Below are 115,343 nucleotides of genomic sequence, written 5' to 3'. Positions count from 1 at the left end.
TCCATCTGCGCCTGCTGATTTTGCGATTTTGGCAACTTCGATGATGCCATGTCCATAAGCATTTGCTTTTACTACTGCCCAAACAGCGGTTTCTGCCGGCAGATGTGCCTTCTCATTTGTGATATTCGCGCGTATCGCGTCTCCGTTCACTTCGATCCATGTAGGACGATGCCATCCTGTAACCATATCAGTTGCCCTCTTTCCATTCGATAATGATTTGTGCCGCGGCCGACCTTCCTGTATGTGTGATACTAACGAAAACAGCCGTGTCCGTCTGCGTGGGTTTGACGACATGGGGCTTCCCATCCGCATCTTGGAGGATCTCGATATCAGTAAAATGGAGCCCTTTGCCAAACCCGGTACCAATTGCTTTCGCATAAGCTTCTTTGGCAGCAAATCGGCCTGCTAAATACTCGATTTGCCGTGCACCTTTGTATTTTTCATATTGCCTGATCTCAGTTGTTGTTAAGATCCGTTCCACAAAGCGGTTGTTTTTTTGGACCGCTGCTGCAACGCGGTCCAAATCGATCATATCGAGTCCAATTCCTTTTATCATAGTAATTCTCCTTGCAGATAACGAACGACTTCATGGCTCGCTGTTTGTGCATTGGCAATGCAATCGGGAATGCCCACTCCAGTCAAGCTCATCCCAGTATAATAAATGCCAGGATAATTTGCTGCTAAATTGGCTTCCAACTTAGCCAACTTTTCCAAATGCCCGATCGTATACTGCGGCATGGCGTGTTCCATGCGACTTACTTCAGCAAAAAGCGGCTGCGCAGTCAATCCCATCATTTCTTGGTAATCAGCCAGTACTTTTTGGATGATTTGTTCATCTGTAGCCGTCTCCAACCAAGTATCGCCTGATTTTCCTACAAACCCGCGAAGCAACATCTTTCCTTCCGGCACCATATGCGGCCATTTTTCTTGGACCCATGTGCAAGCCGTCGAAGCATAATTTGCTGTGCGTGCTACTAAATAGCCGGTTCCTTGAGGTAAAGCTGCCTTTTCGTCGTACGCGAAAGAGACAGTTGCCAGCGTAGTAAGTGGCTGGTCTTGAAAGGGAGCTGTGGTTTCCTCGTCTAAAATCGCTCGCAACACATCGTGTGTCGCTGCAATAATTACAGCATCTGCAGTTTCTACCGTGCCGTCCGCAAATAGCAGCTGATACGCTCCGGGCTTTTTAATAACCTGTATCACCCTTTTATCCGTGTGAAGCTGCTCAACTGGCAATTCGGCAACTAATGCTTCGATCAGTGTCTGTAAACCGCCTTTCAGTGTTCGGAAAGCCCCAACTGTATGCTTAGTTCCTGTTGTATTCAGCTTTACGTCACTTGGAGTCTTCAAGCCTTCCATCAAATTGCCAGCCTTGGATATCGCTGTTTCAAATTGCGGGAAAGTAGCGCGCAGACTCATTTTATAAATATCGCCAGCATAAATACCCGATAACAGCGGCTCGACGATTTTCTTTACCAATCCTTTGCCAAACCGTTTTTCAAAAAACTCACCCAACGATATATCCGCAGTTAACGGTTCAAATGGTCGTTTTTTTTCTTGCAAAGCCCGTTCTTTTTCTGCAGCAGTCAATAATTCGCTTTGCAGTAATGCAGCTTCATCAGTCGGAATCCCCATTACCGAGCCTTCAGGAATAGGATGCAACTGTTTGTCATGGAAAATAAAAGAACGGCCGGTAGCATTTGCGATCAGCTGATCCTCTAGGCCTAACTCTTTTATCAGACCGATCCCAGCTGGTTTTCTTGCTAAAAAGGAATCCGGCCCTTTCTCGATGGTAAAGCCTTCCCGGTGAACGGTATGAAATTTCCCACCTAAGCGTGAATCTGCTTCGTATAGGTCTACCCGGAGATCATTGGTTTTATTTAATTGATATGCAGCAGTCAGCCCCGATAATCCACCGCCGATAATTGCTACTCGTTTCATTCTGATACCTTCCTTCTGTTCTTATCCCTCTATTCTACCAAAAAAATAGCGTTTCTAAAACAGCTAGCAAAAAATCCGACCTCATAGAAGTCGGATTTATCTTTTATTTTTCCATTATCTTTTTGAAATTGACTTTCTTATCGATGAAATACATCACAGGGATCGTGACACCCATTACGATAAATTCACTGACTGCTGTTGTAAACCATGTTAATAGGAATGGCCAATGAAATGCAAGGTGAAGTTCCCATGCAATCAAGAACATCGTTACGGAAAAGATGATCGTCGTTACGATCATTCTTGCGATCGTTCCTTTTACAAAGCGTTTAGCCAAAATCGCAATTCCAAGCGCAAGTGCAGATTGGCCCACACCAAATACAAGATCATACGCACCCAGCGGGGAAAATAGATTTGTAACCGCTACTCCAATGATAATGCCCCAAAAATAGCGTTTATCAAATACGATCAGATGATTGAACATCTCGGATAAACGGAACTGAAGCTGCGAAAAAGCAAACGGTGCGACGAGCATACTTACTGCTACATATAACGCTGCCACAATCGCGTTTACTGCTAATGTTTTTACTTTCATTATTCATTTCTCCTTAGTTTTTTTGAGTGGGAGGTTCTCGAACCACTGTTATTTATATTAGCTTAAAATCGCAGGTTTAGCAATACGGAAAATAAGACGACATCTATTTAACCCCACTTACAATTGATCAAACAGCTGCGTCGTTTCCGTCAAGCTCTGTTTTGCCTTGTTTACCCAATTTCCTTTTGCTGTGGAAGAGAACTTTTTTGAAAAAGAAGTACTGTGTTTTTTCAACCCTGCCAATGTTTCCTTCTCGATATCCGCTATCATCAATCTTCTTGTTTCAGAAGTGGAGTAGCTTTGACTCGCTACATAGAAACGAATAACGGTTTTTTGCGTGTTTTTTTTGATTGTCGCAAGCTCCGCACTGATATTGTCTAGGATGTTATCCAGCATTTACTCGCCTCCATTTGCTTTGAAAAGCCGAAGCTCTTCTTCATAGTGGACGAACTGTTTTTGGTAGTCCCGTCTTTTTTCTTCTAATTTGTCTTCCAGTGAACGAATCGCCTTAGAAGCAAGTTGCTGCCCTTCATTCTGTGCTTGTTCCAGCATCTGATAAAGGGAGGTCGTGTTTACTTGATTGTCGCTGCCTCTTTTTCGATTCGTATAATGGATACGTTCTGCCATATCCTCCATTTGGTTAACAAACCGCCGTTTTTCCTCGTCGATGTATTCCATATCCCGCTCTAAGCGATTTCGATCTGCGATAAACGCTGCTTCTATCGCATGCCATTTTTGTTTCTGCTCTCCCATTTCAGAACCCCCTTAACTGATCAGCCAGTTCTTGATCTTTCGCCACGGTCTTCTGGATAGCGGTCGTAATAGAAGCAAGGAGGGTATCGTATTTCTTTTCTTGGGCGGTCAACTTAGCTAACTTATTCTCATGCTCTGCCACCGGTTTTCTTGTAATCGTCTGTTCCGTTGCTCGGCCACTCTCTAAAGCTGCCAATTGTTCGGAATGGGTAAGCGCATTTCCATGAAATGCCGCATCCGCTACAGTATCTTTCCATAACGTCTTGGCATTTTCTATTCCTTTTTGATAGGTCTTTTTTAAGGCAGCTAATTCGTCTTGGACTGTCTGCTGGATCCCTTGTGTCAATGCAAGTGCCTCGGAAGCATCCAAGAATTCTTCTTGCGCGGCAGATAAATGCCCCCCTCCATCCTTGAGGAAACTTTTTCGCAACTCATTTAGTCCCTTCAGATTCATTTCCATGATCTCTGTAGCCACTTCCAGACCGGAACGCACCTTTCCATTTTTATCCACCAATAGTAGTTTCCCACTAATAAAAGTTTGCGCTTCTTTATCCAAAAAGCCCGTGATCGCATGCCCCTTATCATTTTCTAGTAGAAATGTTTGGCCGGGATAAATACTCCCTGTTATCGTCGCACTTTTAGTTAATGGGTCTTTCTCGGATCGGAAATAGATCATCCGTCCTTTATAATTCTTCACGAGTAGAAACATCTCGCCATCGTTCCATAATCGTGAAAGCCCTCCAGTTGGATTTATAGCAGTTGAAATCCCTTGGCCTATAAGACTATTCAGCGGTGCGGCATTATAGAGAATGATATTGGGTACTTTATTTTGCATCCCAATGACAGCAGCATCCCTACCACCTTTAGAGTGCTCCGTGATAGTGCCCACCTCATAGTTTTTTTGTAGCTTTTGAACAAAGGCATTTCCGGAGCGAAAGTACACGTTGCCTCCGGATTCGCCATTAAAGGCGATCGAGCCATCTGCACCGATGTCCTTGACATTATCGATCATTCCGTTATCTAAATTAGTACCAGCAAAACCAACCGTCACTTTTCACGTTGTCGTATCTTTGAAGGCTACGCCGCTTAGACTGGTTTTTTTATCGTAGAAGGCATCGACTAGTTGCAGGTTTTTGGGGAATTTGCCTTTGTTTTGGAACACGCGTAATTGTCGAGCTATCTGCTCCTTGTTCAGCCCATTAAACAATCCATTCTCTACCTCATAAGAAATCGTAGAAATGGCACTCGTTGCTTCTGTATTAAAGCGAATTCCTTTATCCTTTATCTTATAATTACTCATTGATCATCCTCCCCATTAAAAGGTTGATAGTCAATAGAGTCGATCAAAAAGATAGCTGGATTTTTTGAAAATTGGAATGTCAATTCTTTTGAGCTGATAGAAGAACCATCTAATTCCCCTCGCCCATTTAACACTAATGTCGGCTCTTTATCAGTTGGGATTTCATATCGCTTTCTTAATTGTTTCACATTGGGATCATCATTCGTCAATTGATATTCAAGCTCATACATCGGTACTTCGGGATTATACATTTTATCAATATTTTTATATTGGTTCAGTTGTTTAAACTCTCCATACTGTACAAAAAATTGAAAGTTCTCTATTTTTTCTCTTAATTTAGGATCAGAAACTGCTTTTACTAAATGAAAACCCTTTTTATCGTACGTTACAGGGTATTTTTTCTCATTATTTTCATCTAATTTTTCTTCGTTCGTTGTATCTAGGTAATAATAACCTTTTGCAGTATGTGTATTTCTATTTATACGCAACAACATACCTTCTGTGTGGAGCGGATCCTTTTTTGAAGTACTGGTAGACATTTCGGAATTCAAAACCCAAACGCCCTTATCCCCTTTCTCAAACTCATCATCTCGATACCCTTCCATATCATAAAAAGCCTCTAAGTTCTTTGTCGGATACATTGCCAGCACTTTTTCAAAGCTTTGTTCCGTTTTTTCCGCTTTTTCATTTGTACTAGATTCTCCGCATCCACCTAATAAAGTCATTATCGTCATTCCTCCTATCAATATGGATATCACTATTTTTTTCTTCAAATCGATTTCCTCCCGCCTATCATTCCCGTATGCTCTTTTTTATGGAAAAAGCCATACACCTTCGTGCATGACTTTTCCAGTTTTGGAAACCTTAATTGAGACCAAAGTTCTGCGATGACTCGCGGTCATGGTTCTCCACAGAAGTCGCTGTTTTCTCTAATTGGCCTTGGATCTGGTCGAGTAGATCGGAGAATTGGACGACTTTTGGTTTTAGTTGGTTGAATTGCTCATCAAAACGTGCGAAGGCTTGCCCTTCCCATTCTCCTCGTAATTGTTCTTGTAGATTTTTCAAGTTATTCAAGATCTGATCGATTTCTCGTGCGCTCGTCCCGTATTTCTTGGCGCGATCCCGTAATTCTGCCGGGCTCATTCTGATTTGTCCTGCCATTTCATTCTCTCCTTTGATGTCTGTTTTTACTGTACTCTTGTATTTTAGCATATAACAAACCGAACAAAGTTCGAACACTTTTCGAACTTTTTGTGACGAAAGTTTGGATGTGCTTTTCTTGATAATCAAAATGAGCATTCTATAAAGCATGGATTTTAGCCCCCTACTTGTTTATAGACATAAAAAAAGCCAGCGAGAAGATTATTATCTCCTTGCTGGCTTTAGGTTATGAGGCTTATTTAAATTTCTTATTTCCACCTTTGTAACTGTTGCTGCCGCTATTGCTACGTTCGCCATTGCCACGACGGTCACGGTTGCCACCGCCTGAGCCGCTTCCACGACGACCTTTGCCGCTGTTGTTGCGATCGCGATAGCCGCCGCCTTTACCACGGGAGTTTCCGCCTTTGCCGCCGCCTTTGTTACCACCTTTGTAGCCGCCGCCACGACTTGGAAGCGGGCGTTCTTCGGTAATATGAACCGGTGTTTTGTCTGGTTCTTTAGCGATCATTTTAAGCATTGCTGCCGCGATATCTGTTGCATCATATTTTTCAAGTAGTTGACCTGCAAAAACTGCATAGTCAGCTAAGTTTTCTTGCGTGATTGCTTCTTCGATCTTTTCTTGTGCTACGCGCAATTGACCTGCAAATGCTTCGTCCCAAGTTGGTGGCTTAAGAGGTTCCATGCGTTTTTTCGTTGTTTCTTCCACGATGCGCAAGTAGCCCATTTCACGCGGTTGAACGAAAGTGATCGCCATTCCCTCTTTACCAGCACGGCCTGTACGACCGATACGGTGTACATAGCTTTCTGGATCTTGCGGGATGTCATAATTATATACATGGGTAACGCCGGAAATATCTAAGCCACGAGCAGCTACGTCTGTCGCTACTAATACATCGATTTTTCCTTCTTTGAATTTACGTAATACGCTCATTCGTTTTGCTTGCGTCAAATCGCCATGGATTCCTTCTGCAACATAACCACGCATATCTAAAGCGCGGGATAATTCGTCTACACGACGTTTTGTACGTCCAAAAATGATTGCTAGTTCTGGTGCTTGCACGTCTAATAGACGGGACAAGACATCAAATTTTTCTTTTTCATGCACTTTAACGAAGAATTGTTCAATTAGCAAAGCAGTCATTTCTTTTGCTTTGATACGTACTAATTCCGGGCTATGCATAAAGCGTTCCGCAATACGACGGATCGGATCCGGCATTGTTGCTGAAAATAGCAATGTTTGTCTTTCAGATGGTACAGATTTCAAAATAGCTTCGATGTCGTCGATGAATCCCATGTTAAGCATTTCATCTGCTTCATCCAATACTAATGTTTCTACGTTTTCGAGTTTTAAAACACGACGATTGATAAGGTCCAACATACGACCCGGTGTTCCCACGATGATTTGCGGATTCTTTTTAAGTGAACGAATTTGGCGTGAAATATCAGAACCACCATAAACGGCAAGTACGCGAGCGTGTTTGTCATAACTTAATTTGTACAATTCCTCAGATACTTGGATAGCAAGCTCACGTGTTGGTGCAATAATAAGTGCTTGAATGTTATTATTTTTTTGATCGATCTTGTTGATGATTGGTAATCCAAATGCTGCTGTTTTCCCTGTACCTGTTTGTGCTTGTCCAATTAAGTCTTTACCTGCAAGTCCTAGCGGGATCGTTTTTTCTTGAATGGGCGTTGCTTCTTCAAACCCCATTCTGTTTACTGATTTCACAACTTTTTCGTCTAAACCGAACTCCGAAAATTTTGTCAATGTCATTTCTCCTTTACCTATTTAAAGTTTGGTAAGAGAGCCTCTTTTATACTTCCATCACAATACTCGTATGACGATTACTGTCCGTTCACTTGCAGCTAGTTTGAAAATTTCATTGTTAACTTTCATTTTTCTGCAATAGAAAAGCCTGGCGCACCAAGCAAATGATTTATATGGTTGCCGCATGCCACTTAAAGGATGCTATTCTTTTTATAAAAAAGCCCTCAATTATCACTAGGCTTTCAAACCTAATAAAATTCCATCTATAATCATACCATTATTATATGGATTAATCAAACTGAAGAACTTAAGAAAAAATATTATAAAGAAGCATACTGCCTTATTACTCGCAATCCCGCTTCTTTGTTTTATTTATTTTTGGCGGGATCCTTTTCCAATTTCTTATATTGGAATAATCAAGAAGAACAACTAAAAATATTCTTGTGTAAGAAAAGATTGTATGAAAATGATTACAGTCACTAGTAAGAAAAATATATTTATGACGTTTGCTCCTTAGCTGTCACAACTTAATCCTAAAAAAGAATGGTTTTTCACCTATAAAAAAAGTTTGGGAGCCTATCTCCCAAACTCAGCATTATCTTTTTCTAAAAAAACTAAAACAGCGCGGAACAATGCTTCCGCTTGTTTGTCCAAACAAATCAGATGTTTCGAGCCTTCCAGAATAAATACTTCTTTTGGTCCCGGAATATGTTTCATTAAATAATCGACGCTTTCGGTAGGGGCAACAACGCTATCGTCGCTTCCTTGGGCAATGAATGTTGGGATGTCGATGTGTTCGAAAACAGGAAGTGCGAGATTTGCCATTTTACGAAATTGATCGGCGGCAGAAAGCGGGATATCATCGATTTCTTTGTAGCGTCCTGATAATAGACCGGCTTTCACTTTGTGCTTTTTGCAGGCAGCAGGTACTTCTTCTGAGTCGGCAACGATCTGTTCGAGTTCTGTTTGATTGACTGCTGTGCTGAGCAATACCAGTTTTTTCACTTGCGGGTAATGTCTGGCTAACCAGCCTGCAAGCAATCCACCCATGGAAAAGCCGATAATATAAACTTCTTCATCTTCTTTCAGCAGTTGCGTTAAAATACTTTCCAGAAAAATCAGCCAATCTTTATAGGTTACTCGTTTCAAATGACGCAAGTGATCATGACCCGGCAAGGTCGGTGTCAGCACATCCCAATCTGTATGTGCGCGTAAATAGTCCGCTAGCGGTTTTACTTCTTCTTTCGACCCTGTATAGCCATGAAGGCATAAACAAGCGACCATGATGCATTTCCTCCTGTCTTCTTATCTAATTCATATTACCCTATCATAAGTTTTTCTACAACATCTTTCAACCCCATTGAATAAGAACCTTTGACCAGTATCCATTCATTTCCTGTTAAAGCGTTAGAAACCGCATCAGTCAATGCTTCTTTGTCTGTAAAGTAGTGTACTTTTTCTTGACCAATGAGGGAAGCTGCTTCGTCAGCAAAATTTTTCATGGCAGTTCCATATAAAAAGACACCGGCAACTTCACCATTTTCAAGTGTACGGGCAGATTCTTGGTGCAGCTGCTCGGAAAAATCGCCAAGTTCCAACATATCGGCTAAAACAAGATATTTTTTTGCAGCTGTCGGCATATTTAAAAAGGTGTTCAAAACAGTTTTAAGGGCAGTAGGACTAGAATTATAAGCGTCATTCAAGATGCGGCTGCCTTTTGGAGTCGTCAGCCACTCTAAACGGCTTTTCGATCGGTCGATATGCCGTAATGCGGTTTGGATCGTTTCTGGCTCCACACCTAATTCAAATGCGGCCAGCATGGCTGCCATACTATTGAAGACATTGTGTTCGCCGATGATCGGTACATAAAATTCTCTATCAGCAGTTTGATTGGTCGTGAAAGTCGTTCCTTCTTCGCTAGTTTTAATGGTAGTAGCGAAAATCGTCGCCTGATCCGTACGACCAAATGTCACCGATCTTGCTGGCAAAGCGGTGTGCTCGGTAAGCAGTGGCTCATCACCTGGATAAATGAACAGTCCGTCTGCTTTCAGTCCAGTAACGATCTCAAATTTAGCATTGGCGATCTCCTCACGTGATCCCAAATATTCGATATGTGCTTCGCCGATATTTGTAATGATCGCGATATCTGGTTGGGCGATTTGAGAAAGTACTTCGATCTCATGACGATGGTTCATCCCCATCTCCAGTACCGCAACTTCTGTATCTTCCGGCATTGTCAAAATCGTATACGGCAGGCCGATATGGTTGTTAAAATTACCGCCAGTCCGGTGCACACGAAATGTTTCGCGTAGCATGCCGGATAAAATATCTTTGGTTGTCGTTTTCCCATTGCTACCAGTCACGGCGATGACTTTCGGATTTACTTCCTGCAGATATACCGCAGCTGTCTGCTGGAGGGCAAGAAGTGTATCGTCGACAAAAATAAGCGGAAAATCTGCTGGTGGGTTCGGAACGTCTTTCTGCCAAAAAGCTGCACTGGCCCCTGCTTTTCTGGCTTGATCGACGAATTCGTGACCATCACGTGCGGCTCCTACGAATGGGACAAACAGATCTCCTGCTTCGATCACACGTGTATCAAAGCAGATTCCAGTTACAAGTGTTTCATCAAATGGACTCCGCGTTTCGATTTGGAGCATTTCTTTTATTTGTTTCAGCGTTTTTTTCACAGGTTATCCCTCGCAGTTCTTAAAGTAATTCCATAAGCACAAAAACGAGCTTGAAAAACAGTTCCGTTTGTTGGAACTGCATTCAAGCTGTCGATATGCGTCATTTATTATTCCGCTAAAGTATGTTTTAATGTGCTTTTAGCAGCAAAGCGTTCTTTCGCAAGTTCTACCAAACGCTCGATCAATGCCGCATAGGGAATGCCGCTCTCATTCCAAAGCAATGGATACATGCTGTATGGGGTGAAGCCGGGCATTGTGTTGACTTCGTTCAATAAGATCTGATTGTCTTGCGTCAAGAAAAAGTCTGCACGTACAAGACCAGCTGCATCAAGACCCAGATAAGCTTGGATCGCATATTCTTTCATTTGCTCTAGCACAGCAGGATCGATTTTAGCAGGAATCGCAAGTTCCGTTTTATTGTCGGTATATTTCGTTTTGTAGTCATAGAAAGGTGCTAATCCGTCTTCTGGTAAAATTTCTCCTGGTACGGAACATACCGGTGTGTCATTACCTAGAACGGCGATCTCGATCTCGCGAGCTACCACACCTTGTTCGATCACAATGCGGCGGTCGAATTGGAATGCTTCGTTAATGGAAGCTGCTAATGCTTCTTTACTTGTTGCTTTTGTGATCCCTACACTGGAACCTAAGTTTGCTGGCTTGACAAACACTGGATACTGTAATACTTCTTCAATGTCAGAAAGCATTTCAGATTGATGTTTTTGCCAATCTACTAAGCGCAGTGAAACAGCGGGTACTTGCGGAATCGCTGCGTCTGCAAATACTTTTTTCATAATGATCTTGTCCATTGCAGCGGCTGATGATAATACGCCATTTCCAACATAAGGAAGCTGCAATACTTCAAGGAAGCCTTGAATCGTGCCGTCTTCTCCATTTGGTCCATGTAATAATGGGAACACAACGGTATCTTCCGTTTTATAACCTAAGATCTCGCCTGGATTGATCCATTCGCCATGGGAAGGTTCTCCTTCTGTTTGGCTTAAATGCGTCGTTTCTCCATCTAAGAAACGTAATTGTTCCGCAAATCGAATCGGTTCTGTCAGCGCAGGACCACTGATCCATTCGCCTTCGTTTGTAATATAGATCGGCTGAATTTCAAATTTATCTAATTGAACAGCACCGATAACCGAAAAAGCTGTTTGTAAAGAAACTTCATGTTCTGCGGATTTCCCGCCATATAATACTATTAATTTGGTTTTCATCTAACCCCTCCGCCACGTTTTACTCCAATCTATTTTACCATGTTTTCAGAGGATGAAAAGCATTATCTTTAGGAAATTATCATCTACTTCAAGCAGAAGTAAGTTTCAGCCCTACTGCACCGATCACGATAAAACTCAAGAAGAGGATTTTAAGAGCGCTTTTCGGTTCTTTAAAAGCAAGCATGCCAAGAATCACACTTCCCGCTGCTCCGATACCTGTCCAAATGGCGTAACCCGTTCCGATCGGTATCTCTTTGAGAGCAAGTGATAGCAAATAAAAATCCACCGCCATGGTGGCAAATGTCAACAAACTAAATTTCAAATTACGAAAACCATTCGATAGTTTCATAAACAGGACAAAAACCATCTCTAAAATACCTGCTGCCACTAAAATAAGCCACGCCATTAGGCTTCACCGTCCTTTTTTCCATCGATCAATTTCAAACCAAGGATTCCAACTAATAATAAAACAAGTGCTGCGATCTTAAAAAAGCTGACACTTTCATTTAAAAATAAGATTCCTACTATTGCGGAACCAGCTGATCCGATTCCTGTAAAGACTGCATATGCTGTGCCGATCGGTACCAGTCGTAATGCTTTCGCAAATAAATAAAAGCTGATTGTTAAAAAAAGCACGGTGATGGCACTCCAGCCCCACTCCGTGAACCCATGAGATTCTTTCAATCCTAGCGCCCAAATGATCTCAGCGATTCCACCGCCAATCAAATACATCCATTCCACGTTGCTATGCCTCCTTCTGTGTTAGTGCCTGCTTCAAGAAAAGCCAGGCAGATTCTCTTCGTTTTGTAATTTCTTCTGATTCATATAAATTACCTTCCATCAACAAGCCATCAAGCATCATATAAAAAACATGCATCCAGCGAAGCGTTTGTGCTTTGGTGAAATAAGCAGGTACTGCCTGCTCCATAATTTCGACTGTAAGATTCTCAAAGGTTTGTGTAATATTCTTTACGCTTTCCGAAATCGCTTCCGGCGGATAAAAAATGGCACGCTGAGAAAATTGCTTTCCTAATTTATCTGTATTTATATCGGTCAAATAATAAAACAAAGCTTCTAATAACGCTTCGCCCTTTTCCCCTTGCTTTTGCAATTGCTTGATTTTTTGCAGTTCCAGTTCCAGCACATCTTGATAAACTTCTAAAAACAACGCTTCTTTAGAAGAAAAATGCGCGTAGATCGATGGTTTTTTGATTCCGACTTCTGCAGCGATCTTTGCTAGTGAAGTCGCTTCATAGCCGATCTCAGCAAAAAAGTGCAGCGCAGTGGATTTGATCGTTTCTTTTGACATTTCATTCACCTACCTAACGTTAGTTAGCTAAATAATAACATAGAAAACCAAAAAAAATAAACCATTGAAGGTTTATTTTTTTACAATTTCCCATTCTGAACGTCGATTATCGTAAATAATACTAGCTACTTCTGATCCTTTATCGATAGCATCCGTATGTACGATCTCTTCCCCTACATTGGCGAAAAGTGGGATCTCGATTTGCGTACGTGATTTTTTGGCATTGGCAAAATCCAGATAAACGCCTTCTTTAAACAACGGAACTAATGTTTCGATCAGCGATTCTGAAATATTGGCAACATCTTTTTTCTTGCCGAACGAGAAGATGCTTTTTTCCGAAACTAAGTCAGCTGTCCGTTTTGTAATACAATAGCTGAGCAATGTATAAAAACGATTGATGTGACGGTAATAGGTCTTGTTGATATGTCCATCCGATGAACTCAAATAGACAAAGTTGTTTTGCAATTTATAGTAAAACGGCGAACGCAAATGTCTTCCTGTATGAGCCAAATACAGCAGCTCTGCGATTTCTTGAGCTGTCAGCTGATTAAGCAGGTCCACCTCTTCAAAATCGATCCAGCTGAATGCTTCCTGCTTCCGTTCTTCCTGTACTTGCAATTTATGAATATCGCCCGCTTCTAAATAATGAAAAAGTGTATGAGCATTAAAAGAAGTGTCATCTAAGTGGTGCTTGAGTAACAATAAATTTTCTGGGAGTAGTCCGATCCCATTTACAAAATCGCAGAAATCAATGCCGCGAGTGGCAACACTGTTAATGACATAATCAATATAAATATAAATGGACTGCTCCTTTTTCAACTCTTTTTTCATTGGTCTTCCTCTCTCTATTCTAAAATTCTTCTTACCCCTATCATAACGCAAAAAGCGCGCGAATAATATTGTTTAGCTCGCATTTCGACTAAATAATATAAAAAAACCCGCGTCTTAAAAAAAGACACAGGTTTTACATTCATTTCAGGCTATATCCCAATTTTCTAAATGAACTTTGAAGAGATTCCAGTACATCTTTTCGCGATTTAGTCTCTTCTACTTCAATGCCTTGTTTTTTTAACTGAAGGATTATTTTCTTTAAATCATCTTGGTTTTGCTCCATCCTGACCGCTCCAATCCTCTGGTTTTCATCCATCTTTCTCTATATTACCTACTTTATCATAAGTTAATCCATAAACCTAGATTTTTTTGAAATTTTTACATTTTTCATCATATTGTAATAGAAGGAGTTTTACGAAATAAATTCCGCCTGTCGAATAGCATAAAAGCTGCGGCTACCTGAATGATTCCAGCAGCCGCAGCTTGATTTATTATCGATAGGTTTAGTCGGTATTGTTTCCATCATGATGTTCTTTTAAGACCTCTTGTACCCATCTGGAACTATAGCCGAATTCGCGTGCTAAACTTTGCGGATTTTTGCCACGATAGGTTTTAACGATTTTTTTTCACTTTATCACTTGCATATAATCTTGTCGGAAAATTTAATTGCTGTCCCTTTAGTACATCATATAGCTTTAGCATCGTTTCCAGCCCCACTATTTCTGCTAATTCTTTATATACTTCCGCCAAGCAATCTTGATGTATTTTTTGACTGCCGATCACGTATAACTGTCACTCCCTCCCTTATTTCCCTTTCATAATAGCAAGTTTTAAATATTTCTTCTAAGTATCGATTCACGCACTTTGCCTGGATATTAGTCACCACCCTCTTGTGCGGCTAATTTCCAATCAAAAAAGAAACCAAACCGGAAACCGATTTGGTTGGATTTTAGAGATGGAACAGTTGCTGATAAAGCGTTTCGCGATAGTTCTTGTGGACAGGCTGATAGTAAAATGCATCATATAATTCCTCCAACTCAGGCTCAATACGAAAGTCCTCGGTGATATACCTGTTGATAGAAGCAATGATTTCTTCTGGACGTTCATACCGCTCTCCAAATTGATCGATATCGAAATCAAGACGATTATAAATGTGATTGCCTCCTAAAAATCGTTTGAGATCAGGAAAGAAAAAGGCGATTTTTGTCTTGGTCTTGATGAAATCGAACATAAAAGAGGAAAAATCAGTGATAAACAGTTTTTATTCCTCAACCGCTATTTTTTCACCGCTTTCGATAATATGAATATTGCTTTGCTCTGTGTTGAAAAGCGCACCTTCTTCCATAAAGATCGGGTGCAGTTTTACGTCCAACTGATAATTATTTGTTTTTAGGATATCATTCAATTCCGGTGAATTAATAAACGCATGGATCGCTTGAAAGAATTCTGATTGGTAAAAAGCGTCTTTTGCTATGGTGCGGTTTAGGTACTTATCTTCTTTCACCAGTGATTTTCTCCACGAAGGGGCAAACAACAGCTTGTTTTTTTTCGTCCCTGACGTGATCAGGTCTAGTCGCGGCATTCCAGCTTGGAGCAGATCCTTTTCTGCGTAGCCATAGTGTTTTTTGAGATTTTCCTTCTCAAAGTCGCTGGAAATCAAAAATTTGTCAAAGTTCGTTTTGTGTTTGCCATACAGCCATGGAGTGTGTGCATTTAAAACGCCGTGTTGCAAATAGACGACTTTATGTTTCATCTCCGAATAAAGCGCATTATAGGCTTGATTGGAAAGCGGCGAATATTCTAGTTTCTCTTTAAAAGAAGTTAAGATCAGTTCACTGTAATAAAAAAGAAGTTTATGTTTTAGCGATCCAAAAAGGACCACCTTTTGCTTAGGGATTTCTCCTGCTACCTCATTTAAATCCCGAACAACATAATATCTATTTACGCCGTCTTTTTTAGTCATATCGTGCTTGAATTGAATAAACGCGTTATCTCGGGTATTTATTCTGTCGTTATAAAGCCAAATTCGTTTTTGTTTCCATACGAGAGCGAGGAGCTTTTTATATTTTCTAAAGGTCAAAACGTTCCTCTGCCCTTTTTTCTCGTACAGCTTCGATTGGTGGGCAAGGACATTTTTCGCGAAATCCCGATTTTTGCTGCGCTCTCTGATAAGGATCGCAAACGGATTTTCTTTATAGGAAATAATGGTTTCTGGCAAAACGACATGTTTTGACTGGATATGTTTTTTGAAGATAATATCCTCTTCAAAATAAGGAACCGTTTTATAAAAAACACCATTGATCTTTACTTTCACTAAAAACTCTGCCTCTTGGCGAAGATCTAGTGTAAAGTCAAAACCCAAAAAGGAACTCACTTGGAGATGAGACTTATAGTAGCTGGCCGGGGTTTCTCGCAGCCATACTGTTTTTTTGTAATCCTGCTGTTCACTGGTCAGCTCCAGTGCGACATCATCCGCATTGTCCAGTAACGGCGCTTTGATATATCCGACGAATTGCAGTTCTTCTCCTATTTTCTTGATTTTATTAAACACGATCGTCACATGTTGAAGGGTGTGGATATGCTCGTCTTTACTGAAAAAGCGCAAGCCAAAAGAATCGTTTTTATGGATGATCTGTTGTTTGAAGGTTTGAATAAAATAGATTTTATGATAATAATCCATCAGTGGTTGTTCTAAAATCGTATGGACTTCGATATGGTCAAAAACCTGCACGATTCTATCCATCCATTCTGCATATCCCGGTTCTTTCAAATGAAAGGGAAATAAAACATTTTGAAGAAAACGCCAATTTATCTCGTATAAGATCATGCTTTGAACGTACGCTGGCACGCTGCCGTAATGTTTGAGCGCATTGTTGATGAGATTCTCAAAAAACTGTAGCAGCATATCGCCAATATCGACTGGGTTTTTAAATTTGTCGACAGTCGATTCATGACCGATATCATAGACATATCCGCCGTTATTTGAAAAGGCGATGTTCCCCATCGTAAGTACCATTTGTGTATTAAACAGCGCATCTTCGCATTGTTTGAGTGATGTATTGAAATAAATCTTATCTGCGTCATCCAGATTTTTTATAACTACATTCATCGTGCATTGATTCAAGAATGGAAACTCACCAATATTATAAAGGCCGCTTCTGTTCTTTTGCCGGAAGTTAGCATTACGGATATGTGGTTTGATGTCATTGCCTTCCTTGGTATACAGCGGATATGCTAGAATATTTGTTTCTTCTTTATATTTTTCAAATGTAGTGATTGCATGATATATCGTTTGTGGTAATAACAAATCATCGGCATCCAAAAACAAGATATATTCCCCCTGCGCGATTTCTAGCCCTTTATTTCTAGCATGGGAAACACCTTTATTACGTTGCTTGATGTAATAAAAATTGTCGTATTTCAAACTGTATTGAAGGCAGATCTCACCACTTGTGTCTGTTGAGCCGTCATTGATCAGCAATACTTCATACGTCAGTCCTCTGGTTTGCTGGGCGATGATCGATTCCAGTGTTCTTTCTAAAAAGGCATCGGCATTATAAACGGGGATGATAATACTCACATTATATTCGATATTTTTTTCCAAAACTTGACTGCTCCCTTTTGAATATATTCGTTCTAACCTTGCTGCTCAGAAAAACATAACCATACCTGCAAAATGCAATGATACGGTATTTAATTGCTGCAAGCAGATTAGAAGGTCTAGTGGTTATTTTTTTAGTTAATAGATATTTATAGAAGTAGTTTTTTTTGATCTCATTTTCAAAAAGAGACGGATTACTTTCGATAATAAGGCGTTGGAGAGTAACGTAATCACGATAGCTTTTATTCTGAAGGATAAAAAAAATATTATTTAATTCCACAATGAATTTATAAACAATGATCGACGAATCTTCTATCAATTCGTTATCGATACTTTCAAAGAAGTTGCTGATGTTTTCCAGTCCTCTTGATTGAAAGCGCCGGTTTTTGAAAACCAATTTAAAAATCGGAAAAATCTCAAATTCGATCAAGCGTTCAAAATAAGCATGCATGATCGCTTTCTTTTCTGCGGGCAAAAAGGTAGTATTCCTTTCAAACCCTTGTGATATCAGTTGAAAAAGATTAATCAGCGAATTCAAATACGCAAAGGGATATTCTTCTTTTTTTTGCGTCAAAGATCGTTCCCCTACTTCTCTGATTCGGTAAAAATAAATGTCTTCGTTCAAAAAAATGATTTTTTGGGCACTGACATAACTCATAAACGTGACATACTGGTCTTCGCCAAAGATGATATGTTCTGGAAATTTGATTTTTTCAAATAAATGTTTGGCAAAAAGTTTGGCACAAGGACCGATCGAATAAAATAATTCGCTGTTTGCTAAGATGTTTTTCTCTTTTTCTACATAGATTTTTCGACCTAGATGGCTTTCTAAGTACCACTCTTTTTCTGTAGTAAATCGTTTCATCTTTCCATAAACGATATCGGCGCCGCTTGTGATACCTTCCTGATATAAAAGCGTCGCTGCATCTTTTGCAAGTTTGTCATCCGCATCAATGAACATGATGTATTCTCCTGTCGCATGCTGGATCCCGATATTTCTTGCATGGGCCGCCCCTTTATTCGTCTGTTGGAGAATAACAAAACGAGTATCATTTCTTATTTCCGCTTGGATGATGTCCATACTGGCATCCGTCGAACCGTCATCGACAATTAGAAACTCGATTTGTTTCATTGTTTGTTGGATCAAACTACGTATCATTTCTTTTGCATATTTTTCAACATTATAGACGGGTACAACAACTGAAACATACAAAAAATCCTATCCCTCTTTCACTACTTCACTAACAACTAACGGAATTTATTTTAACTTATTTATTTTTTTATTTATTTGCATTTGAGCAATGTCTAATTGATGTCTTTTTGTGAATTAATTGACATGCCACTCTGATTGAATTGAAAAAAAACAATGGCGCAAATCGTGGTCGGCAAAGGCGTTGATTTCACATTGTTTTCTTCCCCACGGAGCATTTTTTTCAACGGCGTGTTAAATTAGAAAAGAACTTCTCCTGTTCTGCTATTTTTTTATAAAGTGCCTTTTGCCGGGATACATAAATATCTTGACGCTGATAGTTTGCCTTGGTGATAACGCTTATCCGTTCTTTTAACGCTTTTTCTTTGCAAGCTGTAATTGGTGCTATTTCCTCTCCATAATTTGATTGTCCGTATGTCCGATCATAGGGGGTATCCATATAATTCGTTTCGTTCTGATGCGTATAGGCTAGATTATTTTTTTCTAAAAAATGAATAAAGTTTTCATAATTACGTACTTGTGTTTTTTCTGCGGAGTGGATGTCGACTTTCTCCATGAGTCCAAATAGAAATTCCCCTTGATTTTCGATGATTTCCTGAGGTGTCATTCTTGTTAAGTTGTGATAATCAGCAAGCTCCTTCATCCGGGCGTCAATCGGAATCGTGATGCTGGGTGTTCCGGCGATCGTTGCGGTAATATTTCCGTGCAGTTTGGTTCCAAAACTAAAATCCATTCCCCGCATATGCGTGATCCATCGAACCGCACTTGTAAAAAACGTTGCATTTCCGCTTTCGTAGGCAATGTCTTTCATCGTGGATGGATAGCTGCCGATTTTAAAAGTCGGTACACCTGTGTACATCAGCTTGAATTCATCCCAGCCTTGCGGGACGAAGCTTGCTTTCTCAAAGGCTTCGTGAAGTCTGTGGATATACTTTAATACGGGGCTGGGAGCAGACTTCGACCGATTGGTAGATAATAGCAGTTCTGAGCCTTTGTCTTTGGCAATCTCACGGATCTTTAGGTTTTCGCCATAGGTGTACATGGATGGACAGCCAATCACCATATGATCCGTACCTTCTTTAAAACCGAGATTGGTTAAGTATCTTGCTGTCATCTCTCCTCTTATACCGACAATGCTAGATTTTTCCAGAATCGCTTTGATAAATTCTTTTACCGTATCATCATATGAAAAGTGCAGATCTTCACTTTTCGATTGAATAGGCGCTTTTATCCCAACTCCGATTAAATAGACAGGGATCGTTAACTTTTTCACTAGTAGTGTCAGCTGGCTCAAGTTGTTTTCAAAATCACCGCGAAAGGCATCAGCTAGCGGTATTACAAAACCTGCATATGTCTCATTGATTTGGTCTGCTTGACTAGCAGATGCGCGATAACCATCTGCTTCTAATACCGTGTCATCAGTAGTTAGGTTTCTGAACAGGCTGTGTGCAAATATCAGATTACCGACATTCCCACCGATGTAATCTGCTTTCATCAAGTCAAAAGCTGTTTTTTGTTCATAGGGATTCGCGCCCGCTCTAATTAATATTTTTTTCACATTCAATCTCCTTTTGAATAACATTCACCCCGGATTTTCGTTTCCATTTTTATAATAGCAACTTTCTAATACTGTTTCTAAGTGTGACTTCACGCAGTTTTCGTTTAAATAAGAAACAGCCACTACTTTCCATCTTTTAAAAAGAAGTGGCATTAAAAAAGCAGCCGCACAAATGCAGCTGCTTTTAAATAATATTCGGGAACAAAAAAAGAGCAGCGCTGGCTGCTCTTTTTCCTACAATACTTTTTCTAAAAAACTAATCGTCCGCTCGTGCTTCGGTGTGTCGAATACTTCTTGCGGGGTTCCTTCTTCTACGATGTAGCCACCATCCATGAAAATGACACGGTCGCCTACTTCGCGGGCAAATCCCATTTCGTGAGTAACGACCATCATCGTCATGCCGTCTTTTACGAGGGATTTCATAACATTCAATACTTCGCCGACCATTTCCGGATCTAGTGCAGAAGTCGGTTCATCGAACAACATGATATCGGGGTTCATAGCTAGTGCTCTCGCGATCGCTACCCGTTGTTTTTGACCGCCGGAAAGTTGTTTTGGATAACTATCTGCCTTATCTGCCAAGCCTACACGTTCCAATAATTGCAATCCGATTTTTTTAGCTTCTTGTTTGGATTGTTTTTTTAATTCGATTGGTGCTAATGTGATATTTTCTAAAACGGATAAATGCGGAAATAGATTAAAGTGCTGGAATACCATGCCGATATTTTCGCGTACTTTGTTGATATCCACTTTTTTATCGGTAATATTATAATCGTCCACAATGACGGTGCCGCCAGTGATCTCTTCTAAGTGGTTCATACAGCGCAAGAACGTGCTTTTACCCGAACCAGAAGGGCCAATGACGCAAACTACTTCGCCTTCTTGAACTTCTAGATTGATATCTTTCAGCACTTCATTTGCTCCGAAATTCTTTTTAAGGCCTGTTACTTTTAATTTAGTCATTTCGAAGTCTCCTTTCCACTCGATCTGATACTTTGGTCAAAATCGTGATAACGATCAGATACATGAGGGCAACGATCAGCCAGATGTCAAAGGATTGGAAGGTTCTCGCAATGATGATCTTCCCGGATTGAGTCAATTCTACCAGGCCGATGACCGACATGATCGAAGTATCTTTCAGTGTGATGACAAATTGGTTGATAAAAGATGGAATCATCGTACGGATCGCTTGCGGAAGCACGATTTTTATCATCGATTTACGATATGGAAGACCTAAACTTCGGGCTGCTTCCATTTGTCCGGAATCAACGGATTGGATACCGCCACGGACGATCTCAACCATATAGGCACCAGCATTTAAGCTAAGCGCAAGCAGTGCGGCCAAGAATGCCGGCATTCGGAAATCAAGAGCTTGCGGGATACCGAAGTAAATGAAGAACGCCTGTACTAGTAATGGTGTTCCCCGGAAAATATCTACATACACGGTCGCGATGCCACGAACGATCCTGTTTTGGCTTACTTTCATAAAGCCGAATACAACCCCGATAATAAGGGCGATCAGTAGCGAAAGCACAGTCAAGCGGATCGTGTACCATAATCCGGCTAGTAGTGCCGGCCAGCTTTCACCAAGTGAGGCAAAGAACCCGCTTTTTTGGCTCGCTTCACCGTTTTTACCTAAATATTTTTCCGTGATTTTCTTATATTCACCGTTTGCTTTCAAATTAGCTAAACCAGTGTTGAATTTATCAAGTAATTCTTTGTTTTTACCTTTATTTACGGCAAAACCGTATTCGCCGCCTTTTTCTTTATCTGTAACGATTTTAAGTCCATTTCCTTGCTGAACGCCGTAAGCAAGGACTGGAAAATCATCGAAAGCTGCTGCCGAGTTTCCGGTTTTAACGTCATCGTACATTGGTGAAGATTCATCGAAAGTGACGATTTTAAAACCGTACTTGTCTTTGATTTTGTCTGCAAATGCGTAGCCTTCTGTTCCTGTTTTAACAGCGACTTTTTTGCCTTTCAGATCTTTATAGCTTTTGACATTTTTTTCGTCTTTATCGACCGCCATTACCACGCCAGATTCAAAATACGGTTTCGAAAAATCGAATTTTTTCTCGCGATCGGGAGTGATGCTCATCCCGGCAATAACGGCATCTACTTGATTTGCCTCTAAGGCTTGAACAGCGGCGTTGAAGCCGAGTGGTTTAATTTTGTATTTGAAATTTTGGTCTTTGGCGATGGCTTTGAGCAAGTCCATGTCAATACCAATATATTCCCCTTTTTTAGATTCAAATTCAAATGGCGCGAATGTGGTGTCAGTCGCAATTTCATATGTATCTGTTTTAGCTGCATGGACAGGTTTTGAAACTCCAGAAATCATGAATATCAAAATCAATGCTGCGAAAACTGGAAACAATATGCGTAGACATTTTTTCATTTGCAATTCCCCCAGTCTTTTTATAATCACACTGTTAAATTCTACCATAAGGATTCTTTATTGAGAAGTTCTAAAGTTCATAATTTTTTCAAACAAAAATCATTTTTAGAAAAAGATAGGCTTTTTATCCGCTTTCATTATATAATAAAATAAAAAATACTATTGGAGGTTAGCTATGAAAAAGTGGGGTTGTCTTTTTATCGCTATCGCACTCAGCTTTTCTCTTTTCAGTCCTTACACTGCAATCGCGGCTACGACCGAGAAGAGCCAAGTGATAACGACCTATCAGACCAAAGACAAAAAGGTCTTGAAAGAAGTAACAACAGAGGGAGAACCAGGTGCAGATTATCAGACAGAAGCATTGGTATTTGAGGGATATAATCTAGTGTCCTCACCAGACCAGCCAGCTGGGAAATTTCCACAAGCCGGTGAAAAAACGTATCTGTATTATACCTATGAAGCCAAACAAACGGCTCCTGTCACGATTTCTTATTTGGATACACAAGGTAAAACGTTAGCTGCGAAACAAACCCTGACCGGAGAATGGGGCAAAACCTATCAAACAAAACCCAAAACGATCGCTAACTATACACTGAGCAAAGCAACTGGTGCTGTAAATGGGACTTTTTCCGATAAAAAAGCGGATATCGTCTATACGTATCAAGTAAATAAAGCTGCTCCGATCACAGTCCTATTTGTAGATACAGCCGGAAAAACGATCGCTACGAAACAAACGTTGCAAGGTGCGATCGGCAACAGTTATCAAACCAAGCCAAAAACAATCAAAAACTACACACTCGCGAAAACAGCCGGCAAGACAAAAGGAACATTTTCCAGCCAAGCAGAAACTGTGACCTATACTTATAAAAAAGTAGAACCTCCTAAAGCAGATCCGATCCTCTCACAAAGCAAAGTCAACTTTGACAAAAAAGTAAATTCCACTACCGAAAAAATCTATTCGAAACCTTATCAAGTCGCAGGTGTCAAACAAGTTGGCACCGCTAAGACTTATAACAAGAAAACCGTCCATATCCTTCAATCTGCCAAGACCAAGCATGGGACGTATTATCAATTTCGCTATAAAAACAAAACGATCGGTTGGATGAAAACGAGCGCATTTACTTCCCCTTATGATAAATTGAGCTACGATAAAAAGGTAAGTTTCGACAAACGTGTCGCAACGAAAAAAACGGCCATCTACAACAAGCCTTATAAAATCAAAAACGCCAAAAAAACTGGTGTTTCTAAAACTTACAATAACCTGATCGTTCAAGTCGTTCGGGAAGCAAAAACAGAACACGCCGTTTTTTATCAATTCAAAGTAAATGGTAAAGTCAAAGGTTGGATGAAAAAAAGTGCCTTTAAGAGTCCAAAACTGCTCCTTTCCGTACCGATCATCAAACAACGTCCTGAACTTCCAACAGGTTGCGAGATCACTTCCGTTACAATGATGCTACGGTATACCAAAGCGAAAAAAGTAACGAAAACAAAATTAGCTAATGAAATGCCACGTCATAGTAGTAATCCGAATAAGGGGTTCGTCGGAAATCCATACACGACGCATGGCTGGACGATCTATCCAAAAGCATTGAAAAAGCTGGTAAAAAAATATGCTGGTTCTTCCCGTGACCTCACCGGTTCTTCCACAAAGACATTAGAACGGTTTTTACGTTATAAAAAACCTGTTGTCGTCTGGGTGAAAATGCACGGCTTCAGCGTTCATGCCCTGACACTAACTGGCTATGATAAAAATAATTTCTATTACAATGATTGTTGGACAGGTCAAAAAAATGTCAAGATCAGCAAAAAAGCGCTGGATAATACGTGGAAAACGCAGAAACGGCGGGCAATCTCGTATTAATAAAAAAGCTGGTATCGATGATCGATACCAGCTTTTCCTATTTCACCGCTACAACCTCGATCTCCACTTCCGCATCAAGTGGCAATTTTGCCACTTGGAACGCGCTTCGAGCAGGATAAGCATTTTCAAAAAAGGAACCATAGATCTCATTTACGGCTTGAAAATTGGCCAGGTCTTTAAAAAAGATCGTGGTCTTGACGATGTTTTCCAAGCTGCTGCCTGCTTCCTCTAATACGGAAGCGACATTTGTCAAAGCTTGTTTGATCTGCGCTTCTGCGCCAACCTGCAAATCGCCAGTCGCTGGATCTATTCCCAACTGTCCAGAAGCGAAAATAAAACCGTTTGTTTCGATTGCCTGTGAATAAGGTCCTAATGCTTTTGGCGCCTTATCCGTATGAATAACTCGTTTGCTCATCTATATCCCACCCTTTCATGATTGTTTCTATTGTAGCTGAGATGTCATCTATTTTTCAACTATCTTTGCGGAACTGCGCATCATAAAGATTGCGGTAAGTCCCCGGAACAGCTAATAATTCTTCGTGCGTCCCCATTTGTTCGATGCCATTTTCGGTCACAACTAGAATGCGGTCAGCGTGTTTGATGGTCGCTAGGCGATGCGCGATGATCAGCGTGGTCCGTCCGACAGCTAATGTTTGTAAGGATGCTTGGATGACTTGTTCTGTTTCTGTATCGAGCGCAGAAGTCGCTTCATCGAGGATCAAGATCGGCGGGTTTTTCAAAAACATTCTCGCGATCGCCAAACGTTGGCGCTGTCCGCCTGAAAGTTTGACTCCTCGTTCTCCGATCACCGTATCCAGTCCATCCGGCATTTCTGCAATTACTTTTTCTAAATGCGCGAGCTTCACTACCTCATCGATCTCTGCATCACTCGCATCTAATTTCCCATAAGCGATATTTTCCCGGACGGTACCGGAAAACAAGAATACATCCTGCTGCACGACACCGATTTGCGAACGAAGTGAAGCGAGCGTCATTTGTTTGATCGGCCTATCATCAATACGGATTTCTCCATCTGTCACTTCATAAAAGCGTGGCAGCAGATTACAGATCGTCGTTTTTCCGGCACCGCTTGGACCGACAAAGGCAATGCTTTCGCCAGCCTGGATCGACAATTGGATATGATCCAGCACAGTCTTGCCATCTTGATAGCGGAATGAAACATCCCGGTATTCGATGTCGCCGCGGAATGGCTCGGCACTGACAGCATTCGGTGTATCCGTAATACTCGGTTTCGTGTCGATCACTTCCAAAAAGCGTTTGAAGCCGGCGATTCCCTTTGGATAACTTTCGATGATCGCGTTGATTTTTTCAATCGGACGAATAAAGACGTTTGTCAGTAAGATAAAGCCGACAAAATCACCGTATGTAATATCTCCCTGAATACTAAAATAAGCACCAAAAATAAGTGCAAACAGCGTGATCAGCCGAATCAGAAAATAGTTAAATGATGTGCTGACACCCATTACTTTATAAAAAGCCAATTTTGATTTGCGATATAACGCATTGATTCCTGCAAAACGCTTTTTCTCGTAATTTTCATTTGCAAATGCTTGGACGACACGAACCCCACTGATCGCATTTTCGATCCCGGCGTTGAAAGTCCCGAGATCTTTGAATATCTTGGTGTTGACCTTTGTCATCTGTTTGTTGAAAAAAACTAATAGAATCGTCAAGACCGGTACCAATATAAATGTCGCGATCGCTAGTTTCACATGGATCGTCAACATCAGCAGGAAAGCGCCGACAAGTGACATGATCGAGATGAAAATATCTTCCGGCCCGTGATGCGCGACTTCTCCGATCTCAAATAGATCCGTTGTCATCCGTGCCATTAGTTTCCCCGTTTTTTGATTATCATAAAACTCAAATGGCTGGCTTTGGATATGATGGAACAAATCGCGGCGCATATCCGTCTCGATATTCAAACCAAGCATATGTCCGTAATAAGTCACGATATATTGCATTCCTGTATTTATTAAGTAAAAGAAAAACAATGCCAGACAAGCGGTCACGATCAATCCCCAGTCTTTCCCCGGCAAAAGTTTATCGATCACGCGATTGACCGCAACTGGAAAAGCAAGTTCTAACAACGCCGCAACAATTGCACAGCAGAAATCCAGAAAAAACAACCGTCGATACGGTCGATAGTAATTAAAAAAACGTTTTATCAAGCCACTTCTCCCCCTTTTTCAGTCTAGTTATAACTATAAAGGAGTCATTTTAAAAGTGCAAATCAAAAAACAGCTGGCAAGTGGGAAATCCCCGCTGCCAGCTGTTTCCTTCTATCAGCTGAAAATCGCACTTATTTCAGCAACTTCTTCTGCTGAAAGATCTACTTGCAGCGTATTCAAATTATGTTTCACTTGCTCGGCGCGTTTGGCACCCGGAATGACTGCATCGATTCCCGGCCTAGCAAGCAGCCACGCAAGTGCGATATGTGCTACCTCTGCTTGTTTTCGCTCTGCGATGACACGAAGTTTTTCGATTTTCCGAATGTTGGCTCGATAAGTCTCCCCTTGGAAAAGCGGGTTTTTCTTTCTGCTTTCCGGGATTTCCGTATCTGCCCGGTATTTCCCAGTCAATAGACCGGAAGCAAGTGGGAAATAGGGAATCAAGCTTAGTCCATGCTCGACTACATACGGAAGTAATTCTTCTTCCGCTCCTCGTTTCAGCAGATTATATTCCGACTGGATCACATCGACATATCCATCTTGATTGGCTTCTTTTAATTGTTCCAGTGAGAAATTAGAAACACCGATCGCGTTTATCTTGCCGGCATCTTTCAATTCTTTCAACGCACTGACAGCTTCATTTTTCGATGTTTTTTCATCTGGGAAATGAATGTAGAAAACATCTAAGTAATCTGTTTGCAAACGTTTTAGACTCGCTTCTACGGTTTGTTTAAGGAATTCAGGAGAATTATCGATCTCTACTTTTCCATCCACTAATTTATGAGCCCCTTTAGTGGCCAAAATAATTTTGTCACGAGCCTTTTTTTCAGCAATGACTTGACCCACCAATTCTTCGGAGCGGCCTTGTCCATAGATATAAGCCGTATCAATGAAGTTGATACCACTGTCGATTGCTTCAGCAACTAAGCCCTTTCCCTCATCTTCATCTAAATTCGGGAACAGATTATGCCCACCGACTGCATTTGTCCCCAGTCCGACTGGGTTAATGCGCAATCCAGTTTTTCCTAATTCTACTTCTTTCCTCATTGTCATCACACTCCTACTTTCTTTAGTTCCCATCTTCTCAAAATAAAAACCTTTCTTCTGAAAACAGAATTATCAGATTCTATTGCTAACTATGATAGAATAAGGATATTACATATAAAGAGGTGTATCTATGCAATTTGTCCTTATCTTACTTCCTGTTTTCGGGATTTTTTTAATTGGCTTTATCGGCCAGAAAGCGTTGAAATTCGAGATTCCTAATCTTTCTAAATTGACGCTTTACCTAATGTCGCCTTTCTTAGCTTTTTCTGTTTTCTATAGTCATCCGGTTTCCCTCGATTATCTGTATTTGGCAGTTTATATTTTTGCACTCTGCTCGATCTTGATTTTCGTGGTCTATCTCGTTTCCAAATTTATGGGCTATTCGCTGGCAGATCGCTGTGCGCTTATTTTGTCTAGTGCCTTTATGAATAACGGCAACTACGGGACGCCAGTCATTTTGCTGGTCTTCGGCGAAAAAGGGCTCGCGATCGCGGTCATCTTGATGGTGCTGCAGCAACTGGCGATGAGTACGATCGGTGTTTATTATGCAGCGAAGGGAAGCGAGGACGGTGGCGGGATGAAACTCGTGTGGCGGCGTGTGATTCGGATGCCGATCGCATATGGCGCGTTGCTTGGGTTTCTTTTCCAGCTCTTGCACATCCCGCTGGCAGATCCAATCCTGACCTGTATCGATCTGGTTGGTAATGCTGCTATTCCAACGATCATGATCGTCCTCGGGATGCAATTGGCGGTCATCTCGTTTCGAGAGATCGAATTTCTTAAAGTTGGCTTTGGGCTACTGATTCGATTGTTGCTCTCGCCGGTGATCGCGTTTTTGTTGACGCTGCTCTTACCAGTCGATACGATGACCAAACAAATCATGGTGATTCTAGCTGTCATGCCAACCGCTGCAAATACAACGCTACTTGCGGTCCAGTTCCGCACAAAACCTGATCTAGTGTCGAGTACCACTTTTATCAGTACAGTACTGAGCATCGTCACATTACCGATCGCCTTGTGGGCTGCCCAGCTGTTCATCTGATTGAAAGACTTGATTTGGAGGTATAGAATAACTTTAATAAAGGAGAGTGCTAGGCTATGACCAAAACGGAGATCAAATATTTAAAATTGCTTTCGCGTTCCTATCCAACTGTAGCGAAAGCAGCGACAGAGATCATCAATTTAAAAGCGATCTTGAACCTACCTAAGGGAACAGAGCATTTTCTCAGCGATGTCCACGGGGAATATAGTGCTTTTGAACAAGTGATCCGCAATGGTTCCGGAGTTGTAAAACGAAAGATCCGTGATATTTTCGGTGATATTTTGACTGAAAAAGAAATCAATTCACTTAGCACGCTTGTCTACTATCCAGAACAAAAACTTGATGTCATCACGCAGGAAACCGATGATTTAGAGACGGTCTACCGAACAACGTTATATCGCCTGATCAAAATTTCGCAATATGTATCTTCCAAATATACACGTTCCAAAGTTAGAAAAGCGATTCCACAGGATTTTGCTTACATATTAGAAGAATTATTGAATGAAAACCAAAATCTGCCAGATAAAGATATGTATTACAAAGAAATCATCCAAAGCATCATTGATCTAAACCGAGCGGAAGAATTTATCAGCGTGCTTGCAAAATTGATCCAGCGGCTTGTCGTCGATCATCTGCATCTCGTTGGGGATGTTTACGACCGCGGTCCACACCCGGACAAAATCATTGATACGCTGATGGATTACCATTCACTCGACTTTCAATGGGGCAATCATGATATGATCTGGATGGGGGCGGCAAGTGGCTCCCGCGTCTGCATGGCGAATGTCATCCGTATTTCTGCCCGTTATTTGAATTTGGATATCATTGAAAATAGCTATGGCATTTCACTGCGTCCGCTTGCTCTCTTCGCAGATGAATTTTACCAAGATGATCCTTGCACTTACTTCCAGCCGAAAAATGAAGGCGGTGAATCGATCAGCGATGCCGAGCGCACACAGATCGCCCGCATGCATAAAGCGATCTCGATCATCCAATTTAAATTAGAGGGCGAGATCATCAGGCGGCATCCGGAATTCAAGATGGATCATCGCCTTGTTTTGGATTTTATTGATTATGAAAAAAAGGAAATCACTTTGGATGGCAAAGCGTATCCACTGTTGGATGAACATTTCCCAACGATCGATCCGGAAAACCCATATCGATTGACCCGTGAGGAACAGGAAGTCGTGCAGAAATTGATTGGTTCTTTCAAAAACTGCGAACGGCTGCAAAAGCATATTTCTTTCTTATATAGTAAAGGAAGTATGTATCTGACTTATAACGGCAACCTGCTTTATCATGGTTGTATCCCGCTCAATCAAGATGGCACCTTCATGCCTTTTGAGATCCGCGGCAAAGCATACCGTGGTAAAGCTTTGCTCGATAAATTTGAACAGCTTGCCCGCGAGGCATATTATCGGCCATCAGGAACTGCAGAAAAGCTTTACGCGTGCGATATCGTTTGGTATTTGTGGACAGGTGAAGTTTCCTCTTTATTCGGCAAACGAAAAATGACGACTTTTGAACGCTATTTTGTGGAAGCCAAGGAAACACATAAAGAGAAAAAAAACCCTTATTATCAACAGAGAAATGAGATCGCCACCTGCAAACAGATCTTGAAAGAATTTGGTTTAAAGGAAGACGAAGGACACATTATCAATGGTCATACCCCAGTGAAAGAAGGCGATGGCGAAAGCCCGATCAAAGCGGACGGCAAGATGCTAGTGATCGACGGCGGCTTTGCGAAAGCATACCATAAAACCACTGGCCTAGCTGGCTACACCCTACTATTCAACAGTTATGGTCTGCAGCTGGTGAGCCATCAGCCATTTACTTCTACAGAAGACGCGATCCAACGCGAAACTGATATCCTGTCCACTCGGCGTGTGATAGAAACAGAGACCGTACGAAAACGAGTGCGTGATACCGATATCGGCCAGCAATTGTCGAAGCAAGCTGCCGATTTGGAATTGCTGCTAAATGCATATCAAGAAGGAATTATCAGCGAAAAATGACTGATCGGAAAATGACACAAAATCGACAAATTTACGAAACCCTTTCTCCTGCAAACGATAACAAGATTCCAACTCATTTTGAGGCATTATTTTGTTAAATAAATGAATGACGCACAGGAAAAAAGCCGTTATAGTATACCTATAGTTATTTCTTTATTGCTCCCTCTTTAAAGAATAGCTATCTTATCCCTTCTAAATGTTATAATTCCCCACAATTTAGCATTTAGTACAATTATTCCGTCTGAGGCCTAGGCCTCAGAAAACAATTTACCTGCTTGGTTATCAAGCAGGTCTTTTTTTATGAAAAAAAGTTGTTCCATTCCTCGGAACAACTTTCGGTTTATGCTTTCTTTTTTATCACTTCAATCAAGACCATGTATAGCACCACTCCGATCGAAAAAACGATTGCAATACTTTTTAGCGAAATCTGCTGCACATCATATATGCTTAAAATTGCAAGCACGGGCGAGATCAACCATGCGATCGTAAAAAAGAAATAATGCGAAAAAAGATTTCTGATCATGATATAGCGTTCGTCCTTCTCTACTTTTTCTTCTTCATACTGCTTTCTAAGTTTCTCTTGTCCCCGAAAAAAAGAAGCTACTCCCCACAATAAGAAATACCACGATGTATGTTGCCGGGTTTAAATTATGAAATGGTTTCATCCCTTTCATAATGGCTAGCAAGATCCCTGTATAGATCATGCTAATACAGATAGTGATCAGACGGCTTATGCGGTATCTTTTCATATGTCATCCTTCAAGTGTTCTATTTTAATCGCTGGCCATTTTGATTGCCAGTCTTTCTTGTTGATTCTTGCAGCGAAAGTAGCCATTCTTTGTTTGTTTTCTAAAAAATGTGGGGTAGGAGATACGCGAAAAGCACACAACTCTTCCAACCCATATGGAGCATAAACTTCTATTTGTTTCTCTTGATTCAATCGCAGCGCTATTGCCGTACATTTTTCCGGAAATTTATTTATGGCATCCCGAGCACTTTTATAAGGCAGTGTGTCTGGATTATGAATATGCATATATACTTCATTCTTTAATTCCCATAAATAGTTTGGATATTCCTTTTTCAATTTTTTCTCAATGCGAATAGTTTCCTCATAGCTGATTCCAGAATCATAGAAGACCACATCTACATCACTAGTTTCATTTCTACCCAAAGACTGTGACAACGTATCCCATATATAATTCCGAATCGTGCCAGCACATAACCAAGCATCTTTCAAGCTTAGTTCATGAATAATCTCTAGTATTCCCATGATTTCTTCATTTTTTTGGATTAGCTCGATAAAATTTTTTTCTTTCAAAGTTTGATTCTCCTCTTCATCTCTACACTGTTTATTTTCTCATCTTTAACCCTAAATCAATTCTACCATTTTTCACAGCACTAGAAGAGAATTTTAAAACTATGCTGCAAAAAAATAGAAACCTTTATAAATAAAGGTTTCTATCTTCCATATATCCAAATAAAATCAGCTTCTAAGCCCTCTGCCTCTATCGATCAAGTACCAGCAAAGCGAATACAGTACAACAATGAAAAGGACTAGAATGATCATTGAGATCATGATCGGCACATCTTTTGTTCCAAGAAATCCATAACGAAATCCTGAGATCATATAAACAATCGGATTGATTTTTGACACAGCCTGCCAGAATGGTGGTAGCATGGAGATCGCATAAAATACACCACCAAGGTAAGTCAACGGCTGCAGCACGAAAGTCGGCACGATCGAGACGTCATCAAATGAGCGAGCGAAGATCCCGTTTAATAAACCTGCTAATGAAAATAAAATGGCGGTCATCAGAAGTGTGATAATAACAATGCCCCATGAAAAAACATGTAGCGGGACAAAAAAGAGTGAAATAATAGTTACAAGGATACCAACTAAAATACTTCTGCCTACCCCGCCGATGACGAATCCCCAAATGATGATATGGGTCGGCACTGGCGCAACCAGGATCTCTTCAATATTTTTTTGGAATTTCTGGGAAAAGAAAGAAGACGAAACATTGGCATAAGAACTTGTGATCGCGGACATCATAATCAATCCGGGGACGATGAATTCCATATAGGAGACACCGCCTGTTTCACCGATTCTGCTACCGATCATTTTCCCAAAAATAACGTAGTACAGCACGGTAGTGATCACTGGTGGTACTAACGTTTGGATCCAGATCCGCATATAGCGGTTAGTTTCTTTAAATGCTAAACTTTTTAAAGCTGTAAAATATAGACTAAACATGTTTTTCCTCCACGATATGTTCTTCTTCTGTGATTTTTAAGAATAATTCTTCTAAGCGGTTTGATTTATTACGCATCGAAAGTACTTTGATCCCCTGTGCGCTAAACTGTTCAAAAATAGCATTCACGCCCTGATCTCGTTCTACTTCTACAGCAATCGTCCACTCATCTTCAAAATAAGTCTTATATCCGCTGATTTCCGGTTTTTTCGTATACGGTGCTAGGTCAAAGATAAATGTTTCAAACTGTAATTTGGAAAGTAGTGTCCGCATGCTGGTATTCTCGATCAATTCGCCTGACTGAATGATCCCGATATGGCGACAAAGCATTTCTGCTTCTTCTAAGTAATGGGTCGTCAGAATAATGGTGGTCCCATTCAAATTCAATTCTCGCAGGAATGTCCACATTTCTCGTCTTAGTTCGATATCTACGCCAGCGGTCGGTTCATCTAGGATCAGCAACTGCGGTTCATGCATCAAGGCACGCGCGATCATTAAACGCCGCTTCATACCTCCTGAAAGCATGCGTGCTTTCACGTTGCGTTTTTCCCAGAGGTTCGATTGTTTTAGATATTTTTCACTGCGTTTCAATGCTTCTTTACGCGAAACGCCATAATACCCGGCTTGGTTCACGACGATCTGCTGAACCGTTTCAAAAGGATTGAAATTGAATTCCTGTGGTACAAGCCCGATCTGTTGTTTGGCGCGCACGAGATCGCTATCCAGATCATACCCAAAAATTTTCACTTCGCCCGCCGTTTTGTTGACAAGCGAAGTAATAATGCCGATCGTCGTTGATTTTCCGGCACCATTTGGACCTAGAAGGGCGTAAAAATCACCTTCTTCGACAACTAGATCAATTCCACGCAATGCCTCCACGCCAGTGGCATATACTTTTTTCAAGCCTTTGATTTCAAGTGCATAAGTCATTTGTTTGTTATCTCCTTACTGATAGTGTTCTTTATTTTAGCATGTATTTGCGGACATGAGAAATAATCGATTCGTCAATTTGCTTACTTATCGCAACAACAAGGAAGCAATTCTGATAACAGATTTGCTTCCTTGCTTAGTAAATTATTTTGGATTCGTTCCTCTATGGCTCTATTTCAAACCATGATTATCAGGATTTCGACCTGTTCGTTCATCCTTGTTTAGAGCACTGATCGCTTGCACGTCTTCCTCTGATAATTCAAAATCAAAGATATCTGCGTTTTCTTGGATACGTTCTTTATGCACAGATTTCGGAATCGTTACGATATCTTGTTGGTAGTCCCAACGTAAAATCACTTGAGCAACTGTTTTTCCGTATTTGTCTGCCAATTTTTTGATTTCTGGATTGTCGAGCATTTTTCCGCTTCCTAATGGAGACCAAGCTTCCACAACGATATCATTTTCTTTACAGAAGGCACGCAGCGGTTCTTGCGTCAAGTTAGGATGCAACTCTACTTGATTGACCATTGGTTTTACTTCTGCAATTTCAAAAATCTCTTTCAGATGGTGTTCATGGAAATTACAAACACCGATCGCACGTACTTTTTTATCTTTATATAATTTTTCAAATGCACGCCACGTATCTTGTGTTTTGCCTTCTACCGGCCAGTGGATCAAATATAGATCGACGTAGTCTAATCCTAGTTTTTCTAAACTTGCATCGAATGCTTTCAACGTTGATTCATAGCCTTGTTCGGAATTCCATAATTTGGTAGTGACAAACAAGTCTTCGCGGTTGATTCCTGATTCTTTGATTGCCTTCCCTACTCCAGCTTCGTTCTTATAAGCTGCCGCAGTATCGATACTGATATAGCCAGTTTCCAATGCCCATTTTACGGAATTCACTGCTTCTTCGCCATCTTTGACTTGCCAAACGCCAAAACCAACTCTTGGCATTTCTACACCATTTGCTAATGTGATTGTATCTTTTAAACTCATTATGTCAATTCCTCCTTTATATCAGATATGTATAGTATACACCTAATAAGGGAGCTTTAAACGCCATCTTGCTTGTTAGAGCTGTTTTTGCATATGGTCATATCGATGGCCTGCGATGACGATCTCACTGACCTTTTTAAAACCATTTCGTTCATAGAGCGCTTTTGCCCGTGGATTTTGCTTGTCGCAATTCAGACCGATCAAATTCTCACCTTCTGCTTGAGCGATCGCTGGCAACGCGGCTAATAATTTTGTACCGATGCCTTGTCCTTGAAATGCTTGGTTTGTCACGATCGAATCCAGATACCATTCACCAGGGAAGGTTTCCTTATCTTTGAAGATTGGTTCTATATAGCTTAAATGATGTTTAGCGGCTAGTTCAGGCCAATTCGCATCAATAGTTGGTTCGATTTCACCTTTATACCCTGCCAGAACGCCTGCGATCTGTCCGTCTTGTTCATAGACATGTAAGTGCTCATAGCTATATCGATAATTTTCAAGTCCGATCCCTTCGATCAGGGCTGCCAAGATCGCTGTCTCCTCATCTTGTTTAAAGATTTCTAATTCCATATCTTTCCAAATGACAAGCAAAAGTGGTGCGATTTGCGTGGCATCTGTTTGTTTAGCTGGTCTGATCATTTTTTTACCTTCCTTTTCAATAATTATGTAATGCGTCTTTCGATTTTACGTGTATGATGTAAGCCTGTTCGCCTGTTGCTTGGATCAATTTGATCATGTCTTCCCTTGGAACAGCAACACAGCCTGCAGTAGGACGCTGGTTCTCGACATGCAAGAAAAAGGCGGAGCCAGCGCCTTTGATGATTGGATCCGTATTGTAGTGGATCAAGCGGGCGAATTCATATTGATGCTCACTGTAAGCATAAAGCGACTCATCCATTTCAGATGTCTGAAATTGCTGCCACGTGTTGTAATAAGCACTCTCCGGATTGGAGATCCAATAGTCTGACGCAGTGATCGGCCGAAAAGCCGTTTTGCTGCCAGGGTCTTTTTTGCCAAAAGCCTGGCCGAGACGAAAAGCGCCTTCCGGAGTAACTTTGCTGCCTTCCCTTGCGTTACCGATCCCAGCTTCACCAACATACCCTTTCGTCTGTAGCTTCATTCGCCATTTGGCATCCTGCTTTTCCCAAAAACTAACTTCTGCTTCGACTGCTTCAGCAATAACGATTACAAGCTGATTGGTCCGCTGTGCCAGTTTCAGTTGCGCTATCTGTGCTTCCATGTTCCTCGCCTCCTTAATTAAAATCTGCATCTAAAATCGCAAAGGTATAATGATCCTGCCAAACTCCTTCGATTTTTACATTTTGGCGAGCTAATCCCTCTTTTTGAAACCCGCTGTTTTCCAGCACGCGCATCGAACGATGATTCGCCGGCATTACACCTGCTTCAATGCGGTGAAGTCTCAGTTTCTCGAAACAATAAGCCAGGACTTGCTTGACTGCTTCGCGCATATAGCCTCTACCATTTTGGGCTTCATCGAGAAAATAGCCCAGCCACGCGCTTTGCAGATTCCCGCGCAATACTTCCGTTATCATCAGCAACCCAATGATCTGCTTTGTTTCTGATTTTGTGACTACAAAAAAATAGCCTTCATCTTTTTTTGCTTGCTTGCAAAAAGCTTTCACTCTTTTTTTCTGCTGTTTCAATGTATAAAAAGTGGCTTGCCGTTCCGCTGCATAGCTGCTGAAGAAAGAGCGATTCCGCTTTTCAAGTTCCAGCAGTGCCGAGGCATCCTTTTTCTTTACTAAGCGGACGTGGATTTCCGTATTAAGATCAGGCATTGGTTCACTCCCCTTTTTCAAACACTTTCTTCTATATTAATACATTCGCTTAGCAAAGCGCAAAGAAATCGCCGTACAAAAAAACACATGGCTGAAAAAGCCATGTGCGCTTGTTATTAATTACTTATTTATTCACTGCTTGAGCGGCAGTGATCAGTGTTAAATGATATACATCTGCAGCATTACAACCGCGGGATAGATCATTTACTGGTGCATTCAATCCTTGTAAGATCGGACCCACTGCTTCAAAATCGCCTAAACGCTGTGCGATCTTGTAGCCGATGTTCCCTGCTTCCAAGCTTGGGAAGATGAAGACATTGGCATCACCTTTGATTTTAGATCCTGGTGCTTTCTTTTCAGCAACAGATGGGACGAAAGCTGCATCAAATTGGAATTCACCGTCTAATGCTAATTCTGGTGCTTTTTCTTGCGCGATCGCAGTTGCTGCTACTACTTTTTCCGTTTCATCAGATTTCGCAGAACCTTTTGTGGAAAAGCTTAGCATAGCTACGCGAGGATCAATTCCGAAAATCGAAGCTGTTTCTGCGCTGACAATAGCATTTTCAGCCAAATCTTCTGCAGATGGAGCAATGTTGATCGCAACGTCGCTGAATAGATAGCGTTGGTCCTCTTTGACCATGATCATTGCGCCAGCTACTTTAGAAATGCCTGGTTTTGTTTTGATGATTTGAAGTGCTGGACGGACAGTGTCGCCAGTAGAATGTGCTGCACCACTTACTAAACCGTCTGCTTTGCCAGTGAAGACAAGCATCGTTCCAAAATAGTTCGGATCTTTCAGCATGCGTTTAGCATCTTCTTCAGTTGCTTTTCCTTTGCGGCGTTCAACAAATGCAGCTACTAACTCGTTAAAGTCGGCATCGCTTTCCGGATCGCGGATCACTACGTTTTCCAGCGAGATGTTGAGTGCTGCTGCTTTTTCTGTGATGCTTGCTTTATTTCCCAGTAAGATCGGCACTACGATACCCTCTTCTTGCAGGCGGGCAGTTGCTTCGATGATACGTTCATCTTCCCCTTCTGGTAAGACGATACGTACGTTTTTACCAGTTACTTGTTGTTTGATCGTTCCAAATAAATCACTCATTTTTGATTTCCTCCATCATTTCAGTCTTATACAGACGTATTCGTCGCGCTTTCGTCTGCTTTCCACGGCACTTCTCATTTTACTATATTTTCCACTATAACAGTAGTATAAAATAGCTTAAATAAAGAATTTCTGTAATAAGACAGCTACTATTACCTGTACTACTGTTATTTTACTGCAATCCCTTTCACAAAATGCTTCTGTACTATTACATTGCCATATTTATCAAAAAATAAACGAGTTCCCCTATTTACAAGCTTGATTTTTGTGATAGAATGAACATAAATGATAATGATTATCATTATGAATGGAGTGATTGACGTGCACTTAGCTGAGATAATGATCGGGGAACGTGTAACTATTGAAAATATCCCTAATCACGACCCCTTATTGAAAAGACGGCTTATTGCGCTCGGCTGCTTTAAAGGCAGTGAAGTGTGTCTGAAGCAGAAATGTCTGTTTGGTGGACCGTGTTTATTAGAAACGCAAGGCCAGTCGATCAGTATTCGGCAGACTGATGCGGCCAAGATAAGGGTGATCGCCAATGACTGAACAGATCCATTGTTTGATCGGAAACCCGAATACCGGTAAAACATCGCTTTTTAACGAGTTGACTACTTCGTATGCCTACGTAGGAAACTGGAGCGGTGTAACGGTTGAAAAGAAACTAGGAAACTTAAAAACAAAACGCGGTACGCTGATTGATCTTCCCGGCATTTATGATCTTAGCCCGGTCTCCGAAGACGAGCGGATCGTGACGCACTTTTTATTAGAAGAAAAATTTGACGACATCGTTAATATCATTGACGCAGCGAACCTGGAGCGTAATCTACTACTCACGATCCAGTTATTAGAGCTTGGCGCGCCTCTATTGATTGGTCTCAACATGATCGATGTCGCGCTCGGACGTGGGGCAAAGATCGACATCCCTTTATTAACGCTAAAATTGAAAGCTCCCGTATTTCCAGTTATCGCTCGGAAAGGAAAAGGCGTCGATGAGATCTTAGTCGCGCTTGGAGAAGAGGCATTCCCCCGCCGTCCGCTCAAAATCGATTATGGAGAGCACATGGAACGGGCGATCCGCTCAGTGGAAACAATTGCAGCGGAAACGATCACGAAAAAGAAAGCGCGCTTCATCGCGATTCAGCTGCTTTTACATAATCATACTGCTGAATCTTTGATTTCTTCCTCTGCTTTAGAAAAAATCCGTGCAATTCGAACAGCACTGCAATCTGAATTAAAGCAACCCATCGAGGATCATGTCTACGAAGTCAGGCACCTTTATGTGAAAACCATTACAGAAGAAGTCTGGATGCCAGCGAACACAGCTTCCACGCCGCTTTCTGACAAATTGGATAGGATCTTTACTCATAAGATTTTTGGAATCCCGCTTTTTCTTGCGATCATGTGGCTGATTTTCCAAATCACCTTTACATGGGTCGGGTCGCCGCTGTCAGATCTGCTGGACGGCTTTATTAGCGGGCCGCTGACCGACTGGATCACACAGTTCTTGCATATGATCGGTGCTTCTGGTTTTTTAACAGATCTATTAGTGGAAGGCGTTGTTGCCGGAGTCGGCAGCGTACTTGTTTTTGTTCCGCAGATTTTAGTTATTTTTTTCTTTATTTCGCTACTGGAAGACTCCGGCTATATGGCCAGGATCGCTGTTGTAATGGATCGGCTGATGGAGATGTTTGGATTGAACGGGAAAGCCTTCATCCCGATGATCATTGGCTTTGGTTGTAATGTCCCTGGTATTATGGCAGCCCGGTCAATCGAGGAGAAAAAAGAACGGCTGCTTACGATCTTGGTTTCACCATTTATGTCGTGTTCCGCGCGTTTGCCGGTTTATGCTTTATTCGTCGGTGTCTTTTTCAAGCAATATCAGGCACTTGTAGTGCTTTCCCTATATGTGATCGGCATCGTGCTGGCGCTAGTGGTTACCAAGATTCTATCTAAAACGATCTTGAAAAACGATTCCTCGATTTTTGTCGTGGAACTACCGCCTTATCGCCTGCCATCTGCCAAAACGATTTGGCGCAGTACGGCAGAAAAGGGAAAAGGATTTATCAAGAAGGCAGGAACGTTTATCTTTGCCGGTTCCGTTGTCATCTGGCTGCTCAATTATTGCGGTCCAAATGGTGTAGATGTTCCGATGGGAGAAAGTTTCCTAGCCATGATCGGAAAAGCGATCGCTCCGCTACTAGCACCACTAGGATTTGGCTTCTGGCAAGCGGGGGCTACATTGATCCCCGGCTTTCTTGCAAAAGAAGTTATTATTTCTACCATGTCAATTATTTATGCAACAAATGATGCTTCGCTGGCAACGATCATCACCAGTCATTACACGTCGCTGTCTGCTTATTGTTTCATGTTGTTTATTTTACTTTATATTCCTTGCCTTGCAACAGTCGCCGCGATCCGGAAAGAAACGACTTCATGGAAATGGACCGTTTTCGCGACCGTCTATCCACTCATGACGGCTTACTTGATCGTATTGCTAGTTTATCAGATCGGACGTTTATTTTAAGGAGGAACCAAAATGATCACACTCTTTATCAATCTCATTTTAGGGTTATTGATTTTCGGTTACACGCTCTATATTTTTATCCGTTTTTTCAAAAAGGTAAAGAAAGGAAAATGCAGCAGCTGCGAGATCAATCAGCACTGCGCCTCCCCTTCCAAAGAAAAATAAGACAGCGAAGCCCTAGGTTTTCCTCTAGCAATTGGGTGATAACTGCTATATACTAAATGAGTAGATATTAGGATTAGGAGGATTATCAATGGCAGAAGCATTCTTTTTCAAACCCGTGTTCCAAGAACGTATTTGGGGAGGCTCGAAACTACATACTTATTTTGGTTACGACATCCCTTCTGATAAAACAGGCGAGGATTGGGCAATATCCGCTCATCCGAATGGTCCTTCTGTGATCAAAAACGGGGAATTTTCCGGCAAGACATTAGCAGAAGTCTGGCAATCGAATCCCGAATTATTCGGTAACCCGAAGGAAGAAGTTTTCCCACTTTTAACAAAGATCTTAGATGCCAATGACGATCTATCGGTGCAAGTCCATCCGAATGATGCTTATGCAAAAACGCATGAAAATGGGGAGTTAGGCAAAACCGAGTGCTGGTATGTGATCGACTGCGAACCAGGTGCGGAACTTGTTTATGGGCATCATGCTGCTTCTCAAGAAGAATTTGCTGACTGGGCAAAAAGTGGACAATGGGACAAATTACTGCGCAAAGTAGCGATCAAACCGGGCGATTTTTATTACGTGCCGAGCGGAACGATCCATGCCATCGGAACAGGCACTTTGATCTTAGAAACACAGCAAAGCTCTGATACCACATACCGTGTTTACGATTACGACCGTACAGACGACAATGGTAACAAACGCGAGTTGCATCTCGATAAAGCTATTGCGGTCACTACGGCGCCCCATCACGATGCAAAACTAGCGATCACAACTAGCGATCGTGACGGCGTAAGCGTCACGACATTTGTATCCAACTCGTTTTTCAGCGTGCATAAATGGGAAGTAAACGGAACAGCTTCTTTTGAAGCGGAAGCGCCTTACACCCTGGTGAGTATCATTGCCGGTAGCGGACGATTAGAAATTGGCGGTACAGAAACTGCCATCCAAAAAGGGGACCATTTCTTGATTCCTGCCCCTGTCAAAGATTGGAAGATCAGCGGTGAATTGACGGCGATCGTTTCTAATCCACCAACAAAATAAATGGATCTTCAGCACGTTTTTTCGCGTGCTTGCTCCAATAAGTGAATCATTAGACATATGAAGAGGTGAAAAAAATGAATGAAGCAGTAAAAACACTAGACGGTTGGTTTTGTTTACATGACTTCCGTTCGATCGATTGGTCCGCTTGGCGCGAACTTGAGAGTAGCAAACGCAAAGAATTACTTACCGAATTCAGCCATTTCCTTGCTGATATGGAACTTGTGAAAAATATTGGCGGCGGCGAACATACTTTATATAGTATCCTTGGTCAAAAAGCAGACTTCCTATTCTTCATCTTGCGAGAATCATTAGAAGAACTGAACGAAGCGGAAAATCGCTTTAATAAACTGCAGATCGCAGACTTTTTGATCCCGACATACAGCTATATTTCCGTGGTGGAATTAAGTAACTACCTTGCCAATCATATGGCTGGCGGTGAAGATCCTTACCAAAACAAACATGTCCGTGCTAGATTATATCCGAAACTCCCGGCTGCCAAGCATATTTGCTTCTATCCGATGACGAAAAAACGTGATGGCGCTGATAATTGGTATATGCTCCCAATGGAAGATAGACAAGCACTTATTCGTGATCACGGCAAGATCGGTCGTAGCTATGCTGGCAAATTGCAGCAGATCATCGGCGGATCGATCGGTCTGGATGATTTTGAATGGGGTGTTACGCTATTTGGAGATGACGCACTTGATTTCAAACGTATCGTTACAGAAATGCGTTTTGATGAATCCAGCGCTCGTTATGCGGAATTTGGTTCTTTCTTGGTCGGGAACCTACTGCCTGTGGAACAGTTAGAGACTTATTTTGAACTATAAAAAAAGCGTTACTGGTTTAAACCAGTAACGCTTTTTTCGTTATTTCCTTTTCGCGACTGCGCCCATAATAAGGGATACAATCAATACAAGGATGATCGCTCCGATTATAGATGGGAAGATCGCCATTCCAGCGACGCTCGGTCCCCAATGACCTAGTAAGCTTTCCCCAAGCCATGAACCGACTAAACCAGCAATGATATTGCCGATCCAACCGAATGGTAAACTACGGTTTGTAATCATCCCGGCTATAATACCAATAATTGCACCAATAATAAGAACCCATAAAACATGTAACATATTTATTTCCTCCTTCCAATCTCTCATTGTGCTCTTTCTATCAATACCCTGTTAATGGAAGGTAAAACATCGTACATTTAAAATTGCTTCTGCTATTCTCAGTTTCTCCGCAAGATGATTAGATTCTAGGCAAAGCCTGCGTACCGAAACGAAGCGTAATTGTGATGCGTGAATCGGAACGCAGAATTTAACGACGAAGATAAGCGTTTTTCAGACAGGACAAGCGAAAATATTTATTCCGCTTCTTTAAAGTAGGCTACTTGTTGTTTCAAGTCAGCAAAATAAAAAACATCTTCATGCTTTCCCGAGAGAAAGGCAAAACTTAATGTATCCTCTTTATGGAATACGCCCTTTCCCACTTGTGTCATTTGTAAAAATACATACGTTTCATCAGCAATAAGCGGATTCTCCTGATCGATATGGCTATTGCTTATTTCCGAATCTGTTAAAACACGTATTTTATTGCTACTTACTGGCTCGAAATCGAGCCCCTTTTCTTCTTTATAAGCGGAGAATGTGTAAAAATATGGTAAATCGATTTTCTTCATTTTTTGATAGATTGTTTTTTCTACTGCAAGTATTACGGTCACTTGCTGCTTATTTTTACATATTGGTTCTACTTTAAATACGACTGGCAGCATATGCTCTGCGTCTGCTTGTTTTTGTAAAGTATCGATTGTATATTTCTGGCTTTGTTTCTTTTCTTGATGTTTTGGCGTTGGTTTCGGTGATTTGTTTTTTTCTTGGCAGCCTGAGGCGATTAGAGCTAGCATTAGAAAAAAAACGATATGTATTATTTTTTTCATCGTCTTAAAACTCTTTTGATGAAGAGTAAGATCCATATGTCCATTTACCATCAATTGCTTTTTTACTTTGCACGTTTCCTCTTGAATACGTAACAATGTGTCCAGCTGTTAAGACTTTTTGAGATCCATACTCTAACTTAGCATTCTTTTTAGCAGGAATAATGAATTTCACTGTTGTAGAATCTGTTTTCTCTACACCCACTCCAACTTCTGCTGAAACACTAACGCCCGAACGCATTAACTTAAAATCTCCTGATGTTTTAACACTTCCTCGAACATATTTTTTTCGAGATACATTATAGGTCACTGATCTTTTAGTAGAGGACTTTTTGTTATAAGCAGTATGTTGCCATGTAGCTTCTTTTGCCTTTTTCTTTGTATAATATTCATATTGTTTCCCACTAAAATCTAAATATTTTGCTGAAAATTTTTCTTTCTGAACTTTATCTGCGCTAACAGAATTAGTTGGAATGCTAAAAAATTGTATTCCAGATAAAATTATCACGCCAACTTGAAAATGTTTTTTCTTCATGTCTTTTCTCCTTCGTTGTATGAGTAATAGGTACGTATATAAGCCTAACATAAGTTAAAAGAATTTTCAATTTTTTTAATATAGATAAAAAACCTGCTCACTCGAACAGGATTTTTATCTATTATTTCACAACACTTGCCCTTTATTATATGTTTTCTCTTTATTTACCCATTCCATCTACGTAGATAGCTTGCTTGCCCATTGCCTTATAACTACGAATGAACGCTTTTTTATCCACTTGACGGTTCTTGTGACCATAAGGATCATTCAAGTAGATATATCGCGCATCCACGCCTGTAATCACGACGCTGTGCATTGCGAATGTCACTTTCAGATCACCTTGTTTGGTATGAAATTTCTGCCATGTTTTCGGAGCTTCAAAGTTAGTCGTCGTGATGACCCAGACTGGCTTGCCTTGTTCGATCAGTCCGGCAACTTTCGAAAAGTCGCTGCCGCTGATATCATGCACATGCTTTTTCGGAAGATATTTAGTCGCTAGTTTGTAGATTGGGCCATGATAGACGCCTAAGCCAGGTTTTTTTCCGGTAATATCCCCGACGAAAGCCTGATTTGGATTGCCGTCCCATTTACCTTCATGCATCGGTGTATAGGCTAATTGTTTCGCCAGCTCGTTTTTAGTGACTTTCTTCCCTTGAAACTGAAGTAGCATAGAAAGAGCTGCTACTTCACAGCCGTTATATAGAGCTGGGGTCGTGAGCTGGTTGACCAGTGAAACGTCAATAACTTTATTCTGCGGGGAGCGAGTGATTTTTTCCGCTTTTCCTAAAGCCGTTCGCGATGCTTGGACATAGAAATGGTCTTCTTGAACAGAAACTGCCAGGTATGTCAGCAAGCAAATGGTCACTATTTTTAACAAACGCTGCATATTAGATATTCTCTGCCACTAATTGTTCTTCTGCAGCAGGATCAGCTAACTGCTGCTCTTCTGTTTCGATATCCTCGCTCAATTTATCTGTAACGAATCGATTCACATAGCCTTCCAACGAACTGGAAATATGTTGCATTTCTTCTGAAACGCCGACCAATTCATTGATTTTGAATGTATTGATCTCCGCAAATTCTAATGACGTCTTCGATTGTTCACCGATTTGTTTGGAAATCTCAGTCACGTCAGCGATCGATGTGTTGACCTCTTCGATACCAGCTGCCATTTCTTCTGTTTCTTGCGATACGCTCTGCATCTGCGTTGCGATATCATTGACACGGCTAAGTAAGTCTTTGAAAGTCACTTCTGTTTCGCCGATGATTTTTTGACCTGCTTCCGATTCGGATAGGCCTTCGTTCATTACCTCTACCGTCGTTTGCGATTCTGATTGGATCTTTTTCAAGACCGCATTGATATCAACAACGGCAAGGCGTGACTGCTCTGCTAATTTCCGAACTTCTTCCGCGACTACTGCAAATCCGCGGCCGTGTTCTCCAGCTCGCGCTGATTCGATCGCTGCATTTAAGGCAAGTAGGTTCGTTTGATCTGCAATATTGGTTACCGTATTCAACGCTACTTCTACTTCGCCGACCCGATTGACAAGTTTAGAAACGACCTCTGTACTAGAGCGCATCACCATGCTGATCCGATCCATTTGTGAAACAAGATTATTGATAACGGAGATTCCTTCGTTCGTCTTGATAACCGACTCTTTCGTCAGATCCGAGACTTTCAAGGAATATTCGGCAACGTTTTGAACGCCCCCGGTCATTTGATCCATTGCTTCCGTACTTTCTGTCATGCTGCCGATCTGCGTTTCGATTTTTTCACCCATCATCCGCATTTCCGTACCCATTTCGCCTGTCATTTGCGAAATGATCTCCGAGCTGATGATGACGTTATCGCTAGAATTTTTCACTTGCGCCGAAGTTTCCTTCATATCAATGATCATCAAGCGAAGATTTTCCGCCATCTCATTCAATTCATGACCAATTTCGCCGAGTTCATCTTTGACAAGATTCTCACTTTGATAAGAAAGATCTCCCGCTGCGATTTTTCGTACAGACTCACGCAGGTGACGGATCCCACTTAGTATCGTTTTATTCATATAAAGATTGAACAAAACAGCCACGATCACTATTAAGATGATCGCTCCAGCTAACGAAATACTTAGCATATTACCGAATGCTGAGATGGCATTTGTAGAATCATTTACTTGATTAAAATTCATGCTTTCCAACCCGTTGAGTGCACCAACTGCATCATCAAATTTTGTTTTGACATGCAAATAGTAATTATTTTGGGCATTCAATAATTCTGAATCTGTTTGCGCACTTGTCGTGTCGCGAATAACAGAAGATGCGGCATCTTTCATTTCAGCTAAATTATTTTTAAATAGTTGCAGTTGTTTCTTTTCATCAGCAACTAAACCGGCTTTTTGAATAACTACTAAGGCTTTGTCGTTCTCTGCGTAGCGGTCATCGATGTCTTTGACAAAATTAGGGATTTCATTTGTGGAGTCAAACATACTTAAAATATCAATATTAATTTGTGCCATATTTGCTTTGACAGTCGATATCTCACGCATTGGTTTTACGTTATCTTCGACAGTTTGTTTAGATAGCGAAGAAACATGGTTGAAACCAAAATAAACGGTTACGCCTAATGCAATTAAAATAATGGCATTTATCACAATATTCAAGCCTAGTTTTGTCTTTAATTTGCGATTTTTGATTATATTCATTGATTTGCACTCCCTTTCTGCTTTTCACCCCCTCATTATCTCATGTTTTTTAAAAAAATGCTATATTTTATATTAAAATTTACTTTTATTTAAAAAAACTTCAAATTTTATTATTTTTGAAGTTTTTTTGATCCTATTTATTTTTTATCGAATACTAACTTATTTTGCGGAATGATCGGGGCGGGATGTGTAGTGCTAGTACTTGATGTGATGGGAGTGATACCGATGTTAGTCATCCATAAAAAAGCCATATCGTTTAAGTATATGTCAAACGATACGGCTTTTCCTATATTTTCATTATAAAAATCGTCTAATAATCGTTTTTAGCGGTGGCATTTTCGCGAACTTCTTGTCTTCTAGAACAGAGCGCACTTCGAATTTTGAATAACCTAGCGCTTCGTCCATAATGATCTTCCCAGGTAGCGGAGCAGCATCGGTATCTACAGCAACGTCTAAGATCACTGGGACATCCGCTGTTTTAGCGGTTTGCATAGCTTGATCAAGGTCTTCGTATTTATCGACTTTGATTCCTTTTCCGCCGCATGCTTCGGCAAACATCGCATAGTCAATGTTTGGCAAGTCGATCGCATAGTTTAATTCGCCGGCTGCTTGTTGTTCGTATTTGATGAAAGATAACTGGCGGTTGTTTAGGATCACGAGGATCATTGGCAATTTTTCACCGACTGCAGTAGCGAAATCCTGCATGACCATGGAAAAGCCGCCGTCGCCGATAATGCTGATCACTTGGCGTTCAGGATATGTTTTTTTAGCGGCGATCGCTCCCGGTAAGCCACAACCCATTGTGCCAAGCCAAGCGGAGACAAGAAAGTCGTTTTTGTGCCCTAATTCTAAGTAGCGGGTGCCCCAAACAGTGGCAGTACCGACGTCGATAGAAAAGATCGTGTCCTCTTCCGCGATTTCGTTGATTTTTGCCATCAATGCCTCGGGTGCAATTGGATTGGTCGTCTTCGCCTTATCTTCTTTTAGCCATTTTTCCCAAGTCTGCATATTTTCCTGACAGGCTTTTAAAAACTTGCGATCAGTTACACGTTCCGTATTAGCCGTCAGCTGGATCAGCGCTTCTTTGGCATCACCAATCAGGCTAATGGTCGTTTCATAGCGTTTGCCAATGCGGGCTGGATTGGCCTCGAGCTGGATGCAAGTTACGTCTTTCGGTAAATAGTCTGCATAAGGGTAATCTGTGCCGATCATGATCAGCAAATCGGTTTCCTGCATAGCTTCATATGCTGGTTTGGTACCGATCTTACCGAGATTCCCTAAATAATTCGGATGTTTGTCGGGAATCACACCTTTTGCTGGCAGTGTAATCACGACAGGAATTTCAGCATGTTCAGAAAAAGTGACTAATTCAGCTTTGGCATGTTTGGTCCCCACGCCGGCAAGGATAACTGGTTTTTTCGCTTCATTGATCAGTTTGCTAGCCTCAAGAATATCATGTTCTGGTATGGTCGGATAAGAAGGTTCAAAAATAACGGGCTCATCTTTAAGTGCAAATTCGATCTCACCAAGTGGCACGTCATTCGGAACAGTCAAGACAGCAACACCTTTTTGTTCATAAGCAGTACGAATCGCTTCGTTCAAGATTTCCGGAATGCTAGCGGCACTCTCCAAACTACGATTATAAACAGCGACATCTTCAAATAAAGCTGGCAAATCTACTTCTTGAAAGAAACCTGTCCCCTTTACATCGCTAGTTACTTGCCCGGCCAACACAAGCATCGGGACATGATCCATTTTCGCATCATACATCCCATTCAGCATGTGAATCGCACCGGGACCACCGATCGATAAAGCAACACCGATCTTACCGGTCAGTTTTGCATAGGCTGCTGCAGATAAAGTAGCCACCTCTTCATGACGGACATGGATAAACTCGATTGCCTCACTTTCCGTACGTAGGGCGTCGACTACTGTATCGATAGAATCGCCCGGCAATCCATAAACGTGGTCGATCCCCCAATTTTTCATGATTTGAACCATTGCTGTACTTGCTTTCACTTTTTTCATCTGTCTATTCCTCCTCAAGTTTGCATGTTTCCATTATCATCGTTTTCCCTTATTTGTGAGGAATGAAACTAAGGTGGGGGAGGAAAATAAACAGAGAACCGCAATCAATACGCTAGATTAATCATTTACTAGCCTCATACTGATAAACTGGTTGGTTTAATACGCTCAATACTAATTTTATCGTCATTATTCTCTCCAAATGACAAAAGATCCATTAAAAGAAGGATAACTTTTATCACTTTTCCATTTATTTTATTCCTAGCTATCCACTTTTCGTCTTTTCCAAATATATAGACCTTGCAAGCATAGTAGTAGACCTATAAATTGCGGCACTACATTTTTTTGATTACTATCTCCTGTATGAGGTAGCTTTTTATCTTTGACAACCATTTTCTTCGACTGCTTAGGGTCTTCTATGGTTCGACTTTGCTTTTTAATTATTGGTTTTTCGATAACACTCAAATCTTCTTTGGGATTTTTCTTATTATTAATTACATCTTTTTCGTCGGGTGTTGTTTGCTTATCTCCATTCTCTTTGGATGGTTCTTGCGCTACTTTAAAGGTTATTTTAGTGGAAAGCATTGGTTCTACGCCTGCTTTTCTTATTAAATCGTCAGAAATCGCGTGGACTTCAATGGTTGTCTCTCCTGTTTGCTTTGCCGTCCATTTACCATCACTTGTAACACTTACGATGTCCGAATTCTCTACTACATATTCAAATATATATTTTTCGTTATTGTTCTGAGGGAGAACAGTTATTTGGAATCTTCCCTTGTCACCAACTTTGGCACTGACATCTTGGATTTTAAGCTGATTTGGCTCATATTCGAAAACGATTTCTTGCGTTTTGTCAGTAAAAGTCAACATCTGATTTTTATCGGAGACAGCTGTGTAGCCGTTAATTCTCTTCGGCTCAGCTTGATAGCTTTCTCCCACATTTCCATAGATCGTTTCTTCGTCTAAGTGCTTTCCAGCTGTCGTTTGATACCTGATGTGAATTGGTTCTGCATTATAACCAACCATTACTTCAAGTGGCTTAGTCAGTTCTAGCTGCTTACCGCTTTCCAGTGTTACTAAAGCGGTAATGGTCGTTGAGCCGTTTTTAAGTGCTTTCCACTCGCCATCCGTCTCTAATTGAATAATACTTGGATCAGCTACATTATAAGTGATCTTTTTTGCTTTTATAAGCTTTTCTGCGGGCATTTCTGTTATTTCAGGAACCAATTTGATTTGTATTTTCCCGGTCTTTCCGACTGTGGTTCCGATGTTATCACCTGTAACGCTGATAATGTTCCCACCGTAAATAAATGAAATATCTTGTTCTTTAGTAGAAACTATCGCTGTTTTATTTGCTGTTTCAGTAAGTAGTGTGTAGCCTGGAACTTTTATCGCATACTGCTCTAAATTAATAACGTCACCAGCATCACCGGCAATCACTTGTTCTGATACATCTGTCAGCGGATTTCCTTGTAAATCAACATAGTGGATTTTAATCGGGGCGCCGCTATTAGTGATTTCTACTTCAATAGTTGTTTTCAATTCGGCCGGATAATCTGCCCCAGCTAATTCCCCTACATCAGGAAGTTTTGCCGTGACGGCAATAGTTGTTTTACCTTTTTTAAGTGCTTGCCACTTGCCTTTGCTGTCAACCTTGATAATAGAAGGATCCGAAACAGTATATTCATAGTCACTTGGTAAAATACTGTTTGCCGGATTTATTTGTAAATCCATTTCGCCGCTGTCACCGACTTTGGCAGCAATCGCAGAGCCTTCGATACTTTTCGGATTAAAATCAATTTCTTGCCAGCCGGTCTTAGTGATTTGATAATAGTAAGTATCTTTATTTGTTGTCAAAGGTTTGTTGTCTTTATAACGCTGTACCCGTTTAGCTGACTCACGGTGATAAATTTCAACGATGTCTCCAATATTAACAGGCACATTGTCTAATTTGCCCGCAAATTCATAGCCATACGTTTTTCCGTAACCTTCTGCTACTTTTTTGACTGTCTGCATATTTTTATCATAAACTTTTACTCGTGGATAAAGATTATTTGGCAGATTCTCCAATATTTTCTTGGAATTCCCACGTGCCAGGAGCGTTTTCGCTTTCGGATCGTAACTTAAAACTGCGTAGCGACCACGCTGTCCCGTCATGACGATACTGTCTCCCGGCGTGACTTTTACGGAGAAAGGGATTTTATTCGGGATTCCCAAATCATTCGTAAAGTATGCATACGCGTTCTGAATATCAAAGCTCGTTCCGTCCGAGACTGTTCCAGTGGTTACTAAACTTGTATTTGATGCAATTGGTGTTGAATACATATTTGCAACTAAATCGTTGGCATTCAAAGCATTTCTTAAATTCTCAAAAGGAAATTGCGGGATACCTGATTTCCATTCAACTTGTGGAACAGAGTATGGCCCAACTGCCTTTGAAATACGATATGTCCCAGCTTTTTCTTCTTGTTCGGTTGCTAGTACATCTTTCCAAATCTCTTTCTCCAACGTTGGAAGTTTTAATGCTTTCAACTTCTCTTTTGTTTCATCTGTTATTGTGAAACGCCAATGTTCAAAGAACGGCGTTAAATCACGATGTGCCACTTTACTTGTCATCAGAATAAATAGTTGCTTCTGCTCTTCCTCTGTTTTCGGTAGCTCTTCCTCCGGTAAGGAGCGATAAGATTGATTCAATACAGGATAAAAATCATAACCGAATGTTCTTGGTAATGTTAAAAACATGCCTAGTAAAGCAAAATGATAGTCGTTTGTCTCCGTGGACTCACGATCAAAATTCCATGTCGGATCTGTTTCTAATTTCTTAAAATACTTTTGTACACTTGCTCTGCTTCCGTTCTTCACATTTACTGCATCGTATCTCCCTGTTCCATCTGCAGACCACATTTTTTGCGCATAGTCAGCATAAATATTAACCGTTACTTCTGTCATATTACGCCATTGATACATTTTATTTTGATAGGTATGCCCAGATTCATGAAGCATTCCCCAATCTGTACTATCAAGTCCTTTGCTGAAAATCTCCCGGTCTTTAGTCGTTGCACTATGAATGCCAATAAAGTTATTCGTTGCAAACAGTTGTCCTGCTCCCCATTCCGGATTCATGACATGAATGCGTTGCAGATCTTTTCTTTCTGCACCCTGTCCATCATAAGAAAGACCGGCAGCCCCGTTTTGAAGTTTAACGATTTTAGCTAACGAAGACATAAATACATCCACTTGATTGCCTTTTTCAAAAATATCTTTTGCTCGATCTATTCGAATGGTTGCGATTGCATCATTATTTACAAACTCCATAAATGGGACATCTTTATACTGTTCCAATTCATTTTTAAAGGAATCAATCGAAGTCTTTCCTTGAACGTAATAAGGAACTTTTACGCCACCTTTAATCGCAACATTTTCTGCTTTCGTAGTGGAATAATTGACGAGATAAACCATTCCTCCTGAAAAGTTTCTCGTAAAGGTATTCGTTCCTCCGTGAAGTTTTACCACGCCCTCTTTAAAAGCATAACTTTGCGAACCAGTAGCGATATAAGGAGTATTCGTATAACCACCCCATTGTCCTACCCGCAATTCCAAATTTTCCGGTTCACCTTCTACTTCAACGGTGATCTCATCTCCCTTATATAAAAATAAACCGGTCGACTCAAATGATGTATGTTCGTTCCCTCTCTGTTCTCTTGCCCTACTAGTCGCCGGATTTCCTCTAGGGATTACTTTCATTTGCAGACTCTCATTGCGCACGCCATCTCTACTTTCCTCTGCTGCGGAAACGCTGCTTTGAAAACAAATACACGAAAGTATAAATAAAGCGAATAAACTGACTGCTCCCCAAATGATTGTCTTGTTCTGAATATGTACTTTCATTGCTTCTATGATACATTCCCCTTTCACTCTAAATTCAAGTGAATTATATCACTATCCCTATAATAAAACGAGTAACCTCAGGGATTTGCTTAAAAAAAATCTCTATTTTATGTCAAATTTATGGCTTTCTAATAAACAACTTATACTTTTTCTCCGATTTGAGAAATATCTCTTTTATTTGTTCGCTGCTTTCGCCGAATTTGAACGAAATTTGATTTTAGAACGCTCTTCATATGGAAGAGCAACTGATATACAATAAAACAAGCTGGAAAAGTAATTAGTCCAGCTTGTTTTAGACTTTGTTACATATATTTCCATCTAATTGGTTCAATAACTTTTTCTATAAAACTTTTATTTCTATATCTACGTCTTCTTCTAAAACACTTATTAGATTCTTTCCATCAGCTATTACAAAATATTGGGCTAAACTAGTAATATCTTTACTTATATGTGTGCCACAAGGTGGATTTTTCTCTAAATCCTCTACATCCCAAATAATTTCTTTTGGGGGGAATTTCACTCAACCTATTTTAATTTTTTGTAACTCATGTTTAGCAATTTCAATTTTTTCTTTTGATAAATATCTTGCGTACATATCTTTCATCACGATAGGAAATTCACTCCCCCAATTTATGTTTTCTAGGTTTACACATATTGTTGAGAAAAAGAATGAAAGAAATCACCAGTTCCAAACAGAAAAAACTCATCTTAAGAGAATAACTTTACTAATAAATAAACACATTTCGGAAAATAAAAAGCCATCTGATTGTAGCGCTCCCCTTAATTTAGACTTTTTGGTCTAAATTTAAGGGCGTACTACAGGTTTAGTTGACTTCTTTATAAGTGGTTATAAAATTTCTAGGGAATTAATTTTACAGAATACTCTCCTATTTCTACTGTTATAAATAGTGCTTGATACAAATAGATTCTTGTTTTCTCTATTTGTTGTATTAAAATATAGGAAAAAAGCCATCAAAAAGCAAAGTGCCTTTTTTATATTGTTTTCAAGTATTCTATTTCTTCATCAGACCATCTTTCATGAAGTTCATTTTTCATATCATCAGATAATTTGAAAACATCTAACCATTCGGAACTTTGCCTTACACTACTAATATTCCATAAACTCGTATTATCAAGATTTAGCACTTTTTCTCTAAAAAGAGCAGCTTGTTCTTCAATATTTTCATCAATTAATCCATTCTCTTTCAATTCGATTAAATTATTTTTACTGAAAAAAGAGGTAACGCCTACTATTAAATCTTCAAAAATAAATGTCTCTATTTCTTCATTAGATAATTTCAAAATAAACATACCACTTTTCTCAAGAGTATCCATGAACCAATCAAATTTTCCGCCTAAAGTTAATTTTTCCAAATGTTATTCACCACCCAACTTTATAATTGTTGCTTTATCATTCGAAAAGTCTATATAATCTTCCCCAACAATTTTCACTTTACCTGTATCACCTGTAGAAAATCCATAATAGGGACCTCCATGTATACCGTCTCCTGGATGATAAAACACCATTCCATCTCCGTCATTAGTAAATTTCCAACCATTCCCTGCTGACCCATATGTGGACTCTGTCCAACCTTCACCTAATATTGATTTTATTTCATTTTTGGTACTTCCATACAGTCTTTTAGGACTGGAGATAATGTCTTCAATAGAGTTAGGTTTCCACTGAACATTACCAGCACCATATTTTTCTTTAAAATAATTGTTCCAATCTTTTCCTGATACAGGATTTTCTGCACCAAAATCTGTCTTTGGAGCCTTAGCCCCACTAACTTTCTCTGGAACCCCCGTCTCCGTCGTCACCTTATAAGAAGCATAACTCAACCCAGCCATCAAAATCAAATCGTACATGCCGGTCTCTTGTACCCAATTATAACCATCCGCTACATACTGAGAGGTTGCGAGTGTGCCTTTGATAAACGCGTTATATGCATCCCCATTTTGATAATTGATCCCATGGCGCCAACCATCTTCTAAATGTTTCTGATAATCTTCCATCGACCATATCCGGTATTGCTGATCCGGTAAATATTGGCCGGCCTTACTTAAATACTGATATAATTCCGGGGCGTCTACGCCTTTTCCGTCTTTTTCTAAATGCCATAAGATTTTCGCATTTCCATCCGTATCTTCATAAACAATGGCATAAACATCATAAGCTTCTAACTCTTTCTCTTTCTTAGAATCGATCCCTTTTTGCCTGCGATCGTATTCCGTCCATTTATCATTGATCGGTTTCACCCAATCCATATTCAATCCCATCGTGCTGAAGGTCCCTGTTAGTCCGCTAAAACCCTTTCCACTACGCATCTCTTTTAGCCCTTGTTCCACCGCATCCAGTAATGTTTCTACTTCACCAAAAAGCGTTGCGGATACGGGATCAAATGCCATCAGTTTTGCCAACTTTGCTTGTTCATCCTTCTGTTGACCTTGGTAATGTTCCCCTAATTTTGTCAATCCGGTTTTCAAAAAACTGTTTTTTGATGCGCCTGCTGCTAAGTGGTCCGCGAAAGCCATGAGCTTATTCAGCTGCTCGATATGTCGGCGTAAAACAGCTTCTTGAAGGGAATTGTCATCCACATCCGATCGATAGCGATCCGGAAGTTTCTTTGCTGCCGTCTCTAAGGTTTCTGCCACTAAAATCAGACCAGTGATGACAGGGATATACGTCATTTGAAAATAGATCTTGGCGGAATCATAGGTTTTCCCTATTAATACCGGCTCGAAAATAAACTGGGAGATAGCCGTTTTCAAGCTGTTTAGTCCTTGAACATGAGCTTGGCACATATTCCTGATCGCGGTGACTTGACTGTCTGCGTCGTCTAGAAACATATCGACACTCATGATGTTGCCTCCTTCTCATAAGCTGCTTTTCGCTGATAGTAGACGGCTTCTTCTTTCGCTTCCAATTGTTGGTGCGCTTTTTTGGTCGTTTCCCTTTCTTCCCAAAATCGTTCCATCAACCCTTGTTCTTCTTTTCGTATTTGTAACATTCGGTCTGTTGTCCGGTGCGCCATCTGTCCTTTTTGCCACGTATGGCTTATTTCATCCAAAAGCCGGTTTTTTTGTTGAAGATGGGTTTGGAATTCTTCTTCCAACCGACGTAGCTCCCGTTGTTGCCCTTCTACTTCCTGTTTTTCTTCGCCTATCCGGTATAGTCGTTGCGTTAATTCTTCCGCTGTAGCTGTTTCCAATGTCCCCATTCCTTCCTATGGTAATGATGGCAATGTAAAGTTTTGTTGTAGTTGTTGATCGAGTGCCTCGAAATCTGTTGCCACACTGTGGATATTCGCAATATCTTGTTCTAAGACACTACGAAGGGAGGCTAGTACAGCTAGTTCCTGCGTGCTGACCGTTTGCAGCTTCGTGTTTCCTTGCAAGGTCGTTTTTTTATCCGTATCTGGTGTCCAGTTTCCAGATAACGCGGTCAGTGCGTTTTGTAGGCTTGTCGCGTGTCCCTGAGCAATGCCCAGATTGCTTACGATTCCATCTGCCATTTACGATCCCTCCTTGATGTAGAAAAAGCCATACACCTTCGTGCATGACTTTTCCAGTTTTGGAAACCTTAATTGAGACCAAAATTCTGCGATAACTCGCGGTCATGGTTCTCCACAGAAGTCGCTGTTTTCTCTAATTGGCCTTGGATCTGGTCGAGTAGATCGGAGAATTGGACGACTTTGGGTTTTAGTTGGTTGAATTGCTCATCAAAACGTGCGAAGGCTTGCCCTTCCCATTCTCCTCGTAATTGTTCTTGTAGATTTTTCAAGTTATTCAAGATCTGATCGATTTCTCGTGCGCTCGTCCCGTATTTCTTGGCGCGGTCCCGTAATTCTGCCGGGCTCATTCTGATTTGTCCTGCCATTTCATTCTCTCCTTTGATGTCTATTTTTACTGTACTCTTGTATTTTAGCACAGCCTGAGGCGAACGAAAGGCGAACGTTTTCTGAACTTTCTGTGACAAAAAACGAGAGAGTTGCCATAATTAGATAAAAAAGCCTAGAAATTATACTTTCTAGGCTTTTAGTGTTTTTTATAATTTTATTTTCTATCTTACTAAATGAAACTGCTAGAGTTAACAAACTATACCCTTTAAGTTCGATTAAGATCTATAAGTTAAGTCTACTTCTCTCTAACTTTCTGCTCATCCAAACATATATTATCCCCCTAGACAGCTTGCTATGCCAAAGACGCTAAATAAAAACGCAGATTGCAGCAATCCTATATATAGCTAAATTTTTTTTGTTAGCATTTCATATTCCACGATTTCCTTTAATAGGAAAGTGAATAGTTTACAAGGTTTCCAGTTTTATCAAACCATAAAACTTGTGCAAACTTAGAAGCTCCCATACAAAAATAAAAAACAAATAAAAAAAGTAATAATGATTTATACTTGATAAGCTTCATTTCTATTTATTTCCTCCTAGCAAATCAAAGTAGTCTTTGATTTCTCGGTTATATGAGGGCCCTTGCAATATATAGCTTTTTTCATTTGCCTTTATTTGGTAGGCGGACCTTTCTCTAAACAATAATACCCTAAATACGTGTGATTGTCGTTTAATTCTCTAGTTTAAGCTCGTTTACCCAATCCTAGTCATAAAAATCAAACTCAATCAAATGCTTCAAGCTTTTTTCTGCTTCTGCTAACTGTTCATTCACTGAAACGTCATAGCCGGATTTGCTTTCATCTCCGTCATGACCGCTAGATTCATTGTTAGGAATTTTTTCTTGGCTGGTTCTAATTCTTCCAACCATTCGTCGATGATTTTCTTTGCTTCGGCGGATTCGTTCTGGTTGCGGCAGATCCAACCGATATTTTTATATTGGCGCATTGCTTCTAATTCTTGTCGCAGTTCGTCTTTTTCTTTGGCGGGGTGGAAGAGGTTCAAGTAGTAGTTTCGGCTGGCTTTGACGAAATGGATGTAGGTGTCTGTTTCGCCGACAAAGCTGAAATCGCGGGCTGCTAGCAGTTGTTTTGCTTCTTCTTTTACGGTTTCTGCTGCAAATCCTTTTGGTGCTTCTTTGCGCTGTTCTTCGATTTGGCTTAATTGTCCGGCTTGGAAGGGTTTGCTTTCTGCCTTCATCGTGCTGGAGAAATCAGCGAGTTTTCGTTCTAAGTGTGCCCATTTTTCTGTTAGATCAAGTTCTGCTACTAAGGCTTCGGTTTCGTGGATGACTTGGATCGCTTGTTCAAATTCTGAGGCTAGTAAATGACTTTTCACTTTTTCTGCTGCTTCGGTTTTGATCTCGGTCTGCATTGCCACAGTCATATCGCGCCATGCTTGCCATTTTTGTTGCCATTCGCTCATGGATCAACCCACGTCCTTTCCGAGGATTTTTTTGATATAATTTTGGGTTTCGGTAAATGGCGGGATTCCGCCGTATTTGCGTACATTGCCTGGTCCTGCATTATAGGCGGCAAGCGCAAGTGACAGATCGCCTTTGTAATTTTTGATATAGCCGGATAGCTGTTTGACGCCAGCATCGATATTGGCTGCTGGGTCTAAGCGATTTTCCCCATACATCAGCTGCATCAAGCCGGTCGCACCAGCACTGGAAACGGCATTCGGATTGAAATTCGATTCTACTTCGATCACTTTGCGGATCAAGCTTTCTGGTACGTCGTATTTCTTAGAAGCGGCTGCGATCTCAGTCGCGTATTTCCCGTCATGTGCGGAAGATACGGATTGCGGGCTGCTTGAAATATTTGCTGCGGTCGTTTTTACAGGCTGGCTAACTGCGGGAGCTGCTGTGGTCCCTTGTGCTAAAATCGCTTCATAAACGGATTGTGCGTAAGCCATCTGCTGGTCTAAAGAAGTAGCCTTGTTAGAAGACGGACTTGCTTTTTCAGCGGTTTCCATCGATTGTTGCTCTAAAGCACTTTGAAATGCTTTCGGATTTTGTGCGGTCTGATTGGCTGTCATGGCTTGATTGAATTCCGCTTTGCGGGCGGTGATTACTTGTTCGACAGGGTTCACGCTAGTCCATCTCCTTCACAGATTTGTTTCATTTGTTGAAGTGTTTCCGCGAATGTAACGTGTTCGTCTCGCGGCTGTTTCAGCATTGTATTGATTTGGATCGCTTTTTTCTGGCTGAGGAAGATCGCGGTATTGTCTTTTGTTTGTTCGATGGTTCCTAATTTGAAGTACAGTTCGTTTTCTTGAAACGTACTGAGCCATTCGCGCAGTTTATTGGAAGCGGCAAAGTGTTCTTTTGTCGTGATTTCTTCCATAACACGGCTGATCGAGTCCAGAACGGAGATCGCGGGATATTGGTTCATAATGGCAAGTTCCCGCTTGAGGATAATATGTCCATCTAAAATCCCACGCGCCAGATCCGGGATCGGACCATTCATGTCGTCGCCGTCAACTAAAACTGTATAGATACCAGTTATCGAGCCGGTTTCTGTTTTTCCAGAGCGTTCGAGTAATTTTTTCATATATGATTCCATCAGCAATGTCTTTCCGCCAATGGGTAAATCTTTCGTTGCAATGTCAACGCTTCTTCTAGCATCCGCAAAGCGAGTGATCGAGTCCATCATCAATAAGACGTTTTTCCCTTGATCACGGAAGTGTTCTGCGATCGAAGTAGCTAATTTGGCAGCGCGGAGCTGCATTAAATGACTCTCATCGGAAGTAGCGGCTACGATAATACTTTTTTTCATGCCTTCTTCGCCAAGATCTTTGCGGATAAAGTCTTTTACTTCCCGTCCACGCTCGCCGACTAGGGCGATCACATTGACATCGACTTTAGCATTTCGCGCGATCATGCCGAGTAGGGTGGATTTTCCGACACCTGAACCGGCGAAAATACCGATTTTCTGACCGATGCCGATCGTGAGCATGCCGTCGATTGCTTTGATACCTGTTTCTAGGCTATCGGTGATTTCTTGGCGGGCAAAGGCGTTGATCGGCGGTGCTTCTAAAGCGATTTTCTGCGTGTTTCCAGCTGGATCGCCATTGATAACTTCGCCTGTTGCGCTTAAGACTTTGCCGAGCAATTCGCCGCTTGCCGGGATCGTGACCTCGGCATCGTTTGGATAGACCCAATCTCCTGCTGAAACTTTATCCGTTTGATTAAAGGGTAAGAGCATATTATTTTCTTTTTCAATCGAGATCACTTCGCACAAGACCTTTTTCTCGCCGACGGTCACAGTGTCACCGATCTGCATTTGCGGGCCTTTTGAGATATAGAGCTGTTCTTGTACGGTATGGATCTTTCCTTTTCTAATGTAAGGAATAGCACGTTTGATCGTTTGCCATGCTGCTGTTTTCGGTTCAAACATCTGCTGTGCCACCTTTAGCTGCAAGTAGGCGTTCACTTTGTACTTTGATTGCAGCGAAGATTTCCGGAAAGCGGTATTCAAAGTATTCTTTTTCTTCTTCTACACTGAATTCTCCGTAGCCAAGCCGCATATCAAAACGCCAGTCGATGTTCTGCATCAGCCATGCTTCTTTGTCGTCTGCGTGTTCGGCTTTTAGAGCTTCCAATGTTTCCGGGTGAATCGTGACGCATAGTTTCTCAAAGGAGATCGGCAGTTTTTGGATGACTTCTACAAGTAGTGGAGTCATTTTCAATTGCCGTTCATCGATCGTTTGCTGGACGACTTGTTCGGCCAGTTGGATACTTTCTTCATATAAAAAGCGGGTGACCGTTTGGTAGACCTGCTGCTTTTCTTTTTCCCATTCTTGGCGTTCGGTTTGTTTGGTTTGTTCCCATTCCGCTTGTTTGTTCAGCAAGTCGGCTTTTTCGGCTTCTAATGCTTCCAATCGCTGCTCGAGTTGCTGTCTACTTACTGCTAATTGTTGTGCTTCTTGCTCCAAGGCAGCTTGTGCTTGTATTAATTCTTGGTTGTCGGAATCTGTTTCTGCGCTTTCTGTGATTTCTTCCAAGTATACCAATTCTACTGGCGTTTCGGAGATTTCTACGGCAGTTTTGGGGATTCGACTGTTAGATAATGACATCTTGGTCACCTCGAACGATCATGATTCTCCCTTCGCGTTCCATGTTGCGGACAACACCGGAAATATCTTGTTGTGCTTGTTCTACTTCAGAAAGGCGAACTGGTCCTAATACATCGATTTCTTCGACGATCATATCGCGACGGTTTTTCGATACACAGGAAAGAATCTTTTCTTTAAGCTCTTCTTTTTCGTTTTTAAGCGCACGGGCGATCTTGTTGTTGTCTTGAATTTCTGCGAGTACGAGCTGTAAGGTCATATTGTCCAAAATAAGCAGATCTTCGAACATAAACATTTTTTCTTTGATGCGTTCGGAGAGGTCTTGTTCTTCCTCGTCCAAGTATTCAAAGATCGTGCGTTCTAAGCCGCGGGATACGTTGTTAAGTATATTCGCCACGTTTTTGATACCATCTGTTTTGTTGATCGAACTGCTGGCCATGGTATCTAGCTTGATCCGTAGTAAATTAGAGATATTCTGCATCACTTCACTGTCAAACTGTTCCAAACTTGCCACACCGATCACAGTACGGATCATTTTTTCTTCTGGAAGCAAGCCAAGCAATTTGGAAGCTTCTTCCGGTTTCATATAAGAAGCGATCATTGCAATGGTTTGCGGGGATTCATCGCTGATGATAGTGAATAATGAATCGACATCATCGATTTCTTGCAGGATGTCGATCGCTGTTTCGCCGACCCGTGCTTCGGTTTCTAAGCCATAGATCAGCTGATTCAATTCTTCTGCTGACATGTTCGGGAACAAGCGACGCAAGTGTTCGCGGTCAAGTTTGGCGATTCCTGTATTCAGCAAGTCCATTTCTGTCATAAATTCGCGCGATGCTTCTTCCACGACATTGCCGTCCATTTCTTTCAGCTTTGCCATTTCGCGTGCCAGACGCTGTTTCGATGCATCCGGCAGCAGGTCGACAACTTCGGTCGCCACATCTTCGTCCAGGTTCCAAATAATGAGTGCTGCTTTTTCACGCTTGGAAGAGGAAGCGAGATCAACTGCTTCACTTTCTGCCGTTTTTTCTTGTTGTGCTGTTTCTTGTTCTGCTTTTTCGTTTATTTCTAATTGTTCTAGCGTTTCTTTTAATGTATCTGCCATAAGCTATCAGGCCTGCCTTTCATTGAGCCATTTTTGGATGATTGCAGCTGCTCTGCCTGGGTCTTCTTTTGCAAGATCGCTGATTTTTTCTTTTAAGTTCTCTCTTCTGGTCAAGATGGAAGGCTCTGTCATTGCGTCAGGATCGATTTGGAAATCAGGTTGTTCGCTTAGTTCTTTTTCGACTAATGCTTCTTCTGGTGAAATATAGTCTTCTGCGATCGCTTCTTCGATCTGTTCTTTTCGTTTCAGCCAAATAATATAGAAAACTATTCCGCCAGCAATAAGTAGCAGTAATGTGCTGCCAAGGATCCACCATACCCACGCGTGGCTTGCTGGTTTCGCAGCTGGTTTTGCGGTTGGTGCGGCTGTGTCATCTTTCAAGAATGTGATCGGCATGATCGTAACTTCACCGTTTTTGAAAGTGCCGTCAAAAACTTCTTGGTTAGTTCCGTTTCCGTCGGCGTTTGCATTTGCATTGCCACCGCCATCACCATTAGGGTCAGTCATGTTAGGTGTTAATCCTGCTGCTACGCCGACTGCTTTTGTAAATTCATTCATATCAACGCGGTTGGCGTCTAATGTGTTTTGATCTACCCAAACGACAACGTTGGTTTTCGCAAGTGCTGGGTGTTTTTTGATTTCCTGCATCGTCGAGTCAAGTTCATAATTAGTAGTCTCGCTGTTTTTTTCGCTCGTATAGGTAGAATCACTGTTTCCGCCGTTTTCTGTATAATTCGGAACATCAGCGTTTGATTCTGTTCCGGATGCCTGTCCTGCTGAGCCTGTCGATTTATCGGTAGTGCTGTCTTTTTGTTCACTGCGGACTTTTCCGTCTCGCGGATATTTTTCCGTTTTTTGTTTGATCTCGTCAAAATTTACGGTAACATTCGTATTTACACGGAAGTTTTTCAGTGCAAATATACTCGAAAGTGTGTCTTCAATGTCGGTTTTGATATCTTTTCCGATCGCGTCTTGAATATCCACTTCGTTTTTATAAGCGGAACTTCCTTCGTCTTTGGCTGTGGTTGCAGAATCAGAAACAACACCGCGTTTGGAATCGATCACGGCTACTTCTTCTGCATTGATGTTCGGGATCGCTGCGCTGACGGTTCTTTGGATGCCTTGGACTTGAGCAGTGCTGAGCGACATTTGTCCTTTGGTCTTGATCGTTACTGCCGCGGAACCTTTTTGACTCGCTTCTTCAAAGATCGAATCGGACTCTGGCATGGTCATTTGAACGGTCGCACTGTCTACTACATTGCTGTAGCTTTGCAAGATCTCTTTCTCTAAGTTCGCTTTCGTCCCTACTTGTTCTTGCATTTTTTTGTCTTCTTCACTTGCTCCAAGTGAGCTGTTTAGTAAAATATCGTTCCCGTCGGTTCCTGTATAAGGAATGCCATCTTCTTCCATTTTATCTCTTACTAATTTTTCCACGCTTTTATCGACTAAAATATCCCCATTTTTATCAATCGTATAGTCTACTCCGATTTTGCCTAATTCGTCGGTCACTTGTGTCTGAGAGGTTTCTGACAAATTTTTGAATAAAGTGACTTTGGTACTTGGCTGATTCATATAAAGTAGCGCTACTGTGACAATGACAAAAAAGCCGACTAAAATGGCGACCTTGTGCCAGTTCTTTAACTTCGAATACATTGTTTTAATTCTTGTCATAACAGAAACTTCGCTCCATTTTCTCTGTGCCTAGCAGTGTTCACTCCCCGGAACTATTGCTTTACACTTGCGTATTTAAAAGCTGTTTATAACTTTCTACTAAATTATCTCTTATCACGGCGGCTGTTTTCATCTGTGATTCTGCTTTTTTCATTTGGATCAGCACATCGCTGGTATTCCCTTCGCCTGTGGTAACCATTTTGTATGCGGAGTTTTCTGCGTTATTTTGGACATCACTCATCTTGTCAAACATGCTGGCAAATGTGTCCGCGGATTCGGTTACTTGTTCCGTTCCGCCTTTAGGTGACTGCAGCGGTAAGGAACTTACGGCACTACTTGCTATTCCTTCGATTGCCATGCGATTACCTCCTTAGATCTTTCCGATTTCTAGTTCTTTATCGAGCATTTTTTCATTGGCTTGCAAAGCAGAGGTGTTAGCGGCGTACATTTTTTGGCCGACCATGATGTTCGTCATTTCAGCTGTCAGGTCAATATTGGCATAACGCACGTAACCGTCTTGGTCGCTATTAGGATGCGTCGGGTCATAAACTGTTTTTACATTTTTTGTATCACTGACGATATTTTCTACTTTTACACCATTTACGCCATTTAATTTTGCTTCAAAGGGGCTGATTTCCTGAAGGACGACACTTTTTCTGGCGTAAGGGGCTTCTCCCGGTGCAGCGGAGGAATTGGCATTCGCGATATTGTCGGAACTGATTTCCATCCAAGTTTTGGCTGCGTTTAAAGCCGAGCCGTTTGTATTGATTGATTCAAACATTTCATTTCCCTACTTTCCGCGTGCTGCGATGCCGATGGCTGTGTCATAATTGAGTGCATTGATCGCAATGGCATACATTTGATTATTTTTCGTCAAGCCGATCATTTCATCGGTCACGTTGACATTATTGCCGTCTTCATTGACGCTGCCTGCTTTTTCTGTGATGCGGACGTTGGCGCTTCCGGCACTTTCGCCAGCCATATGTTTGGGATTTGTCTCCCGCAGGCTGCCTGCTTGCTGCAGATTTTGTTCAAAGCTTGATTCTTTTGCTTTATAGCCGGCTGTTTGGGCGTTGGCGATATTATCGGAAATAAGTGTGTTGGAACTTTGTAGGTAACTGATATAGCTTCCTAAACTAGCCACATAGTTGTCCACGTCAAAACCTTCTTTCTTTAGAAAAACTTCGCATAATTGCGGTTCGCTCGATCGCGTTTTTTGCCTGTTTCCAGAGTTTCTTTTACTTGTCTGATTTGATTGTCGGTAAAGATCATTGCTTTTTCGATCGTTTTTTTGATTTCTAGTGCTAATTCACGTTTTTCTTCTAACTGTAAGGAAGCTAGATATGTCGTGACTTCTTCTATAGACATTTGGTACTCAGAATCAGACACGCGTAATTGGCCGCTTTCCAAAAATTGCCCTTTAAATCGATTCAGTATCTGTATGCTCTCTGGATTCACTGGCAAGCGCTCCTTCGTAACCTTCCTTGAGTTGGGTAATAATGTGGATGATCGTATCGACATTTACCGCTTTGCGAAACATTTGCATTTGTTTGATCTGTTCAGTGATCCATTCATATAAGCCATAAATATTATCGAATAGTTCTTTGTCCGCTTCCGGACTCAATTGCAGTTTCAACTCTTCAAATACTTTTTCCATTTTATCCAGTATCAAGTCTGCTTCACTGAATTTAAAATCGGCGAAATTCTGTTCCAGTTTTTTGAATTCAATGATGCAGCGTTCGTAAATATAGATCGTATTTTTGATGGGATTGCTTGTTAAGATCTCACTTGCCGAATATTTTTTCCATGCTTGCATTTTCGTCACCTACTATCAATTTTTACTTCCTGCGTTCATGCCGTCGATCAATGCGTCCATTACTGTAGCGCTTGATCGCAAGTTATTCATTTGTGTTAGCCATTTGGTGTATTGCTGTGTGATTTGGTCGAGCATCGTCGTGTTACGATCGGTGATGCTGTTGATCTTTGTGTTTAGTTTAGCGATCTCACTGTTTAGTGAGCCCGTTTCATCGCTGACAATTCCAGTTGCTCCGTATATCTTGTCGAAAGACTGGGATAAAGTATCGCCGAATCCGCCGATGCCGAAGAAGAATTTCTCCGCTGAAGTTGGGTCTTCTGCAAGTTTGGCTTCTAGTTTTGCGCTGTCGATTGATAAGACACCCGTTTTGTCTACGCTGATACCAAAGTCAAAAATGCCGCTGCCGTTCTTTGTAAATTTGAAAATACTATTTAGTGCGCGGTCTGTAGCAAGGTCAACGGTGGACGCTTGTAACGAGGTTCCATCCCCTGCATATGTGTTCATGACAGTCAATACTTGATTATAGGCATTCACAAAGTTTGTGATCATCGCACTTGCCTGGGTGTCTTTTTGTTCTTGAACTGTCAATGTTTCGATTTGAGTTGTCGGTTTTTTAAGTGTCAGGGTGACGCCGGGGATAATGTCGCTTACTTTATTTGTTGTGCTGGTAATATCCGCGCCATTGATCTTGAGTAAAGCATCTTCCGCTGCAAGATGGTTGGGTGAGTCTGTTTCCAGTCCTAATGCAGCTAGCAGATCTTGATCGCCACCGAAGCTGATAGCATTTGCTTTCCCGGTATTATTTGCTGTGATCACCATGTTGCCGCCAAGTGTATAGGCATTTACTTTAGCATTGCTACTGTTGATTTTATTAAGAACGTCTTTATACGTATCCTTTTCATCGATCGTGATAGCTTTGCCATTTAGTGTGATCGTTCCTCCTAAACCAATCTCCGCGCCTATATTCTGAACGCTTTTGTTGTAAGTATCAGACGTTGCCAGTCTAGTGACTTCCACGGAATAAGAGCCGTTTACACCACTGGAAGAAGAAGTTGCGCTAAAAGCACTTTCGTTAGTGGAACTTGCCAATTTGGTTTGGCTGGCATACGTGGTAAAGCCGTTAAATACTTTCAAAGAATTCGCCAATGCTGCTTTTAAGTTGTTGTATGTCGATATTGTCGACTGATACGTAGTGATTTGATTTTGAAATGGTGTTTTCGCACTCTCCAGCGTTGATTGAGAAAGCTGGATAAACTGTGTGTAATACTGATTCGGGTCAAGCAAACTGTCAATAATGGAACTGCTCATTTTTCTCACCTCACATATAATTCAAGATACTTAACTGCTGGATAATAACGCTCGATTTCAGGGAAGCTTGATACGCGATCGATGCTTGGTTCAAGTTGCTGATCGCTTCTGGACCATCCACTTCATCGACTTTTGATTTGCGGTCTTTATAGTCGATGATTTTTGACGAAAGAATATTATCGTAAGCCAGTACGCTGTTTTTTTGTCCGCCTACGCTCGTCATTTTATTAGAAAGAATATCCAGATTTGCTTCATTTTGTTCTTGGAATCCTCGTAAACTATCTTTATCGCCGGATTGCATTGCCTGAACGATTTGGTTGATCGTGTTAAAAATCTGCGTCAGCTGGCTGCCGTCGTGGTAAACTTCCACTTCATGGCTGTCAGAAACTTTGAAATTTTTGTTGTCGGTGGTTCCGTTATATGCGATCACACCAGTTTGACTATTGATCGTAAACGGCTTGGTATTGGTGCTGGAACCGCTGAAAATGTAGCGGCCGTCGTCATCTGTATTTCCTAGGGAAACGAGCGACTGTAGCAGGCCTTTTACTTCTTCTGCTGCTTGGTTCATATTTTTCTCGTCAGTCGTTCCATTCAGTGACTGCAAAACGATCGCATTGATACGGGACATTGCGTCATTCATAGAGGATAGCGAAGTATCTGCGCTTGTAAGCAAGCTCTTCGCATCACTAACGTCTTTTTGCTCACGGTTCAATTGATTTAAAATATGATTATAAGAAAGCACCTGCGTCGTTGCTGCCGGGTTTTCACTCATCGTTTCATAGCGTTTTCCGGTCGATACCTGGGTTTGATATTTTCCCATAAGTACATTCGCATTGTTGATTTGATTGATGATCGTATTTGTTTGTTGGTTGGTGGCGATTCGCATCGGTCATCCTCCTTACATGATATTTAGCAGTGATTGGAACATGTCGTTGACGATATTCATTGCTTTGGTATTAGCGACATAATAACTTTGATATTGCATGATATTTGTCATTTCTTCATCGATATTAACACCTTCGACAGAAGATTTTGCGTTACTTAGATTATCAAGTGTCTGATTTTCTGCTTTGGCGATCGCATTTGCGCCGCTACTGTCCGTTGCAACTGTTGTGATCAATCCATCCATAAAATCGCTTAGCGTCGCATTACCAATAGTCGTTGTGTTTTTCAAAGCACTCATCTGATCCGCGATCGCGCCTAAAAACCCTTGGCTAGAATTATCTTTTGTCAATATTGGATTCAGCTGCAAGCTACCATCCGGATTTTTGGAAAAGATCGGGATCGAGAATTGGCTGATATCAGATGCTTTTGCGTTCGTATCGATTGCAGCGATCGTAAAGGTATTCCCATCGTAGGAAAGAGTTCCGTTAGTGCTGTCTACAGTCACGCCCGGGAATTTCGCCAACTGTCGTACCGCTTCGTCCCGGTTTTTGATCAGTGTTTCGTTTGCTGGATCCGCTTGTAGCTGCAGATTTATTTTCGCGATCTGGTCGATCTGATTATTGAAACTGTTCAGCTGTGCTTGATTCGTGCCATCAACTAAACCGTCCATAAAGGTATTCAGTTTCGTTTGATAATCCTTGATCTCCTTACCGCCTACATCAACAGCAGCTCGAAGTTGCCCTTCAGGAAGATCTAGCTGATTGCCATCTACAGAAAATTGATAGCTGCCATTTTGCGCCGTCATTTGGATCTGATTGGTCTTGCTTCCCTGAACCACCAGTCTTCCACCAATCGTAATATCGTATACTTCCGGATTATTCGGATGTGTGGTGGTCGAAACTTTGGCATAGGCAGACATTTGAGCAAGTAAGGAATCCCGTTCATTCAACAGATCGTTCGGAGGATTAGAACCCGCATTGCCGATCGCTTGATTTAATTTGCCGAATTTTGAGATCAAATCGTTTAATCCTGTTACCGAAGCTCGGATGTCTGTACTGATCGTATGCTGCAAGTCATCCAGTCCAAGTTTAAGCTGGTTCAGCTGCCCTTCAAATAAATTCATATCCGACAAAAGTGCAGTAGCGTTCGTCTGTTGGTCGGGATTTTTGGCAAGCGCTCCCCAAGATGTGAAGAAATTATCGAGATAATCACTTGGTGTATTCGTGCCGAGCGTTCCAAACAGATTCATCGCTTGCCCCAGCGCGCTGCTTCCATATGCCGCGGCAGATTGTTTCGCGATCTGCTGGTTGTACTGCAAATTCAGGGCACCGCTTGTTACTCGGGCGATGTCGGTCACTTTGACACCGTAACCTGTTTGTTTGCCTTGCAATAGACCACCGTCACCATATAGCGCCTGTTGGTTGACATTTTGTCTGACATATCCAGCTGTATTGATGTTGCTGATATTTTGCTGTGCTACCATCGTTGCTATTTGGGCAGCGTTCATTCCTGATAAAGACACGTTATAATCACTTAACCGCAATGCTACTCGCCTCCTCTTCTTTAAAAAGTCTCATTGATCATGATAGATTGTTCGTTATTAGCTGTTTCATGAAAATCTGTCAGCATATCGATTATTTTTTCGGCAAAAGCTAATTTCATTTCATTATTTGTTTGGACAGTCAGCACGATTTCTTTGAGTGTTTGTTCTTTAGCGAATAGTGCGTTTTTCAAAACCGTTATTTCATCACTGACAGCTTGGCTGAATTGTTTTTGCGCCTCGCTCAATGTGGGTTTTTCTAATTCCATTGCCTTTAGCAATTCGACAAGTTCCTCATAGCCTTGTTTCGTTTTCTCTAACTGGTCATCGAGCTCTGCTTGTTTTGCTGCTCCGGTTTCCCACGCTTCTTCTGCTTGAGCACTGCCGACTGATTTTGCTTGTCTGCACGCTTCTTCTGTCTGTGCGATCAATGTTTCTAATGACTGGATCAATTTTTCCTGCATTTTCTTCCCCACCTATAAAACAATATTCAAGATCATTCCCGAGATTTCTCCGATTCGGTTCAACATATCCAAATGTCCTGATTTTGTATCGATCAAATTCATGACATCATTCAAAGCGTCGGCTTTATCCGTCGCTCCATTGATTACTGTCATCTTTTGCTGGTAGCCATATTTAGGGTGCCGGTTTGTGGTGCTGTCATAGTGCATCACATTATCGACGTAATAATTCAAAAATCCTTTGACTGCGTCTTTATAAGCCATGACATTATCGACGGTCGTATCGATTTCTACCGCCGTCTTTTTATCATTGATGTGGTCTAATAATTTTTGGATCTCGATTGTCGTGCTGTCTTTTTTTGCAGATTTTTGATCAAGTTGCCGCGCATATAAATCATTCGGCTTTACCGCTCCGACTTTTTCTTGTGAGGTTGGATGAAATGCGTTTGCACTCGAAAGCTGCATCGCGGAGATGTGGTTCATTTTTTATCCCCCAAAACCCATATTTTCGTTTTATTTTTCTATTATTTAATTATACTTAACTATTTTTAAAATGTATATGTTTTTTCAAAAAATACTGTACAAGATAATTATTATAAAAATAATTATTGCGGCATAAAAAATCGGACTTGTTACAGCTTGGCCAAAATCTTTACGCAGTAAATCAAGTAATGTCATCTCATGTTCGGCGATCTGCATAAGATCCGTGATATCTTTTTCATTAGGATCTACGGTTTCGATTTTTTCTGGATAGCCAGCTGCTAGTTCCATTTTTTGAAAACAGCCGACCAAACGGTGAAATTGGAGATACATTTTTTCCAGCAGTCTGGCAATATCTCCCTGCGTGATCTCTCCTTGTGCTAGCTGATCAAGATTTTGATAAAGTTCGTTCAGTAATTTGGTCGCCTCTATGTAATGTTTATGGACGATTGGATTAGGAAAATGTTCCATTGTCGGCAGATAAGCGTTCATTTTTTTCAAAAAAGCGGTACCGAGTTTCCAAATATTGACGTTCTCGGTCTGAAGTTCGTATGCCATTAAGTGACGCGCATGGAAAATGTGATTGAATTCTTGAATGATCCTCGTCATCCAATTAGCTTCTTCTTTAGCAGCGACAAAGACTTCCAATCGTGGAGAAGGTTCGGTGACGCCTTGAAGGTCGCTCCACATGCGGGCATGACGATTGATTGTATGAAAAGTATCCTGCATGTTTTGGATAAAATCGACTTTATCTGCAAGACCAAAGCGAAGTAGCGGGATGCGCTCAATCAGCTGCTGCCATTCTTTCAAAATCGTCTGGTTGATCTCAACAAAGCTTTGATAGGCCGGCTGGTTATTAAAATAAGCAAGCAGTCTTTCTTGTTTGCCCGCTAATGATTCTAATTGTCTGGTGATTTCTCTCGTTATTTGCCGCCATTTTTCGCTGTCGGTCGAATAAATGATTCCGGAACGAGTAAGCAGATAGAGCAGGTCTTGTACTTTGTCTTGATTATTGCTGATGAGTTTCATGTAGAGCTGGAGCTCATCACTCTGCAAATTCGTCTGAAGAGCCGCTAATTCTTTGAAAGAAAAGGAAACGAGCGGGGGCGCATCTTCTTTTTGATCCGCTTCCGGTAGCATGGCTGGCTTCAGTGCTGTTTGTGCTTCAGAATAGGGTGATTTTGTAAGCCCGGCTTCTACACTGGTTTTAGGGGTCTCGCTCTCTTGAATACCATCTACTCGCATCCTGATTCCTCCCTTTTTATAATTTCATCGCCCGATTTCCTGAAACAATAACAAAACCGATAAGAACTGCTCCGCCGAGCCAATAAGGGATCGTGGAGGATCTCTTTTGATATTTCACTGTCGTTTGGCTGCTTGGGCGTACAGCAGATGCCGATGTCGGAGCATGTTTGGAAAGTGGCCTTGCTTTTTGCGATGTTGGTGTTTTAAGCGGTACTTTTGCAGCAGGTCCAAGCGGTTTCGAGCTAGACAGCGGCATTGTTGGCAGATCCGGCTTCTTGGCTGGCACTTTCGGTGGCTCCACTATTTCCGTTTTACTGAAATCCCAGGGTAAAACCGTTTCTTGTACGGAGCCATCCCAATCTTGCCATTTGATTGTATTCCCGAGCGGGTTCCAATCCATTTGAAATTTTCGCCCATTCCATACTAGCGGCGCATTCTGCTGGATAGTGATCATTTGATATTCCGGCCAAAGCTGTCCGGTCAAACGCCACGTATCTGTGTCTTGATAGAAAATCGTCCCGTTTTGCTGGGAATTACCGTTTTTTATGAGTAGTAAGCTTTCAAAGGGATCTTGGTGTATTCTTGCTAAAAAGTGATAATCTCCCCATTGCAGCTCTTTTCCTGACCAATCAGCTGGAACGGTGACAACTGCTTGACTTGTTCCTGCTTTTATCTGCCAATCCAGCGGGATCGTTGTTTGGTCATCCTCACCGCTCATAAGTGGGAATGCTGTTGGATCATATGGTGCTTGGACACGTAGCGTTAGCTTTTGGCCCGTATAGAGTATCGTTTTGGGTTTCGTTACAGTATGCTTGTCTAATTGGACTTGCAGTGCCGTTTCGACTGGCAGTGCTGCGGTCAATTGCTGCTCTTCCAATGCGATATTCCCTTTTTCATCTGCATATGTTAATGCTTCGACAGTCAGCTGGATCGGTTGATCTGGACTGAATTCGCGGAAGGGCATCGTTCCTTCGTAGTCTTGTGTCCACATGTTTTGCTTCAGCGGCTGCTGTACGGTTTTTTCGCCTTGCTTACCGATCAATGTCACTTGCTTGAGACTTTGTTCGGAAGAAGCGATCACGACAGCAAGACTATCCGCAGAAGTTAGTTGGTTCCGCAATTTGTCGGTTATTTGTGCTTCGGTTTTGACTATTTGTAGTTTTGGCTCAGCCGCTTCTGTATCATGTTCTTGAATACTTAGAAAATCAGACTGTTCCATAACGGGGGCAGATTGGTCGGTATCTGTATAAAGCGTTGCTTGATAATTACCAGACATATCCTGAGACTGGACCGTATAGCTCCCTTTTCCGTCCGCATTGATAGGAATAAAAATCTGCTTCCCAGAAGTATGGCTAAGGACTACTAGACCCGGTGTGGCTTCCACGCTAATGGTGTCACCAACTTGAAAACCTGTTTCCGGGGACTCTGCTAATTGCATGCTGTATTCTGCGGCATGGGTGTGCAAAGCATAGCTACTGAACAAAGCGAAGATTACTGAAAGAAAAATCAGCTGCTTCATTTACTTTTCCAGCTCCGTTATCTTGATACCAAAGTGATCGTTTACGCGTACTAATGTGCCGGAACCAATGTGGATACCGTTGGCAAGCAGTGATAAAGGCTGTTCGTAGCTTTCTTTCAAGATCACGATGTCTTTTTCGCACCACGTGATAAAATCTGCTAGTTTCACTTTGGCAGTCCCAAAGATCACTTCCAGTGTAATGGGGATGCTGTCGATCACAGCTTCTGTCTCGGTAGTGCTGATTTGCGGCGTAGCTTTCTCCACTTGGATCGGTTCTGCTGGTGGGGTTTCCACAACTTCTTCCACCGGCGTTTCCGCTTGCACTTCTTCCTGAACGGAAAGCATCATGTGGGCTATTTCTTTTGCAAGTTCTGGATTGAAGATCTGGTACATTGGTGTTTTAATAAGTGATTCGACTTCTAGCGGGAAAATCACTTCGACTGTTTTTCCACCGTCGATATCTTTTTGGATCATGGCATCTCCGACATTGCATACTTCGACGATTGGCGGGCTGATATCGATTTTTTTGCCAAGCATTTCCGACATGGCGGTAGCCGAGTAACCCATCATCTGGTTCATGACTTCCTGCATCGCACTTAACTCTAATTCCGTCAGTTCCGCATCTTCATCGACCTCACCAGTTCCGCCAAGCATCAAATTCGCCATGACTAAGGCAGCTTGTTTACTGATAATAAAAGTATTGCTGGATTTCAGACCTTCTACAAACTCCACTGTCGTTACGATGCACGGTCGCTCCGGATAATCAAATTCTTTGCTGTCAATAACTTGAGCGGTAGGGATCGCGAGGGTCACTTTACGGTTCAGCAGTTTAGACAATACCGTTGAAGCCGAGCCTGTCCCAATGTTACATACTTCTAAAAAAACATCGAGTTCTTCTGGTGTCAGCGAGATCTCGTTGGTTTCTTGCTGTGTTTCTGCTTCGACTTCTTCCACCGGAGCAGCATCACCGAGCAGAATATGCGCTAGTTCGATCCCCTTTTCGACAGGGATCAGCTGCACAAGTGTTGAGCTGATTAAATCGCCGATAATGAGATCGAAGGAAACTTTGATCAGATCTTGCTGTTTGAAATCTTTTAATTGATCTTTGATAGTAATAATTTTTATATTTGGTGTCGTGATATCGATCATCCGATCAAATAGATTACTCATCGCTGTAGCAGAATGTCCCATCATCTGGTTCATTGCTTCTTGGACAGCACTTAAATGAAGTTCACTTAGTTCCACATCTTTGTCTACTTTTCCATCGCCCATCATCATCAGATCTGCCATAGAAGCGGCTACTTCCGATTTCAAGATAAAGATATTGCTCATCTCGATACCTTCATGGAAATTCACTTCTAACACAACGTGCGGGATCTCAACATCTTTGGTATTGTAAAGATCCACGATTTCCACTTTTGGTGTCGATATGGTAACGGGCTGATTTAATAAACTAGATAAAACGGTGGATGCCGAGCCAAACGAAATATTGGCTATTTCTCCGATCACGTCTAGCTCCATTTGTGTTGGCTCTTGGTTTAACAACGCTTTCTCCACTCCTTATCTCTCCTGCTGCGCTTTCTCCGTATGGCGCAAAAATTTGATTGCTTTTTGTGTTCCGCTTTTTCCCATATAACTTTCAAATTTCCATTTGTTCGATAAATATCCTTTTAGTGGCTGATTGACATGCGTTTCTGTCAGCAAGCAATCCCCGACTTCGAGCTCATCCAATTCTGCTAGTGTCATTTTGATATCGCCCACTTTGATGATCGCATCTTTTTCGACTTGATGAATCTCTTGTTCCACTTCTTCATCGAAATTACGGCTCTTGTCAAAGGTATATTCCACCACATTTTCCAGTTTTTCCATAATATATTCTACGGAGAAGAACGGGACGCCGACGCGGATCGTGCTGATCCAATAATCGGATTTGACATCGATATTGATGAGCGCCATCATGTCATTGGATGATGTGACACGCAGTAGTGCTGGATTGGTTTCCACGGCTACTAGCTGCGGTTCGATCGGATGGATACTCTTAAAGCTTTCTTGAAGTGCCTGACAGGATAGATCCACTAAGCTTTTTAAGGCAAGTTCTTCAAAAGAAGACAGCAGACGACGTTCGCTAAACTTCCGCTTTGCGTTGCCACCCGTCAGACATTCGTGGATATAGATCAAAAAGGCGAGATCGTATTCCACAATAACTTGTCCAAGTTCGGGATCGCCGAGGTCGATAATGCAGAACAAATAGCTGTCGTTCGGCATTGTGTCCACGTATTCACTTGCAAAGGATACTTGATCTGCCAGCATTGCTTCAGTATGGATCGGCAGACGGATCCGCTGGGAAACATATTCGATCGTCTTTTTCGCAAAAGCAGAACTCAATGTTTTCAAGCTTTCTAAATGTTCCGGACCGAATTTTTCCGGTTTGTGAAAATCATACGGATGAAACTTGCCATATTCGCCGATCTCTGTGGTTTCATCAACGACTTTCCCTTCGCTCATTTGGTTTAAGAGCGCGTCGATCTGTTCTTGACTTAACTTATCACTCATTTTCCCTTCACTCCCTGTCGTCAGACTCAGCAGCATCGCCAAGTTTTACTATTTTGACGAACAGTTTTCCATCTTTGGTCAAAATTTCGCCATACCCGATGCAGGTCCCGGCAATCACGATCTTCACGACGTTAGCTGTGGAACATTCCAGTCGGAAGATCGTCCCTTTTTTTAAATCGAGTAAATTTCCTACTTGTTGATTGGTTCTACCGAGTTCAAAATCGATTTGAAGCGGGATCTCGTTTTTTATTTCCATGGATAAACTCCTATTGGATTAAGTTGACGATTTGTTTCATTACATCATCGGCAACTCGAATTACTTTTGTATTTCCTTGGAATCCGCTTTGGTAGGTCATCAGGTTGACAAACTCTTGCGAAAGATCAACGTTGGAGCCTTCTAAGGACGCGCCGCTAATACCGCCGGCACCGTTTTGTCCTGCTACGCCGAATACTGGATCGCCAGAAGATAACCCTGGTGTGTATTCCCCATTACCATTTTTCACAAGACCATCCACGTTCGAGAAAGTTGCTACGCCAAGCTGAGCAACTGGAATGATGGTTCCGTCTGAATAGCTGACTGCGATATAACCAGCGTCCGTTACAGCGAAATCTTTTACTGTTGCTGCGCCTTTACCGTCTGAAGAAGGAGAGAATACTTGCTCCGTTTCATAGTTTGTCATTTTGCTAAGATCGAAATCAAAAGAAACATTTTTCCCTTGGATCGTTTGGTTAACATTGATATTTTCTAAAGCGGCTGCGTTTGTCAGTTCGCCTTGTGCGTTGTAGTTCAACGTGCCGGTTCTAGCAGGAGTAAGTGCATTGCCGTCGATTTTCAATTCGTAACTGTAAGAAATACTTCCGTCTGCTGCACGTGTACCGTCTTTTAGTTCGACTTGTAGCTTATGACTACCGCCAGCATCATCATAGACGGAGATTTCCGACGTCAATGTGTCTTTGCCTTTCCAGTCTGTCGGAATATTCCCGCTTAGTTTCGCATTTTTAGTCGCTTCTCCCGGAATCGCGCTGTTAAGTGGTATTTGGATCGGACGCAAATTGCCATCGATCACGTTACCGTTTTTATCAGTTGCATAACCCATGACATATTTTCCGGACTGTGTAGTTAGGAAATTATCACTTGAAACAGCGAAACTACCATCACGTGTATAAACTGCATTCCCGCCAGAACGGTCGCCGGCAATAAAGAAGCCGTTGCCTTGAAGTGCAGCGTCTTTATTACGGCCAGTAGCTGTTGGCGAACCTGCTGTGTAATCCGTGATCACAGCACCGATCTTGGTACCGGAACCAAAGCTCATCGGATTTGTTCCTGCATAAAGGCCGCTCGTTACAGAGCCCAATGTGTTTTGGTATAAAAGGTCGTTGAACACAACTGATTGTCTTTTATAGCCAGTCGTGTTGGCGTTGGCAATATTATTAGATGTGACTGATAATGCTTGTTGAAAAGCGTTCATTCCCGAAATTGCAGTATACATAGTTTGATTCATTTTTGATTATCCCCTCTTCTTCTAAACGTATTTTTAATTATTTACTTCTGTTATATAAGTGAGTGGCACGACAGTATCATTATCTTTCAACTTCAACATAACCCCATTTGTTGTCTGCTGAATACTTTCTACAAGTCCACTTACGACGTCGCCATTCAAATTGACACCTTTGATCGATTTGCCGATGAATCCGACCGCAGACTGCATGGCTGAACTTTGTGCTTGGTCAGACAGTTTATTGACTGCTGAACTCATGTTGGATACCTGCTCCATCATCGCAAGTTGCGACATCTGCGACATCATTTGGTTTGTATCCAGCGGACTGGAAGGATCTTGATATTGCAAACTGGTCAAGAACAGTTTCATGAAATCATCTTTATTCAGTGAATTGGTTGCTGCATTTGTCAGTGCATTGCTGTCATTATTTGCTGCACCTGCTGCACTGCTGGCTACTCCGTTTACTCCGTCCATCCTATGTCGCCTCCTCGTAATCTTCTAATGCCTTTTCTACCTGTTCCTCGTCTTGCTTCTGTTTCTGTTGTTCACGCTGCTCGTCTTTTTTCCCTTGGCCGGAATCACGTTTGTCAAATAAATTCGGCTGGGCGACCTCTTCTTTCGGCACTTGCTTTTCTGACAATGAAACAAGAACGTCAATGCCACGTTCCTTCATTCGTTGCTGCATATCGTGCATCATTTGCTCGATCTTCGGCTTCACTTGCTGTTTTTCATATTCGATATGTAAGAGGATCTGTTCTGGTGTTTTTTTAACTAAAACATCGACTTTTCCTAGTGCTGCCGGTGTTAGTGTCAAATAGGCATGACTTTGTTTGACTTGCCATTTCTGCAATTGTTCGATCTGAGCCGCGAGTTCTTTGTCGAGCTTTTTGAGCGGGATCGCTTCCGAAGTTGGCTCATTTCGGGCAGCTTCTTTCACCGCTTTGTCAAGCCAAACTACAGATGTTTGGTTTTCTTTTTCATGAACAGCTTCTTTCTGCATCTCTGCAAGGTTGACTTTTGTGACAGTAACTTCCTTTTTCAATAATTTCGAGAAATCTTTCGGCAATGGTATCGTTTCTAAGAACTCTTTGAGAGCAGCTTTTTGCGAATCTGCTTTTTGTTCCATTGAAACCGGCAACTCTGATGCGCCTTCCTTGGTCGGTATGCGGATCGCTTGCGTGGGTTCTGCTTGAAGCTGTCCTTTTACATTTCGTTCTGGTGTATTCTGCTTGGCTGGTAAAGAAAAGCTAGCTAGTGCCTGAAGCTGTTCAACGATCGTCGGTGGTGGTTCTGCCGTAAGAGCCGATGCAGGTGGTGGCGTTGGCTGCGGTTTATCTGAAACTTCTGCTGGTTTTTCTTCCTTTTTATCAGCTAGTTTATGGTCATTCAAACTTTCGTCCGGTGGTTCTTTCACTGGGACTAGCATGACCGGCAGTGGCGGTATCCATGTTCCTGCTTTCGGATCTTGCTGGTCTGTAGTTTCTTTCGGTAGTTTTTCCCCACTTTTTTCCAGGAGAAATGGAAATAAACCTTTCAAGAAAGGCTTATTTTCATTATGCTCATTGTTTTTCTGTGCCGCCGAACTGTTCTTTAAATCATTTCCCACTAAAATTTTAAGAAGCTGCACACCTATCTCCCTCTCTATTTCGTCAATAGCATTTTTAATTCTCTGAGTAGCTGCTCTTCTTTTCTCTCTATTTTTTGCTGCTCCTGTGTTTGGAAAGCTGTTTTCATTTTGGTCGTTTGTTTTTCTTTTTCGTTCAGTATTTCTACCCTTTTTTCTGTCTGTTCCACATACGTGTGGACGATGTCGATCTCTTTCGTCAACTGCTGCATTCGCGCTGGCGAAAAACTCGTACTTTGGATGCTCCCTGCTTTAAATGTCCCTTGCGCCGCTTTTCCCCTGGATAGAAAAACATTCCGTTCGTGCAATAGTTTTTCCTCGAGGCTTTCTTTTTTTCTTAGCAGCTGGGCAAGTTCTTTTCTTACCTCATTTTTTTCTTGGTCGATTTTCATTTTTATTGCTGAAAATGCTTTTAATTCCATTATCCCCACTCTAATCTATTTCTGAAATAACGATCCCGAAATTCTCATCCATCAAGATCGCCTCCCCTATTCCTACTTTTTTTTCATCTAAAAAAATCTCTACTTTATGACCCGGTTTCTTTTCGACTTCTAATATGTCGCCTACATTAAGCCGCGCGATATCTTTCACGGGCATTTGCTTTTTACCGAGACGGACAATCAGATTGACGCCGATATTCTCCACTTGCTTCAGGTCGCCAGTATCACGGTTCCCTTTAGGTACTGGTTCCCATTCAGGAAGTTCTACCTGATAAACTTGTTCCGCCATGTTGGTCAACTCCTTTTAAAACTTATCTAGATCAATGACGAGAACGACTTTCCCATCTCCAAGGATCGTGGCACCTGAGAAGTTGATCATCGTCTCGCTGAAGAATCCGCCGAGTGTTTTCAAAACGATCTCGCGTTGACCGATGATATCTTTGATTGCCAGGCCAAATGTCCGTTTTTCATTTTTAACGACTAGTAGCAAGCATTCATCGTTTTCTGCTAGCTTGTCTTCATAAAATTTCTCGCCCAGATCGATCACCTCGATGATACTGTCGCGATAGTTGATAAGATTTTTGCCATTGATCAGCTGGATTTCTTTTGCTTCGATCGTAATGGCTTCTGCTACACCGGATAGCGGCAATGCATAACGCCGTTCATTCGTTTCTACCAACATCGACTGAATGATCGACAATGTTAGTGGAATCTCGATCCGGAATGTTGAACCTTGATTTTCTACAGAATCAACAGTTATCTTACCACCGATCTTTAAAATCGTATTCCGCACGACATCAAGCCCCACGCCTCTGCCGGATAGGTCGGAAACCTTATCAGCTGTACTAAAACCACTTGCGAATAACAATTCAAAAATCTCTGTATCTGTCATTTTAGTCGATTCTGCTTGGGTGATGATATTATTGCTGATCGCTTTTTCAGTGACTTTCTGCTTGTTGATCCCTGCGCCGTCGTCTTTGATCTGGATCACGACATTGTTGCCGCTGTGGAATGCTTCTAAGCGGATCGTCGCCGTTTCTTGCTTCCCTTTTGCTCGTCTTACTTCAATAGTCTCAGCACCATGATCGACGGAATTGCGAATCAAATGAACAAGCGGATCGCCGATTTCATCGATAACGATCTTATCGACTTCGGTATCTGCGCCTTCAATGATCAAATCGATTTTTTTGCCAAGATCTTTTGCGAGTGTCCGTACCATTTTGGGAAACCGGTTAAACACGCTGTCGATCGGAACCATCCGCATTTCAAGTAGACCGTTTTGGATCTCTTTTGAGATCGTACCAAACCGTTTTAAATGCTCCATTAGTTCTTTATTATGTGTTTTTTCAGCGATCTCATCGATTTTCGCTCGCTCGATGACACTCTCTTCAAAAATATTCATTAGTTTTTCGATTTTCTCTAATTGAACACGGATGCTTTTGCTTTCTACTTTTTGGACCTTTTTCTGCGGTGCTGCTGCAGTTGTCTGAATTGGTGTTTCTAAGGTTGCGACTTCTTTTATCTCGATCGCTTTCACTTCCGAAATATTGAGGATCGTCTGTTTGATCAGCGCTTCTTTTTCGGTAGTATCCAAGAATACTTGGAAAGATTGCTCAAACTGCTCCTGTTCGATCGCTTCTGCTTCCGGGATCGTTTTGGTGATTGTGCCCAATTCACCGAGTCGTTCCAGACACATGACCGCACGAACTGCTTTGAGGATCGCATTTTGATCGATCTCAATGCTAAGTTCATAGCTTTTTTCTGTCTCTGTTTCGATTACTTCTTCGCCGCTAAGCAGGCTTTCTAAATCTTTCACGGTCGCGGAAATATCGGCTGCACCCTGACCACCTTCGGAAATGTCGGCTACCATTGTTTCTAAATGAGAAGTACAAGAAAAAATGATATCTACTAAATGTTCCGTTACGACTAACTCATCTTTGCGCACAGCGTCGAGAACGTTCTCCATGGCATGCGTCAAATCAGCAACATTTGTAAATCCCATGGTTGCTGACATCCCTTTGAAAGTATGTGCGGATCTAAAAATCTCGCTGATAAGCTGCTTGTTATGCGGATCTTTCTCCAGCTCCAGAACGTTGTCATTCAATGCTTGCAAGTGTTCCGTCGCTTCTTCAATGAACAATTCCATCATATCTGTACTCATGCCTTATTCCAACCTCATTTCCCTTTGGCATCTATCATTGTGATGCTTTTTCTAAAGCCTCTAATACACGGTCAGCTTGAAACGGTTTCACGATGAAATCTTTTGCTCCTTTTTTGATTGCATCTACGACCATTCCCTGTTGCCCCATTGCGGAACACATGATAACTTTCGCATTTGGATCTTTCGCCATGATTTGGGCAAGGGCTTCCAGACCGTCCATTTCCGGCATTGTGATATCCAGCGTTACGAGATCTGGTTTGAACTCCTCATATTTTTTAACAGCTTCCAGACCGTTTTCTGCCTCTGCCACCACTTCGAAGTCACTATCTTTTACAATGTTTTTAATCATAGTGCGCATAAACATCGCATCGTCGACAATCAATAATTTCACCAAACACAACTCCCTCTATTCTTCCGTTCATTTTGTTTTTTAAAAAAACTACATAATAACATTTTATAATAAAAAATAAGTTATTTCTACCTTTTTTATTATAAAAACAAATATTTTTAAAAAATTTTACAATTTATTATAAAAAACCCTTCGTCCGGGGTGACGAAGGGTCAAGGGGATAACAATGTTCGATAAAATCTAGCTATTTATTTCAAAAATTAACCGTTGATCAATTGCGTAAGCATTTGAGGAGTTTGGTTAGCTTGAGAAAGCATGCTGATAGAAGTTTGTGTTAAGATTTTGTATTTTGTTTGTTCGGACATTTCAGCAGCCATGTCAGCATCTTGGATAGAAGAAGCAGATTGCTTGGTAGCGATCGATTGGCTGTTTACGTTAGAAATGTTGTAGTTCAAGCGGCTCATACCTGCACCAAGTACAGCACGTCCGTCAGAGATAGAGTTGATCAAGCTGTCGATCGCTTGCGTTGCTTGTTGTGCATCAGAAGCAGTACCAACAGATAGACCTTCATAACCAGCTACAGTAGCAGCAGTTTCAGCACCAGCAGCATCAACAGCTGTTACAGCGATGTCAGTATCTTTAAGTGCACTTGCATCAAATAGGTCGATGCTGATTGTGTCGTTAGCTTTGTCAGAAGCTTGAACTGCAACAGTTGCAGCACTTCCGTCAAGTAGGTTGATGTTGTTGTAGTTTGTGCTGTCTGCTACGTGAGACAATTCTTTGATCAAGCTACCGAATTCTTTGCTGTATTGACCACGGTCTTCAGTGCTGAATGTACCGTTGGAAGCTTGTACAGACAATTGACGCATACGTTGCAAGATAGAAGTCATGGAGCTAAGTGCGGAGTCAGCAGTTTGAAGCAAGTCAACCCCTTGAGAAGAGTTTTTGCTTGCTGTGTCGAGACCAGTAGATTTCGCGTTCATACGCGTAACTACTGCAAGTCCAGCTGCGTCATCTACGGAACTATTGATACGTTTACCAGAAGCTAAACGTTCTTGCGCTTGGTTCATTCCTTCATTATTTTTACGAAGGTATTCTTGCGTTTTTAAACTGATAATATTTGTATTTACTTGCATGTTTTTCCCTCCTAGTTCGATATGTAAGAAGTGCTGTGCTCTTCTATATTTTTATTATATACCCGTTTTTTTAAAAAATCAACATTTTTGTTTTAAAATATAAAAAAATGTTTTTATAATTAAAAAAATGGCATTATAGAGCCATATGCTCCCCGCCATTTTTTTAATTGATTATAAAATAAGATCGTCTATAATATGGATCAGCTGGTGGATATCTGGCTTGCTGACCTGTGCATCCGCGCCGACACCCTCGCCTTTATGGTGAAGATCATCTGTGATCAAAGAGGAGAAGATAACGATCGGCAATTCTTTTCCGATCTCGTCTTCTTTGATGCTTTTTGTCAAATGATGTCCGTCCATTTGCGGCATCTCAATATCGGTGATCAATAAATTCAATTTATCGAAAGCCTGCGTTTTTTGTTCTTTTAATAATCGGAAAATGTGTTCTTGTGCTTCTTTCCCATTTACAAAGAAGTGTAGGTTCTTATAGCCGGCTTCGTGAAGGGTATTCTCAAGCAGCTGGCGAAGCATCGGGGAATCTTCCGCAATGTAGATCGTTTTTTCCTCACGGTTGACGACTTGGCTGACTTTATCTTCTCCGGAAATAGCAAAGTCCGAATTACCGCTGATCTCATAGATGATTTTTTCATAATCGAGCAGCAAGATGATGTTGCCATCTAATTTAACGATTCCGACTGCCAAATCTTCTAGACCGATGGATAGTTTTTCCGGTTCTTCGATCTGTTCCCAAGAAATACGTTGGATACGGTGTACTTCATCAACGCGGAAGACGATTTTCATTTGGTTAAGCTCTGTAATGATGAATTTCGTATCAGCAGGATCTACTTCCGGTAATTTCATTACGCGTGCCAAATTGATGACAGGCATGATCTCTCCGCGCACCTGCGAAACGCCCTCGATCGCCATATGCGAATCTGGCACTGGGGTAACTTCTAACGGTTGGATGATTTCTTTTACCTTCAATACGTTGATACAAAACAAGTTTTGCCCGATCGTAAACGTCACGATCTCCAATTCATTTGTTCCACTTTGCAGTAAAATACCTTTTTCTTCAGCCATTACGCTGACCTCCCTTATTCGGTTATTTGTTTACAGACTCCAGATCGATCAAGTTCCCTTGCAGTTCTGCTAAATACGTGCTGTCAGGGAATTCATCGATCGCCTCACTGATACGCATTTCTCGATTCGTCTCATCCAGCAAGATCGCCCATTCATGAAAGCGGAAATCTGCGGCGAAATTATCAAGGCCACGTTCAACGATCGATAATGCTTCCTCTGTGATGTTTTCTTCCACTAAATACTGGATCAAATTTAAATGTCCTTCTTTAGTAACAGCACTGGCATCTACGGTGTTATATAGATCAAGCGCGATATCTTTATAGTCATATTGGAAAAATAGATCCGCGATCCTGCTATTGATGCTATCCTCATAATGACTGCGCAGTACTAATAATTGATCGATGAATTCGCCTTTGCCAAGCGCGATCCCGCGTTCCATAACGAACAAGTAGATTTCTTCCTCGACAGCTGGTCCGTTTTCGTAAAGGAATTGGTAAAGTTCGCCGGCATTGCTATTCTTCATGATCTGTTCGATAGGCAATGTGCCATTTTCAAAATGCCAGATACATAAATCTGCCACGTCGATCAGGTTGGTTCGGATCCCAGCTAAAATAGCTTGCTTGCTGATCACCGGGAAGATGTTTTGAATGGTTTGGATCTTCACTTGCATGATCTCTTGCAAGACGATATTTAAGTCCGGCATGCTGTTCAATATGATTGCTGACAGATTCCCCAATCCTAATTGCGTCGTGAAAGAAAGTATCTTCGTGCCGTCTTCTTCATTTTCAATGAAGCCGTGGCGCGAAATAAAGTCATACACTTCACTTGGCGAATGGAATTTGCTGAGCAGCTGGATCATTTGGTACTTCACTTCATAGTCGCTGCTGTTTTGCTGATAGGCAAGTGAGTAATGTTTGATTGCTTTGACATAGTCCTTCTCGACTTGATAGATGTCGCCAAGCGCTTTATACGGCAGAAAAGAAGTTGCTTCATAATAAGCGATCGGCTGGAAGATCACTGCCGTTTGCTCGATCAGATAATGATAGATTTTCTTTGCATCCGGGAGCTGATGGAGCGCGCGTTTGATATCGGCTTTCTTCAAGAAGAATTCCGGTGTATCCGGCCAAATAATGCGTGCTTCTTCCAAAATAGCTAAAGCATCGGCATATTCTTTTTTTGCTTCTAAGATCTTAGCGATATTGAGGGCACTTATTTTTGCCCAGACAAGGCGGTTGCTTGTGCGCTTTTGGAATGCTCTGGAAAAGGCCTGCAATGCTTCTTCAAATTTGTGCTCGCGATATAGTTCTTGTCCCAAATTGAATTCTGCAAAGCCGCTACTTTCCTCCTCCTTCATTTCTTTTTTCAAGATCTCTAGATTGCGGGCAACTTTGTCTTGTCTGTCGACTACTTCGGACATATACCCGTAATGATAGATTTTCAAAGGAGAATCGGAAATAGCTGTATTTCCTGTGCGACGATTGAATAACTGTTCATGAATAGCTCCGCGATAAGCGATATCCCCATTATTGCGGTAAATACGCGGCATTTTATTCGTGACAGTAACACTTCCTTTTTCACCAGTGAAACTGATGATCTCACCTGTAAAGATCTCCTCTTTTTGAGTCAATCTTTTCAAGAAGCTTTCTACTGCTAAATAATTTTCTTTTTCTAAGCATTCATCTGCATCCACTACAACGATCCATTTCCCCGTCGCATATTTTGCAGCAAAATTACGTGCTTCCGAAAAATTGCCTACCCATTCAAAGTCATAAACTTTATCGGTAAATTCGCTGGCGATTTTCTTCGTATCGTCTGTAGACCCCGTATCTACAATCACGATCTCAGAAACAAACTCATGGAAAGAAGCCAAACTTTGTCTTAAAACGGCTTCTTCATTTTTTACTATCATACAAATTGAAATTAATGGTCGCATAATTCTCCCTCTTCCTCAATTAATTTACTAGTCTTATCTTATCCCCATTGCTCCGGTAAATGAGATGCTTCTTCTGCTTGGGCAAGTCATAGATCGCACTTTGCACGCCTAGCTGTTTGGCCACATCTACTGGAATCATATCTGCCGGCTTATCGCCGTTATAAAAACAACAAACTAAATCCATTTTTTCAATGATCGCTTCTTGAAATAATTCTAATTTCGTTTTAGCGATCTGGGTATCATAATAATAAAAATGCTGATGCGAAGCGCCAAGTTCCTGCAGATATGTGATTGCTCCGCAAAACGGCTCAGGCAAACATTCCAGCGAAGGTAGCGTGTAGACCGAAAGCCGCGGCGCCAGAGCTTCATTCTCTAAGAAAAACCGCAGGACTTCGTTTTCGATCGATTTGAACGCTAATAAATGGATATGATTCACAGCCGCATATTTTTCTAAATACTGATAGATTTCCTTTTTATCCCACTCGCTTAAACGGTGGGAACCGGCTACATATATCTGCATCTACTCTTCCTCCACTTTGTTGTTCAGCGGTCTGACCATAATCTCGACCCGTCTGTTTTTTTCACGATCTACCGCATTATCATTTTTAGCGACTGGCTTGTATTCGCCATAACCGCGTGCGCTGAAAAGCCCCGGATCAAGCGATGTATTCTCAGTAATGATCGCTTCCATGAAATTAACAGCTCTAGCTGCACTTAATTCCCAGTTCGATTTGTAAGTTGCGGTATGGATCGGAACATCATCTGTGTGTCCAGAGATGATCCCCTCCATTTTGCTGTCGCCTTGTTTAAAAAGCATACCGATCTCTTTGGCGATTTTCCGTTTGCTAGCACTCAGTTCAGCACTTCCCGAGTCAAACAAGATATCATCACGAATCGTGATCAGCAGGCCATCGTTTGCGTATCTTGTACTCAACTTCGCTTCTAAATGTTCGGTGGAAATGTAGCTATCCAGCTTTTTCTTGAAAGCTTCGAGTTGCATTTTATTCTGTTTTTCCAATGCTTTTTTAGAAGCTGCTGCTGATTTCTGCTTATCTTGAGCTGCCATGGCTTTTTCGATCGCGTCAGCACTGATGTTAGTCGGGTCTTTGCTTTTTGCGACATGTGCCTGATTTCCAGCAGCACCTTCGTCCACGATTTTTTTAAACGCATTTCCCATTTGTTCGAATTTTTTCGCATCGATCGAGCTGGTTGCAAATAAAACAATAAAAAGAGCTAAAAGCAATGTCAGTAAATCACTGTACGGGAGCAGCCATGATTCGTCCACATGTTCCTCAGAGTGTTTCTTGCGACGCCTCACTGCTGACCGCCTCCATTTGTTTCGTTTTTTCTCCGTCTCCATTTAGCAGCGCATCCTTTTCTTGTGGACTTAAGAATGACAATAACCGTTCTTCTATCATTCGCGGTGCATTCCTTTCCTGCAGCGCGACAACGCCTTCAATGATCATATAACGCTTATGCGCTTCCTGACGTGATTTTATCCGTAATTTATTCGCAAACGGATTCCAAAGTACGTAACCCGTAAAGATACCGAAAATCGTACATACGAATGCTGCCGCGATCGCCTCGCTCAGCTTATCCGGATTGGACATCTGCCCCATCGCATGGATAAGTCCCATCGCCGCCCCGAGCACTCCAAGGGTCGGTGCATAAGATCCTGCTGACGCAAAGATCTTCGCGTAGTTTTCATGTCGTTCTTCCATCGAGGAAACTTCTTCTTCCATCGTTTCACGCAGAAATTCCGGCGAAGACTGGCCATCAACAACTAAACGCAGTCCGCGACGTAGAAACTTATCCGGGATCTCGTCGACTTCTTCTTCCAAAGCAAGTACACCGCTTCGTCTGATCGTATCCGCATATTCCTTGAATGTTCGCAAGACTTCGATTTTACTTGGGCCGCTTTCGGTCGTGAACAACACTTTGAAAAGCTGCGGAACTCTTTTCACATCATTCCACGGATGTGCCATCAAAACACTCGTGATCGTTCCTAAAATGATAACAATCAAGGCTTCGGCACTAAACAGCATCGCCAGCGAGATGTGCTGGATCAAAAATGATCCGGCAATGACGATGACCGCAAGAATCAACCCAATAATCGTTGTTATTTCCATATTCTATCCCTTCTTTCTGTTTTATCGGACTAATTCCACTTCGTTCAGCCAAAATGCCATCAGTTCTTTTTCGATGTCCGGCAAGTTCACGAAAAACGCTTTCGCACTTGCTTCCCCGACAAATGCCTGACATTGGTAAAGCGACTCATCCGTTTTTTTGATACCGATGAAATAAAAATTTTCTAGTCTTCCCAGCAGGACGATTTTTTCCCCAATCTCATACCCACTCGTCTGTTTGATTTCAAACTGATTCGGCAGAAAAACCTGTTCCTGTTTTTCCAGCCGCAGGATCTGCTCAGCTAATCCCGGTTTGTCTTCAAAAAAAGTTAAACGTTTGATACTTTCTTCTCTCGTCATTTCATTCACCCCTTATAGTTTTATGTAAAAAAAGTTTTCTAGTAGCGCAAAACCATAACTTGCCGGATTCAATATTTGTTCAGATCCACCTAAAAATAAGATCCCGCCTTTGCGAAGCGACGCTGCAAACCCTCTGTATATTGCATCTTTTCCTTCAGCGGTAAAGTAGATCAAGACATTTCGACAGACGATCAGATCCACATGTTTTTCATACTCGTCATTTAAAAGATCATGACGTTTGAAGCGAATCGCTTGCCGATATTGTTTCAATATCTCATAAGTACCATCTGGATGTTTATCGAAATACTGCTCTTTCTCTTCCGGTGTCAGCTCTTCCAGCTGCCGCGGCGAATACCTGCCGATCACAGCTCGTTTCAAGATCGCCGGTTCGATATCAGTGGCGACGATCTCATAGTTCTGCCGATTCATGCAACGGTTCATCAAAATCGATAGTGTGTAAGGCTCTTCCCCGGAAGAACAAGCAGCACTCCAGATCTTGATCCTCCCCCGCGTCTCTTCCGCGAGCTTTGGAATGATTGCTTCTTCCAATTGCAGCCATTTCTGCCGATTGCGGAAAAAGGCGGAAACATTGATCGTGATCAGACTAATAAAATCATCCAGCAGCTGCGAATTATGTTTTAACTGGTTAAAAAACTCCCCAAATGTTTGAAACCCTTTTTTTGTCAAAAATGACAAGATCCTTCTTTTCATCTGTGTTTCTTTATATAGATGCAAACTAAGTCCAAACTCTTTTTTGATTGCGCGGATAAAAAAATAATAATCTTTTTCTAAATTGGGGATCATGCTTAGCCCCTCCCTTTTTTATTTCAGATTAGTTTCTAAGTAGTCCGCTTGATTCTTTATCGTAAACTGTATCAAACATCTTGATGATATTGCTCGATGCTTGGACCATGCGCTGATTATCCATCAGTTCCACCATTTCCGTGCTCATATCCACATTAGAAGATTCTAGCACACCATTTTGGATCAGCGCCCTGCCAGCAGGAAGCCCTTGAATCGTTCCTGTCTTGAGTGTCAGTTGTCCTAATCCGTTTTTTTCGAGATTACCTCGCTGATCAGCTGCAATAAATTTAGTTTGTAGTTTGCCAAGCAGTTCATTAGTGTCCGCACGGCGAATATTTCCGGCTGTGTCGACAGTGATCTTCGTCTGTGCTCCCACTTGAATCGCCGTACCGTTTTCAGCCAGCAGATTAGCACCGTCGCTTGTTTTCAAGAAACCATTCTGGTCGGAATAGAAAGAACCGCCTCGTGTCAAAAAGGTTTCGCCGTCCTTACCAGCAACGAAGAAACTACTGCCGGCTTCCGAGTCGGCATCATGGAGAAAGAAATCCAGATCGCGGCCAGTAACTTGCATGGAGCCCTGTTTCAAGTTGACGAATGTCTGATTCGGATGCACGGCATAATCGACACTGCCGATCGTTTTCGCACTATCTGCCTGATTAAACTGTACTTGCTTGCGCGACATCGCTTGGCTCGTCAGCTGGTCGAATTTAAAGCCGGCCGTTTCACTATTGGCGATGTTATTGGAATGCACGTCGAGGTGCTTCATGTAGTTCATCATTCCAGCTGCGCCGATATAAAGTCCTTTCATACCTCATTACCTCCCTTGTGGTCTGTTTCCAACAAGCGATCTGTAACCCAGCGTTCACTTGGCATATGGATATGCTCGGAAATAGTTTGTCCGTCTGTGACCCACAGAATCGGCTGCGTTAATTCTTGCGTAAAGCGGTAGTAATTTCCTAATAGCGCTGTTTCATCTAATTTAGTAACAATAAAACCGTCTATCGGAATATTTTCGAGTTTGCCTAGTATCAATTGAATGTCAGCAGTACTACTATTGGCGTTAAATACGAAGCACGTAAGGTCAGGTTGAATGATCTGATAATAAGCATCTAATTCTGCAATCGTTTCTGCGTCGAAATAATTTCTGCCAACTGTATCAATCAAAATATGGTCGACGCCGCTGACAAAAGTAAGATAATCGATTGCTTCTTTCAGCTCTTCCGGACTCTTTGCCACGATCAGCTCTGCTTCCAGTTTATCGGCATAGCCTTGAAACTGCTCGACGGCACCGGATCGGAAGGTATCAGTCGTAATGAAGCCGACCGTTTCCCCTTGTTCTAGTAGCTGCCAGCCTAGTTTGACTAATGTCGTCGTTTTTCCTACGCCTGTCTGTCCAATCAGCGAAATGATCCGTTGTTGCTTTAGTATGACGGGCCGATAAGGCGGGATCGATTTTCCGATCGCTAATCTCAGCCACGGCAGATAGTCGTCTTCGTGCAGACTTTCGACTGCTCCTAATTCTTTTTGGACTTGTTTGATAAAGCGGGGATGATAACTGCTATCGATTCCGATCTTTTTCAAGAAACGGACAAAACCGCTGCTGGCTATGCGTTCTTGATATAATTTTTCGGACAGTTGTTTGTTTGCTGCTGCCAGTTCTGCCCGTAGTGATTCGAAATCTGCCTGGGTGATCTTTTTTTCTTCTAAAAGCGGCGTTGACTGAGCAAGTTCTGCTCCTGCTGCCAGCATTTCCAACAGTTTTTCCTTTTTGAGCAACATCGCATCTTTCGGCCGCTCCCGCAGGATCTTTTCTTCTAACCTTTCGGCAAAATCCTGTCTGCCGTCCGCAATGGAGACTTGCTTCGTGATGACTGCTGTCACTTCGTATTGCTTTTTGAAAATACCAAGCCGGCGAACACGTTCATCTGTGATTTTATAAGGTCCGCTAGAAGCTTCACGAATTTTTTTATGCAGTTCTTTTTTCGTTTCTGCTTTAAATACTTCGATTTTCTCGATCAGCTGATTTGTCATTTTTATCCACCACCTTGCGCACCGTCAATCAGTGCAATTTGTTCTACTTCCGTTTCTGGGGAAAGCTCGCTGATCGCGAGTACCGGGATATCGATCTGATATCTTTCCAAAACACGGACAAAGCCGAAGCGAAAGTCTTTTCGTCTTGTGAGAACAACTGGTTCGCGGCCAGTAAGTTGTGCTTTTTGGATCGTTTCTTTGATTTTCTGCATAACAGGGATCTCTTTTTCCAGCTCCCAATTGAGCGCGTAACCGTAATAGGGAGTGGTGACGATCTCGGTATCGAGTTCGATCGAGTCTTGCAGTAGCAAAGCGTATATTTTGCCGTCCTGATTCTTCGCCTGCTCGCAGATGACTTTCGAGATCCGTTCGCGAACGAAAGAAGTGATTCCATCTAAATCATTTGGATAAATGGTCTGACCGTCGATAATCCCTTCGATGATAGTCGGCAGATCGCGGACGGAAATACCTTCTTTTAATAATTGTTTCAATACGCCTTGGATAAGGGAATAATCGATTTCCTTTTTCTTGATCTCATCAATGAGGATCTGATTATCATCTGCCAAACCATCGATCAGCTCTTTGATTTGCTGACGCATCAGGAGTTCATGCAGATTTTTGCGTAGTGCAACGTCTAAATGAGTGATAAGGATACTGAGCGGCTCAAGTACTTGGTAGTTTTTGAGCTGTGCATCTTCCAGTTCCCCTGGCAAGATCCAGTAACCGTCTTCACCGAAAATCGGATCTTTCGTCGGTTCTGCGTTGAGGTCGACCATCACACCCGGAGTTTTAAGAGCAAGTAAATGTCCCGCTTTTAAAATCCCTTCCGCAATCGGCACGCCTTTGATCTTGATCACATATTTACCGCGCGGCCGATAACTGGTATTATCTTTAAAATTGATGCCGGGGACGCCGATTCCAAGATCCTGCATGATCGACTTCCGCATCAGGATAACCTTATCTTTCGCCGTTTCGCCATTGATTTTTTGTTTAACCAATGCAGCAATATTCAATCCAAGTTCTACCACGACTGGATATTTTTCCTGCGCAGCACCGAATGCTTGATTCTGTTCTTCTTCGGCTGCTTTGGATTCGGCTTTTAGCTGTGCCATTTCCATATCTGCTTCCAACCGCTTTTTCTTGCTCAATGCTGATTGTGTACGGAAGCCAAGTACGCCAAGCGCTCCACCGATCAGTAAGAACGGGAATGTCGGCAGCGGGCTGAATATCCCCATGAGAATAAACATTGCCGCCAGCGTGTAAACCACGATCGCGTTCTGCATCAATTCTTTGAAAATGCCGACCGCAACGTTATCCTCTTCGCCGTCAAATACTCGCGTTACGATCACACCCGTTGACATCGCCATTAAAAGCGAACCAATCTGGCTGACGATTCCATCCCCGATCGTAAGCTCTGTATATTTCACTACCGCATCGCCGAAAGAGAGATTTCCTTGGACCATACCGACAATCAGACCGAAGACGATATTGACAACCGCAAGCAAAACTGTAAATAGCACATCGCCCTTTACAAATTTACCGGCACCATCCATCGCACCGTAAAATTCCGTCTGCATATTGAGATCCGAACGCTTCTGCCTTGCTTCCACTTCTGTGATCAGCCGCTGATTGAGATCCGCATCGATCGCCATTTGTTTCCCCGGAAGCGCATCTAAGGTAAAACGCGCCGCCACTTCTGCAGTACGGGAGGAACCATTCGCCACGATAAATTGGAAAACGATCAAAATGATAAAGATAACGATTCCGACTACGAAATTATTACCGATCACAAAGTTCCCAAACTGCTTGATGACTTGTCCCGGATCGCCAGTTGTTAAGATCGCCCTTGTTGTTGAAATATTGATAGAAACACGAAATATCCCCATTAGTAACAGTAATGTCGGGAAAGATTTTAATTCCGCCCAGTCTCTGATCGTTGTAGCTCTCATATATACCAAAACAGCCACTGCCAAAATCGTGACCAAAACAAGGTCGATCACAATTGGTGGCAATGGTAGGATAAGCGCGATCACAAACGATACCGCAACTAATATGGCAAAATATTTCTTCAATGTCCCTAAATTTCCCATTCAGTAATCCTCTTTCTCTCAAGCCTATTTCTCAAAACGAGAGTTGCTCTTTATCCATCAGTTCTTTCATTATTTCGATCACCGCAGCGTACAGATCTTCTTGGATGTATTCTTCTTCGTTCGTCGAATAATAGATCATCCGCGCTACTTGTCTATTCGTGATCATCGGGATCCCGTCCGTTTCTGCGATTTGCCGAATGAACAAAGCCAGCTCATCTTCTCCCTTAGCAAGCAGCTTCGGCGCATGATCCTTTCCTTTGTCATAACGCATCACGACGGAAATGTGTGTCGGGTTGTTGACGACAAAAGTCGCATCCAGCATTTTCTTGGTGATCGCCCCCTGTAGCAGTCCTCTAGCAATACTCCGCTGCCGCTGCTTCACTTCCGGACGACCCTCTGAATCTTTCATTTCTTCTTTGATATCCTGCTTCGACATCCGCAGCCCTTTTTTATATTCATAGCGCTGATACAGAAAATCGAGCAGCCCGATCACGACAATAATTAGAAAAAGTGCTAAAAACTCATTTTTGAATAACTGCAAAATCTGCCGAAGCGAGTAAAGCCAATTTTGACCGGTAAAGCTGATCAACGTCTGCAAATGACTTTGGAAACCTTTATAGGCAACCGCCGAAAGCAATGTTATCAAGAGGAGTGCCTTGACCACTTCCACGATTCCTTTTACGCTGAAGACCCGCTTGAAGTAATTAGCCGGATTGAGTCGTTTGAACTGCGGTTTGATCGACTTCGCAGAAAACAAGAAACCAACCTGGACCGCGTAATTCAAGATCCCGATCACTAAGACCATCACCATCACAGGCAGCAATACTTTCCCAAACTGCAAGATGAAAAATAAGGAATAGCTGGAAGCATTGCCGAGAGTTGGCGGCTGTTCCAAGAGCGCTTTGAATGCAGTGACCATGTTGCCGATCCACCACTTGCCAAAAAAGAAAATCATCCCCGCAACGATCAATAGCGAAAACGCATTATTCAGCTCTTTGCTCTTCGCAACATTGCCTTCCTCTCTGGCCTTTTTGATACGGCGAGGCGTTGGTTTTTCGGTTTTATTATCCTTCGCCATCTACAACGCCTCCCCTAGTTCTTGAGTAAACTATCAAAAAATGAGATATAATGCTGGATCATATCATTTGTCAGATGTCGAAACACCGTACTGATGACCGGAACCGCACATGCCAGAATAAAAATCCCCAGCGTGATCTTGACCATAAACGCATTCATGAAAATATTGATTTGCGGTGCACTTTTAGAAATAAACGCTAAAATGATATTGACGATAAAAATGCTTCCCATGATCGGTAGCGCGAGCGAGACCGCTGAAGTAAGCGCAAAAGCAAGCGTGGCGATCAGCAGGCGGATAAAGCCTTGCTCAAACAATATCTGGATCGAGGCAGTAAACTGAAAGGATTTAAGTAAGTAAAACATCAGGTAATCCAGCCCCTGTAAAGAAAGAAAAACAATCACAAAAAATGTATCTAAAATGGCAGCTGTAATCGAGTTTTGTGTGCCATAAGATGGATCAATCAAATTGACTTGCGAAAATCCTAGATCATAATCGATCATAAAGCCCGCCATTTTAGGAACCAGCGCGATCATTTCGATCAATTTCGCTAAAGCAAGTCCGAAAACGACCTCCGCAGAAACACGGATCAATAAATCTGTCAGCGTGTGGATATTGCCGACTTTCACCATTCCTGCTACCGGAAAAGAAAGCGCCAATCCGAAAATAACCTTCACGCTGTTAGGAATTGCGGTACTTTTTAATAAAGGAAAAAAATAAATAAAACTTGCGATCCGGCTAAATGCAATAACGGTTGCCAATAAAAACTGAAATTCCATGTTTACACCTGAATCATAGTGGGTATTTTAGCAAAGATACTGACGATGAGATCCGTCATATGTCCAAACATCCAAGGGCCAAGAATAAACAGCGCCACCACAAACGCAATGATTTTCGGTAAAAATGTCAGCGATTGATCTTGAATCTGCATCATCGCCATAATGATCGCAACTAAGATCACGACGACAAGGCAGACGATCGAAACTGGTAAGATGATCGTCAAACCGCTGTAAAAGAACTTTTGGAACACTTCCATGACTGGCGTTAAATTCATTGCATTCTCCCTCTAAAAGTGAATTGTCTGAAACATCATATTCGTTATCAAGCCGTACCCGCCGATAAAAATAAAGACGAGGATCTTAAAAGGCAAACTGATCGTCATTGGCGGCACCATCATCATCCCTAAATACATCAAGAGCGTACTTACGACCAGATCAATAAAGACAAAGGCCAGATAGATAAACATTCCGGTCAAAAATCCTTGCGTGATCTGCGTCAGAATAAATGCCGGCATCAATGCCATTAGCGAAGCATCTTCTTTTTTCGCCACCGCTTTTTTGCCCTCTGCCTTGAGCATCATGTTTATGTCATGCCGATATGTATTTTTAGCAATATACGTCGTTAAGATCGGCTGCGTCTCTTTCCATACTTTCGAGGCCTTCCACTCTTCCTTTTGCCCCGGCTTCCACACATCTTGATACCATTCATTCGCAACAGGCTGCATCATAAAAATAGCTAAAAAAAGTGCTAATCCCACGAGAACCTGATTAGGCGGCAAGTTAGTCGCGCCAAGCCCCTGTCTCGTCAAACCTAAAACGATGATGCAGTAAGTAAAATGAGTAAACATCAAAACGATCGATGCCGAAAGTGATAACAAAGTAACAATCAAGAACAAGCTGACATTCGAGTTGACGCCACTCGTTCCGTTTATTGAAAAATCATTTAGAAATCCAGCCGCTTCTGCATAACGCAACGGATAACAAACGAGTAATAAAAATACAAATGAAAAAACAAAGGAGAATTTAAAAACAGTCCCAGAACTCACTTTAGACATTTACCTTACGCTCCTCTTTCGATAACATTTCCGAAAATTTTTCATCTGTATTTGCTTTATTAGTTAACGGTGTTGTTTGGACGTTATTATTGGAAATAACTGTCATCACCTTTTGTCCCTCGACTTCGAGAAGAAGTACTTTCAATTGATTCGACACATATAACGTGTCTTGCAGCAAGATCTTGCCGTTTTCGCTTTTGCGTAAACGAGCGGATTGCCTATTTTTTTTAACCAAGAAGTAGGAGATCCCTGCGAGCGCCCCTAAAACGACTAAAATTTTAATTAGTGAAAAAATATATCCATCCATGTGTATTGGTTTTCGCACCTTCACCCCTTCATTTTTCAAAAAAATAGATTTTTATACCTGCAATATAAAATTTTACACCAATTTCAAAAAAAATCTATAGTTTTTTAAAAAATAAAAAAATGAGTTTCCCTAAAATCGCCTCATAAGAAGCGCTTTCGCATTTTTATTTTTTTTGTAAAGGAAAAATGATACTTGTGACCTAATGCTTTTTTACCATGCGCCCCGTTAGAAACATTGTGATTACTTTACACTGACGCCAGTTATTGCTATTATATAGACAAGCAGCAATGGGTTTAATAAAAACATAAGAGAGGTTTGTGATTAGATGCCTAAAACAGAAATCAAAAATATACTAGCTGAAATCAAAAAACAAGCAGATTCTCAATCGGAAAATTCCATTAAAACGATAAAAAATGAAGCTAAAAAACAAAACATAGATGTTGATAGTGCTGTAGAAATCTACGAACAGCTCGTTGATTTTTATAAAAAAGTCGAAGAAAAAGGTGGAATAGAAAAATATATCCACTCTGACTTGAGCTGGATGAAAATCGAATTAGAGCTGCTTTACTCTTGCTATCAGTTGGCAATCTCTCATGACATGAAAGTCCTGGACGTTTCTGAAATGCTGAGTCTAAACGATCTACACATCTTTCCGAAAACACCAAGTCAGCTACAGAACACCTATTATAAATTAAAAAAAGAGCTCATTACCTTCGAAGATATCGTGAAAAGCAAGCCGGGAAGAAAGCGAAAACCAAAAGCAAGTTCCAATGCACAAGGAAAAACCAACATCTTCGGCCGTGCGGTCAGTACAGAACCTGCCACCTCGATGCGCGAAAAGATCAGCTTCAATAAAAACAAAGAGAAGAATCTGTTCGACTTATTATCGGGCGTGAAAAGCAATGTGCAACTTCTAAGCGAGCAACAAGGCGAAGATAACAACGTGTATGACTTACTGAAGAGCATTTATTCCTTGTCCTCCTTAGCCGTTCAAAAAGAAGAACTAGATCGTAAATATCAAGAGTTACTTGCTAAAAACAAAGAACTAGAACAAGAAAACTTCCAGCTACGACAGGAAAATGAAAACAATGCAGAAACGTACCAAATATTGCTCCAAGATCTAGGTTCTTTCCTTTATGCGACCGAATTGGAACAGATCCAAGCATTGCCATTATTTACCCAAGAAACGATCGTCAAGCTCAACCAGTTAGGATTTTCGAGAAATAATCAAGAGCACGTTTAAGAAGTGAGGTGCAAGAAAATGTATGTGGAAATCTATGTCGTTGGCGGAGAATCGATCCGCTTAGACGAAGACGCTAAAATCAATGGTGTCCCCATTCAGCAACTGACAAAACAAGCACTCAAAGAAAGTTTCAACGACAAGGCAGTCGAACTTACCAAATTTGATTTAAGCTATGTGGTCAACACCGCATTGATCACTTGGTATTTGATTGGCGACGGTATTCATTAAAAAAAGCGTAAACTCTATTTTCCTCATAGAGTTTACGCTTTTTTTAACTACTGATCTTAAATCCTTTTACTTCCGATATCGTTACCAGCAACTGAAGATGACCTTTCCTTTTACTGAATAAAACTTGCAAATACTTCCTCATCCATGATCCACATCTTTTTACCCTGTATCGCAATAATGCCTTCTTTCTGCATCCGGCTCAATTCCCGCGATAACGAGGGGCGCGTGATATCCAAATAGTCTGCAACCTCTTCCCTTGTCTCCGTAAGTAAGATACTTACATCTGACAACTGCCTGTTCACAAGATAATTCACGATTTTAGCACGAACAGAGGTTTCGGAAACCATTTTCACTTTTTCCCCGATATATTCAAACTTTTCGGAAATACTTTTTAAAAGATTTATTAATAATTGATTTTGCAGCTCGACATCCAACGTTTTCATGCTCTCCGGATCAAAATGACCGATCTCGATCACTTTGGTCTGTTTTAACGCCAATCCATACTCCCAAAATGGATTACGATTGGAAGCAAAATAAACATCACCAATGATTTTTCCTTTTTCTACAATACTTTTTCCCAAGATCCGTTTTCCATTTAGCGTATCTTTGGCAATCGTCACATTTCCATTTATTAAAAGAAACAGTTTGGCAGGTTCGCTTGTATAAAATAAGATCTCATTACTTTGATAGTTCAATTCATGTATCGTAATTGTTTCTATGAATTCAGCGAACTGTGTTGCTGTTAAATCTTGACATAACTCACTCTCTTTCACTGCTTGAAGAATGTCCATGTTCTTCGCTCCTTAGAAAAAATAGCTTTTCCTAAATAGTAGACTGGACTTCTTCAAATAGCAACTAATCCACCGCAACAATTTTCCCGTTCTCAAACTGCATTTTTGGGAAAGCCGTGCCTAAAATTTGATTTTGCGGGATCGCTGCTTCAATACGTTCTATATCTGTAGACGTCAATGATAACTCACTAGCATCCATAACTGCTTGCAGACGGCTTCGTTTTGTCATCCCAATAATTGGTAGAATAGCTGCTCCTTTTGCCATTACCCAGGCAATCGCAAGGTTCGCAACGCTTACTCCCTTTTCATCCGCAATTATCCGAAGACGTTCTACTAATTTTAGATTACCTCTGATATTTTCTGATTTAAAAAGCGAGATATGCGTATTATAATTGTTGGCTTCGCTAGAAAATGTACCGGTCAATAAACCTTGTGCCAGCACCCCAAACGCAATGATCTCTGTCTGATTTTCCCTCGCAGCCGGCATAAGTTCTGCTTCGATTTCTCGGTTGAATAATGAATAATTCGACTCCAAATACGAAATATGATGCATCTTTTCTGCGCGATTCAATGTTTCTACATCCACTTGTGTCAAACCGATCTTCTTAACATATCCACCCTCCACAAGTTCACTGATCGCACCGATCGTTTCTTCCACTGGGATAGCCAGATCAATACGACTTGGCATAAACACATCAACATAATCCAATTTCATTCGCCGTAAAGAATGCGTCAAATAATTCTTGATTCGATCCGGGTGCACATCTAGACCATATATCGCTCCTTCCGGTGACATCAATGCCCCAAATTTCAGAGCAACTTCATAACGACTACGCTCAATTCCATGCAACGCCTTACCAAGAGTCATCTCACTCCCACCACTATTATAAAAATCTGCCGTATCCAGCAGCGGAATCCCGCGCTCCATCGCTTCATGGATCAGCGCGATCGATTCAGTATCATCCATCCCTTTTCGCCCCATCCCACTACAACCGATGCCGATTTTCACTCTTGATTGATTCATTTTCTGCACCCCTTAATATTAGTTTTAAAATATAATTGTAGCCCATCAGCGGTGCTGCGTCGGTAACCGGTGTTACAAACAAGAGAATTTTCATTTCCTAACATCAGCCTCGGCCACACAACTCGGCAGTGACTTCCGGCCCTTTATTCACGTGCCAAGCAATCTTGTGATCCAAGTATTTTTGCGTTGCTTGTATTTCCTCTAACTCAGCTGTGATTTTTTTCTTTGCATTATATAAAATATCGATAATATCTGCTTCCGCCATCTCGCCATTAAACATTGTCTTTAAATCCTTGATCGGAACGCCAGCCTGCCGAAAATAAGATAATTGTTGCAATTGCCAAACTTCCTCATCGCTGAAATTGCGAATACCATTTTCCTCTCGAGAAATGCGAAGTAAACCAGCCTTTTCATAGTATCTTATTGTATAAGCATTGATCCCCGTTTTTGTCACGACTTCTTTCATTAACACAAATATCCCTCCTCCACTTAGAGTTAGTCTAACCCACCCTCATTTCTTTTGTCAATCGTTCTCATATCCAGAAAAGATTCATCGCTTGACTTAGAGTAACTCTAACAATTTACACTTAGTTTTGTAATCACGATTACAAATCTATGAATGAAAAGGTGATAGAAAATGGAAAAAAAGTATGGTTTATTACTGGTTCTTCACGCGGACTTGGCAATAGTATTGCCCGTTCAGCCTTAGAAGACGGAAATCTTGTAGTTGCGACCGCTCGTAATCCAGAGGCATTGGAAGCTCTTGTTCAGAAATACGGAGAAAATGTGCTTCCTATTGCACTAGATGTGACAAAAATCGAACAGGTACAAGCAGCAATCAGCAAAACAATGGAAAAATTCGGTCGAATCGATGTCGTTGTGAACAATGCCGGATATGGCAACATCGGATCGATAGAAGAAACAACCTATGAAGATTTTCGTGCACAAGTTGAAACAGATCTATGGGGCACAATAAACGTGACAAAAGAAATCATTCCTATTTTCCGAAAACAGCGCTCTGGTCATGTTATTCAAATCTCCTCCATCGGGGGAAGAAAAGGCGGTCCGGGTTTAGGAGCCTATCAAGTATCCAAATTTGGCGTCGAAGGCCTTTCAGAAGTTTTAAACACAGAAGCAAGTTCTTTCGGTGTGAAAGTGACCATTATCGAACCGGGAGCAATCCGGACTGATTGGGCAGGCTCTTCCATGGTCAAACATGAAGTACTCGATGATTATAAAAATACCGTCGGAGCATTATCAGATTATCTGGAAACACATACCGGATCTGAGATCGGCAGCCCTGATAAAATGGCAGATGTGATTGTAGAAGTCACTAAAGCAACAGCCCCACCGCTTCGCCTTCCTTTAGGAACAGATGCTTACGCAATCGCATTAGAAAATGATTTGGGACGCATTGAAGAATTGAAAAAATGGAAAAATTTCAGTGAATCAGTTTCTTTTGATTAAAAGGAGGAATATAGATGCAACCATTTAAAGATAAAATAGCGTTTATTACCGGTGGTGGTAGTGGTATGGGCGCAGCTACTGCAAAGCTGTTAGCTGAAAGAGGTGCTAAAGTAGCCATTTTCGGAAGACGCAAAGAAAAATTAGATCAAGTCGTTTTTGAAATCGAAGCAGCGGGCGGAATAGCGATTGCCATTCCAGGAGATGTCAGTATCCCCTCTGATTTAGAGAAGGCAATCAAGACCGTTGTTGATAACTTTGGTACCTTACATTACGCTGTAAATAATGCAGGCATGCGCGGATACAAAGAAAAAATCGCCAATATGACAATTGAACAATGGGACCAAGTTATCCGCGTCAATCTCTCCAGCCTTTTTTACAGTATGAAATATGAAATTCCAGAGATCCTTAAAGCTGGCGGCGCAATCGTAAATATCTCTAGTGTTTTTGCAGATCGCGGCGGCCCCACTCCAGATTACTCTAGTGCCAAACATGCGATTAGAGGGCTTACCCGAACAGCTACTATTGATTACGGCGCACAAGGATCACGTGTCAATGAACTGCAACCCGGGGTAATCGATACAGAAATGACACAAGCAGATCTAAAAGGAACAGAAGCAGTAGCAAAAACCGGCATTCCCCTAAAACGAATTAGCCAAGGCGAAGAAATCGCAAAAGCTGTGGCATTTCTTCTTTCCGAGGAAGCTTCCTACATTACCGGCGCCAGTCTAGCAGTTGATGGAGGATTTTTAGCGTAATGCTATGATTTAACAACCAAATCCGTTCTTAATTGAAGAACGGATTTGGTTGTTTTGATTATTATGAAAAATTTTTATCAGTAAAATCCGCAATTTTATGAAGCTTCTTTCCGAATACTATTATTAAGGTAAACTAGGCATAAATGAAAATTAAGACCTCTACTATTTTTCGAAGTAGGGGTCTTTTTAAAATAAAAACCCCACCGAAGCGAGGTTTATTTTATTCAAATTCTGAAACACGTTCAATAAATGGTTTTCCATCTACTTTTACCTTTGTCCGGTTTAGGTTTAGGCTTTGATTTCGGAGCTGGTTTCGCATTTCCTCCGCCCGATACAGGTGCCCGTCCTACCCCGCCACCCGGTGAAGGTGCGCTACCGTCTGTTTGATTTGTTGCTGGGCTTGCAGTTTGTTCTTTTGCTATTGCCACCGTTGCCGGAACACTTACAGAAAATAACATTAAACTAGCTGCTAGTATGTACATAAGATGCTTTAATTGCATTTGTTTGCGCTCTTTTCTTCGTTGAATTCTCATTTTACACTATCTTTTAATAAATGTCTGTGGAGATTTTGTGAGGATTTGAAGTGGCAAAGTGACGATTTATTGCATAAATCGTTTTCTAAAAAAACACCAATGATGAGAGTTTATTAGACTAAATAAATAGTCTATCCCTTCTATATCCAAGCTATTTACTTAAAGTCGGCTTCTATCTAGAGCATGAAAAACATCCCGCTCCCGCATTTAGAAATGCGCATGTAAAAAGACTTGCTGCTAACCTGCCACCATTAATACGTACAAAACCTGTAAGTCTGTCAAACATTTATAAAACTAATTTCTAAACGCAACGCTTATTTCTACATAAAAAAAGACCCTCGAACGAAAATCCGTTTAAGGGTTTAAAAAGGGAGTTTAAGGTAAGAAAAGACAATACATTACTAAAAAGGGAGAAAAAGTAATGGAATGTCATTGCTTATGCTTATAGATACCCCGGCTTTTTTTCTTTAAAACCTATTTTGTAATTTTTTTTATTAAAAAGATATTACAAAATACATTTTCTTGCAATATTATACAAGAAACTGCGGGATGGCGCGGTTTTTAAATTACTTTAAAATAAAGATTTTTTTTGTTTGATAACGTTTAAGAGCGTCAATACCCACGCTGCTATAAAACAGACTCCTCCAAGTGGCGTTATTGCACCTAATAGCTTGATGTGACTGATTGCTAACACATATAAGCTTCCTGAGAAAAGAACGATTCCCAAACTAAATAGCAAGCTTGCTGTAGCTAAAAAACGTTGGTCTTTTCGATCGCCTAATAGTCCAAGAAATAGCAGTGCTAGCGCGTGGTACATTTGATAATGTACCGCTGTTTCCCAAGTTGCCTGATAGCTTCCGAGGATCGGTTTTAAGGCATGCGCGCCGAAAGCTCCTAACGCTACAGCAAGGCCGGCGAAAATAACGCCGCAAATCAATGTTTTCTTCATGTTTACCTCCTAAAAATCCAAAAGCGAGTCGCCATTTGCTCCGTCATCCAGTTCGATTTTTTTACCGTCAAGCGGAACGGTATTCGTAGTCTGCGAAGTTTCACCAGTCATTTTTTCCAACATGATCTGCTCCGAAGTCGTATCTTTGGCAGTTCCTTCAATCACTTCGATCAAAACTGCTAAGCCATGAAGATGCATCGCTCTATCTTTGGCTGTGGAAGCATTTTTGGCTAGCTGCAGTTCTATTTCCATTTTTTTGAAAAGTGTTTGTTCTGAAATATCCACGCTTACAATCCTTTCTGTTCGATTTGTTTGATCACGCGTGCAGGATTCCCTACTAAGACTACATTATCAGGAAAGCTTTTGGTGACGACCGCCCCGGCGCCTACAACCACATTATTTCCTAATGTAACACCTGGATTAATGACCGCACGGCCGCCGATCCAGACATTATCACCGATCGTGACCGGCTGTCCAAGTTCTAAACCGCTGTTGCGTTCCGCAGGATCAAGCGGGTGTGTCGCTGTATAAATATGTACACCCGGAGCAAGCATGCAGTTATCGCCGATGTTGACTTCGCAGACATCTAAGATCACACAATCAAAATTAGCATAAAAATTTTCGCCGACATAAATATTGTCACCATAATCTGTATGGAAATTCGGTTCGATATAGACATTCTCTTTCGTTCCGCCTAATAGTCGTTTGATAACGTTGGTACGTATATTTTTATCGAGCGTATCATTGATCTCGCGGCAAAATTTACGTGCTCGATGTCTCCCGTGAACCAATTCTTCTGCGCTTGGGTCATACATTTCTCCGGCAAGCATCTTTTCTTTTTCGGTTTTCATTGTAGCTCCCTCCTCCATTCGATTTTCATCTATTATTATAGCGAACTCTTTCCTATAAATATATATTTTCGATTTCAAAACAGCTGTTTATTTTTAAAAATAGTGGCGTGTCAGTGCAATTTCTGCCAAAAAATGCTATTCTAATCATGTAAAGAAAATTGGAGGGAATGGAATACAATGATAAAAATTATTGCTTCAGATATGGATGGGACGTTGCTTAATTCGGATATCGAGGTTTCTGAAGAGAACGTCAAAGCAATTGAAACTGCTCGTGCAGAAGGGATTCATTTTGTACTTTGTACCGGTCGCATGTATAAAGATGCGATGGAATTAAGTAAACGTGCCAAGCTTCATGCTCCTGCGATTTGCATGAATGGTGCGGAAATCCGCGACGAAAACGGCAAAGTTCTTTTGCAGCATACCATTGATAAAGATTTAGCACGGAAAACGTATAAAATTTTGATTGAACACGGACTTTATACAGAAATCTTTACAGAAATCGGGCCCATTACCACTAATAAAGCAACCGGAAAAGCCTTTATGATTGAAATGCAAAAAAAATTGCATCCTGAAGTAAGCTCCAATGAAATCTCTAAAAAAATCGAAGAACGGTTTGAAGCCAAAGATGTCCATGAAAGAAAAGATTCTGAAAAAATTTTTGCGAATGATGATCTGCATGTTTTCAAATTCATTGCTTTCTCTGCCGATGAATCAAAACTTGCTCAAGCGAAAAAACGCTTGATGGAAAGCAATTTGCTTGCCGTTTCCTCCTCAGGACATGAAAATATCGAGATCACACATACAGAAGCGCAAAAAGGTATCTCGCTACAATATTATGCAGAAAAAAGAGGCGTCACATTAGAAGAAACATTTGCGATCGGCGATAATAATAACGATATTTCGATGCTAAAAATGGCTGGCTATACCGTTGCAATGGGAAATGCAGAAGCGGATGTCAAAAAAGTTGCGAAATATACAACAAAAACAAATGATGAAAATGGCGTCGCAGCTGCGATTTACGAAATGCTTAAAAATAACCATTAATTTTCTGGAGGATTGATACACAATGACAATCAAAAAAACATTAACAGTAGCAGGTTCCGATTCCAGCGGTGGTGCTGGACTACAAGCTGATTTAAAAACATTTGAAGAATACGGGACATTCGGATTCAGCGCACTGACAACGATCGTAACGATGGACCCGGATAATAACTGGTCGCATAACGTGACACCGATCAATGCCGAATTAGTACGCGATCAATTAAAAACGATCCTTTCCGGTGGTCCGGTCGATGCCATGAAAACAGGTATGCTGGGATCTGTGGATATTATCAAAGCTACGCGTGAATATATCGACAAATTCCAATTGAAAAATGTCGTGATCGATCCGGTCATGGTATGTAAAGGCGAAGATGAACTTATCCAACCCGAAAATGCCGAGGCGATTCGTGATCTTTTGCTCCCTGTCGCAACCATCACAACGCCCAATCTTTTTGAAGCTGGACAATTATCCGGCTTAGGAAAATTGACGACGCTAGATGATATGAAAGAAGCTGCGAAAAAAATCCACGAACTTGGCGCGAAATATGTAGTCATCAAAGGCGGAAAAGCCCTTGAATCTGACAAAGCAATCGATTTACTGTATGATGGCTCAGAATTCACGATCTATGAAGTAGAAAAAGTGGCTTCTTCTTACAATCATGGTGCTGGATGTACATTTGCAGCAGCGATCACGGCTGGCCTTGCGAAAGGCGAAACAGTGGAAAATGCTGTTGCTAAAGCGAAGAAATTCGTCACTGCTGCGATCCAATCCGGTTTTGCACTAAACAGCTTCATCGGTCCTGTTTGGCACGGCGCTTACAACCATGCTGAGAATCGTTGATCATTCCGTAGAACCTACTCAAGGAGGAAACTTATTTTATGCAACAACCTAACAAAAAACAAGTACGTCCCGCTAGTCAGGAAAAAAATTATTTTTGGCCGATCATGATTTTCTCTTTTGTAGCGGTAGTCTTCATCTTGCTACTGTTCTTTTCACCGATCGGCTATCAAGGAAAAGTACATTTTGACTTAACGATCTTCCCGCGTATGAATGCGATTTTTAATAGCTTTACATTTGTCTTTCTGTTGATCGCACTTTGGGCTATTATCGTCAAAAAAAATATCAACATGCACCGCGGCTTTATCTTAGCTGCTTTCGTATCCACACTGTTTTTCTTAGTCTTTTATCTAACATTCCACTATCTATCCCCTGATACCAATACATTCGGTGGAACAGGAATCGTTAGACCGATTTATTTCTTTATTTTGATCACGCACAGTTTTCTGGCTGCTGTCGTGGTTCCACTGGCATTATTTTCGCTCGTATGGGGCTGGACGAACCAGATCACCAAACATAAAAAAATCGTTCACTGGACAATGCCGATCTGGCTTTATGTTAGCCTTACCGGCGTTATTGTGTACCTTTTCATGGCACCTTATTATTAATAAAAAAAGCTGTCCTTCATTGGACAGCTTTTTTAGCTACTTATTTTTTTTTCAGCCCGTTTTGGAAACTGTTTTTATTGTTTTGATGGAAGCCATCCGGCAAATTCCACAAGAACTGGCTCGTATACCGATCGACATATAGGTTTTCATGCAAGCCACTGTGGGTAATATTATTTCCTTTTACTAAACGCTGCTGATAATTGATTCGCGGAAAAATATTTTTAACATAGAAAACACTATCGACTCTCACTAATCCGTCAGAATCCGTTTTTCCCTGTTTCCCGGCAATCGCCAACATTTTGATGTCAGTCGGGATCTTATCTTTATTTTTCACCAGTGCTTGCAAGGCATCAGAACCCTTTTTCAGATCATGCGCAGCTGGATCTTTTTGCAATTTAAAGTAATCCGCTTTGTCGATTCCTTCGAAAGGTGAAGCGATCGCGACAAATTTATGGATCTTTGGATAACGTTTGCTTTTTGCCGGTGTATCTTCTAAATAGCTAAGCAGCGCCAAGCCGCCCATTGAATGGCCAACGACATTGACATTTTCTACATTATGTTTGACCCGTAGATAATGCATCACTTTATGCAACCAATTGGTTTGTTTTGCTAAACTAGCTCGGTTATCTTGGAAAAGAACTTGAATGGCAGAGTTGCCTTTATCTCCTGGCAACAGCGTACCGCTTACTTTTAATTTCCCAGATGTCAAAACAAGGATCCGCATCGCTGCATTGTTATCTTGGTAATCGTAACCTAAGCGATTGAGCATATGTCCAAAGGAATTGAACGTTCCCTTATAACCATGCATAAAGACCGTGGGTATGATCGTTTTTTTCTTACTTGAGGTTGTTTTTGCTTTATAATAAATCGCACTGCTACTTACGGAAGCTGTCAACAAAACAAGCATAGCTACCAATAAGGAACAGCGCGCCGCACCTTTCTTCAAAAAATCACTTCCTTACTTATGCGATTCAGCGGTATATATTTCCGAGATCCCTGCATCTGTTAATACCACGCCATGCAAAGCACCACCGAAAACTGCGCCGCCATCGATGTCGATCCTAGTTTTATCTTCCGAGATCCAAATATCGCTACTCCCGTTCTCATGCAGGCTTTGAACTGGTGTATGACCAAATACAAATGTTTTATCTGTATGATTCTCTCCAAACAAAAAAGGTTCTCTGATCCAAATAAGATCTTTGTCCGGAGTTTGACGCCAGTCGGCTAAGTCGAGATCCACGCCTGCATGTACAAAAAAGTAATCTTCTTTTTCATAATAAAAGGGGAGCGCTGCAATGAACGAAATATACGCCCCAGCTTCCTGATAAAGTGCATCGGCCAATTCTATCGGGGTCAATTCTTTTGTCAGTTTATCTGCTAGAAATGACTGGATCGTTTTAAGCCCGCCTTGGCTAGTATAATAATTCATTTTCTCTTCCGGATCTTGGAGCCAGTCCAGTAGCATTTGTTCGTGATTTCCTCGCAATACGATGGCATTATGCGTATCGACGAGCTGTTTTGCCACCTTCACTACACCGGCAGGGTCTTCACCGCGGTCGATCAGATCGCCGACAAAAACAAGCTGCTCATTTTCTACGTCCCAATTAGTCAGCATTTCTTTTAATAATGTCAGCTCTCCGTGTACATCTCCGATTGCAAAAATAGGTTGCACGGTCACTCGCTCCTCTTCTCTCTACAATTATTCTTCTAACTCATTCAATTTCTTTTCGATTTGTTTGATTTCTGTTTGCAGTGCATTCAAACGGACCTGGCTGGGATCAATAGAACCATTTTGAAATTGCGGATCTTCTAAGTTGCGGGTATCCGATAGTGCTTCTTGATACTCGCTGCGAAGTTCTACCAAACGTTCTTCTAATTCTTTTCTTGTTTCATCCATTGAAACACACCTCCATCAGTTTATAAAATTCCTTTTCCCCAAATTCATGCTTTCCAATCATCCAACGTTTTCCAAGCGGCTTCATTTATGGTATTTTAGATATAAAGCTACACTAAAAGAAGGAGTTGGTATTTGTGCTTTCAAACCGAGAGATTCGTCTCGCCGCTCGGCAGGCGCTTAAAGGGAAATGGGGGATCATGGTTGCCGCTGCCGTTATTTATTATTTGATTACGTTTGTCGGTAGTTTGATTCCTCTGATTGGGTGGCTGGCAGTTTTGATCTGTGGTGGCCCGCTTGTGACTGGTCTGATTTGGCTGGCGCTGGCGATCAGTAGAAATGAAGAACGGGACCTTGGTTACTTATTCAGCGGTTTCAAAGACTTCGGACGCACGTTGGCCGCATATCTGCTTATCTGCCTATTCACTTTTTTATGGTCCTTATTATTGTTGGTTCCTGGAATCATTAAATCGTACAGCTACTCGCAGACATTTTTCATCTTGCGCGATGATCCGAATATTTCCGCGTTAGATGCGATCACAGCCAGCAGAGAGATGATGGCTGGCTACAAAGGGAAATTATTCGGCTTGAGTTTATCGATCGGTGCTTGGTTACTGATCCCATATGCGTTGATATTTATTGGTATAACTACCGGTGTAGCTGCCAGCGTTGTTTATTCGGATAGCTATTCCGATTTTCCAGTCGTCTTTATCATTATCGGCTTTTTAGTCGCCGGCTTAGGTTATCTGGCATTTCTTGGCCTGTTGCTTTTCATCATTCCCTATTTGCTGATGGCACTTGCTGTTTTCTATGATGAACGCCAAATGCGAGTAGTGGATGATAGCGAAGGCTGGTCTGAAGACGATCCATTTTCAGAAGAAGAAACAGCGTCAAATCCATTCGATTCTTCGGACGATCGCTAGGAAAAGCACTTGGGGAAACTCAAGTGCTTTTTTAAATGCGGTAAGCTTGCACCTGTAGCTCTCTAAATAAGTTTCGTAAGGTTTGGACAGCCGCTTCGGTCTGATCGCTAGAAAGCTGTTTTAGGAGGCCGTCAAGCTGGTGGACGACCCAGAGGCGTGTATCTGTCATATTAAAGGTAGGCAGATGTCCCCCAAATTTTTCGATCAGGAAAAAATTGCGCCTACTATATGCAGTAAAATAATTATTTTCTGAAACACGAAGCAATTCGAGGAGAAAAAGATGCAGAACGTGGCTAAATTCTGCCTCATCCTCATCCGCTGCCAACAAGCGCATCTGAAAAACCATCGAATGTAAAGTCAAAAACGACCAGTTGTAATTTTCGGCAGGTGCTTTTTGGATCACAATGGCAAGAAAAGCCTCCGCTACTTCGGTCAGCATTTTGTAGCGCGCCGGGGTCACGAGGATATCGCCTACAGCAACGCCGCGATCAGTAGCTACCAATATTTCCTCCGCAACCAACTGAGCCACAGCGGTTCTTACCGGAGATCGGCTTATATCCAGTTCTTTGGCGATCTGCTCTTCACGTAGCGCTGCACCTACCTGCAATTGTCCAGCTTGGATACGTTCAATGATCGTCCAATAAACTTTTTCGCTGTATAATCCTTTCGACTGTTTTTCCATAAGTCCATCCCCTTCTCGCTTTCATTATAAGCCAAAATAAAAACAATCACCAGCCCTCTTATCAAACGGCTGGTGATTGTTTTATCAGTGTATCAATTTGCTTCGTTTTACTTTTTCCGCGAGTTTCGGAACTACTTTTTCGAGTGGCTTTTTCAGTAATGTTCCAATTAAAATGAACAATACACCAAAACCGACGAGTACGATGATATCTTTCCACATATTCGGCGCATAGACACCGCCCACGCTCTCACGCAGCAGATTGACTGCATAGGTAAATGGCAAGAATGGATAAATTGCTTGGAAGAATGGCGGTGATACTTGGATCGGGAAGTTCCCTCCCGCTCCTGAGATCTGAAGTACCAAGATAATGATCGCCAGCCCTTTACCGACATTATTGAAAAGTGCCACGAGCGTGTAGACAATGCTGAGGAAGACAACGCTTATCAGCATGCTGAACACAATAAGCAAGAATGGCTCGGCGATATCGACTTTCAAAATAAAGATATTTCCCAGCGTTACCACCAATGCTTGTGCCAGACCAATCGTCAGGAAGGTAAATAATCTCCCGAAGTAGCGATGATAATGTTTGTAAATACCAAGTGGCGCTTCCACATCGGCACGCAAGAGCGAGATCAGCAGCAGTCCGCCCACCCACAGACACAGCGCCGTATAGAATGGAGAGCTTGCCGAACCGTAGTTTGCGATCGGATACTTGTCGTTTTCATTCAAGTGAATCGGATTCGCTAGGAATTCACTGTCTTTATCCGCATCATTGCGCAAGAATTTGATGATATCTTGTAAATTATACTTTTTATCGAAATCATCGATCTTGCCGGTCGCATTTTTGATTGCTTTTTCAAATTCAGGCAGTTCATTACGCGACAGGTCTGCTAGTTTAGTAACTGTTGTTTCAAAATCAGGCAGTTTATCTTTGATCAGTTTCGCTGCTTGATGGATCTCTTTTTCATATCCTGGCAGATCATCTCTGACAAAATTTGCCGCTGTATGGACTTTCTTCTTGATCGCTGGGTATTTGTTTTTGTAAAAATCTGCTGCTTCATTGATGTCAGCGATCATCGTGTCGAGTTTGGTATCGATTGCTTTGGTTGCATCATTTAATGCTTTTTGGATTTCGGGCAATCGTTTTTGGAATGTTTTTAGATATTTTTGACCGTCAGTGAGTGTTTTTTGCGTTTCAGCTAAAATACTTTTGACTTCTGGTATTTTACTTTGGGCATTTTTCAGTAGATCTTTACTGTTTTTAAGCGTTCCTTTGACTTCATTCAAATCTTTTTGAAGTGCTGGCACGATTTTAGAATCGTAATCCTTGATGATTTGCCCTAATTTATTGCTGACTTCTGTAGCTTGACTATCCAATCTATCTAATAATTCGTTTGCGGGTTCTTTGCCATTTTCAACCGCTGTTTTTACTTGCTCAATGGTTTGTTTTTGTGTCGTCAGACTAGAATCGACTGTTTTGAGCGCTTCGATAAGCGGATCAAATGGATGGTTTGGCAAGGATTCGTTGAGTCCAGTCAGTGTATCGATTTGGGATTCGACCGTTTTCTGAAGCTGATCGACTCCTGCTTCCAGCTGATTGAGCTGTTCTACTGCTTGATCCGGATCGATCGCTCCGCTTTTGAGGGCGGTAGTAATCGTTTTGACATTATCTGAGATTTGTTTCATCAAAACAAGATTTTGTTTGACTGCTGGTGCGATCTGATCAAAAGAGCTATCGATTTGTGTCACGAATCCGTCCACTTTATCGACATATTTATTGCCGTCTTTCGCGATTGCTTCCACTTTTGGGATCGCGTCCATTGCTTGATTGACGATCGTCAGCGCACGGTCTGATTCAGAAACTGCATTGTTTAGTGTCTTTTTGATATCGCCGAAGTTGTTATTGACTTCTTTCACATCAGCTGCGATTTTTTTGATCTCTGGGATTTTTTTCTGCAATGTTAGCACGTCTTGGCCCAGTTCATCGATTTTCGGTAGATTTTTTTCTACCAATAGAATATTGCCTGCCGCATCGTTTATTTCTGGGATACGTTTATCCAGTTCTTCGACTTGCTTTGCTTTTGATTTGATCTCCGGAAGTTTTTTCTCGATGTTGATCGCTTCTTTGCCCATTTGCCTGATTTCCGGCAGTGCATCATTCGCAGCAAAAATCTTCGTCTTCAATTTTCTTAGCGTCGGCAGTTCATTTTTCAGATCAATACCGGCTGTATTGAACTCTTTGAGCACGGCCTTGCTGACCGTCCCAATAAACTCATTGCTGACTTCGGAAACGATCGTACTTGCCCCGCTCGATGTCATTTTCGGCGCGATCGCATTGATTTTTTCATTTACTGTATAATCGATTGTAGGCTTTTTCACGTCATCCGTCACAACAGAAACCATGTCTTTGGAGAAATCCTTAGGTACACGGATCGCAGCGTAATATTTCCCGCTTTCCACGCCTTTTTGGGCTTCCTTATCACTGACGAATGTCCAGCCTAGTTTTTTATTTTTCTTTAAATTATTTTTTAGTTCTCTTCCGACATTGATAGCTTTTTCTTTTTCCCCTGGTACTTGGACGGTCGAACCTTTGTCTTCCACCGTAACAGCCACTTTGATCCCTTTCGTATTCGAATACGGATCCCATAAAGCAGCGATATTAAACCATGCGTATAAGGAAGGTAAAATAACCAATGCGATAATAAGCAGCAATGCTAATGGTGCACGAAACACCCGCCGCCAATCTAAAATATAGATCTCAAAAATCTTACGCAAGATAACGTCCCTCCAATTAATAATTCCTGTCACACTAATCCACTATTATACTATTATGTTTAATAATTAGCAAATGGTCAACGAAAAGTCAATATAATAAACTCATTTATCAACTTTTGTATACTATTTTTAGCTTCCTCATAGCGATGCGCCTGTAATTCCTCGATCAACTCATGAAAAGCAGTGACGGTTCTGTCCGCTAAAAGTAGCGGCAGCATTTTCAAATCATTTTTCGCTTTCACTTGGAAGTCCTGCACGATTTTACGCAAAGTTTCCAGTACATAGGGATTATCTGCAAAGGTCAGCAGCTGATGCAGCCAAGCGCCGAGGCCACTGTTATAAGCGCTGTAATCGCCTTTTTCCCCTGCTGCTTTCAGCTCAGTGGTCAATCGGATATTTTCGCTTGGTTCAAAGCTGGCGTAATGTTTTTTGATTTTATCGACCGTTTGCAAGCAAAGCACTTCCACCATTTCCAGCATTTGCACAAATTGGGCCGGCGTCAAGACACTGGTAGTCACTACAGCGCCGCGATTCCGCTCAAAGCGGATCAACCCGTCTGCTTCCAACACTTCCAGAGCCCGTCGTACCGGTGTCCTGCTGATCGTCAGTTCTGCAGCAAGTGCAGATTCAGAAATATGGTCCCCGATTCGATACGTGCCACTGAGGATTTTTTCTTTGATTGTCATATAAGCTAATTTTTCATACGTCTGTTTGTTCATTCTTTACCTCCATGCCGTATCAAAAATATTTTTTCTTCCAAAAAAGGACGACCAGAATAGCACATATTACTACTGTCAGCGAATTAAGCACGGCAAAAGCATGATCATAATGGGCAATCGGTAGTTTGATATTCATCCCGTAAGCACTGGAAATGATTGTCGGGATCGATAAGATGATCGTCACAGAGGCTAAAAATTTCATGACCAAGTTCAAATTATTGGAGATAACGGAAGAAAAAATATCTGACATTCCACTGATCACATTGGAATATGTTTCCGTCATCGTTACTGCTTGTCTGTTTTCAATTCTTACTTCTTTTAACAACAGTTTAAGTTCTTGGTTGTGCAAGATCTCTTTCTCTTCCAGCTGCTCTACAATGATTTTATTGGATTGCAATGCCGTTGCAAAAAATACTAAACTTTTTTGGATCGCCATAAACGCATATAACTTCTCGTTTTTCATAGATTTTTTTAAATTGATTTCCAATTGATTGGTTTCTTTAATAATATCATTTAAATATTTCAAGAAATAGTTCGTTGCACCTAAAAACAATTTAAGCATAAACTGCCACTTGTCGCTACGATCGAAATCTCCAAGCCTATCTTGCATCATGTCGTTGATGAAAGGCATGGCTTTTTTCGAGATCGTGATCACATAGTCTTTTGTCAACATGATCCCGATCGGCATCGTTTCAAAAAGTTTATAGCCAAGTTCATCTTTCGTTTCATAGGGGCATTCAATGATCAAGATAGAATAAGGCTGATCTTCATGAGAAAGATTTTGTTCCACCCGTGAACGCTCTTCGGAATCCAGCGCATCTTCAAGAAACTTTTTCGGTATGGTAAGCTCTTTTGCCAGCAGCTCCATTTCTTGGTTGGTAGGATTCTCGATTTGAATCCAATTACTATTTTCTCTTTTTGAAACATGCTCAATTTTTTCAGCTGAGCACTTATAATAATTCAACATTTTAATCGGCTCCTTAGGCTATTTCTATATCTTATCATAGCATGACTATCGCTTGAATAACTATTCCCGATTATAAAAAAAAGCAACATGACATTTGCCATGCTGCAAGGGTTCTATTTATTTTCCGATAAAAATGCGTATGCCATTCGGATCTTCGGTAAAAAAACCTGTTGCACTTTCCACGATCGGATAGCCGGTTTCTGCTAACAGAGTCTTCACCGTTTCATGCTGTGGTGTGTGGATCGTAAAGAAATCCAAGCCAGTTTCATTGTCCTGACGAGGAGAAAGATTCCGGCCGCTCCAAACATTCGTACCGAGATGATGATGATAAGTTCCAGCAGCGAAAAAACGTGCGCTTGGGATCGTCGTCGTAAGGTTTAAACCAAGTAGACCCTGATAAAAGGTTTCTGTTTTTTCGATATCCGCTACTTGCAGATGAACATGACCAATGATCGTACCCGCTGCGATTTGTTCAAAAGGCGCATGATCTGCTTCAGCAAGCAGGCCATCGATATCTACTTCGTTCGTCGCCATTGGCAGATCTCCATTTTCAGCTCTTTGCCATTCCGCTTGAGGACGGTCAGCATAAATTTCAATTCCATTGCCTTCGACATCTCGAAAATAGATCGCCTCGCTGTAGATATGATCGCCAGCCCCGTCCAGCGGATATTTCGTTTGCGCGATGTGGACCAATAAATTCGCAAGGTCTTGACGCGACGGTAATAAGAAGGCAGTATGATATAGCCCCGTCCGAGGAGAGCTACTGATCTCACCTGCTTCTAATTGCGAAATATGGACAAGTCCCCGCGCTTCATCAGCTCCGAGCAGTACTTCTTTTTCATTATCGCTCAATACCCGCAACCCCATGATTTCTTGATAAAAGCGGCGCATCTTTTCTTTTGATTTTGCTTTTAAATAGACAGTTCCTAATTGTAAAGTTTGTATTCCAGACATGGCTGACAGCTCCTTTTGTTCTATTAGAACATAGAAGGGCAGTTTTTCCAATTATTTTGCTTGTAAAAAGTAAGTTAGTTACTTTTAATTATATTTCATCGATAATTTATATTTTTCTTAATTTAACAAACTAGATATCCTATCTATAATTATTTCCCATTCAAATTACTATGCTTTCGACCATAAATAAAGTAAATGAGCAATCCGATCACGAACCAAATGCCACAGGCGATCATTGTCGTAGCTGATAAGCGGCTGATCAAAAACAGACACAATAAGAAAGAAATAATCGGAACGACTGGATAAAATGGTACTTT

At 41.6% G+C, this 115,343-nt stretch carries 124 protein-coding genes, 4 pseudogenes and 1 riboswitch (2 of these 129 cut by a window edge); of the genes and pseudogenes, 17 read left to right on the top strand and 111 right to left on the bottom strand.

Annotation, left to right across the window (positions count from 1 at the left end):
- From alr to HMPREF0556_RS01435, 25 genes and pseudogenes are all read right to left on the bottom strand, one after another.
- Window positions 1-186 carry the beginning of an alanine racemase gene (gene alr, locus HMPREF0556_RS01545; protein ID WP_003754838.1) on the bottom strand. Its footprint begins 921 nt before the window's first position, so only the first 186 of its 1,107 coding nucleotides appear in the window; its start codon is at window positions 184-186; its stop codon lies off the left edge, out of view.
- Between the two features lies 1 nt (window position 187).
- On the bottom strand, window positions 188-556 hold the full coding sequence (gene acpS / locus HMPREF0556_RS01540; protein ID WP_003754836.1) for a holo-ACP synthase: 369 nt from the start codon (window positions 554-556) through the stop codon (window positions 188-190).
- Entirely contained in the window at window positions 553-1,938 is a 1,386-nt protein-coding gene (gene hemG / locus HMPREF0556_RS01535; protein WP_003754835.1) for a protoporphyrinogen oxidase, read from the bottom strand. The genes acpS and hemG overlap by 4 nt, the downstream gene beginning before the upstream one ends.
- 103 nt (window positions 1,939-2,041) lie before the next feature.
- Window positions 2,042-2,530, bottom strand: coding sequence for a QueT transporter family protein (locus HMPREF0556_RS01530; protein ID WP_003754833.1), 489 nt, complete (start codon window positions 2,528-2,530; stop codon window positions 2,042-2,044).
- A 7-nt stretch (window positions 2,531-2,537) separates the two neighbouring features.
- Window positions 2,538-2,582: riboswitch (PreQ1 riboswitch) on the bottom strand.
- 65 nt (window positions 2,583-2,647) lie between these two features.
- Window positions 2,648-2,926, bottom strand: coding sequence for a hypothetical protein (locus tag HMPREF0556_RS01525; RefSeq protein ID WP_003754831.1), 279 nt, complete (start codon window positions 2,924-2,926; stop codon window positions 2,648-2,650).
- The gene (locus HMPREF0556_RS01520) at window positions 2,927-3,283 is read right to left on the bottom strand and encodes a hypothetical protein (protein WP_003754828.1); all 357 of its coding nucleotides are present in this window, start codon (window positions 3,281-3,283) and stop codon (window positions 2,927-2,929) included.
- A 1-nt stretch (window position 3,284) separates the two neighbouring features.
- Window positions 3,285-4,334 (bottom strand): hypothetical protein, encoded by a 1,050-nt coding sequence (locus tag HMPREF0556_RS12970; protein WP_003754826.1) that lies wholly within the window; start codon window positions 4,332-4,334, stop codon window positions 3,285-3,287.
- A 3-nt stretch (window positions 4,335-4,337) separates the two neighbouring features.
- Window positions 4,338-4,583: a hypothetical protein gene (locus HMPREF0556_RS01515; protein ID WP_003754825.1), complete on the bottom strand. Its 246-nt coding sequence runs from the start codon at window positions 4,581-4,583 to the stop codon at window positions 4,338-4,340.
- Window positions 4,580-5,356, bottom strand: a complete 777-nt coding sequence (locus HMPREF0556_RS01510) for a tandem-type lipoprotein (RefSeq protein ID WP_040486379.1) — start codon at window positions 5,354-5,356, stop codon at window positions 4,580-4,582. The genes HMPREF0556_RS01515 and HMPREF0556_RS01510 overlap by 4 nt, the downstream gene beginning before the upstream one ends.
- A gap of 91 nt (window positions 5,357-5,447) precedes the next feature.
- Entirely contained in the window at window positions 5,448-5,744 is a 297-nt protein-coding gene (locus tag HMPREF0556_RS01505; protein ID WP_040486577.1) for a WXG100 family type VII secretion target, read from the bottom strand.
- Window positions 5,745-5,979: 235 nt separating this feature from the next.
- Window positions 5,980-7,512 carry a degradosome RNA helicase CshA gene (gene cshA / locus HMPREF0556_RS01500; protein ID WP_115345774.1) on the bottom strand — a complete coding sequence of 511 codons (1,533 nt, stop codon included), beginning with the start codon at window positions 7,510-7,512 and terminating at the stop codon, window positions 5,980-5,982.
- A gap of 576 nt (window positions 7,513-8,088) precedes the next feature.
- Window positions 8,089-8,796, bottom strand: coding sequence for an alpha/beta hydrolase (locus HMPREF0556_RS01495; protein WP_003754817.1), 708 nt, complete (start codon window positions 8,794-8,796; stop codon window positions 8,089-8,091).
- Between the two features lie 35 nt (window positions 8,797-8,831).
- On the bottom strand, window positions 8,832-10,199 hold the full coding sequence (locus HMPREF0556_RS01490) for a UDP-N-acetylmuramoyl-tripeptide--D-alanyl-D-alanine ligase (RefSeq protein WP_003754813.1): 1,368 nt from the start codon (window positions 10,197-10,199) through the stop codon (window positions 8,832-8,834).
- 107 nt (window positions 10,200-10,306) lie between these two features.
- The gene (locus HMPREF0556_RS01485) at window positions 10,307-11,422 is read right to left on the bottom strand and encodes a D-alanine--D-alanine ligase (protein WP_003754812.1); all 1,116 of its coding nucleotides are present in this window, start codon (window positions 11,420-11,422) and stop codon (window positions 10,307-10,309) included.
- A gap of 88 nt (window positions 11,423-11,510) precedes the next feature.
- Window positions 11,511-11,828, bottom strand: a complete 318-nt coding sequence (locus tag HMPREF0556_RS01480) for a DMT family transporter (protein ID WP_003754810.1) — start codon at window positions 11,826-11,828, stop codon at window positions 11,511-11,513.
- Complete coding sequence (locus HMPREF0556_RS01475) at window positions 11,828-12,163, bottom strand: DMT family transporter (protein ID WP_003754809.1); 336 nt, start codon at window positions 12,161-12,163, stop codon at window positions 11,828-11,830. The genes HMPREF0556_RS01480 and HMPREF0556_RS01475 overlap by 1 nt, the downstream gene beginning before the upstream one ends.
- Window positions 12,164-12,167: 4 nt before the next feature.
- Complete coding sequence (locus HMPREF0556_RS01470) at window positions 12,168-12,731, bottom strand: TetR/AcrR family transcriptional regulator (RefSeq protein WP_003754807.1); 564 nt, start codon at window positions 12,729-12,731, stop codon at window positions 12,168-12,170.
- Window positions 12,732-12,803: 72 nt separating this feature from the next.
- Window positions 12,804-13,562: a hypothetical protein gene (locus HMPREF0556_RS01465; protein ID WP_003754804.1), complete on the bottom strand. Its 759-nt coding sequence runs from the start codon at window positions 13,560-13,562 to the stop codon at window positions 12,804-12,806.
- Window positions 13,563-13,701: 139 nt separating this feature from the next.
- Window positions 13,702-13,845: an Lmo0850 family protein gene (locus HMPREF0556_RS13365; protein WP_169308986.1), complete on the bottom strand. Its 144-nt coding sequence runs from the start codon at window positions 13,843-13,845 to the stop codon at window positions 13,702-13,704.
- Window positions 13,846-14,174: 329 nt separating this feature from the next.
- Entirely contained in the window at window positions 14,175-14,345 is a 171-nt protein-coding gene (locus HMPREF0556_RS13360; protein WP_003754800.1) for a hypothetical protein, read from the bottom strand.
- Between the two features lie 166 nt (window positions 14,346-14,511).
- A pseudogene (locus HMPREF0556_RS01455) lies at window positions 14,512-17,142 on the bottom strand (glycosyltransferase).
- 1 nt (window position 17,143) lies between these two features.
- Window positions 17,144-18,376: a glycosyltransferase family 2 protein gene (locus HMPREF0556_RS01450; RefSeq protein WP_003754794.1), complete on the bottom strand. Its 1,233-nt coding sequence runs from the start codon at window positions 18,374-18,376 to the stop codon at window positions 17,144-17,146.
- Window positions 18,377-18,596: 220 nt separating this feature from the next.
- Window positions 18,597-19,931: a polysaccharide pyruvyl transferase family protein gene (locus HMPREF0556_RS01445; RefSeq protein ID WP_003754792.1), complete on the bottom strand. Its 1,335-nt coding sequence runs from the start codon at window positions 19,929-19,931 to the stop codon at window positions 18,597-18,599.
- Window positions 19,932-20,165: 234 nt separating this feature from the next.
- The gene (locus HMPREF0556_RS01440) at window positions 20,166-20,894 is read right to left on the bottom strand and encodes an amino acid ABC transporter ATP-binding protein (RefSeq protein WP_003754789.1); all 729 of its coding nucleotides are present in this window, start codon (window positions 20,892-20,894) and stop codon (window positions 20,166-20,168) included.
- Window positions 20,887-22,272 (bottom strand): amino acid ABC transporter substrate-binding protein/permease, encoded by a 1,386-nt coding sequence (locus HMPREF0556_RS01435; protein WP_232020875.1) that lies wholly within the window; start codon window positions 22,270-22,272, stop codon window positions 20,887-20,889. Before HMPREF0556_RS01435 ends, HMPREF0556_RS01440 begins: the two co-directional genes overlap by 8 nt.
- Window positions 22,273-22,504: 232 nt before the next feature.
- Here HMPREF0556_RS01435 and HMPREF0556_RS12965 point away from each other — a divergent pair, with 232 nt between their 5' ends.
- Window positions 22,505-24,190: a GW domain-containing glycosaminoglycan-binding protein gene (locus HMPREF0556_RS12965; RefSeq protein WP_003754785.1), complete on the top strand. Its 1,686-nt coding sequence runs from the start codon at window positions 22,505-22,507 to the stop codon at window positions 24,188-24,190.
- A gap of 37 nt (window positions 24,191-24,227) precedes the next feature.
- Here HMPREF0556_RS12965 and HMPREF0556_RS01425 read toward each other — a convergent pair whose 3' ends face one another.
- The 3 genes from HMPREF0556_RS01425 to HMPREF0556_RS01415 all read right to left on the bottom strand — a co-directional run bounded on the left by HMPREF0556_RS01425 (window position 24,228) and on the right by HMPREF0556_RS01415 (window position 27,429).
- A complete protein-coding gene (locus HMPREF0556_RS01425; RefSeq protein ID WP_003754783.1) occupies window positions 24,228-24,605 on the bottom strand; it encodes a RidA family protein in 378 nt (125 codons plus the stop codon).
- A gap of 55 nt (window positions 24,606-24,660) precedes the next feature.
- On the bottom strand, window positions 24,661-26,382 hold the full coding sequence (locus HMPREF0556_RS01420; RefSeq protein WP_003754781.1) for an ABC transporter ATP-binding protein: 1,722 nt from the start codon (window positions 26,380-26,382) through the stop codon (window positions 24,661-24,663).
- Window positions 26,383-26,496: 114 nt separating this feature from the next.
- Window positions 26,497-27,429, bottom strand: a complete 933-nt coding sequence (locus tag HMPREF0556_RS01415; protein WP_040486378.1) for an aldo/keto reductase — start codon at window positions 27,427-27,429, stop codon at window positions 26,497-26,499.
- Between the two features lie 130 nt (window positions 27,430-27,559).
- On the opposite strand from HMPREF0556_RS01415, the gene HMPREF0556_RS01410 reads away from it, so the two are divergent.
- Together HMPREF0556_RS01410 and HMPREF0556_RS01405 are read left to right on the top strand one after the other, a co-directional pair.
- A complete protein-coding gene (locus HMPREF0556_RS01410; protein WP_003754778.1) occupies window positions 27,560-28,471 on the top strand; it encodes an AEC family transporter in 912 nt (303 codons plus the stop codon).
- Window positions 28,472-28,527: 56 nt separating this feature from the next.
- The gene (locus HMPREF0556_RS01405) at window positions 28,528-30,486 is read left to right on the top strand and encodes a fructose-1,6-bisphosphatase (protein WP_003754776.1); all 1,959 of its coding nucleotides are present in this window, start codon (window positions 28,528-28,530) and stop codon (window positions 30,484-30,486) included.
- Between the two features lie 340 nt (window positions 30,487-30,826).
- Here HMPREF0556_RS01405 and HMPREF0556_RS01400 read toward each other — a convergent pair whose 3' ends face one another.
- The 9 genes from HMPREF0556_RS01400 to pta all read right to left on the bottom strand — a co-directional run bounded on the left by HMPREF0556_RS01400 (window position 30,827) and on the right by pta (window position 37,568).
- Window positions 30,827-31,009: a hypothetical protein gene (locus tag HMPREF0556_RS01400; protein WP_139028033.1), complete on the bottom strand. Its 183-nt coding sequence runs from the start codon at window positions 31,007-31,009 to the stop codon at window positions 30,827-30,829.
- 222 nt (window positions 31,010-31,231) lie between these two features.
- Window positions 31,232-31,804 (bottom strand): nucleotidyltransferase family protein, encoded by a 573-nt coding sequence (locus HMPREF0556_RS01395; RefSeq protein WP_003754770.1) that lies wholly within the window; start codon window positions 31,802-31,804, stop codon window positions 31,232-31,234.
- A 165-nt stretch (window positions 31,805-31,969) separates the two neighbouring features.
- Window positions 31,970-32,740, bottom strand: a complete 771-nt coding sequence (locus tag HMPREF0556_RS01390) for an ABC transporter permease (RefSeq protein ID WP_003754768.1) — start codon at window positions 32,738-32,740, stop codon at window positions 31,970-31,972.
- On the bottom strand, window positions 32,733-33,668 hold the full coding sequence (locus tag HMPREF0556_RS01385; RefSeq protein ID WP_003754766.1) for an ABC transporter ATP-binding protein: 936 nt from the start codon (window positions 33,666-33,668) through the stop codon (window positions 32,733-32,735). Before HMPREF0556_RS01385 ends, HMPREF0556_RS01390 begins: the two co-directional genes overlap by 8 nt.
- 171 nt (window positions 33,669-33,839) lie before the next feature.
- The gene (locus HMPREF0556_RS01380) at window positions 33,840-34,667 is read right to left on the bottom strand and encodes an aldo/keto reductase (RefSeq protein WP_003754765.1); all 828 of its coding nucleotides are present in this window, start codon (window positions 34,665-34,667) and stop codon (window positions 33,840-33,842) included.
- Window positions 34,668-34,742: 75 nt separating this feature from the next.
- Complete coding sequence (locus tag HMPREF0556_RS01375; RefSeq protein WP_003754764.1) at window positions 34,743-35,306, bottom strand: GNAT family N-acetyltransferase; 564 nt, start codon at window positions 35,304-35,306, stop codon at window positions 34,743-34,745.
- Between the two features lie 16 nt (window positions 35,307-35,322).
- Window positions 35,323-35,907, bottom strand: a complete 585-nt coding sequence (locus HMPREF0556_RS01370) for a L,D-transpeptidase family protein (protein ID WP_003754763.1) — start codon at window positions 35,905-35,907, stop codon at window positions 35,323-35,325.
- 13 nt (window positions 35,908-35,920) lie between these two features.
- A complete protein-coding gene (locus HMPREF0556_RS01365) occupies window positions 35,921-36,466 on the bottom strand; it encodes a GNAT family N-acetyltransferase (protein WP_003754762.1) in 546 nt (181 codons plus the stop codon).
- Window positions 36,467-36,590: 124 nt separating this feature from the next.
- Window positions 36,591-37,568, bottom strand: a complete 978-nt coding sequence (gene pta / locus HMPREF0556_RS01360) for a phosphate acetyltransferase (protein WP_003754761.1) — start codon at window positions 37,566-37,568, stop codon at window positions 36,591-36,593.
- A 321-nt stretch (window positions 37,569-37,889) separates the two neighbouring features.
- Between pta and HMPREF0556_RS01355 the strand changes: the two genes are divergently transcribed.
- The 5 genes from HMPREF0556_RS01355 (at window position 37,890) to hemQ (ending at window position 42,138) form a co-directional block, all read left to right on the top strand.
- Entirely contained in the window at window positions 37,890-38,120 is a 231-nt protein-coding gene (locus HMPREF0556_RS01355) for a FeoA family protein (RefSeq protein WP_036106024.1), read from the top strand.
- Window positions 38,113-40,098: a ferrous iron transport protein B gene (gene feoB, locus HMPREF0556_RS01350; protein WP_003754759.1), complete on the top strand. Its 1,986-nt coding sequence runs from the start codon at window positions 38,113-38,115 to the stop codon at window positions 40,096-40,098. The genes HMPREF0556_RS01355 and feoB overlap by 8 nt, the downstream gene beginning before the upstream one ends.
- A gap of 12 nt (window positions 40,099-40,110) precedes the next feature.
- Complete coding sequence (locus tag HMPREF0556_RS01345; RefSeq protein WP_003754758.1) at window positions 40,111-40,263, top strand: FeoB-associated Cys-rich membrane protein; 153 nt, start codon at window positions 40,111-40,113, stop codon at window positions 40,261-40,263.
- An 88-nt stretch (window positions 40,264-40,351) separates the two neighbouring features.
- A complete protein-coding gene (gene manA / locus HMPREF0556_RS01340; protein ID WP_003754757.1) occupies window positions 40,352-41,308 on the top strand; it encodes a mannose-6-phosphate isomerase, class I in 957 nt (318 codons plus the stop codon).
- Between the two features lie 74 nt (window positions 41,309-41,382).
- On the top strand, window positions 41,383-42,138 hold the full coding sequence (hemQ, locus tag HMPREF0556_RS01335) for a hydrogen peroxide-dependent heme synthase (RefSeq protein ID WP_003754755.1): 756 nt from the start codon (window positions 41,383-41,385) through the stop codon (window positions 42,136-42,138).
- Window positions 42,139-42,177: 39 nt separating this feature from the next.
- On the opposite strand, the gene HMPREF0556_RS01330 is transcribed toward hemQ, so the two are convergent.
- The 8 genes and pseudogenes from HMPREF0556_RS01330 to HMPREF0556_RS01300 form a co-directional block, all read right to left on the bottom strand.
- Window positions 42,178-42,435 carry a GlsB/YeaQ/YmgE family stress response membrane protein gene (locus HMPREF0556_RS01330; RefSeq protein ID WP_036106017.1) on the bottom strand — a complete coding sequence of 86 codons (258 nt, stop codon included), beginning with the start codon at window positions 42,433-42,435 and terminating at the stop codon, window positions 42,178-42,180.
- Window positions 42,436-42,668: 233 nt separating this feature from the next.
- A complete protein-coding gene (locus tag HMPREF0556_RS01325) occupies window positions 42,669-43,241 on the bottom strand; it encodes a hypothetical protein (protein ID WP_040486377.1) in 573 nt (190 codons plus the stop codon).
- Between the two features lie 4 nt (window positions 43,242-43,245).
- The gene (locus HMPREF0556_RS01320; RefSeq protein WP_040486376.1) at window positions 43,246-43,773 is read right to left on the bottom strand and encodes a hypothetical protein; all 528 of its coding nucleotides are present in this window, start codon (window positions 43,771-43,773) and stop codon (window positions 43,246-43,248) included.
- Between the two features lie 160 nt (window positions 43,774-43,933).
- Window positions 43,934-44,659 (bottom strand): C39 family peptidase, encoded by a 726-nt coding sequence (locus HMPREF0556_RS01315; RefSeq protein ID WP_003754745.1) that lies wholly within the window; start codon window positions 44,657-44,659, stop codon window positions 43,934-43,936.
- Between the two features lies 1 nt (window position 44,660).
- Window positions 44,661-45,554, bottom strand: coding sequence for a methyl-accepting chemotaxis protein (locus tag HMPREF0556_RS13760; protein WP_382388301.1), 894 nt, complete (start codon window positions 45,552-45,554; stop codon window positions 44,661-44,663).
- 132 nt (window positions 45,555-45,686) lie between these two features.
- A pseudogene (locus HMPREF0556_RS13755) lies at window positions 45,687-46,463 on the bottom strand (MCP four helix bundle domain-containing protein); the annotation flags it as partial.
- Between the two features lie 297 nt (window positions 46,464-46,760).
- Window positions 46,761-48,491, bottom strand: a complete 1,731-nt coding sequence (locus HMPREF0556_RS01305) for a pyruvate oxidase (protein ID WP_003754740.1) — start codon at window positions 48,489-48,491, stop codon at window positions 46,761-46,763.
- 258 nt (window positions 48,492-48,749) lie between these two features.
- Window positions 48,750-52,376: a M60 family metallopeptidase gene (locus HMPREF0556_RS01300; protein ID WP_040486374.1), complete on the bottom strand. Its 3,627-nt coding sequence runs from the start codon at window positions 52,374-52,376 to the stop codon at window positions 48,750-48,752.
- Between the two features lie 169 nt (window positions 52,377-52,545).
- Between HMPREF0556_RS01300 and HMPREF0556_RS13825 the strand changes: the two are divergent.
- A pseudogene (locus HMPREF0556_RS13825) lies at window positions 52,546-52,617 on the top strand (recombinase family protein); the annotation flags it as partial.
- 99 nt (window positions 52,618-52,716) lie between these two features.
- Here HMPREF0556_RS13825 and HMPREF0556_RS13110 read toward each other — a convergent pair.
- From HMPREF0556_RS13110 to HMPREF0556_RS01050, 50 genes and pseudogenes are all read right to left on the bottom strand, one after another.
- Window positions 52,717-53,010 (bottom strand): annotated as a pseudogene (locus HMPREF0556_RS13110) (Imm70 family immunity protein).
- Window positions 53,011-53,369: 359 nt separating this feature from the next.
- Window positions 53,370-53,750, bottom strand: coding sequence for a hypothetical protein (locus HMPREF0556_RS01295; RefSeq protein ID WP_003754733.1), 381 nt, complete (start codon window positions 53,748-53,750; stop codon window positions 53,370-53,372).
- A gap of 3 nt (window positions 53,751-53,753) precedes the next feature.
- On the bottom strand, window positions 53,754-55,238 hold the full coding sequence (locus HMPREF0556_RS13105) for a T7SS effector LXG polymorphic toxin (protein ID WP_003754731.1): 1,485 nt from the start codon (window positions 55,236-55,238) through the stop codon (window positions 53,754-53,756).
- Complete coding sequence (locus HMPREF0556_RS01280) at window positions 55,235-55,588, bottom strand: DUF3958 family protein (RefSeq protein ID WP_139028029.1); 354 nt, start codon at window positions 55,586-55,588, stop codon at window positions 55,235-55,237. The genes HMPREF0556_RS13105 and HMPREF0556_RS01280 overlap by 4 nt, the downstream gene beginning before the upstream one ends.
- Before the next feature lie 15 nt (window positions 55,589-55,603).
- Complete coding sequence (locus tag HMPREF0556_RS01275) at window positions 55,604-55,891, bottom strand: TIGR04197 family type VII secretion effector (protein WP_003754724.1); 288 nt, start codon at window positions 55,889-55,891, stop codon at window positions 55,604-55,606.
- 68 nt (window positions 55,892-55,959) lie between these two features.
- Window positions 55,960-56,256 (bottom strand): WXG100 family type VII secretion target, encoded by a 297-nt coding sequence (locus HMPREF0556_RS01270; protein WP_040486373.1) that lies wholly within the window; start codon window positions 56,254-56,256, stop codon window positions 55,960-55,962.
- Window positions 56,257-57,046: 790 nt separating this feature from the next.
- The gene (locus tag HMPREF0556_RS01265) at window positions 57,047-57,700 is read right to left on the bottom strand and encodes a hypothetical protein (protein ID WP_003754718.1); all 654 of its coding nucleotides are present in this window, start codon (window positions 57,698-57,700) and stop codon (window positions 57,047-57,049) included.
- Between the two features lie 3 nt (window positions 57,701-57,703).
- Window positions 57,704-58,369 carry a lytic transglycosylase domain-containing protein gene (locus tag HMPREF0556_RS01260; protein WP_003754716.1) on the bottom strand — a complete coding sequence of 222 codons (666 nt, stop codon included), beginning with the start codon at window positions 58,367-58,369 and terminating at the stop codon, window positions 57,704-57,706.
- Complete coding sequence (locus HMPREF0556_RS01255) at window positions 58,366-59,676, bottom strand: FliI/YscN family ATPase (protein ID WP_003754714.1); 1,311 nt, start codon at window positions 59,674-59,676, stop codon at window positions 58,366-58,368. The genes HMPREF0556_RS01260 and HMPREF0556_RS01255 overlap by 4 nt, the downstream gene beginning before the upstream one ends.
- On the bottom strand, window positions 59,669-60,355 hold the full coding sequence (locus HMPREF0556_RS01250; protein ID WP_003754712.1) for a FliH/SctL family protein: 687 nt from the start codon (window positions 60,353-60,355) through the stop codon (window positions 59,669-59,671). Before HMPREF0556_RS01250 ends, HMPREF0556_RS01255 begins: the two co-directional genes overlap by 8 nt.
- The gene (locus HMPREF0556_RS01245; RefSeq protein WP_003754711.1) at window positions 60,342-61,457 is read right to left on the bottom strand and encodes a flagellar motor switch protein FliG; all 1,116 of its coding nucleotides are present in this window, start codon (window positions 61,455-61,457) and stop codon (window positions 60,342-60,344) included. The genes HMPREF0556_RS01250 and HMPREF0556_RS01245 overlap by 14 nt, the downstream gene beginning before the upstream one ends.
- Window positions 61,458-61,463: 6 nt before the next feature.
- Complete coding sequence (gene fliF, locus HMPREF0556_RS01240) at window positions 61,464-63,128, bottom strand: flagellar basal-body MS-ring/collar protein FliF (RefSeq protein WP_003754709.1); 1,665 nt, start codon at window positions 63,126-63,128, stop codon at window positions 61,464-61,466.
- A gap of 61 nt (window positions 63,129-63,189) precedes the next feature.
- The gene (fliE, locus tag HMPREF0556_RS01235; protein WP_003754707.1) at window positions 63,190-63,486 is read right to left on the bottom strand and encodes a flagellar hook-basal body complex protein FliE; all 297 of its coding nucleotides are present in this window, start codon (window positions 63,484-63,486) and stop codon (window positions 63,190-63,192) included.
- Window positions 63,487-63,498: 12 nt separating this feature from the next.
- Window positions 63,499-63,909, bottom strand: coding sequence for a flagellar basal body rod protein FlgC (gene flgC, locus HMPREF0556_RS01230; protein ID WP_003754706.1), 411 nt, complete (start codon window positions 63,907-63,909; stop codon window positions 63,499-63,501).
- Window positions 63,910-63,918: 9 nt separating this feature from the next.
- Window positions 63,919-64,284: a flagellar basal body rod protein FlgB gene (gene flgB, locus HMPREF0556_RS01225; RefSeq protein WP_003754704.1), complete on the bottom strand. Its 366-nt coding sequence runs from the start codon at window positions 64,282-64,284 to the stop codon at window positions 63,919-63,921.
- Window positions 64,285-64,301: 17 nt separating this feature from the next.
- Entirely contained in the window at window positions 64,302-64,586 is a 285-nt protein-coding gene (locus tag HMPREF0556_RS01220) for a hypothetical protein (RefSeq protein WP_036105050.1), read from the bottom strand.
- On the bottom strand, window positions 64,549-64,944 hold the full coding sequence (locus HMPREF0556_RS01215; RefSeq protein ID WP_003754700.1) for a flagellar export chaperone FliS: 396 nt from the start codon (window positions 64,942-64,944) through the stop codon (window positions 64,549-64,551). The genes HMPREF0556_RS01220 and HMPREF0556_RS01215 overlap by 38 nt, the downstream gene beginning before the upstream one ends.
- A gap of 15 nt (window positions 64,945-64,959) precedes the next feature.
- Window positions 64,960-66,252 (bottom strand): flagellar hook-associated protein 2, encoded by a 1,293-nt coding sequence (locus HMPREF0556_RS01210; protein WP_003754698.1) that lies wholly within the window; start codon window positions 66,250-66,252, stop codon window positions 64,960-64,962.
- A 10-nt stretch (window positions 66,253-66,262) separates the two neighbouring features.
- A complete protein-coding gene (locus HMPREF0556_RS01205; RefSeq protein ID WP_003754697.1) occupies window positions 66,263-67,138 on the bottom strand; it encodes a flagellar hook-associated protein 3 in 876 nt (291 codons plus the stop codon).
- A gap of 12 nt (window positions 67,139-67,150) precedes the next feature.
- A complete protein-coding gene (gene flgK / locus HMPREF0556_RS01200; protein ID WP_003754696.1) occupies window positions 67,151-68,680 on the bottom strand; it encodes a flagellar hook-associated protein FlgK in 1,530 nt (509 codons plus the stop codon).
- 20 nt (window positions 68,681-68,700) lie between these two features.
- A complete protein-coding gene (locus tag HMPREF0556_RS01195; protein WP_040486372.1) occupies window positions 68,701-69,141 on the bottom strand; it encodes a hypothetical protein in 441 nt (146 codons plus the stop codon).
- 12 nt (window positions 69,142-69,153) lie between these two features.
- Window positions 69,154-69,621 carry a DUF327 family protein gene (locus HMPREF0556_RS01190; protein ID WP_003754693.1) on the bottom strand — a complete coding sequence of 156 codons (468 nt, stop codon included), beginning with the start codon at window positions 69,619-69,621 and terminating at the stop codon, window positions 69,154-69,156.
- A gap of 84 nt (window positions 69,622-69,705) precedes the next feature.
- Window positions 69,706-70,863, bottom strand: a complete 1,158-nt coding sequence (locus HMPREF0556_RS01185) for a hypothetical protein (RefSeq protein ID WP_003754691.1) — start codon at window positions 70,861-70,863, stop codon at window positions 69,706-69,708.
- Between the two features lie 16 nt (window positions 70,864-70,879).
- The gene (locus tag HMPREF0556_RS01180; protein ID WP_003754689.1) at window positions 70,880-72,382 is read right to left on the bottom strand and encodes a hypothetical protein; all 1,503 of its coding nucleotides are present in this window, start codon (window positions 72,380-72,382) and stop codon (window positions 70,880-70,882) included.
- Window positions 72,383-73,903, bottom strand: coding sequence for a flagellar motor switch protein (locus tag HMPREF0556_RS01175; protein ID WP_040486571.1), 1,521 nt, complete (start codon window positions 73,901-73,903; stop codon window positions 72,383-72,385).
- 39 nt (window positions 73,904-73,942) lie between these two features.
- Window positions 73,943-74,935, bottom strand: a complete 993-nt coding sequence (gene fliM, locus HMPREF0556_RS01170) for a flagellar motor switch protein FliM (protein WP_003754686.1) — start codon at window positions 74,933-74,935, stop codon at window positions 73,943-73,945.
- Between the two features lie 7 nt (window positions 74,936-74,942).
- Window positions 74,943-75,191 (bottom strand): flagellar motor switch protein FliN, encoded by a 249-nt coding sequence (locus HMPREF0556_RS01165; RefSeq protein ID WP_003754683.1) that lies wholly within the window; start codon window positions 75,189-75,191, stop codon window positions 74,943-74,945.
- 10 nt (window positions 75,192-75,201) lie between these two features.
- Window positions 75,202-76,437 (bottom strand): flagellar hook protein FlgE, encoded by a 1,236-nt coding sequence (locus HMPREF0556_RS01160; RefSeq protein ID WP_003754681.1) that lies wholly within the window; start codon window positions 76,435-76,437, stop codon window positions 75,202-75,204.
- A 33-nt stretch (window positions 76,438-76,470) separates the two neighbouring features.
- A complete protein-coding gene (locus HMPREF0556_RS01155; protein ID WP_003754680.1) occupies window positions 76,471-76,908 on the bottom strand; it encodes a flagellar hook capping FlgD N-terminal domain-containing protein in 438 nt (145 codons plus the stop codon).
- A 1-nt stretch (window position 76,909) separates the two neighbouring features.
- Window positions 76,910-78,061: a flagellar hook-length control protein FliK gene (fliK, locus tag HMPREF0556_RS12960; protein WP_003754679.1), complete on the bottom strand. Its 1,152-nt coding sequence runs from the start codon at window positions 78,059-78,061 to the stop codon at window positions 76,910-76,912.
- A gap of 14 nt (window positions 78,062-78,075) precedes the next feature.
- Window positions 78,076-78,480 carry a hypothetical protein gene (locus tag HMPREF0556_RS01145; RefSeq protein ID WP_003754678.1) on the bottom strand — a complete coding sequence of 135 codons (405 nt, stop codon included), beginning with the start codon at window positions 78,478-78,480 and terminating at the stop codon, window positions 78,076-78,078.
- Window positions 78,481-78,490: 10 nt separating this feature from the next.
- The gene (locus HMPREF0556_RS01140; RefSeq protein ID WP_003754677.1) at window positions 78,491-78,787 is read right to left on the bottom strand and encodes a FliM/FliN family flagellar motor switch protein; all 297 of its coding nucleotides are present in this window, start codon (window positions 78,785-78,787) and stop codon (window positions 78,491-78,493) included.
- A gap of 15 nt (window positions 78,788-78,802) precedes the next feature.
- A complete protein-coding gene (locus tag HMPREF0556_RS01135) occupies window positions 78,803-80,659 on the bottom strand; it encodes a chemotaxis protein CheA (protein ID WP_003754676.1) in 1,857 nt (618 codons plus the stop codon).
- 34 nt (window positions 80,660-80,693) lie between these two features.
- On the bottom strand, window positions 80,694-81,053 hold the full coding sequence (locus HMPREF0556_RS01130) for a response regulator (protein WP_036105027.1): 360 nt from the start codon (window positions 81,051-81,053) through the stop codon (window positions 80,694-80,696).
- A 215-nt stretch (window positions 81,054-81,268) separates the two neighbouring features.
- Window positions 81,269-82,144 (bottom strand): FliC/FljB family flagellin, encoded by an 876-nt coding sequence (locus HMPREF0556_RS01125; RefSeq protein ID WP_003754674.1) that lies wholly within the window; start codon window positions 82,142-82,144, stop codon window positions 81,269-81,271.
- A gap of 171 nt (window positions 82,145-82,315) precedes the next feature.
- Window positions 82,316-83,224, bottom strand: coding sequence for a chemotaxis protein (locus HMPREF0556_RS01120; protein ID WP_003754673.1), 909 nt, complete (start codon window positions 83,222-83,224; stop codon window positions 82,316-82,318).
- Window positions 83,225-83,246: 22 nt separating this feature from the next.
- On the bottom strand, window positions 83,247-85,157 hold the full coding sequence (locus tag HMPREF0556_RS01115; protein ID WP_050776973.1) for a tetratricopeptide repeat-containing glycosyltransferase family 2 protein: 1,911 nt from the start codon (window positions 85,155-85,157) through the stop codon (window positions 83,247-83,249).
- Between the two features lie 19 nt (window positions 85,158-85,176).
- A complete protein-coding gene (locus tag HMPREF0556_RS01110) occupies window positions 85,177-85,677 on the bottom strand; it encodes a hypothetical protein (RefSeq protein WP_003754669.1) in 501 nt (166 codons plus the stop codon).
- On the bottom strand, window positions 85,678-86,517 hold the full coding sequence (locus tag HMPREF0556_RS01105) for a flagellar motor protein MotB (protein WP_050776972.1): 840 nt from the start codon (window positions 86,515-86,517) through the stop codon (window positions 85,678-85,680).
- Window positions 86,450-87,286, bottom strand: coding sequence for a flagellar motor stator protein MotA (gene motA, locus HMPREF0556_RS01100; RefSeq protein WP_003754665.1), 837 nt, complete (start codon window positions 87,284-87,286; stop codon window positions 86,450-86,452). Before motA ends, HMPREF0556_RS01105 begins: the two co-directional genes overlap by 68 nt.
- Window positions 87,287-87,307: 21 nt before the next feature.
- A complete protein-coding gene (locus HMPREF0556_RS01095) occupies window positions 87,308-87,643 on the bottom strand; it encodes a DUF3964 family protein (protein ID WP_003754663.1) in 336 nt (111 codons plus the stop codon).
- Between the two features lie 12 nt (window positions 87,644-87,655).
- Window positions 87,656-88,447, bottom strand: coding sequence for a CheR family methyltransferase (locus tag HMPREF0556_RS01090; protein WP_003754660.1), 792 nt, complete (start codon window positions 88,445-88,447; stop codon window positions 87,656-87,658).
- A 28-nt stretch (window positions 88,448-88,475) separates the two neighbouring features.
- Complete coding sequence (locus tag HMPREF0556_RS01085) at window positions 88,476-89,255, bottom strand: flagellar hook-basal body complex protein (protein WP_003754658.1); 780 nt, start codon at window positions 89,253-89,255, stop codon at window positions 88,476-88,478.
- The gene (locus HMPREF0556_RS01080; protein ID WP_003754656.1) at window positions 89,252-90,478 is read right to left on the bottom strand and encodes a flagellar biosynthesis regulator FlhF; all 1,227 of its coding nucleotides are present in this window, start codon (window positions 90,476-90,478) and stop codon (window positions 89,252-89,254) included. Before HMPREF0556_RS01080 ends, HMPREF0556_RS01085 begins: the two co-directional genes overlap by 4 nt.
- Window positions 90,479-90,480: 2 nt before the next feature.
- Window positions 90,481-92,568, bottom strand: coding sequence for an FHIPEP family type III secretion protein (locus HMPREF0556_RS01075; RefSeq protein WP_003754654.1), 2,088 nt, complete (start codon window positions 92,566-92,568; stop codon window positions 90,481-90,483).
- Between the two features lie 31 nt (window positions 92,569-92,599).
- On the bottom strand, window positions 92,600-93,646 hold the full coding sequence (gene flhB, locus HMPREF0556_RS01070) for a flagellar type III secretion system protein FlhB (protein WP_003754653.1): 1,047 nt from the start codon (window positions 93,644-93,646) through the stop codon (window positions 92,600-92,602).
- A gap of 14 nt (window positions 93,647-93,660) precedes the next feature.
- Entirely contained in the window at window positions 93,661-94,422 is a 762-nt protein-coding gene (locus HMPREF0556_RS01065; RefSeq protein WP_003754650.1) for a flagellar biosynthetic protein FliR, read from the bottom strand.
- 2 nt (window positions 94,423-94,424) lie between these two features.
- A complete protein-coding gene (locus HMPREF0556_RS01060) occupies window positions 94,425-94,697 on the bottom strand; it encodes a flagellar biosynthetic protein FliQ (RefSeq protein WP_003754647.1) in 273 nt (90 codons plus the stop codon).
- Window positions 94,698-94,709: 12 nt separating this feature from the next.
- A complete protein-coding gene (locus tag HMPREF0556_RS01055; protein WP_003754646.1) occupies window positions 94,710-95,477 on the bottom strand; it encodes a flagellar type III secretion system pore protein FliP in 768 nt (255 codons plus the stop codon).
- The gene (locus HMPREF0556_RS01050) at window positions 95,470-95,784 is read right to left on the bottom strand and encodes a hypothetical protein (protein WP_040486371.1); all 315 of its coding nucleotides are present in this window, start codon (window positions 95,782-95,784) and stop codon (window positions 95,470-95,472) included. The genes HMPREF0556_RS01055 and HMPREF0556_RS01050 overlap by 8 nt, the downstream gene beginning before the upstream one ends.
- Before the next feature lie 325 nt (window positions 95,785-96,109).
- On the opposite strand from HMPREF0556_RS01050, the gene HMPREF0556_RS01045 reads away from it, so the two are divergent.
- Both HMPREF0556_RS01045 and HMPREF0556_RS01040 read left to right on the top strand, forming a co-directional pair.
- Window positions 96,110-97,027, top strand: coding sequence for a DNA-binding domain-containing protein (locus HMPREF0556_RS01045; RefSeq protein ID WP_003754642.1), 918 nt, complete (start codon window positions 96,110-96,112; stop codon window positions 97,025-97,027).
- Window positions 97,028-97,045: 18 nt separating this feature from the next.
- Window positions 97,046-97,255 (top strand): lmo0673 family protein, encoded by a 210-nt coding sequence (locus HMPREF0556_RS01040; RefSeq protein WP_003754640.1) that lies wholly within the window; start codon window positions 97,046-97,048, stop codon window positions 97,253-97,255.
- 110 nt (window positions 97,256-97,365) lie between these two features.
- Here the strand turns inward: HMPREF0556_RS01040 and HMPREF0556_RS01035 are convergent, their stop codons facing one another.
- The 3 genes from HMPREF0556_RS01035 to HMPREF0556_RS01025 form a co-directional block, all read right to left on the bottom strand.
- Window positions 97,366-98,046 carry a Crp/Fnr family transcriptional regulator gene (locus HMPREF0556_RS01035; protein ID WP_003754637.1) on the bottom strand — a complete coding sequence of 227 codons (681 nt, stop codon included), beginning with the start codon at window positions 98,044-98,046 and terminating at the stop codon, window positions 97,366-97,368.
- A 64-nt stretch (window positions 98,047-98,110) separates the two neighbouring features.
- Window positions 98,111-99,070, bottom strand: coding sequence for an aldo/keto reductase (locus tag HMPREF0556_RS01030; protein WP_003754636.1), 960 nt, complete (start codon window positions 99,068-99,070; stop codon window positions 98,111-98,113).
- A gap of 103 nt (window positions 99,071-99,173) precedes the next feature.
- Window positions 99,174-99,536, bottom strand: a complete 363-nt coding sequence (locus HMPREF0556_RS01025) for a MerR family transcriptional regulator (protein ID WP_003754634.1) — start codon at window positions 99,534-99,536, stop codon at window positions 99,174-99,176.
- Between the two features lie 149 nt (window positions 99,537-99,685).
- Between HMPREF0556_RS01025 and HMPREF0556_RS01020 the strand changes: the two genes are divergently transcribed.
- Both HMPREF0556_RS01020 and HMPREF0556_RS01015 read left to right on the top strand, forming a co-directional pair.
- The gene (locus HMPREF0556_RS01020) at window positions 99,686-100,537 is read left to right on the top strand and encodes an oxidoreductase (RefSeq protein WP_003754632.1); all 852 of its coding nucleotides are present in this window, start codon (window positions 99,686-99,688) and stop codon (window positions 100,535-100,537) included.
- Window positions 100,538-100,551: 14 nt separating this feature from the next.
- A complete protein-coding gene (locus tag HMPREF0556_RS01015; RefSeq protein ID WP_003754630.1) occupies window positions 100,552-101,292 on the top strand; it encodes an SDR family NAD(P)-dependent oxidoreductase in 741 nt (246 codons plus the stop codon).
- A gap of 242 nt (window positions 101,293-101,534) precedes the next feature.
- On the opposite strand, the gene HMPREF0556_RS01010 is transcribed toward HMPREF0556_RS01015, so the two are convergent.
- The 4 genes from HMPREF0556_RS01010 to HMPREF0556_RS00995 all read right to left on the bottom strand — a co-directional run bounded on the left by HMPREF0556_RS01010 (window position 101,535) and on the right by HMPREF0556_RS00995 (window position 103,625).
- Window positions 101,535-101,792, bottom strand: a complete 258-nt coding sequence (locus HMPREF0556_RS01010) for a hypothetical protein (RefSeq protein WP_241762092.1) — start codon at window positions 101,790-101,792, stop codon at window positions 101,535-101,537.
- Between the two features lie 604 nt (window positions 101,793-102,396).
- On the bottom strand, window positions 102,397-102,774 hold the full coding sequence (locus HMPREF0556_RS01005; protein ID WP_003754627.1) for a DUF423 domain-containing protein: 378 nt from the start codon (window positions 102,772-102,774) through the stop codon (window positions 102,397-102,399).
- A 9-nt stretch (window positions 102,775-102,783) separates the two neighbouring features.
- Window positions 102,784-103,059, bottom strand: a complete 276-nt coding sequence (locus HMPREF0556_RS01000; protein ID WP_003754625.1) for a YwdI family protein — start codon at window positions 103,057-103,059, stop codon at window positions 102,784-102,786.
- Between the two features lie 2 nt (window positions 103,060-103,061).
- Window positions 103,062-103,625 carry a maltose acetyltransferase domain-containing protein gene (locus HMPREF0556_RS00995; RefSeq protein ID WP_040486368.1) on the bottom strand — a complete coding sequence of 188 codons (564 nt, stop codon included), beginning with the start codon at window positions 103,623-103,625 and terminating at the stop codon, window positions 103,062-103,064.
- Between the two features lie 177 nt (window positions 103,626-103,802).
- Here HMPREF0556_RS00995 and HMPREF0556_RS00990 point away from each other — a divergent pair, with 177 nt between their 5' ends.
- Genes HMPREF0556_RS00990 through HMPREF0556_RS00980 form a run of 3 tightly spaced genes read left to right on the top strand, consistent with a single transcriptional unit; the run spans window position 103,803 to window position 106,112 of the window.
- Window positions 103,803-104,669: a Cof-type HAD-IIB family hydrolase gene (locus HMPREF0556_RS00990; protein WP_003754622.1), complete on the top strand. Its 867-nt coding sequence runs from the start codon at window positions 103,803-103,805 to the stop codon at window positions 104,667-104,669.
- Window positions 104,670-104,691: 22 nt separating this feature from the next.
- A complete protein-coding gene (gene pdxK, locus HMPREF0556_RS00985; protein WP_003754621.1) occupies window positions 104,692-105,507 on the top strand; it encodes a pyridoxine/pyridoxal/pyridoxamine kinase in 816 nt (271 codons plus the stop codon).
- Between the two features lie 38 nt (window positions 105,508-105,545).
- Window positions 105,546-106,112, top strand: coding sequence for a DUF420 domain-containing protein (locus tag HMPREF0556_RS00980; protein ID WP_003754619.1), 567 nt, complete (start codon window positions 105,546-105,548; stop codon window positions 106,110-106,112).
- A gap of 40 nt (window positions 106,113-106,152) precedes the next feature.
- Here HMPREF0556_RS00980 and HMPREF0556_RS00975 read toward each other — a convergent pair whose 3' ends face one another.
- The 3 genes from HMPREF0556_RS00975 to HMPREF0556_RS00965 are packed head-to-tail and all read right to left on the bottom strand — an operon-like array spanning window position 106,153 to window position 108,009.
- On the bottom strand, window positions 106,153-107,058 hold the full coding sequence (locus tag HMPREF0556_RS00975; RefSeq protein ID WP_003754617.1) for an alpha/beta fold hydrolase: 906 nt from the start codon (window positions 107,056-107,058) through the stop codon (window positions 106,153-106,155).
- A 12-nt stretch (window positions 107,059-107,070) separates the two neighbouring features.
- Complete coding sequence (locus HMPREF0556_RS00970; protein ID WP_003754615.1) at window positions 107,071-107,784, bottom strand: metallophosphoesterase family protein; 714 nt, start codon at window positions 107,782-107,784, stop codon at window positions 107,071-107,073.
- Window positions 107,785-107,811: 27 nt separating this feature from the next.
- A complete protein-coding gene (locus HMPREF0556_RS00965) occupies window positions 107,812-108,009 on the bottom strand; it encodes an Lmo0654 family protein (RefSeq protein ID WP_003754613.1) in 198 nt (65 codons plus the stop codon).
- Between the two features lie 134 nt (window positions 108,010-108,143).
- Between HMPREF0556_RS00965 and HMPREF0556_RS00960 the strand changes: the two genes are divergently transcribed.
- Window positions 108,144-108,929: a DUF975 family protein gene (locus tag HMPREF0556_RS00960; protein WP_003754611.1), complete on the top strand. Its 786-nt coding sequence runs from the start codon at window positions 108,144-108,146 to the stop codon at window positions 108,927-108,929.
- Window positions 108,930-108,960: 31 nt separating this feature from the next.
- Here the strand turns inward: HMPREF0556_RS00960 and HMPREF0556_RS12955 are convergent, their stop codons facing one another.
- From HMPREF0556_RS12955 to HMPREF0556_RS00930, 6 genes are all read right to left on the bottom strand, one after another.
- Window positions 108,961-109,611, bottom strand: coding sequence for a GntR family transcriptional regulator (locus tag HMPREF0556_RS12955; protein WP_003754609.1), 651 nt, complete (start codon window positions 109,609-109,611; stop codon window positions 108,961-108,963).
- Between the two features lie 84 nt (window positions 109,612-109,695).
- Complete coding sequence (locus HMPREF0556_RS00950; protein WP_040486367.1) at window positions 109,696-112,386, bottom strand: YhgE/Pip domain-containing protein; 2,691 nt, start codon at window positions 112,384-112,386, stop codon at window positions 109,696-109,698.
- Between the two features lie 77 nt (window positions 112,387-112,463).
- Entirely contained in the window at window positions 112,464-113,105 is a 642-nt protein-coding gene (locus HMPREF0556_RS00945; protein WP_003754605.1) for a GntR family transcriptional regulator, read from the bottom strand.
- A 19-nt stretch (window positions 113,106-113,124) separates the two neighbouring features.
- Window positions 113,125-114,072, bottom strand: coding sequence for a magnesium transporter CorA family protein (locus tag HMPREF0556_RS00940; protein WP_003754602.1), 948 nt, complete (start codon window positions 114,070-114,072; stop codon window positions 113,125-113,127).
- A gap of 117 nt (window positions 114,073-114,189) precedes the next feature.
- Window positions 114,190-115,026 (bottom strand): VOC family protein, encoded by an 837-nt coding sequence (locus HMPREF0556_RS00935; RefSeq protein WP_040486366.1) that lies wholly within the window; start codon window positions 115,024-115,026, stop codon window positions 114,190-114,192.
- Between the two features lie 149 nt (window positions 115,027-115,175).
- On the bottom strand, window positions 115,176-115,343 hold the final stretch of the coding sequence (locus HMPREF0556_RS00930; protein WP_003754598.1) for an APC family permease. It continues 1,224 nt past the right edge of the window; only the last 168 of its 1,392 coding nucleotides appear in the window; its start codon lies off the right edge, out of view — the gene reads right to left on this strand; the stop codon is at window positions 115,176-115,178.

This window comes from Listeria grayi DSM 20601, from assembly GCF_000148995.1.
Lineage (GTDB): Bacteria > Bacillota > Bacilli > Lactobacillales > Listeriaceae > Listeria > Listeria grayi.
This window is presented reverse-complemented; position numbering and strand designations above follow the sequence as displayed.

Coding starts and splice junctions, on each gene's coding strand:
- acpS (WP_003754836.1), bottom strand. CDS start 556: ATGATAAAAGGAATTGGACTCGATATGATCGATTTGGACCGCGTTGCA.
- hemG (WP_003754835.1), bottom strand. CDS start 1,938: ATGAAACGAGTAGCAATTATCGGCGGTGGATTATCGGGGCTGACTGCT.
- HMPREF0556_RS01530 (WP_003754833.1), bottom strand. CDS start 2,530: ATGAAAGTAAAAACATTAGCAGTAAACGCGATTGTGGCAGCGTTATAT.
- HMPREF0556_RS01525 (WP_003754831.1), bottom strand. CDS start 2,926: ATGCTGGATAACATCCTAGACAATATCAGTGCGGAGCTTGCGACAATC.
- HMPREF0556_RS01520 (WP_003754828.1), bottom strand. CDS start 3,283: ATGGGAGAGCAGAAACAAAAATGGCATGCGATAGAAGCAGCGTTTATC.
- HMPREF0556_RS01515 (WP_003754825.1), bottom strand. CDS start 4,583: ATGAGTAATTATAAGATAAAGGATAAAGGAATTCGCTTTAATACAGAA.
- HMPREF0556_RS01505 (WP_040486577.1), bottom strand. CDS start 5,744: ATGGCAGGACAAATCAGAATGAGCCCGGCAGAATTACGGGATCGCGCC.
- HMPREF0556_RS01495 (WP_003754817.1), bottom strand. CDS start 8,796: ATGGTCGCTTGTTTATGCCTTCATGGCTATACAGGGTCGAAAGAAGAA.
- HMPREF0556_RS01485 (WP_003754812.1), bottom strand. CDS start 11,422: ATGAAAACCAAATTAATAGTATTATATGGCGGGAAATCCGCAGAACAT.
- HMPREF0556_RS01480 (WP_003754810.1), bottom strand. CDS start 11,828: ATGGCGTGGCTTATTTTAGTGGCAGCAGGTATTTTAGAGATGGTTTTT.
- HMPREF0556_RS01470 (WP_003754807.1), bottom strand. CDS start 12,731: ATGTCAAAAGAAACGATCAAATCCACTGCGCTGCACTTTTTTGCTGAG.
- HMPREF0556_RS01465 (WP_003754804.1), bottom strand. CDS start 13,562: ATGAAAAAAGAGTTGAAAAAGGAGCAGTCCATTTATATTTATATTGAT.
- HMPREF0556_RS13365 (WP_169308986.1), bottom strand. CDS start 13,845: ATGGAGCAAAACCAAGATGATTTAAAGAAAATAATCCTTCAGTTAAAA.
- HMPREF0556_RS01440 (WP_003754789.1), bottom strand. CDS start 20,894: ATGACTAAATTAAAAGTAACAGGCCTTAAAAAGAATTTCGGAGCAAAT.
- HMPREF0556_RS01435 (WP_232020875.1), bottom strand. CDS start 22,272: ATGATTTCTGGAGTTTCAAAACCTGTCCATGCAGCTAAAACAGATACA.
- HMPREF0556_RS12965 (WP_003754785.1), top strand. CDS start 22,505: ATGAAAAAGTGGGGTTGTCTTTTTATCGCTATCGCACTCAGCTTTTCT.
- HMPREF0556_RS01425 (WP_003754783.1), bottom strand. CDS start 24,605: ATGAGCAAACGAGTTATTCATACGGATAAGGCGCCAAAAGCATTAGGA.
- HMPREF0556_RS01415 (WP_040486378.1), bottom strand. CDS start 27,429: ATGAGGAAAGAAGTAGAATTAGGAAAAACTGGATTGCGCATTAACCCA.
- HMPREF0556_RS01410 (WP_003754778.1), top strand. CDS start 27,560: ATGCAATTTGTCCTTATCTTACTTCCTGTTTTCGGGATTTTTTTAATT.
- HMPREF0556_RS01405 (WP_003754776.1), top strand. CDS start 28,528: ATGACCAAAACGGAGATCAAATATTTAAAATTGCTTTCGCGTTCCTAT.
- HMPREF0556_RS01400 (WP_139028033.1), bottom strand. CDS start 31,009: ATGATCAGAAATCTTTTTTCGCATTATTTCTTTTTTACGATCGCATGG.
- HMPREF0556_RS01390 (WP_003754768.1), bottom strand. CDS start 32,740: ATGTTTAGTCTATATTTTACAGCTTTAAAAAGTTTAGCATTTAAAGAA.
- HMPREF0556_RS01385 (WP_003754766.1), bottom strand. CDS start 33,668: ATGACTTATGCACTTGAAATCAAAGGCTTGAAAAAAGTATATGCCACT.
- HMPREF0556_RS01380 (WP_003754765.1), bottom strand. CDS start 34,667: ATGAGTTTAAAAGATACAATCACATTAGCAAATGGTGTAGAAATGCCA.
- HMPREF0556_RS01375 (WP_003754764.1), bottom strand. CDS start 35,306: ATGATCAGACCAGCTAAACAAACAGATGCCACGCAAATCGCACCACTT.
- HMPREF0556_RS01370 (WP_003754763.1), bottom strand. CDS start 35,907: ATGGAAGCACAGATAGCGCAACTGAAACTGGCACAGCGGACCAATCAG.
- HMPREF0556_RS01365 (WP_003754762.1), bottom strand. CDS start 36,466: ATGCCTGATCTTAATACGGAAATCCACGTCCGCTTAGTAAAGAAAAAG.
- pta (WP_003754761.1), bottom strand. CDS start 37,568: ATGAGTGATTTATTTGGAACGATCAAACAACAAGTAACTGGTAAAAAC.
- feoB (WP_003754759.1), top strand. CDS start 38,113: ATGACTGAACAGATCCATTGTTTGATCGGAAACCCGAATACCGGTAAA.
- HMPREF0556_RS01345 (WP_003754758.1), top strand. CDS start 40,111: ATGATCACACTCTTTATCAATCTCATTTTAGGGTTATTGATTTTCGGT.
- manA (WP_003754757.1), top strand. CDS start 40,352: ATGGCAGAAGCATTCTTTTTCAAACCCGTGTTCCAAGAACGTATTTGG.
- hemQ (WP_003754755.1), top strand. CDS start 41,383: ATGAATGAAGCAGTAAAAACACTAGACGGTTGGTTTTGTTTACATGAC.
- HMPREF0556_RS01330 (WP_036106017.1), bottom strand. CDS start 42,435: ATGTTACATGTTTTATGGGTTCTTATTATTGGTGCAATTATTGGTATT.
- HMPREF0556_RS01325 (WP_040486377.1), bottom strand. CDS start 43,241: ATGAAAAAAATAATACATATCGTTTTTTTTCTAATGCTAGCTCTAATC.
- HMPREF0556_RS01320 (WP_040486376.1), bottom strand. CDS start 43,773: ATGAAGAAAAAACATTTTCAAGTTGGCGTGATAATTTTATCTGGAATA.
- HMPREF0556_RS01315 (WP_003754745.1), bottom strand. CDS start 44,659: ATGCAGCGTTTGTTAAAAATAGTGACCATTTGCTTGCTGACATACCTG.
- HMPREF0556_RS13760 (WP_382388301.1), bottom strand. CDS start 45,554: ATGGGTGAAAAAATCGAAACGCAGATCGGCAGCATGACAGAAAGTACG.
- HMPREF0556_RS01305 (WP_003754740.1), bottom strand. CDS start 48,491: ATGAAAAAAGTGAAAGCAAGTACAGCAATGGTTCAAATCATGAAAAAT.
- HMPREF0556_RS01300 (WP_040486374.1), bottom strand. CDS start 52,376: ATGAAAGTACATATTCAGAACAAGACAATCATTTGGGGAGCAGTCAGT.
- HMPREF0556_RS13105 (WP_003754731.1), bottom strand. CDS start 55,238: ATGAGTGTCGATATGTTTCTAGACGACGCAGACAGTCAAGTCACCGCG.
- HMPREF0556_RS01275 (WP_003754724.1), bottom strand. CDS start 55,891: ATGGCAGATGGAATCGTAAGCAATCTGGGCATTGCTCAGGGACACGCG.
- HMPREF0556_RS01270 (WP_040486373.1), bottom strand. CDS start 56,256: ATGGCAGGACAAATCAGAATGAGCCCGGCAGAATTACGGGACCGCGCC.
- HMPREF0556_RS01265 (WP_003754718.1), bottom strand. CDS start 57,700: ATGAGCGAATGGCAACAAAAATGGCAAGCATGGCGCGATATGACTGTG.
- HMPREF0556_RS01255 (WP_003754714.1), bottom strand. CDS start 59,676: ATGTTTGAACCGAAAACAGCAGCATGGCAAACGATCAAACGTGCTATT.
- HMPREF0556_RS01250 (WP_003754712.1), bottom strand. CDS start 60,355: ATGTCATTATCTAACAGTCGAATCCCCAAAACTGCCGTAGAAATCTCC.
- HMPREF0556_RS01245 (WP_003754711.1), bottom strand. CDS start 61,457: ATGGCAGATACATTAAAAGAAACGCTAGAACAATTAGAAATAAACGAA.
- fliF (WP_003754709.1), bottom strand. CDS start 63,128: ATGACAAGAATTAAAACAATGTATTCGAAGTTAAAGAACTGGCACAAG.
- fliE (WP_003754707.1), bottom strand. CDS start 63,486: ATGGCAATCGAAGGAATAGCAAGTAGTGCCGTAAGTTCCTTACCGCTG.
- flgC (WP_003754706.1), bottom strand. CDS start 63,909: ATGTTTGAATCAATCAATACAAACGGCTCGGCTTTAAACGCAGCCAAA.
- HMPREF0556_RS01215 (WP_003754700.1), bottom strand. CDS start 64,944: ATGCAAGCATGGAAAAAATATTCGGCAAGTGAGATCTTAACAAGCAAT.
- HMPREF0556_RS01210 (WP_003754698.1), bottom strand. CDS start 66,252: ATGAGCAGTTCCATTATTGACAGTTTGCTTGACCCGAATCAGTATTAC.
- HMPREF0556_RS01205 (WP_003754697.1), bottom strand. CDS start 67,138: ATGCGAATCGCCACCAACCAACAAACAAATACGATCATCAATCAAATC.
- HMPREF0556_RS01195 (WP_040486372.1), bottom strand. CDS start 69,141: ATGCAGGAAAAATTGATCCAGTCATTAGAAACATTGATCGCACAGACA.
- HMPREF0556_RS01190 (WP_003754693.1), bottom strand. CDS start 69,621: ATGAACCACATCTCCGCGATGCAGCTTTCGAGTGCAAACGCATTTCAT.
- HMPREF0556_RS01185 (WP_003754691.1), bottom strand. CDS start 70,863: ATGCGAGTAGATGGTATTCAAGAGAGCGAGACCCCTAAAACCAGTGTA.
- HMPREF0556_RS01180 (WP_003754689.1), bottom strand. CDS start 72,382: ATGAAGCAGCTGATTTTTCTTTCAGTAATCTTCGCTTTGTTCAGTAGC.
- HMPREF0556_RS01175 (WP_040486571.1), bottom strand. CDS start 73,903: ATGGAGCTAGACGTGATCGGAGAAATAGCCAATATTTCGTTTGGCTCG.
- fliM (WP_003754686.1), bottom strand. CDS start 74,935: ATGAGTGATAAGTTAAGTCAAGAACAGATCGACGCGCTCTTAAACCAA.
- HMPREF0556_RS01165 (WP_003754683.1), bottom strand. CDS start 75,191: ATGGAAATAAAAAACGAGATCCCGCTTCAAATCGATTTTGAACTCGGT.
- HMPREF0556_RS01160 (WP_003754681.1), bottom strand. CDS start 76,437: ATGAATCAAACTATGTATACTGCAATTTCGGGAATGAACGCTTTTCAA.
- HMPREF0556_RS01155 (WP_003754680.1), bottom strand. CDS start 76,908: ATGGACGGAGTAAACGGAGTAGCCAGCAGTGCAGCAGGTGCAGCAAAT.
- HMPREF0556_RS01145 (WP_003754678.1), bottom strand. CDS start 78,480: ATGGAATTAAAAGCATTTTCAGCAATAAAAATGAAAATCGACCAAGAA.
- HMPREF0556_RS01140 (WP_003754677.1), bottom strand. CDS start 78,787: ATGGCGGAACAAGTTTATCAGGTAGAACTTCCTGAATGGGAACCAGTA.
- HMPREF0556_RS01135 (WP_003754676.1), bottom strand. CDS start 80,659: ATGAGTACAGATATGATGGAATTGTTCATTGAAGAAGCGACGGAACAC.
- HMPREF0556_RS01125 (WP_003754674.1), bottom strand. CDS start 82,144: ATGCAAGTAAATACAAATATTATCAGTTTAAAAACGCAAGAATACCTT.
- HMPREF0556_RS01120 (WP_003754673.1), bottom strand. CDS start 83,224: ATGGCTGAAGAAAAAGGTATTTTACTGCAAAGTGGAACAAATGAATTG.
- HMPREF0556_RS01115 (WP_050776973.1), bottom strand. CDS start 85,157: ATGCGACCATTAATTTCAATTTGTATGATAGTAAAAAATGAAGAAGCC.
- HMPREF0556_RS01110 (WP_003754669.1), bottom strand. CDS start 85,677: ATGCAGATATATGTAGCCGGTTCCCACCGTTTAAGCGAGTGGGATAAA.
- HMPREF0556_RS01105 (WP_050776972.1), bottom strand. CDS start 86,517: ATGGAGACGGAGAAAAAACGAAACAAATGGAGGCGGTCAGCAGTGAGG.
- motA (WP_003754665.1), bottom strand. CDS start 87,286: ATGGAAATAACAACGATTATTGGGTTGATTCTTGCGGTCATCGTCATT.
- HMPREF0556_RS01095 (WP_003754663.1), bottom strand. CDS start 87,643: ATGACGAGAGAAGAAAGTATCAAACGTTTAACTTTTTTTGAAGACAAA.
- HMPREF0556_RS01090 (WP_003754660.1), bottom strand. CDS start 88,447: ATGATCCCCAATTTAGAAAAAGATTATTATTTTTTTATCCGCGCAATC.
- HMPREF0556_RS01085 (WP_003754658.1), bottom strand. CDS start 89,255: ATGAAAGGACTTTATATCGGCGCAGCTGGAATGATGAACTACATGAAG.
- HMPREF0556_RS01080 (WP_003754656.1), bottom strand. CDS start 90,478: ATGACAAATCAGCTGATCGAGAAAATCGAAGTATTTAAAGCAGAAACG.
- HMPREF0556_RS01075 (WP_003754654.1), bottom strand. CDS start 92,568: ATGGGAAATTTAGGGACATTGAAGAAATATTTTGCCATATTAGTTGCG.
- flhB (WP_003754653.1), bottom strand. CDS start 93,646: ATGGCGAAGGATAATAAAACCGAAAAACCAACGCCTCGCCGTATCAAA.
- HMPREF0556_RS01065 (WP_003754650.1), bottom strand. CDS start 94,422: ATGGAATTTCAGTTTTTATTGGCAACCGTTATTGCATTTAGCCGGATC.
- HMPREF0556_RS01060 (WP_003754647.1), bottom strand. CDS start 94,697: ATGAATTTAACGCCAGTCATGGAAGTGTTCCAAAAGTTCTTTTACAGC.
- HMPREF0556_RS01055 (WP_003754646.1), bottom strand. CDS start 95,477: ATGTCTAAAGTGAGTTCTGGGACTGTTTTTAAATTCTCCTTTGTTTTT.
- HMPREF0556_RS01050 (WP_040486371.1), bottom strand. CDS start 95,784: ATGGATGGATATATTTTTTCACTAATTAAAATTTTAGTCGTTTTAGGG.
- HMPREF0556_RS01045 (WP_003754642.1), top strand. CDS start 96,110: ATGCCTAAAACAGAAATCAAAAATATACTAGCTGAAATCAAAAAACAA.
- HMPREF0556_RS01040 (WP_003754640.1), top strand. CDS start 97,046: ATGTATGTGGAAATCTATGTCGTTGGCGGAGAATCGATCCGCTTAGAC.
- HMPREF0556_RS01035 (WP_003754637.1), bottom strand. CDS start 98,046: ATGGACATTCTTCAAGCAGTGAAAGAGAGTGAGTTATGTCAAGATTTA.
- HMPREF0556_RS01030 (WP_003754636.1), bottom strand. CDS start 99,070: ATGAATCAATCAAGAGTGAAAATCGGCATCGGTTGTAGTGGGATGGGG.
- HMPREF0556_RS01025 (WP_003754634.1), bottom strand. CDS start 99,536: ATGAAAGAAGTCGTGACAAAAACGGGGATCAATGCTTATACAATAAGA.
- HMPREF0556_RS01020 (WP_003754632.1), top strand. CDS start 99,686: ATGAATGAAAAGGTGATAGAAAATGGAAAAAAAGTATGGTTTATTACT.
- HMPREF0556_RS01015 (WP_003754630.1), top strand. CDS start 100,552: ATGCAACCATTTAAAGATAAAATAGCGTTTATTACCGGTGGTGGTAGT.
- HMPREF0556_RS01010 (WP_241762092.1), bottom strand. CDS start 101,792: ATGCAATTAAAGCATCTTATGTACATACTAGCAGCTAGTTTAATGTTA.
- HMPREF0556_RS01005 (WP_003754627.1), bottom strand. CDS start 102,774: ATGAAGAAAACATTGATTTGCGGCGTTATTTTCGCCGGCCTTGCTGTA.
- HMPREF0556_RS00995 (WP_040486368.1), bottom strand. CDS start 103,625: ATGAAAACCGAAAAAGAAAAGATGCTTGCCGGAGAAATGTATGACCCA.
- HMPREF0556_RS00990 (WP_003754622.1), top strand. CDS start 103,803: ATGATAAAAATTATTGCTTCAGATATGGATGGGACGTTGCTTAATTCG.
- pdxK (WP_003754621.1), top strand. CDS start 104,692: ATGACAATCAAAAAAACATTAACAGTAGCAGGTTCCGATTCCAGCGGT.
- HMPREF0556_RS00980 (WP_003754619.1), top strand. CDS start 105,546: ATGCAACAACCTAACAAAAAACAAGTACGTCCCGCTAGTCAGGAAAAA.
- HMPREF0556_RS00965 (WP_003754613.1), bottom strand. CDS start 108,009: ATGGATGAAACAAGAAAAGAATTAGAAGAACGTTTGGTAGAACTTCGC.
- HMPREF0556_RS12955 (WP_003754609.1), bottom strand. CDS start 109,611: ATGGAAAAACAGTCGAAAGGATTATACAGCGAAAAAGTTTATTGGACG.
- HMPREF0556_RS00945 (WP_003754605.1), bottom strand. CDS start 113,105: ATGAACAAACAGACGTATGAAAAATTAGCTTATATGACAATCAAAGAA.
- HMPREF0556_RS00940 (WP_003754602.1), bottom strand. CDS start 114,072: ATGTTGAATTATTATAAGTGCTCAGCTGAAAAAATTGAGCATGTTTCA.
- HMPREF0556_RS00935 (WP_040486366.1), bottom strand. CDS start 115,026: ATGTCTGGAATACAAACTTTACAATTAGGAACTGTCTATTTAAAAGCA.